This is a genomic window from Aeromonas sp. XH, assembly GCF_033348475.1.
Classification (GTDB): domain Bacteria; phylum Pseudomonadota; class Gammaproteobacteria; order Enterobacterales; family Aeromonadaceae; genus Aeromonas; species Aeromonas sanarellii.
In genome coordinates this window covers 4,047,501-4,156,807 of record NZ_CP137630.1, presented here as the reverse complement: position 1 = coordinate 4,156,807, position 109,307 = coordinate 4,047,501, and the positions used below count along the sequence as shown (strand labels likewise).

Below are 109,307 nucleotides of genomic sequence, written 5' to 3'. Positions count from 1 at the left end.
GGTGAACGACTTCATGGTGCGCTTTCCCCAGCTGGAGGTGACCCTGAACCTCACCAACCAGCTGCTGGATCTGGTGCACGAGGGGTACGATCTCGCCATCCGTCTCGGCCACCTCAAGGACTCGACCCTGGTGGCCCGCAAGCTGGCGCAGCGGGTGCCCTATGTGTGCGCCTCGCCGGCCTACACCGCCCGTCACGGCATGCCCAACAGCCTCTCGGAGCTGGCCCGTCACACCTGTCTGGTGGGCAACGGGGACGAGTGGCACTTCACCCTGAACGGTAAACCCCACAGCGTGCGGGTGCGCGGCCTGCTGCAGTGCAACAGCGGCCACGCCCTGCTGGATGCGGCCATCAAGGGGATCGGCATCATCCAGCTGCCGGACTACTACGTGAGCGACCACCTGGCCCGGGGGGAGCTCATCGAGCTGCTGCCGGAGCTGCGTGCCCCCGAGGAGGGGATCTGGGCCCTCTATCCCCACAACCGCCACCTCTCCCCCAAGGTGCGGCTGCTGGTGGACTATCTGGCCGAGCGCCTCAGCGATCCCCATCAGCCCGCCCTGGTGCGGCCCATCGGCTGACTCTCTGATAACAGACGCCCCCATCAGGTGCTGGAAAGCAGATGTTGAAGCAGGCCATCGCTGTGGGGACCGTCCCCCCCAGCCTTGCAACACCTTTCGCTTCCCATGACCTGGCGCCAGCGTCCTGTTGCTCAACAGGCGCTGGCCGCTCCCCATCCGATGATGTCATGGATCACCCATGCCGGCCCGTCGCTGCTGCCCCTGGCTATCCGCGCCGGCATGGCACAGTTTGACTCCCTTTGTCAGCCCCCCAGGTCAGGGCCGCACGCCGCCTCTGCGGCGGGCACGCTGCGCAGGTTCCCCTCGCCAGCACAAAGCTCCGTCAGACTCCCTCATGCCGGCGCAGTAGACAGCAGATCCTGCCGCGGCCCCCACCGGACGGAGGGATGGCCGCACCAGACGGGCAAGTCCACACCCATTTACCCTTGGCTAGACTGGCCAGGTCGTCTTATGACACCCATTTGGCACACATGCCCGCAACACTATCTGGAAGGATCCGATATGAAACCCTTGTTGACCGCCCTCTTGCTCCCCCTGCTGCCCCTCGCCGCACAGGCCGCCGACCCCGTCTGGATCACGATCGGTGCCGACAGCGGCGTCGAGCTCAAGCAGGTCAAGGCCAAGCCGGCTCCCCTGTTCAGCGCCAACGGCGCCCCGATCCAGCTGGCCCAGGTCGAGGCGAGCGAACTCGGCACCCTCTCCCACCTGATGCACGAAGGTCATCAGCGCTGCGGCGGCTACGTGGTGCACAGCACCCTGGCCGACGCCCTGCAGAGCATGGCCCAGCCCATCAGCCAGAACCTGTTCAGTGCCCCGCCGCTGACCCAGGGGGCCAGCGTCAACCGGCTGCTGCCCTATCTGGATCAGGGCAACATAGCCGGCACCATCGGCCAGCTCGCCAGCTGGCGCAACCGCTACTACACCACCACCACAGGGGTGCAGTCGGCAGACTGGGTAGCCGGCCAGTGGCAGACCCTGAGCGCCGCCCTGCCCTGGGCCAGCGTCAGCCGGGTCAAGCACAGCGGCTATCCACAGCAATCCGTGGTACTGACCCTCAAGGGCAGCCGCTACCCGGACGAAGTGGTGGTGCTCGGCGGTCACCTCGACTCCACCGCGGGTTCGGCACCCAACAGCCGCACCCTGGCCCCCGGCGCCGACGACGATGCCTCCGGCATCGCCACCCTGACCGAGGTGCTGAGGGTCATCGCCGAGCAGGGTCGCCAGCCGGAGCGCACCCTGCAGTTCATCGGCTATGCGGCGGAAGAGGTGGGGCTGCGGGGCTCCAAGGACATCGCCACCCGCTACAAGGCGGCCAACACCAAGGTGCTGGCGGCGCTGCAGCTGGACATGACCAACTACCAGGGCTCGGCGGAAGATATCGTCTTCATGACCGATTACACCGACCAGGGGCTGACCGGCTATCTGGCCCAGCTGCTCGACGCCTATCTGCCCCAGATCCGCTACGGCTACGACAGCTGCGGTTACGGCTGCTCGGATCACGCCTCCTGGCACAATCAGGGCTACCCGGCCGCCATGCCGTTCGAGTCGCGCTTCAACGACTACAACCCCAATATTCACACCGCCCAGGATACCTTGCAGAATTCCGATCCCTCGGCTGCCCACGCCCTCAAGTTCGCCCAGCTGGCCACCAGCTTCGCCATCGAGATGGGCAAGATAAACTGAGGCGTCAGGGGCAATGAGGCACGCAAAAAAAGGCCCACTTCCGTGGGCCTTTTGCATTCTTGGCAGGGGCGGGAAGCTATTCCCGTTCCTTGACGTAGGGGGTGCCGAGCGCCTTGGGTGCCACCGCCTTGCCGATGAAGCCGGCCAGCAGGAACACGGTCAGAATGTAAGGCAGCGCCTCTATGGCCTGTACCGGGATCGGGAAGTCGCCGATGCTGACCCCCTGCAACCGGATGGCGACGGCATCGAGGAAGCCGAACAGCAGGCAGGCCGCCATGGCGTTCCAGGGGCGCCACTTGCCGAACACCAGGGCAGCCAGTGCCATGAAGCCCTTGCCCGCGCTCATGTTCGGGATGAACTGGGCGGTCTGGGCCACCGCCAGGTAGGTGCCGCCGATGCCTGCCAGCAGGCCGCCGATGATGAGCGCCGTGTAGCGCATGCGCACCACGGAGATGCCGGCGGTATCGACCGCGGCCGGGGCCTCGCCCACGGCGCGCAGGCGCAGGCCGAAGCGGGTGCGGAACAGCACCCACCAGGCCAGCGGCACGGCGGCGAAGGCCACGTACTCCAGCAGGGAGTGGCCGCTCAAGAGCTCGCTGTAGAGCTGGCCGATGACGGGCACGTCGTACAGCTCCTTGGCGTAGGGCAGGTCGATGGGGGCGAAGCGGGCGTCACCGGACAGTGCCGGGGTCTGGCCGCCCTGATCGAACCAGTAACGGCCCAGGGTCACGGTCAGGCCGGCCGCCAGTATGTTGATGGCCATGCCGCTCACCACCTGATCACCGCGGTGGGTGATGGTGGCGAAGCCGTGCATCAGGGCGAACAGGATGGAGATCCCCACCCCGACGCCGAGCCCGATCCAGGCCGAGCCGGTGACGGCGGCGGCGGCCGCGCTCGCGAAGGCGGAGGCCAGCAGCTTGCCCTCCAGGGCGATGTTGACCACCCCGGAGCGTTCACAGAACATCCCGGCCATGGCGGCCAGAATGAGCGGCGGTGCGGTGCGTATAGTGGCATCCAGCATCAATATCAGGGTTTCAAACATGGCTTGGACTCCCTTCTACGCACAGAACATTCCTGTCATGCATGGCGGCCAGAATAAGCGGCGGTGCAGTACGGATGGTGGCATCCAGCATCAATATCAGGGTTTCGAACATGGTCAGGCTCCTTTGACTTGCGCGGCTGAGCGGTTGGCGAAGGCCAGGTAGGCCTGCTCGATGCGCGGGCGCAGCATGTGCTCCAGGGCGCCGCAGAACAGGATCACCAGACCCTGCAGCACCACCACTATGTTGCGGTCCACCCCGAACTCGAAGCTGAGCTCGGCGCCGCCCTGATAGAGGAAGCCGAACAGCAGGCTGGCGATGATGACGCCGACCGGGTGGTTGCGCCCCATCAGGGCCACCGCGATGCCGGTGAAGCCGAAGCCCTCCACGAAGTTCAGCTTGATCTGGTGCAGCTCGCCCTGCAGCACGTTGAGGGCGAAGAAGCCCGCCAGCATGCCGGAGATCACCATGGCCAGGATCACCACCTTGGGATAGGAGATGCCCGCATAGGCGGAGGCGCTCTGGCTGGCGCCGACCGAGCGGATCTCGTAGCCCCAGCGGGTATGCCAGATGAAGACCCAGACCAGCAGCGCGCAGATCAGCGCCCAGAAGAAGCTGATGTTGAGCGGGCTGTTGGGCATCTCCATGCCGAAACCGGCCGCCAGTTCACTCATTTTCGGCAGCCAGCTCGCCACGGCGAACACCTTGCTCTCGGTGGCCATGGAGCCCGCCGGCTTGAAGATGTCCACCAGCAGGTAGGCCATCAAGGAGGCCGCGATGAAGTTGAACATGATGGTGGTGATGACGATGTGGCTGCCGCGCTTGGCTTGCAGCCAGGCCGGGATGAAGGCCCAGGCCGCACCGAACAGACCGCCGGCAATGATGGCGAGCGGCAGCAGCAGGGCGAACGGCAAGACGTCGCCGAGCAGCAGGCAGACCAGACCGACGCCGAGGCCGCCGATATAGGCCTGCCCCTCACCGCCGATGTTGAACAGGCCGGCGTGGAAGGCCACCGCCACCGCCAGACCGGTGAAGATGAAGCCGGTGGCGTAGTAGAGGGTGAAGCCTATCCCCTCGCCGGTGCCGAAGGCGCCATACCACATGATCTCGGCGGCATCGATCGGGCTGATGTCGAGGTAATAGAACAGGATGGCCGACACCAGGAAGGCCAGCAGTATGTTGATCGCGGGCAGGACGCCCACGGAAATCCAGGCGGGAACACGTGCTTGGCTCATGGGCGAGCCTCCTTGGCAATCTCGTCGGGAATGATGTTAGCCATCATCAGACCTATGGTGCGTTCATCGGCCTTGGCGCCGTCCAGCTCGCCGACGATGCGACCGTCGGCGATGACCAGGATACGGTCGGAGAGGCTCATGATCTCGTCCAGCTCCACCGACACCAGCAGCACGGCCTTGCCCTTGTCGCGCATGGCGATGATCTGCTGGTGGATGTACTCGATGGCGCCGATATCGACCCCGCGGGTCGGCTGGCCGACCAGCAGCACATCCGGGTCCTGCTCCACTTCCCGGGCGATCACCAGCTTCTGCTGGTTGCCGCCGGAGAAGTTCGCGGTCTTGTGCTCGGGATGGGGCGGGCGCACGTCCCACTTGTCCATCTTGGCCTGGCAATCCTGGCGGATCGCCTCCTTGTTCTGCAGCCAGCCCTTGTTGTACTGGGCGCGCTGGTGGTAGCCGAGGATGAAGGCCTCTTTCGCCTCGAAGCGGTTGATCAGCCCCATCTTGTGGCGATCTTCCGGGATGTGGCCGAGGCCGAAGTTGCGCACCTGCTCCGGGTTGGCCGGGCGGGAGGGATCGACCAGGTGGGCCTTGCCGTCACCCAGGATGCTGAAGCTGCCCTTGCTGGGCTTGATGATGCCGCCGAGCAGGCTGAGCAGCTCGGACTGGCCGTTGCCGGAGACGCCGGCGATGCCGACCACTTCCCCGGCCCGTACCTCGAAGCTGGCGGACTTGACCCGCTCCACGCCGGCGTCGTCCACGTAGCTGAGGCCCTCGACCTTGAGCTTGGCCTCGCCCGGGTGGGCGGTGCCCTTGTCGACCTTGAGGCGCACCTTGCGGCCCACCATCAGCTCGGCGAGCTGCTCCTTGTCGGTATCCTTGGTGGCGACGTGGGCCACCATCTCACCGCGGCGCATGATGGAGACCTGATCCGTGATGGCCAGGATCTCCCGCAGCTTGTGGGTGATGATGATGACGGTGGTGCCCTGATCCCGCAGCTTCTTGAGCACCTCGAACAGGTGATCCGCCTCTTGCGGGGTCAGCACCCCGGTCGGCTCGTCCAGGATCAGGATACGGGCGCCGCGATAGAGCGCCTTGAGGATCTCGACCCGCTGCTGCAGGCCCACCGGCAGATCCTCGATCTTCTCGTGCAGCGGCACCTCGAGACCGTAGTCCCGCGCCAGCTCGCCGAGCAGCTTCTCGGCCGCGCCCAGGCTCTTGCCCAGATGCCAGCCGTTTTCCGCGCCGAGGATCACGTTCTCCAGCACGGTGAAGTTGTTCACCAGCATAAAGTGCTGGTGCACCATGCCCACGCCTGCGGCGATCGCATCCTGTGAGCCATGGGGTTTGAAGGGGTGACCGTCGATCAGCATCTCGCCTCTGTCGGCGTGGTAGAAACCGTAGATGATGCTCATCAGCGTCGACTTGCCGGCGCCATTTTCGCCGACGATGCCGTGAATGCTGCCTTTACGAACCTTGAGGTCGATCTGCTTGTTGGCGTAAACCTCGCCAAAGCGCTTATCGATACCTCTTAATTCGATGGCATAGCGATCTGTCTGGTCCATGATGCAGGTCCTTGCGAGTCATGAAGTAGAGACTAAAAACCGGCCCGTATGGGCCGGTCATCTTGGGTTGAGAGTAGTAGCGGTGACTCAGTACTTACAGGAGTTGTCGCTCATGTAGTCGTGCACCTTGATCTTGCCGGCGATGATGTCGGCCTTGATGCTCTCGACCTTGGCCTTCATCTCCGGGGTGATCAGCTTGGCGTTGTTCTCGTCCAGCGCCCAGTCAACACCGCCTTCCGCCAGACCCAGGGACTGGATGCCGGGCTTCCAGGTGCCCTTGGCGGCGTCATCCCAGGTCTTGTACGCGGCCAGGCCGACGGACTTGACCATGGAGGTCAGCATGGTGCCGGGTTGCAGGTGGTTCTGGTTGGAATCCACGCCGATGGCGAACTTGCCTTCGTCCTTGGCGGCCTGGTAGACACCGATGCCGGTACCGCCGGCGGCGGCATAGACCACGTCGGCGCCCTTGGCGAACTGGGACTTGGCCAGCTCGGCACCCTTGGCCGGGTCAGCAAAGGCCGCCGGGGTGGAGCCGGTCATGTTCTGGTAGACGTCGATCTTCGGATTGATGTACTTGGCGCCCTGCTCGTAGCCGCACTGGAACTTGCGGATCAGCGGGATGTCCATGCCGCCCACGAAGCCGACCTTGCCGGTCTTGGAGGCGATGGCGGCCAGGGCACCCACCAGGAAGGAGCCTTCATGCTCCTTGAAGATGAGGGACTGCACGTTCGGCTTGTCGACCACCATGTCGATGATGGTGAACTGGGTGTTCGGGAACTCGGTGGCGACCTTCTCTACCGCGGAGCCCATGTTGAAGCCGACGGCGACGATGGGGCCGTTGCCACGGCTGGCCAGACGACGCAGGCCCTGCTCGCGCTGGGCTTCGTTCTGGGGTTCGAACTCCTTGACCTTGACGCCTTTGTCCTTGTTGTAGAGTTCGACGCCGTTGCGGAACACGGCTTCGTTGAAGGACTTGTCGAATTTGCCTGCGGTGTCATAGATGACGGCGGGCTCGGAGGCTGCCTGAGCGGACAGGGCAGCAAGGGTGAGGGCGGCCACGGTGGCCAGCTTGAGCACTTTAGTCACGATCGTATCCTTGATTGTTATGTGAGGGTCCACAACCTGCCGTGGCAGGTCATAAAGCACGCTGGCTAACTGTAAGTGAGCCAGATTGTGGGTCAAGGAGATCATAAAGGAAAAACGTTTGCGTTAACGGTTTGAAATATAAGCAATTTGCCTTATAAGTGATTGTTTTTGTCGTTGTTTCCAGAACTAAATGCTGTGATTAATAGGTGTCAAATGACATTTTTGTTTGTATTCATCGAGTTAGGCGCAAGCGTTTTCGTCTGTCGATGAAAATCAAGGCTTCCATTGACGCCAATTTGCACCCCGGACGCCTCCCGCGGCACTGGGCCGTCGGGCACAGCTTCCCGTCAGGCTGATTTGGTCTCTGGCGCCTCAGGCCGTATAATCCCCGCCTGTATAAATAAACAGGAGTGGTGATGGACGTTTCAACCCTGCTCGACGGGCTCAACGACAAGCAAAGAGACGCGGTGGCGGCCCCCCGTTGCAACCTGCTGGTGCTGGCCGGTGCCGGCTCGGGCAAGACCCGGGTGCTGGTGCACCGCATCGCCTGGCTGATGCAGGTGGAACGCTGTTCACCCTTCTCCATCATCGCGGTGACCTTTACCAACAAGGCGGCGGCCGAGATGCGCGGCCGGGTCGAGAAGGTGATAGGGGACGGGGTGCGCGGCATGTGGATAGGCACCTTCCACGGCATCGCCCACCGCTTGCTGCGGGCCCACCATCTGGATGCGGGCCTGCCGCAGGACTTCCAGATCCTCGACTCGGACGACCAGTACCGCCTCATTCGCCGGGTGCTCAAGGCGCTCAACCTCGACGAGAAGCACTGGGCCCCCCGCGCCGTGATGGGCTACATCAACGGCAAGAAGGACGAGGGGCTGCGCCCCGGTGACATCGATCTCTACGGCGACCCCGTCACCCGCACCTATCAGCAGATCTACAAGACCTATCAGGAGACCTGCGATCGCTCCGGGCTGGTGGACTTTGCCGAGCTGCTGCTGCGCGCCCACGAGCTGTGGCTGAACAAGCCCCACATCCTCGAGCACTACCGGGATCGCTTCCAGAACATATTGGTGGACGAGTTCCAGGATACCAACGGCATCCAGTACGCCTGGCTGCGGATGCTGGCTGGCGACACCGGCAAGGTGATGATCGTCGGCGACGATGACCAGTCCATCTACGGCTGGCGCGGCGCCAAGATAGAGAACATCCAGCGCTTCCTGACCGACTACCAGGGCGCCGAGACCATCCGCCTGGAGCAGAACTACCGCTCCACCGCCAATATCCTCAAAGCCGCCAACAGCGTCATCGCCAACAACGCCGAGCGCCTTGGCAAGGAGCTGTGGACCGAGGGGGCCGAGGGTGAGCCGATTTCGCTGTACGCCGCCTTCAACGAGGTGGACGAGGCCCGCTTCGTGGTCGGCCGCCTCAAGGACTGGAAGGAGAAAGGTGGCTTGCTCGCCGACTGCGCAATCCTCTATCGCTCCAACGCCCAGTCGCGGGTGCTGGAAGAGGCGCTGATGCAGGACGCCATGCCCTATCGCATCTACGGCGGCCTGCGCTTCTTCGAGCGGCAAGAGATTAAAGACGCCATGGCCTACCTGCGGCTCATCAACAACCGTGGCGACGACGCCAGCTTCGAGCGGGTAGTCAACACGCCAACCCGCGGCATCGGCGATCGCACCCTGGAGATATTGCGGAGCAACGCCCGGGATCAGGGCCAGAACCTCTGGCAGTCCGCCAAGGCACTGCTTAACGACAAGGTGCTGACCGGCCGCGCCGGCAACGCGGTGCGCGGTTTTGTGGATCTCATCGATGCCCTGGAGGAGCAGGTTGGCATGCTGCCCCTGCATCAGCAGGCGGACATCGCCATCCAGAATTCCGGCCTCAAGGCCATGTATCTGGCGGAGAAGGGCGAGAAGTCCCAGGCGCGGGTAGAGAACCTGGACGAACTGGTCACCGCCTGCCGCCAGTACCAGCGCCCGGACGAGCTGGAAGACATGAGCGATCTCTCCGCCTTCCTCGCCCACGCGGCGCTGGAATCCGGCGAGAATCAGGCGGACGAATACGCCGATGCGGTGCAGCTGATGACCTTGCACAGCGCCAAGGGGCTGGAATATCCCCTGGTGCTGCTGGTCGGCGTGGAAGAGGGCATGTTCCCCAGCCAGCAATCCACCGAGGAGTCGGGCCGGCTGGAAGAGGAGCGCCGCCTCTGTTACGTCGGCATGACCCGCGCCATGGAGAAGCTCTACATCTGTTATGCCGAGAGCCGCCGCATCTACGGCCGCGAGATGTTCCACAAGCCGAGCCGCTTTATCCGCGAGATGCCCGCCGAGTGTCTGGAAGAGATCCGCCTGCGCACCCAGGTGAGCAGACCCACCCAGTACGGTCGCTTCAGCCAGAACGAGGTGCAGCAGAGCTTCGACGCCAGCGGCATCAAGCTCGGCCAGCGGGTGCTCCATCCAAAATTTGGCGAAGGGGTGGTACTCAACTTCGAAGGGGTCGGCCAGCAGAGCCGGGTGCAGATCCAGTTCGACGACGTCGGCGCCAAGTGGTTGGTGACGGCTTATGCCAGATTGGAGGCGCTCTGATTTTTCCCGCTTTTTGAAACAACCAACCCGGCTTAGGCCGGGTTAATGATATATTTTTAGCCAAAAAACTATAATTAAAAATCCTTTTAGAATTAGTAATGCCCGAGGCATTGACTTACTTCAATGTCTTGTGCACTTATAATTCTGTAGACTAAACGATGCTCATCATCAATTCTCCTTGATGAGAATCCAGTTAAATTTTCTTTTAATTTTTCTGGTTTTCCAATACCTTCAGAAGGAGTAGCCTTTATAGATTTAATTAGTTCGTAAATTCGATACAAATAATTTATGCTCCTTGTCGTTAACTGTACAAGTTGTTCACTAGCATCATGGGAAAATGATACTCTATACGTATAGATAGAACTAATAAATTCACAAAACACAAGTAGTTCATCTATGTTTTCTGGTATTTTTATTATTCTGCTTATTTCCTCTTTATGAAATTCGCAGTGTTCTAAATTAGTGAGTAATGACACTTTGACTTCTTGTGAAGTCCCATCAACGAAAATTTTTTCTAATGGTACGCTATTGTTAGCCCATATTTCTTTTGTGTTGAAGTTGACAGATAAAGTATTCCATATGTGAGCACACGCCAAACCGCCATTAACAACTCTACCATCTAGATAATATTCGCTATTTATTGTCAACTCAATTAATTGCTCACCTTCATTTTCTTTTATTAATGGACTATCATAAAAGTTTGACTGGTTAATAAGAAGACTTCTAAGTCTAGTCTTCATATCACCATTTGGTAGCCCCCCAAAAAAAGCAGGTAAAGATTTTGTTTCTGTAAAAAAATCTATATTTTTGAAGTGCTGATTTACTCTTACTGAGCTAACACCTTTTTCTCTAAGCAAGTTGATTAACTCAATATAATCTCTGATTTGAAATTCCCACATATTATCACTTAATGGGAGTGATAGCTCATTGAAGATCACAAATGCAGTCATTGTCAATCACCAAAGCAACTTGTCTAATTGATTATCCCATTCATCAAAGAAGCCTGAAGGCCAAGATGTAACAGAGCCATCACTATTAATACTTATTTCTGTAGCAAATGAAGATAATGAGTTTTGATTATGCTGGAAAAAATAAATCTTAGACTTTTCTTTTGATATTATACCTTCTTTCGTACATACTCGAATTGAATTAAGTATATGATCGCTGTGTGTTTCAATTATGATTTGTACACCTTGTGATGCAACAAGGCTGATTAGTCTTGCTAAATTTGCCTGTCCTTTAGGATGAAGATGGGCCTCTGGGTTTTCAATTATTAGGAGATCATTTTTTTTCGCCATCAGTAGCTGTGTGATAACTGGTAATACATGTGTTACACCAAAGCCAACATTGACTGGAGTTATTGGGCGAGAGCGATTATGGCCATAAGTATAATTATATGTGAGTGCTGCTTTATTGGCTTCCGGTATTATTTTGGAAGATACATCAATGTTACTACTTATTTCAGAAAGCCATTTAGATACATTTTCAAGAAGATGGTCAGTGTGACTATCAGGGTGAACTAGTGCCTTGATCCTTATTGGAGTTGATTTGTTTTTAGCTAAATAATGGGCTGTAAATTGCCCATGTATCCCCAAGGATTCATCCTCTATATCTGAATTAGATAGTGGATAAATAATATCTGGGGACTCTCTGTTTGTACTCAAATACTTAAAGTCAGGAACTAGTCTTCGTAGGGAACCCAATTTAGATAATAATCTATTACTTTGATCTTTTTTTGTTTGATTGTATTCTATTAACTCAACTTTCCAATGTTGGTTAGCGCAGTTTGACACATTGACTTGACCCAACGTATCACTCACTGATAATACAATCTCATCATCAGATGCATCTATATACAATAATCCACCATCTTGCCCTAATTTAACTAATGGACCATTTATATCAAATCTAGGTATTTTTGCTTTACTATCCTCCATGCTTGCTGAAAACAATGAAAAACGAATGTTTTCATTGTTCTGTTTCAACAGAAGTAATGCTTGAATTATGGATGACTTACCAGCACTATTAGAACCAGATAAAACATTTAAATTTGAGAGCTCAATTCTAACACTCTCAAAACTTTTAAAGTTTTTTAATGAAATGACACTTAGTCTCATATTATATCTTCCATTTCGCCAATCAATTTCCTCATCTCTGAGAAGCGATCTGTAACAGCTCTCTTTGAGCTAGTTCCTTGAAATATAGCTTGACTTAAAATAGATGACTCGTCAGACAACATATTTCTCAACTTCTGATTGAATATATCTTTATTATTAATGAATTTTTCAGTGTCTTTTATTTGACTAAAGCAAACAGTTAAGACATCAAACAGCGATCTATTTAAATTTCTTTTACCATCACCAATGATCGCTTTGCTAAATTTATGGTTAGGACCAAAAATAGCCTCTGAGATCCTCAACGCTCTCCTAAAATCATCGCTTAATATTTTCAATTCGGATGATACGTACTTATTTTCATCTATTCTCTCCATCGCTCTATCTAAGAATGAAGATAATGATTTAAAATTATCATCAATTTTAAGGAGTCTAAATGCGAAAAAGCGTAAAGCAAGCTCACGGTCCAGCATTCTATCTGTGCGAATATTAACAACCCGTTTGAAATCTATAGACTCACATTCATCCTTCAGGAATTTAACTGCTATTCCTTTTTGGTTCAGAGCCTGCCGGATCTCTTGAGAATTTAGTTTCAACCCCCCGGTGTTAATTCTATTGAAGATAGAATATCTTACTTCCTTAGGTGTCTGTGGTTCTATCTGATAAGTGACAATCTGAGTTTCATCAATTACTCTTTGCATTGGCCTAGGTAGATCGGCATAAGTCAGACCATTTAGTTCTCCTAAAAACTCTAAGTTAGTGAGTTTCAATGGCCTCTTATTATCTACCGCAAAGCGCTTTATAGCAGACAGACGTTGTAATCCATCAACAACAAGCCAACGACTTGGTTCAGACACGTCAAAATAGAAAATTGGCAAGGGCATCTTCAACAAAATAGACTCTATAAGCCTACTCATTTGAGTGTTTGTCCATAGACCACTCTTTCTCTGAAATGTAGGTTGAAGGTCAATTTCATCATAATTCAATCTAGCAATTAGAGCAGATAATGCAATTGTCTGCGTGTTAACCTTAATATCCTTGGTAGAAAATGGAGATGCCAAACTAACATTTTCAAGTTGCTCCTCTATTTCCAACTCGTCCGAGTCTTCAAACAGATCATCGAATTCTTGAGCCTCGTGGTTCATAAATACCCCACTGTTAAATTAAAAATAAAGCCACAACTATGCATAGCATGGGATGCTCATAACACATAAAAATCACAGCTACTCATTGCTATTTCTTCGTAGTGTACCTTTGTCTGGGTGCATAGATCTAGTTGGTGTTGATTCTCTGAGAGGTAACCCTTATAAAAATTTTGAGATAAAAACCTAGGACATACACCTTTCAGCTTCGATCCTTCGCAAAGGAAAAAACCTTGAAAGGTTCACTTCAATCCCTTCTACGGCCAATCGGCCACCCGTGTGACATGACCATGCTTGAGGAGGTTGATATGGACGTAATCCATATGGTGGCGCTGCCAGATGCCCCGCTCCCCGTGGCGTAGCCGGGTCTGGCTGCGGCGCTCGGTCATCGGCAAGGCGCGGGAGAAGTGGCTTTTGAGCAGCCGCCAACGCAGGGGGAAATCGCTGTCCCCCTCCGGCAAAGAGAGAATGCAGTGGAGATGGTCGGGCAACACCACCCAGGCGTGGATGGCGAAGGGGTGAGCCTGTTGCACCTTGGCAACGCTGTGGCGCAGCAGGTCGATCTGCTCCACCAGCAACCGGTTGTTGCGCCGCTCCAGCAGGTTGACGGTAAAGAACCAGGTTCCGCCGGGCCACCATGCCCGCCGCCAGTTGGCCATACCCTTCCTCTCGCCTCGGCCGAAAAGCCAAGCATAGCCTTGCCTCACGTCGATCTGCTTGCAGGCCATGATGACGCAGATGTTCCATTACGCGAACGTCCGATGACGCTTCGCTAATCGAACCTACACGCCGCCATACAGTTGGGTTATCGGTGTCGTGGCCGAGAGGCACAAACCCCAAGCTCCCGCCTGTCAGGCTCACCGCAACTGAAACGCCTTGACGATAAATTCGATAAAGAGCCGCACGTTGCGGGACTGCTCCTTGTGGAAGGGGTAGACGGCGAACAGGGCGTGGGGGTCGGGTTGCCAGTCGGGGAGCAGTCTGACCAGGGAGCCGTCCGACAGGTCGTTCGACACGAATTCATCCGGCACCAGGATCACCCCAAGCCCCTGCACCGCCGCCTGTTTCAGGGCGATGCCGCTGTTGGCACAGAAGCTGGCGGGGGGCAGCTCTACCGCCAGGCTCTCCGCGTCCCGGATGAAGCACCACTTGCCGGGGGAGGAGGAGAGGCTGTAGCGCAGGCAGTTGTGAGCCTTGAGATCCGCCGGGTGAGCGGGCTGGCCCGCCGCCTGGAGGTAGTCGGGGGCGGCGCAGAGCACCCGCTGCACCTCGCACAGGGGTTTGGCGCGCAGGGTGGAGTCCTCCAGGGTGCCTGCCCCCCGGATCACCACGTCCAGCCCCTGATCCACCAGATCCATGTAGGCGTCGCTCAGGATCACCTCGATGCCGATTTCCGGATAGCGGCGCTGGAAGTCGCAGACAAGGGGGTTGAGCCGGATCAGCCCGTAGGACATGGGCATGCCGATCCTCAGCCTGCCCCTGGGGGTGAAGGAGGCGGCCATGATGGACTGGTCGGCGGCCTCCAGGCCGTCCAGCACGGCGCAAATCTGGCGGTAATAGGCCATGCCGGCTTCGGTGACGCTCAGCCGCCGGGTGGTGCGGTTGATGAGGGCGATGCCGAGAAAGGCTTCCAGCTCGTTGATGTTCTTGCTGACCGCCGCCTGTGAGAGGTGCAGGTCGTCCGCCGCCGCCCTGAAGGTGCCCATCTCCACCACCCGACGAAAGACGTTCAGCGCCGTGATCTTGTTCATCTTGCCCCCGATAATTCACCACTGGTAAACGATGGTGCCATCATGGCGCGGTGAATTCACCCTATCCGGCTCGTCGGGCGCCAGGTAACAGAGAGGCGCAACAAGGGCGGCAGGGCCTTGACCCGACCGCCCGGTGCCGCGGTGGCTTATTGCGCCTTGCCCGGTGCGGGAGGCAGGCTGATGCCGACATCGGCCCAGGGGTTGGTGCCGAGCAGCTGGGCGTGGGGCACGTCGGCCTGGTAGCGCATGGTGAATGCTCTGGGGCCGTGGGCGAAGGCCACCAGCAGACCCTGTCTGGCGTCCATCAACCCGGCGTGCATGCCCAGCCCGTGATAGCTGATCCGCACGGCCTTGTCCTGAAGGCCCACCTTGTCTATCTGGAAGCGGGCGATGCTGCCGTCTTTCAGGGTAAAGCCCCAGCGGAACGGCCCGCCGCTGACCACCGTCATCACCTCGTCGATGTCGGTGCCGTCTTCTGCGGAGTTGACGTGCATGCGGCCATATTTGCCGAGCACGGCGCTGCGGGTGCGATCGTCCAGCGCCATCAGGTCATAGACCTTGGGGTAGGGGCCGACGCCGGTCTCCTCGGTGGCGACGCCGCCCCCCTGCACCGCGGGCTCGCGCCCTGCGAGCCTGGCCTGCTCCAGCAGCTCCCCCTGACTCAGGTTGAAGGCCGCAATCAGGGCGCCGTGCTCAGCTTTGGTCAACGCACGGTGGTGGGAGGCTTCGAGCAGCGGCCTGGCCGCGTCGGGAATGTCGACGGTGACCACGTTGACGCCGATGGGGTTGAGCGCTTTGTTGACCGCCTCGACCCCGCTGACGGCGGGACGGCCATCGCTGAACTGCACCGAGACCAGGTCACCGGCAAAGGTGTTGAAAGAGAGGGCCGAAGCAATGGTGCCGGCCAGCAAAGTAATATGGATGAGTTTCATACAAGACTCCTCGTTAAGGTTCGATGAGCAGTCTAGGACGGTAGAAAGTGCACTGAAATGGCGCTCGGCTGATATGAAAATTTACTGTTAGTAATCAATAGCAGGGGACATGGTGCGGGCACACCCGCCAGGTGAACCAGGCGCTCTCTGCCGACGTGACGGGGGCAGGGCGGGTGAGCCGCCCCTGGCCGTCCAGGCTGCGTCACAGCCTGGGCAAATAAAGTACAAAGGATGATGATCCAGTCATTAGGAAGGTGCATATGCCTGTGGGGACCAATCAATGGAGAATGACCAGATGAAATGGATTCAACGTTGTGCCGCACTCGCAATGATACTGGGTCTGGCTGCGTGCGGAGGCAGTGACAATGACAGCAGTCCGCCCAATGCCGCCATCAGGATCAGCCACCTCGCCCCCGATGCCCCCAAGGTGAATGTCAGTGTCTATGGGGCTGCATTCCTGACGGCCGTTGACTATGGCTCGAGCAGCGGGCTCAAGCCGATTGCGGCAGGCAGTCACGAGCTCGCGGTAGACGGCATACTGCCGGGCGGTACGACGACCGTCATAGGCCCGGTGTCGCTCGAGTTGAAACCGGACACCCAGTACGACGTGCTGGCGGTGGGCAAGCTGGCGGGGAGCGGGGATACCGCGTTTGGCCCGCTGGTGATTGAGCGGCCGAACCAGGCGCCCTCGGGCGGGGATATTCGCGTGCAGGTGCTGCATGCCGCGCCGGATGCCCCCGCCGTCGACGTCCATGTCACCGCTCCCGGGGCCGCGCTGACCAGCCCGACGCTGGCCAATATCCCCTTCAAGACCCATAGCGACCCCCTGACCCTGCCTGCGGGTGAATACCAGATCCGGCTGACCCTGCCTGGGAGCGCGGCCGCGGTGTATGACTCGGGCCCGCTGACCCTCGACGGCGGTAGCGACCTGCTGATCGCGGCGATCGACAACCTGGGGGCGGGGCCAAGCCCGGTCAAGCTGCTCGCCATCGACAGTGCTGGTGCCACCCCCATCCTGTCTGCCGATGAGCAGGCTCAGCTGAGGGTGGTTCATGTGGTTGCCGATGCCCCTGCCGTCGACATCCGGGTGAATGGCGTGGCCCCGACCGCGGCTCCGCTGCAAGGATTGGCCTTCAAGGGGGATACCGGGTATCTGGAGCTGGCCGCCGCCGACTATGACCTTGTGGTGACGCCGACCGGCGCGACTGCACCCGAGGTGATCAACGCCAGCGACGTGCCGCTCAAGGCGGGCGCCCGCTACTCCCTGTTTGCCGTGGGCCAGTTGATGGGGCCATCCGGCGAGACCATAGAGCCGCTGTTGCTGACCGACACCGGTCGTTCGGTGGCGACCGAGGCGCAGCTTAGGGTACTTCATGCGGCCCCCACGGCCCCGGCGGTGGACGTCTACCTGACCGCGGGGACGGACATCGGCGGCGCGACTCCGGTGCTCAAGGCCGTGCCCTTCAAGGCGGACAGCGGTTATCTTGCCGTCGCCGCCGGAGACTACTTTGTCACCGTCACGGCATCGGGCAACAAGGCGCCGGTCATTGGCCCCCTGCCGGTCACCCTGGCCGATGGCCAGGTGCTGACCGCGGCGGCCCTGTCTGACAGCGTGGGGGGCGTGGATCCTGCGCTGCTGATCCTGGAGGACGTCGGCAGCAACTGATGCTCCTCCGCTGATCCATCGACCCGCAATGAGGCCCAAACTGAGATATCAGTTTGGGTCTTTTTATGGTGGGAAATCCTGAACGAATCGGGCAGGAAAACTGGGACATACCTCTTGTTGTGCGTGTCGCCGCGGTTGGCGGTCGAGCTCAAAAAGCTGGGTGTCCCAAGATGCATCCCAAGATGAAGGGTGTCGGCGAGGCGTTCGCCGGCAGCTCAGTCAACGGCAAGTTGCCCAGTCGCCGGCGAGATCAGGCCCCCTGCCAGCGCTTGAACAGCACGCTGGCATTCACGCCGCCAAAGCCGAAGCCGTTGGAGATGGCGTGCTCTATCCGCATGTCACGGGCCGCGCCCCGCACTATGTCCACGCCGTCGGCGAGGGGGTCGGGTTGCTGCAGGTTGCGGGTCGCAGGCACCCGCTGATCGCGAATGGCCAGGGCGGTGAAGATGGCCTCTATGCCTCCGGCGGCTCCCAGCAGATGGCCGGTGGCGGACTTGGTGGAGGTCACCGCAATCTGGTGGTTGTCGCCAAACACGCCCTTGATGGCGGCCAGCTCCCCCCTGTCACCCACCGGGGTCGAGGTGGCATGGGCATTGAGGTGCTGGACATCCGCCCCCTGAATGCCGGCCTGCGCCAGGGCCGCCATCATGGCGCGGCGTGCGCCGTCGCCATCCTCCGGGCCGGCGGTGAGGTGATAGGCGTCGGCACTGGTGCCATATCCCACCAGCTCCACTATGGGGGTGGCGCCCCGGGCCAGGGCGTGCTCCAGGGACTCAATCACCAGGATCCCGGCCCCTTCGCCCATCACAAAGCCGTCGCGGTCGACATCGAACGGGCGGGAGGCCGCTTCGGGATCATCGGCATAGGCGGATGACAGGGCGCGAGCGGCGGCAAACCCGCCGAGACTGACGCGGTCTATGGTGGCCTCGGCCCCGCCACAGATGGCGATGTCGGCCTCACCGCAGCGAATGAGCCGGGCGGCGTCGCCAATGGCCTGCACCCCGGCGGCGCAGGCCGTGACCGGTGCCCCGAGCGGCCCCTTGAAGCCGAAGTTGATGGAGACATGGCCCGCCGCCATGTTGACCAGGAACGAGGGGATGGTGAAGGGGGACAAGCGGCGTGGGCCCCGCTCATCCGTGGTGCGCACGGCCTCGACGATGGCGGGGAAACCGCCGATGCCAGAGGCGATGATGGTGGCGGTGCGCTCCTGCTCAGCTGCCGTCGCGGGGGCCCAGTTGGCTTGCGACAGGGCCTCCTTGGCCGCGGCAATGGCAAACAGGATGAAGCGATCCATCTTCTTCTGCTCCTTGGTCGACACCACGGCATCGGGGTCAAACCCGGCCAGGGGATCCTCGGCCAGGGAGGGCACCATGGCGCCCACCTTGGCCGCCAGCCCTTCGGTGAAGGCCTCCGGTAGGCGGCGCAAGCCGGACTGGCCCGCCAGCAGCCGTTGCCACACGGTTTCCACCCCAGATCCAAGGGGGGTCACCGCGCCCATTCCTGTCACCACGATGCGAGTTGAGGTCATGATTCTGATTCCTGTTTCGAAGGGGGGTTGCCGCTCATCACGCCATTGGCATGGCACAGACGCTGCTTCATGCCGTCGCTGGCGGCCGGTCCCGGCACCAATCTGTGGCGCGAGGGTGAAATCTCCTGACCGGTGCGCCTGTCCACCAGCAGGGGCTCGACCAGCTCGCCCGTCTGGGCATCCCTCAGCTGGATGCTGGTCCCCTCGGGCGCCAGGTGGTTGTTGCCCCAGGTGAGCAGCGCGATCAGCACTGTGCTGAGATCCTGGCCGCGGGGGGTGAGCGCATATTGATAACGAGGGGGGCGTTCGGAGTAGAGCCGCTTCTCCATCAGGCCCCCCTCGACCAGGGCGCTCAGGCGCCGGGTCAGTATGTTGGGGGAGATGCCAAGGCTCTTTTGAAACTCATCGAAGCGCGACAGGCCATGCATGGCATCGCGGATAATCAGCAGACTCCACCATTCGCCGACGTGATCCAGGCTGCGGGCGATGGGGCACTGCTGTTCACTCAGACTCTTCTTGCGCATATGGGTCATCAGGTTACTTGCATAATGGAAGTAACCTTACGGCCCTTACTTCCATTATGCAAGTGACTCGTGTCATCCGGTGGCGGACGACATCTTGGGGATAGGAAAAGCTGGGAGTCAGAAACCCGGCCACCGACGGGGCGCGGCGGCCGGGTGAATTGTAAAGAGTAGGGTGACGGAAAACGGGATCAGCCTAGTCTAATCAACTCGATGGGGGCGTAGCGCTCCTGGCTGTTTGTCAGCAGCACGCACTTCTCGTGCTCCGCCTCATAGGGGGTCAGGTTGTCGGTGTGGGCCTCCTTCAGAACGTCGACGGCGCCGGTGGCGGCGATCATGACGCGCTGGCCCAGGGTCAGCATATTGCGGTTTCGATCGTAGATCTTCATGGCATTCTCCTTTTCGGGTATGGGTCCCGGCCCGTGCCGGGACAACGGGCTCCAGACTACGCCCATCAAAAAACGGGATGCCTGTCACAGATCAAAAAAATCGCAGAGGGGGCCGGGAGGGCCTGAACCGGGGCGCCCCGGGGGCGCGTCGCCTGCCACTCCCTGTCGCAGCCCGTGGTCGCTTTGTGTTGCCCCGGGCTCGAACCGGAAGGCGGATGCGCTATAGTGGAGGCCGCTCGCATTTCTGCCTTCAACCAACCGAGAGCCTGCTATGAACCGTGATATTGCCGCCCAGTTTATCAAGATGCTGACCAACCTGGACCATTGCCTCGCCAAGGCCGAGGCCCACGCCGAGGCGAAGAAATTCAACGTGGAGAACTTCCTCGGCGAGCGCCTGATCGTCGACATGCTGCCGTTTGCCAAGCAGGTGCTGATCTGCTGTGACAGCGCCCGCGCCGTGGTGGCCACCGCCAGCCTGAGCGAGCCGCCGGTGCTCGGGGACGATCCCAAGACCATGGCGGACCTGCGCGCCCACGTCGCCAGGACCATCGTCTATCTGGAGGGCAAGCTGGACGCCGACTTCAGCCGGTATGCGAGCGGCCACTACTACCCCTACTGGGCCGGTGGCAAGGGGATGGACGGTCACACCTGCGTCCACGAGTACGGCATTCCGAACTTCTACTTCCATCTGACCATGACCTATGCCCTGCTGCGCCAGGCCGGGGTGGATCTGGGCAAGCGGGACTATCTGGGCGGCCTGAACCTGCAATGAGTGCTGGGCATTGCACATGAAAAGAGCCTGCCATCCGGCAGGCTCTTTGCTTTTTGCGGGTCCGGCATCCCCGGGATGGCGCCGGGTCATTCGTTCGGGATCTCGGGCTCCACCAGGGCGGCGAGCTGCACCAGGGACTCCTGCCAGCCGAGGTAGCACATGGCCACCGGGATGAGCTCGGGGATCCCGGCCTGCTCTATCTCCAGGCTGGTGCCGCACACCACCTCGGTCAGGGTGATGGTGACCCTCATCTCCCCCGGTAGGTTGGGGTCGTCGAAGCGATCCGTGTAGCGGATGCGTTTGCCCGGCTCCAGTGCCAGGTACTCGCCGCCGAAGGCGTGGCTGTGGCCGGTGGCGAAATTCGAGAACGCCATGCGAAAGCTGCCGCCGACCCTGGCCTCCAGATGCGCCACCTTGCAGGTGAAGCCGTGGGGCGGCAGCCACTTGGCGAGGGCGTCCCCGTCGATAAAGGCGCGATAGACCCGCTCTGGCGGGGCCTTGAGGACGCGATGCAGTGTGACAGTGCCTGTGCTCATGATGGATTCCTTCTCTGTGGTTCCGGAGCAAGGATAGTCGCCGCCGCCTGGGTTGGTGGCGGCCTGTGCCAAGGTGGGGGAGGAGGGCTCCCTCAGCCCCCCAGGGCTATGGTGACCAGCACGATGGCGACGCCGGCCGCGGCGAAGAGCACGCCGATAAGCCAAGGGCGCGGCGAGCCGGCATGGCGGGCCAGGCCATACCCTATTCCCATCAGCATGACGAGGGCGATGGCGTGGGAGAGGCGCAGGGCCGGCACCGGATCCGCCAGGAAGATGAAGGGCAGCAGCACGGGAAAGGTGGAGAGGAACACCATGAGGAAGACCCCCAGGCTGTTGAGCAGATCGTTCCAGCGGAATATGGCGCCCTGGCTCAGCTCGGGGCGTTGGCGCAGGCGTGTCTGCCAGTCGCCGAGCTCGTCGTCGCGGCAGATCGCCGCAAGCGGGCCGGGCAGGGCATTACGCAGCGCCGCGATCCCCCTGTGGTCCCCCGACGGCAGCAGGTTGAGCCGTTGCAGCAGTCGCAGGGCGCGGCCGCGCTCGGTCAGGGTGGTGATGAGGTAGACGATGGCATCGATCATGCCCCAGGCGAGGTTGCAGCCGATGCCGGCGATCAGCAGATCCCTCACCTCGGCCCGGCCCGCTTCGAAAGCATTGAAGCCGCCGGTGAAGGTCAGCACCATCAGCAGGCCGAACAGGATCTCGGAATAGCGCGAGATGGGATCGAGGGGGGAAAAACGGGACTGGCTCATAGGGGGACCTCCATGTCCGTGAGATCATGAGCATGGGTCGGCCCCCTGGCCGGGTCAAGGCTGCCCGGCGCGTCCCTCGCGTCTGACTCCTTCGCTAACAGGATGATTTTCCGGGGGGATTGGCGAGGAGTTGATCAAGATAGAGGTTATTGTCGCCGTTCGCTCATATAATCGCCGCCATGCAAGCGACTCGGAAGGATTCGATGACACAGCTGATGGCGGCCCTGCTGGGGCTGTTTTACGCCGGCCTGATCTGGGCTGCGCCCGTCCCCTTCGTGGCCACCCCGGCCAGTTCCCCCACCACTCAGGCCAGGATGGAGCCGCTGCTCTCCTGGTTTACCGGGGAGTTCTCCAGCCAGGAGCAGGCCACCTTTGATGCCCGCTTCACCAGCGCCGAGCTGCGGCTGGTGGAGATCTGGCCGGGAGAGGGGCCCTTTCGCTGGGTCTATGCGGAGCAGTTCCTGACCGAGCGGGCGCTGCGGCCGTTTCGCCAGCGCATCTACCGTTTCTCCCCGCTGCCCGATGGCCGCATCCTGATGGCGGAGCTGACCATGCCGAGGGCCACGGATTTCGCCGGCGCCTGGCGCCAGCCCGAGCTGCTCGATTCCCTCACCCCGCAGCAGCTCTCCCTGCGCGAGGGGTGCGAGATCTGGCTGACCCGCCAGCCGGGGGGAGACTACAGGGGGCACACCCAGGTCGGTCACTGTGCCACCGACTTTGGCGGCGCCACCACCCTGGTGCAGTACCTCTGGATCGGGCCGGACAGCGTCAGGCTGCTGGACAGGGCCTATGACAATGGCGCCCGCCAGCGCTGGGGCAGCCCGGGGGAGGGTTATGTCTATCTGCGCAAGGGCACTCGGCGCGGGGAGTAGCGACTCAGGCTGGGAGATCCAGCTCGCGGCGATGCTCGCAGAGATAGTCGATGAGCAGCCGCAGGCGCAGCGGCATGGGCTCCCGGGCCGGATAGAGCAGGTTGACCGGGCGCGGGGCGGGCAGGGCGTGGGAGAGGATCTCCACCAGGGCGCCGCTGGCCAGCTCCTCCCTCAGCAGGGCGCGCGGTTGCAGCACTATGCCCGCATGGTGCAGGGCGGCCATCTTGAGGGCGCCGCCATGGTTGCTGACGAAGGGGCTGTCCCACAGGTGCAGCTGGTCGAGGGGAAACTCGCCGGCGAGGTTCGACTGGCTCAGCCAGGGGGTGAAGCCCAGGCAGTGGTGCCGGGCCAGCTCCGCCAGCTCCCGCGGGGTGCCGTGCCGCTGCAGGTAGCGGGGTGAGGCGCAGAACACCGGAATCGACGTCGCCATGGGCCTGGCGATGAAGGCGGCATCCTTGGGGGCGCCGACCCGGAAGACGAGATCGAAGCCGTCCCCCGTCACGTCGACCAGCAGGTCCGAGAGGTCCAGCTCGATGCGGATCTGCGGGTAGTGCGCCATGAAGCGGCACAGCAAGGGGGTCAGCCGGTAGGTGCCGAAGGTATAGGGCGCGCTGATGCGGATCTTGCCCGTCGCCTGACCAGTGTGGGCCTGGGTGTTCTGCTCCAGCTCCCGGTAGTGCTGCAACAGGCTCTGACAGCCGGCGAGGTACTCCCGACCCGCCTCGGTCAGGCTCTGGCTGCGGGTATTGCGGTTCAGCAGGCGGGAGCCGACCCTGGCCTCCAGCCACTTGATGTACTTGCCTATCATGGCCGGCGTCATCTCGAAGCGTTCCGCCACGGCGCTGAAGCTGCCTGCCCGGGCGACGTCGACGAAGATCTCGATGGCGGTGAAGCGGTCCATTCCAAACTCCTGGTTTATAAAGCCCGTCGCCACTATGTCTGGCAGGAGAAACGGCTGTCAATATACTGGGTGGCAGCCGTTCGACACTGGAGTCTCCCGATGAGCCCCGATTATTATGCCATCTACCTGCTGCTTGCCATCGGGACCGTGCTCACCCCCGGCCCCGCGGTGATCTACACCATAGGCAACACCCTGACCCGGGGCAGCCGCCATGCCATCGCCGGGTTCTGCGGCGTGGCGACGGGCATATTGCTGGTGGCGGCCATGGCCTCGCTGGTGGTGATCTGGTTTACCCGCTGGCTGGCCATGGGCCAGCAGATCCTCACCCTGGGGGGCGCCTGTTACCTCTTCTATCTCGGGGTGAGCGCCTGGCGCCAGCGGGCGACGAGCCCGGTGATGGGGGCCGTCTCGGAGCGGGATTGCCGGCGCAGCTTCCTCAAGGGGGCGCTCATCAGCCTGCTTAACCCCAAGGCCATCATCTTCTTCACCAGCCTGTTTCCCCAGTTCATCGACTTTCGCCAGGGGGCGTCGGGGCAGTGCCTGTTGCTGGCGCTCACCTTCAGCGCCGTGGTGCTGGTGGTGCACGGCGGCTACTGCCTGGTGTTTCGCTGGGTGGGGGCGCAGGGCTTTGGTCAGCGCTTCGCCAGGGGGATCAACCGGGTGTCGGCACTGATGTTCATCGGCTTCTCCCTGCTGCTGTTGCTGCGGCTGTGGGGATGAACGGCCTGCCCGAGCCGGTCAGGCCCCGGGCCAGTGCGTCTGCAGGTCGAGGAGGATGGAGAGGCTGACCGCGCCGAACAAGAGGCCGGTGACCAAGTTGAGGGGGCGCTGGATGCGGCCGAGCAGGCGCTGGGCCCGGGCGGTGGAGAGGCTCCAGGCCAGGGCGCCGAACCAGAGGAGGGAGAGCAGGAACAGCTCCAGGATCAGCAGGCCCCGGGTCAGGCCGTCTACCTGGGGCGTCACCATGGCCGCCAGCAGTCCCATGAAGAACAGCAGCGCCTTGGGGTTGAGCAGATTGGTGGCCAGCCCCCGTCTCACCCCCTTGCGCCAGCCCTGTCGCTCGTTGCCTGCCTGCAGCGCCAGATTTCCCGCCCCCTGCCAGGCCGCCTTCAGCGCCCCCCAGCCGAGCCACCCCAGATAGAGGGCCCCCACCAGTTTCACCGCGAGGAACAGCCAGGGCTGGCTTGCGATCAGCAGGCTGATGCCGGTCAGGCTCAGGGTGGCGTGGAGCAGGATGGCGAGCGCGATGCCGAGCGCCGCCCCGAGGGCGGTGGGGCGATGCAGGCTGGTGCGCAGGATGAGCGCGAAATCTGGGCCCGGGCTCGCCAGGGCGACGAGATGGACGAGCCCCAGGGTCAGAAACAGGCTGGTAAACATAAAGACCTCGGACAGCGGTATGGAGGTGACAGCATGGGGCAGGACGGGGGTCGCCGGATTGTAAAAGATTGCAGGCGTGACTCCTCAGGTCGGCTGCATCTGCTGGCGATACTCCGCCGGGGTGAGCCCGAAGGCCTGACGAAAACCGTGGTGGAAGTGGCTCTGATCGAAGAAGCCGACCGTCAGCGCCACCTCGCTCACCGGCAGGCCGCTGCCGAGCAGGCGCTTGCCCTGTTCCAGACGCAGTCGCTTGAGCCAGGCGTAGGGGGTCATGCCGGTCTTCTTCTTGAACTGGCGCAGGAAGGCGAAGCGATCGAGCCCGAACAGGGCGGCGAGATCCTCCAGGCTGTGGCGCTCGTCCAGCCGGGCCAGCAGATGGTCGCGCAGGTATCTGAGCTGGGGATCCGCCAGGGCGTGGCGCTCGGGGGCTAGCCGGAACAGTTCGCCGAGCAGGGCTAGCAGCTGGCTCTCCGCCAGCAGACCGTCCGGCTTTGGTTGATCCAGATACATGTGCAGCCGGGCAAAGCCCTGATAGAGGTCGGGGCGACTCTGCAACCCCTTGTCGAAGAAGGGCTCCGGGTGCTCCGGCAGCCAGCGGGCCAGCTGCTCCGGCGCGATGGCGAAGACCCGCACCTCGTACCCTTCCGGCAGCAGGCTGAGGCCGTCGTGCATCTCGTCCGGGTTGACGGTGGAGAGCTCGCCGCGCACCAGGTGGTGGCTGTTGCCCTTGTGGATGAACTTCTGGCCGCCCCGCTGCACCAGACCGATGTGGTAGTCCAGGTGCACGTGGCGGCCGTAGCTGAACTCCCTGTGGTGGGAGTGGGAGAGTTCGACCCCCGGCAGCAGCCGGGATTGCCAGTAGTGGATGCGGGATTGGGGTGCGCTCATGGCCTATTGATACCCCAAAACCCGATCCCTGGCTTGTAGATTATTGCGCCGGCTTCTGCCTGCTGTTGCGCAGCCCGTCCAGGCTGAACAGCACCAGGGCGCTCCAGATGCAGCCGAAGGTGATCATCTTGTCCAGCGCCAGCGCCTCCCCGTACAGGGTCACCGCCAGGATGAACATCAGGCTGGGGCCTATGTACTGGAAGAAGCCCAGGGTGGAGAGCTTGAGCCGGGTGGCCGCCGCAGTGAAGCAGAGCAGGGGCGCCGTGGTGACGGCACCGGCGGCGACGAGCAGCAGGTTCAGGTGCCAGTCGTTTTGCGTGAGGTGGCTGGTGGGGCTGTCGGCGATGCCCCACAGATAGAAGGCGGCCGGCGGCAGCATGATCAGGGTCTCGATGAGCAGGCCGGTCAGCGCGTCTAGGGCCAGCTTCTTGCGAATGAGGCCATAGATGGCGAAGCTCGAGGCCAGCACCAGGGCTATCCAGGGCAGGGAGCCGAAGGCGATGAGCTGGATGGCGACCCCGATGACGGCGAGCCCGACCGCCCACCACTGCAACCGGCGCAGCTGCTCGCTCAGGAACAGCATGCCGAGCAGCACGTTGAACAGGGGGTTGATGTAGTAGCCCAGGCTCGCATCCAGCATGTGGCCGTTGTTGATGGCCCAGATGAACAGCAGCCAGTTGCCGCCGACGGTGACCGAGGTGAAGGCCAGGGTGAGCAGCACCCTCGGCTGGCGCAGCACCGCCTGCACCTTGTGCCACTGGCGGCCGAGCAGGACCAGCACCATCAGCAGGGCGCAGGACCAGATCATGCGGTGGGTCAGGATCTCGGCGGCCGGCACGGCGGAGAGCGTCTTGAAGTAGATGGGAGCCAGGCCCCAAAGGGTATAGGCGCCGAGGGCATAGAGGACGCCCTGGCGCTGGATCTGTTGTTGCATGCGGATAACCTTCACTGGAGAGCGGATGTAAGGAAACATCGCAAAAGTGCAGTGTAGCCATCCTTTTGGGGGGAAAGAAGTCAATAAATGGGTCTGAGGGGATTTTGACAGCAGAAACAGGGTCAGCGACCGCCCCCGCGGCGGATCTTGTCCACGTCCATCAACAGCCACAGCATCAGGGCGATGGCGGAGATCCAGGGCCCCCAGGTCACATAGGCTTCCCCCTGACCCAGCACGAAGAACAGGAGCGGCAGTCCCACCACCAGAAACAGTACACTTCCCAGAAAAAACAGCATTTTTATCTTTAAATTGAACGGCTTGCTATTTGACGATTATATCGATTAGGGCCCGCGATGAAAGGGTAAAAATGAAAAAGGGGGATTTCTCCCCCTTTGTCGCCGGATCTCGTCATATTCGATGCTAATCGAGCTGGATCCAGGTGCTTTTCAGCTCGGTATACTTCTCCAGGGCGTGCAGGGACTTGTCGCGGCCGTTGCCGGACTGCTTGAAGCCGCCAAACGGCATGGTCATGTCGCCCCCGTCCCAGTTGTTGACGAAGACGGTGCCGGCGCGCAGGGCGCGGGAGCCCTTGACCGCCTGGTTGAGATCCGCCGTCCAGATCGCGGCGGCCAGACCGTAGTCGGTGTCGTTGCCAAGGGCGATGGCCTCGTCCAGGGTGTCGAAGCCGGTCACCGCCAGCACGGGGCCGAAGATCTCCTCGCGGAAGATCCGCATCTGGGGCGTCACCTCGTCAAAGATGGTGGGCTCGATGTAGTAGCCGCCGCTCTCGATCTGGGTGCGCTTGCCCCCCAGCAGCAGCCTGGCCCCCTCCTGCTGGCCGATGGTGATGTAGTTCAGCACCTGCTCCATCTGGATGCTGTCCACCATGGCGCCGATGCGGGTGGCGGGATCGAGGGGGTTGGACGAGATCCATTCACGGGCGTGGGCCAGCAGCCGCTCCATGAACTGCGGCTTGATGCTGTTCTGCACCAGCAGGCGGGAGGCGGCGGTGCACACTTCCCCCTGGTTGTAGAAGATGGCGCCGACGGCGCTTCTGGCTGCGGCATCCAGATCCGGCGCGTCCGCCAGCACTATGTTGGGGCTCTTGCCGCCGCACTCCATAAAGGCGCGTTTCAGATTGGATTTCCCGGAGCACTGCACCAGGTGCTTGCCGATGCGGGTGGAGCCGGTGAAGGTGATGCAGTCCACGTCCATGTGCATGGCGAGCGCCTCGCCCACCGTATGGCCGAAGCCCGGCAGCACGTTGAAGACGCCGTCCGGGATGCCCGCCTCTTTCGCCAGACCCGCGATGCGCAGGGCGGTGAGGGGGGACTTCTCGGAGGGCTTGAGGATCACCGAGTTGCCGGTGGCGAGCGCCGGGCCCAGCTTCCAGCAGGCCATCACCAGGGGGAAGTTCCAGGGAACGATGGCGGCCACGACGCCGAGGGGCTCGCGGGTCACCAGGGCCAGGGCGGACTCATCCACCGGGGCGACCTGATCGTAGATCTTGTCGATGGCCTCGGCGTTCCAGGCGATGCAGTTGGCGGCGGCGGGGGCGTCATAGCCCATGGCGTCGCCGATGGGCTTGCCCATGTCCAGGGACTCCAGCAGTGCCAGCTCCACCTGGTTGAGCCGCATCAGCTCGGCGAAGCGCTGCATGATGAGCTTGCGCTGCTTGGGGGAGAGGCCGCACCAGCGCTTGTCGTCGAAGGCGGCACGGGCGGCTTGCACCGCCAGCTCGGCGTCGGCGGCGTCGCAGGAGGCGACCCGAGTCAGCAGCTTGCCGTTGGCCGGGTTGATGCAGTCGAAAGTGGCGCCGTTGACGGCGTCCCGGTAGCTGCCGTCGATAAAGGCTTGCGAGGGTAGGGTCAGATGGGCGGCCTTGTGTTGCCACTGGGCCAGGGTCAGGTCACTCATGTTCACTCCTTGAACCGGCAGAAAGTCAGTCTCCGCGTATCAATATGCTAAACATCCTGCCGGTTGTAAATCCATCCTGTAACAATTCATTAAACACCTTGCCCCTCTGATCGCCTCGGCGGCTCCCGGAAACTGGCCGGGGCGCCCAAGTCGGGATTGGCATAATCCCTTGGTCCGCCGAGTGTCAGAAGCTGGCGGGGGTGTTGGCGGAGATCAGCACGCACTCCTGATCCCCCACGTTGCGAAAACGGTGGGGGGTGCGGCTGTCGAAGTAGTAGCCATCCCCCGGTGCCAGCAGGTGAACCTGCTCGCCGACGGTGACCTCCACCTGACCCCGGATGACGATGCCGCACTCTTCCCCCTCGTGACTCAGCATGTCGTCGCCGGTGTCGGCCCCCGGGGGCAGTATCTCCTGCATCATGCCGATGGCGCGGTTGGCGCGGCTGTGGCCCACCAGGCGGTAGCTGATGGGGTGGGTGCCGAGATCCGGCATGTCGTCCGCACGGAAGATCACCTCGGAATCCATCTCCGTCTCGTCGGTGAAGAAGCTGGCCAGGGACATGGGGATGCCTTCCAGCACCTTGCGCAGGGAGGCCACCGAGGGGCTCACCTGATTTTTCTCGATCTGGGAGATAAAGCCGTTGGTCACACCGGAGCGTTTTGCCAGCTCGCGCTGGGAGAGGGCCGCCTTGGTGCGAACCGCCTTGAGGCGGTGACCGATATCCATCGTTAGACACTCCTTGACTGTTTACTATTATTAAAATTGTGTTAAATATCTTATACCACCCCTGAGGGGTGACACCAAGCCGGGCGATAAAAGCCCGTTTTTATGGATTCAGGTGTTTAATTTAATAGGCATTGGCCGGGTGTTACTAAACGCCTTAAGGATGAGGTGACCATGAAACCTGTCAGCGACATCAATACCCCCGACATGTCCGCATTCTGGATGCCGTTCACCGCCAACCAGCAGTTCAAGGCGGCGCCGCGCATCCTGAAGTCGGCAGAGGGGATGTATTATCACTCAGAGGATGGCCGCAAGATACTGGATGGCACTGCCGGACTCTGGTGTTGCAACGCGGGCCATGGTCGGCGCGAGATTGCCGAGGCGGTCTCCCAGCAGATCTCCCACCTCGACTTTGCCCCCACCTTCCAGATGGGCCACCCCCTGCCGTTCGAGCTGGCCAACCGGCTGGTGGAGATCGCCCCCAAGGGCTTCGGCCACGTCTTCTATACCAACTCCGGATCGGAGTCCGTCGACACCGCGCTCAAGATCGCCCTGGCCTGGCAGCGGGCGCGGGGCCAGGGGACCCGCACCCGGCTCATCGGGCGCGAGCGCGGCTACCACGGGGTCGGCTTTGGCGGCATCTCGGTGGGGGGCATTCCCGGCAACCGCAAGTGGTTCGGCTCCCTGCTGACCGGGGTGGATCATCTGCCCCACACCCTCAACATAGGGAAAAATGCGTTCACCAAGGGGCTGCCAGCAGAAGACCTCACCCTGGCCGATGAACTGGAGAAGATCGTCTTCCTGCACGACGCCAGCAACATCGCGGCGGTCATCGTCGAGCCCATCGCCGGCAGCACAGGCGTCATCATGCCCCCCAAGGGCTACCTCAAGCGCCTTCGGGAGATCTGCACCAGGCACGGCATCCTGCTGATTTTTGACGAGGTGATCACCGGTTTCGGCCGCCTCGGCTCCCCCTTCGCCGCTCAGGAGTTCGACGTCATCCCCGACATGATCACCTGTGCCAAGGGGCTCACCAACGGCGCCATCCCCATGGGGGCCGTGCTGGTGCAGAACCATATCTATGACGACATGATGGCGGCGGGTAAGGGGGCCATCGAGCTGTTCCACGGCTACACCTACTCGGGTCACCCGGTGGCGGCTGCTGCGGGTCTGGCGACCCTGGAGATCTACCGCAGCGAAAATCTGCTGACCCGGGCCGCCGATCTGGCGGGCTACTGGGAGGAGGCGGCCCATTCCCTCAAGGGCTGCAAGCACGTGAAGGATGTGCGCAACTACGGCCTGGTGGCGGGCATCGAGCTGGAATCCATGGCCGATGCGCCGGGCAAGCGGGCCTACGAGGTGTTCGTGCGCTGCTTCGAGAAGGGGGCCCTGATCCGGGTGACCGGCGACATCATCGCCCTGTCGCCCCCCCTCATCATCGAACGCAGCCAGATCGACGATCTCTTCACCCTGCTGCAGGACGCCCTGCAGGCCCAGGACTGACCCCTTTATCACGCAGGATGCCCTGTGCCGCCCCCGGCGCGGCGAGGACGGATGACCCATCACGGAGGATTTATGAGTTACAGGATCGACAACTTCATCGACGGCGAGACGACAGAGAGTCGCAGCGAGCGTTTCGGCGCCATCTTCAATCCGGCCACCGGACAGCAGCAGGGCTCCGTCGTTCTCAGCACCGCCGATGAGTGTGCCGAGGTGATTGCCAGCGCCGAGCGCGCCTTTGCCGACTGGTCCCAGACCCCGCCCCTGGTGCGGGCCCGGGTGCTGTTTCGCTTCAAGGAGCTGATGGAGCAGCACAGGGACGAGCTGGCCCAGCTCATCAGCCGCGAGCACGGCAAGGTCTTCTCCGATGCCCAGGGGGAGCTGACCCGGGGGCTGGAGGTGGTGGAGTTTGCCTGCGGCATTCCCCATCTGCTCAAGGGGGAGCACTCCCTCAACGTGGGCCGCGGGGTCGACAGCCACTCCATGATGCAGCCGGTGGGGGTCTGCGCCGGCATCACGCCGTTCAACTTCCCGGCCATGGTGCCGCTCTGGATGTTCCCGGTGGCGCTGGCCTGCGGCAACAGCTTCATCCTCAAGCCGTCCGAGAAGGATCCGTCGCTGGCCCTGCGCATGGCCGAGCTGCTCAAGCAGGCGGGCCTGCCGGACGGGGTGCTGAACGTGGTCAACGGCGACAAGGAGGTGGTGGACGTGCTGCTGACCGACCCGCGAGTCGGCGCCGTCTCCTTCGTCGGCTCCACCCCCATCGCCCAATACATCTATGCCACCGCCTCGGCCCATGGCAAGCGGGTGCAGGCCCTGGGCGGCGCCAAGAACCACATGGTGGTGATGCCGGATGCCAATCTGGATCAGGCGGTTTCCGCCCTGATGGGGGCCGCCTATGGTGCGGCGGGCGAGCGCTGCATGGCGATCTCGGTGGCCGTGGTGGTGGGGGACGCGACCGCCGATGCCCTGGTCGCGAAACTCTCGCCCCTGGTGGCGGCCCTGCGGGTCGGGCCCGGCCTGGGCCAGAGTCCGGAGAACGAGATGGGGCCCCTCATCAGCCGGGAACACCTGGCCAAGGTGCGCGGCTACGTGGATCAGGGGGTGGCCGAGGGGGCCGAGCTGGTGGTGGATGGTCGCGGTGTCAGCCGTGGGGAAGGCTACTTTATCGGAGGCAGCCTGTTCGATCGGGTCGGCCCCGAGATGCGCATCTACCGGGAGGAGATCTTCGGCCCCGTGCTCGCCATAGTGCGGGCGCCGGACTACGAGACGGCGCTCAAGCTCATCAACGAACACGAGTACGGCAACGGCACCGCCATCTTCACCGGTGACGGCGATACCGCAAGGGACTTCACCACGCGGGTTCAGGTCGGTATGGTAGGGGTGAACGTACCCATTCCGGTGCCCATGGCGTTTCACAGCTTCGGTGGCTGGAAGCGGTCCATCTTCGGGCCGCTCAACATGCACGGGCCGGACGGGGTGCGTTTCTACACCCGGATGAAGACGGTGACCGCCCGCTGGCCCCAGAGCCTGCGCGCCGGCGCCGAGTTCTCCATGCCGACCATGAAGTGAGCCGCCGGCTCGCTGCCATGGCCTTATTCTCTTGCCCCCGCAGGCCGCCGGTCTGCGGGGGCGCTTCTGTCAAGGAGTAACAGATGCGACTGGGTATTCTCGATTGTGACCGGCTGGACCCCGATTTGGTGGGGGATTTTGGTCCCGTTTACTCCGAGATGTTTATCAAGGGTTTCCGGGCGCTGGCCCCCGAGCTGGAATTTCGGGTCTGGTCCGCCCTGGACGGCGATCTGCCCCCGGATCTGACCGAATGCGATGCCTGGCTCATCACCGGCTCGCGCCACGATGCCTACAGCGACATCCCCTGGATAGTGGCGCTGCGCGACTGGATCCGCCGGGCCCACGACGCCAATGTCAAGCTGGCCGGGGTCTGCTTCGGCCACCAGGTGATCGCCCAGGCCCTGGGAGGGGAGGTGATGAAGTCCACCAAGGGGTGGGGGCTGGGGGTGTCGGTCCATGCCATGCAGACGACGAAACCCTGGATGGCACCCGGGCTGGACACCATCCGGATCCTGGCAAGCCACCAGGATCAGGTGGAGCAGCTGCCGCCGGGGGCGACCCTGCTGGCGGGCAACGACTTCTGCCCCAACTTCATGTTCCTGCAGGGGGATCACATCGTCGCCATCCAGGGCCACCCTGAGTTTTCGGTGGAGTACAACCGGGCCCTGATCGAGCGGCGGCGGGACAGATTGCCCGATGCGCACTACCAGAGCAGCCTCTCCTCCCTGGAGGGGGAGGTGGACTCCGCCACCATGATGCAGTGGTTGCTGCAGTTCCTCGGCATACTGCCGGTCGGGGCCGCGCAAGGCTGAGCTCCCGTTTGTCATATCCACCGCGCTGATGCTAGATTTTGTAGCAAAATGAAGGATCAAGCGGCGATATGCCCAGTTCGGATGATACACTGGCCGCCATCTTTGGCGGCCTTGTCCATGCACGACAGCCGCGCCAGCCTGTGAGGGTGCAACCTTGAAACTACAGCAGTTGAAGTATCTGATCGCGGTGCGGGACCACAATCTCAACGTCTCCGTCGCCTCCGATGCGCTCTATACCAGCCAGCCTGGGGTGAGCAAGCAGATCGGCTTGCTGGAGAGCGAGCTGGGGGTGCGCATCTTCGAGCGCCGCGGCAAGCACCTGCACCGCATCACCCCGGTGGGGGAGGAGATCATCAAGTGTGCCGAGGCCATGCTCAACATCGAGAGCAAGATCAAGGCCATCTCCCGGGAGTACCTGGATCCGACCGTGGGGACCCTCAACATCCACACCACCCACACCATAGCGCGCTACCTGCTGCCGAAAAGCGTCACCTACTTCACCAAGAAGTACCCCAAGATCTCGTTCCACCTGCATCCCGTGATGTCGGCCACCAAGGAGCAGATCAGCAAGGGATACTCGGATTTTTCCATCGTGGCCCACGAAATAGGCTTCGACAAGGAGCTGATCGCGCTGCCCGCCTACCTCTGGACCCTCTCCCTGGTGGTGCCCCAGGATCACCCCCTGGCCAAGGTGAAGAAGCCGACCCTGGAGCAACTCTGCCAGTACCCCATCCTGAGCTACGAGAGCGGCGCCACCGGGCGCCAGGTGCAGGACAGGGTGTTCCAGGCCGCCGGGCTCACCCCCAACTACTACATGACGGTGATGGATGCCGGCGTCATCAAGCGCTACGTGGAACTGGGCTTCGGCATCGGCATCATCTCGTCGCTGGTGGCCAACGACCACGATGCCCCCGGCCTCGTGGCCATCAACCTGGAGCACCTGTTCGAGCCCTGCCCGGCCCAGATCTGCTTCAGCAAGAGCATCCTCCTGCAGAACTACATGTATGACTTCATCAGCTCCTTCTCCCCCCACCTCACCAAGGAGATGATCCAGAACGTGATGCAGCAGCCGACCCAGGCGCGCATCGACGAGCTGCTGGCCGGGGTGGAGCTGCCCGTCTACTGATCCCGCTTCCGTCTCTGTGCCGGCACCCCGGGTGCCGGCCTCCTCCCGCCGAGGTTCCCATGTCCCGCATCCTGCTGCTCGCCAATCTCAACTGTGATCACGTGCTCTCCCTGGCCGAACCCCTGGTGGCGGGGGCGCGGCTGCAATACGTGGATCAGGGCCGCCGGCTCGGCGGTGGCGCCGCCAACACTGGCATCGGCCTGGTGTGGGCGGGACACGAGGTTATCATTGCCTCCCGGGTCGGGCTGGACGAGACCGGTGACTGGCTGCTGGAGCAGGCGGCGGGCTACGGCCTGGACTGCAGCCATGTGGAGCGCTTCGGCGGCGAGACCGGCGAGCTGCTGATCCTGGTGGATTCCACCGGCGAGCGCACCATACTCCGGCGGCCACGCCGTCCGGATCTGCCTGGGGATCTGCCGACCGAGGGGGTGGACTGCCTCTACGTGAACTACCCCGGCACCGCCATCATCGGCTACATGCGCCAGATGCTCGCCAAGAGCTTCGTGGTGGCCCAGTATCCCAAGGGCGGCCAGGCCCGCCGCCCCTGTCACGTGCTGGTGGCCTCCCGCTCCGATCTCGGCGAGGTGGACGACCCCTGGCTGCATGCCCGCCAGCTGGCGGGGGAGCAGCTGGAATGGCTGGTGCTGACCGAGGGCAAGGCGGGGGCCCTCGCCATCCACGGCGAGGAGCGGGTCAGGGTGGCGGCGCGACCGGTCTCGGTGGTGGACACCACGGGGGCGGGGGATGCCTTCGCCGGCGGCCTCATCCATGGGCTGGCGCGGGGCATGGCGATGGGGGATGCGTTGCAGTGCGCGGTGGACTGGGGTGCCTTCGCGGTGGCCTCCGAGAGCTCCATCCCCTCCCAGGCCCTGAAAAACTGGTTGAAGCATCCCCACTGAGGGGCTGACGACCCCGGCCATCCGGGAGGGACCGGCCATCCCGAACAGGGCGACTTGGCCGCCAGAAATGGCCGAAACCCCGGGGTGAGCCTGCAAGTTTGCGATCAATCAAAGAAAGTGTCGATTTATGTACATCTTCGTCGACACCCGCCCGGGCTGCTCTTAACCTTGTCACTCCACGACTCGGTCGAAGATGCAACACCTGTGCGGGTGCACGTGCAGTTCCCCCTCTTTGGCCACCGGCTGTCGTCCTGATTTCTGGCTTGTAGTAAGAGGCAAGTGCGACCATGCAACTCACACGATTTACCGACTATGCCCTGCGTACCCTGACCTTTCTGGCCATCCAGCCCGGTGATCGCCTGTCGACCATCACCGAGGTGGCGGACACCTTCGCCATCTCCCGCAACCACGTGGTCAAGATAGTGCATCAGCTCGGCATCAAGGGGTACATAGAGACGGTGCGTGGCAAGCATGGCGGCATCCGCCTCGGCCGTGCCGCCGTCTCCATCAACCTGCGGGACGTGGTGATGGACATGGAGCACGTGCTCTGCCCGGTGGACTGCAAGCGCGAGAACTGCCGTCTCTCCGGTGGTTGCCGCATCCAGGGCATTCTGCGCCGCGCCATGAACGCCTTCCTCGAGGTGCTGGGGGAGTACACCCTAGCGGATGCGGTGCGGGATCCCACCCGCCTGTGCCACCTGCTCGGCATCGAGCAGGAGAATATCCTGACCATGGCCTAGGGCCGCGGTGAAGCAAGGGGCCTGCGGGCCCCTTGGTTTTTCTGAAACAGTCGATATTAGTGCTGGGGGATCAGGGTGATGGCGCCGTGCAGGCAGGCGAGGCCGCAGGCGCCACAGCCGTCGCAGGCGGCCATGTTGACACTCACCCCCTCGCTGCCGACCTTGATCGCCTGCTGGGGGCAGGCGTCCTCGCACAGCAGGCAGTAGAAGCCCTGACGGGCCTGGCAGCTCGCCTCTATCCTGACCCGGGTCTGCACCTGGCGGCCGAGGCGCAGGTCCAGCGCCCCCGTGGGGCAGGCCCTGGCACAGCTGCCACAGTAGCTGCACTGGCCGCAGGCGAGATCCAGCACCGGGGTGCCGGCGACTGGGGTGCCGGCATAGTCGGGCCGATCGGCGGGTTTGAGCAGGCCGTTGGGACAGGCCTTGAAGCAGTCGCCACAGCGGTTGCAAAGGGTGAGGAACTGGGACTCTTCGATGGCCCAGGGCGGGCGGGCCTCATGGCAAACCACGTCCGGTTTGCGGGGGCCCCCCAATGCGTGTGCCAGCCAGCGACAGAAAAAATGAGTCATGCTCACCCCTATACCTATTAGGGGTTAATTTTATCGAGTTTTCGTTGGGCAAGCCAGAGAATAGCGCGGGGCAGGATCGCAAGCCGGGTTGCCCTTGTGTAAGCTAGGCGGGTCTTTTTGCGGGATTGAATGAACTCATGTGGCTATTTCTGTGGCGTGCTTCTCTGCTCTATGTCTTCCCCCTGCTGATGTGGGCCTACTGCCATCTCAAGGGTATCGAGTTCAGCGAACTCGATACCGGGGTCAACAGCCACAAGTGGGTGGTGCTGGCGGCCTACCTGCTCTACGTGCTGCTCTGGCTGTTGCTCAACCGCTATCTCGAACTCTTCCTGCGCCAGCGGGGGCGCCGATGATGCCTGCACTCGGCCTGCAGCCAGGGTACCGCCGATGAGCTCGCTGCTGACCTGGTGGCCGGCCGTGCTGGCGGCGCTGCTGGCCCTGTTGCTCGGCTGGCTGGCGGGGCGCCGCAGTGGCCGGGAAGAGGTCCTGCTGCTGGAGGAGCGCCATCAGGTGCTGCAGGACAGGCTGGACGAATCCCAGGACGAGAAGATGCTGATCCAGCAGAAGCTGGACCAGCAGCAGACCCTGCTGCTCAAGCTCACCGCCCGCCTCAAGGAGGCCGAGGCGACTCTGCGCAGCGAGCGCCTCGCCAGCGCCGAGAAGCTGCAGCTGCAGCAGGAGGCGGAGGCGCGGCTGAGCCAGCAGTTCGAGAACCTGGCCAACCGTATCTTCGAGCAGAATGCCGGCAACTTCCGCGAACTGAACCAGAACAGCATGGATCTCCTGCTGACTCCGCTCAAGGAGCAGCTCGAGGGGTTCCGCCGCCAGGTGGGGGAGACCCACGCCCAGGAGACGGCACAGCGCCACAACCTCAAGTTCGAGCTGGAGCGGCTCGCCGAGCTCAACGCCCGCATGACTGAGGAGGCCGCGGCCCTGACCCGCGCCCTCAAGGGGGACAGCAAGCAGCAGGGCAACTGGGGCGAGGTGGTGCTGGCTCGCATCCTCTCCGAGTGCGGCCTGCGGGAGGGCCACGAGTACCACACCCAGGTGAATATCGAGGTGGACAAGGGCAGGCGCTACCAGCCCGACGTCATCGTCCACCTGCCCCAGGAGAAGGACATCATCATCGACGCCAAGGTGTCCCTGACCGCCTACGAGCGCTGGTACAACGCGGGCGACGAGCTGGAGAGGGCGGTGGCGCTCAAGGAGCACGTCGCCTCGGTGCGCAGCCACATCCGCGAACTGGGGCGCAAGGATTACCAGCAGCTGCCCGGGGTGCGCACCCTGGACTATGTGCTGATGTTCGTGGCGGTGGAGCCTGCCTTCCTCACCGCTCTGGAGGCCGATCCCTCCCTGGTGCGCTACGGGCTGGATCACAACATCCTGCTGGTGAGCCCCACCAACCTGATGGTGGCGCTGCGCACCATAGAGAACCTGTGGCGCTACGAGCGGCAGAACCAGAACGCGCGCCAGATAGCGGAACGGGCCGGCCGTCTCTATGAGAAGCTGCGGCTGTTCGTGGAGGAGATGCAGCAGATGGGGGGCAGCCTGCACAAGGCGCAGGAGAGCTACGACAAGGCGATGGGCCGGCTGGTCAACGGCCGTGGCAACCTGATCGCCCAGGCGGAGCGCTTCCGCGAGCTGGGGGTGGAGGTCACCAAGCCCCTGCCGGAATCCCTGGTCGATCGGGCGCTACAGCGGGAAGAGTCGGCCGACTGAGGCGGTGTCTCATCCACCCCATGAAACGAGAAGGGCAGCCATTGGCTGCCCTTCTCACGTCTGTTGCGCGTCGCGGGTTTATTGCTTCCAGAACGAGGGGAAGAAGAGCACCGCCACCGTCAGGATCTCGAGCCGCCCCAGCAGCATGCCGAACGACAGTATCCACTTGGCCGAGTCCGGCAGGCTGGCGAAGTTGGTGCTGGGGCCGATGACAGGGCCCATGCCGGGGCCCACGTTGGCCACGGCGGTGATGGAGCCCGAGATGGCGGTCAGGGGATCCAGCCCGATGGCGGCGAGCAGGGCGGCGATGAGCAGTATGATGGCGAAGTAGACCAGCACGAAGGAGATCAGGGAGCGGATGATGGCGTCGTTGACCGGGCGGCCGTTGTACTTCTGGGGGAAGACGCCGGAGGGATGCATCAGCTGGCGCATCTGCTTCTTGAACAGGGCGAAGGCGACCTGCACCCGGAAGATCTTGAGACCGCCGGCGGTGGAACCCGAGCAGGCGCCGAGGGCCAGCAGGATCATGAAGAGGATGCTGGTGAGCGGCCCCCAGGTGCCGAAATCGCCGAGACCATAGCCGGTCGTGGTCAATACGGAGACGATGTTGAAGCTGCTGATCCGCAGCGCATCCATAAAGCCGTAAATATCCCTGACCCACAGATAGAAGGTGACGATGACGGTCACCCAGACCACGAGCCAGAAGAAGCCCTGAACCTGGGCGTCCTTGAGCAGGCTGTTGTCACGGCGGGAGAGGGCCTGCACGTAGAGCAGGAAGGGCAGGCCGCCGAGGAACATGAAGAGGGTGCCTATCCAGTGCGCCTCGTTGGAGAAGTGGGACATGGATTGGTCCGAGGTGGAGTAGCCGCCGGTGCTGAGCGTGGTCATGGCGTGGTTGACCGCCTCGAACAGGGTCATGCCGCTCACCCAGTAGGCGAGGAAGCAGAGCATGGAGAGCACCAGATAGACCACCACTATGTTGTTGGCCACCGTCTTGGCCCGCGGCGCGCTCTTATCGGACCAGTCCGAACTCTCGGTCTGGAACAGCTTCATGCCGCCGACGTTGAGGTAGGGCAGTACCGCCACCGCCATCACGATAAAGCCCACCCCGCCCAGCCACTGCAGGATGGATCGCCACAGCAGGATGCTGTGGGCCATGCCGTCCAGCCCCGACAGCACGGTGGAGCCCGTGGTGGTGACCCCGGACATGGTCTCGAAGTAGGCGTCGGCAAAGTCGATGTGGGTGATGAAGACGAAGGGCAGCGCCCCGAAGACGCAGGCCACCACCCAGACCGAGGTGGTGAGCAGGAACATCTCCCGCACCCCGAGGTGAAACTCGGCCTTGCGCCCATGGTGCAGGCAGAGCAGGGCGGCGCCGTGGGTGATGAGCACGGATTTGAGAAACTCGACGAAGCCTTCCGAGCCGGTCAGCAGGGCCAGCAGGGTAGGCAGCCACATGAAGAGGGCCAGCTTGGAGAGCACCAGACCCAGAGTGAAGACGATGGGACGCAGCTTGATCATGCGAGATAACCTGGTCGTTGATTGAAAAAAGACCCGGGCCTTTCCTGCGGAAAGGGGCCGGGTCTGGATGCCGTTGCCTGAGACATGGCCGGCTTACAGGAAGAAGGGGCTGGGCTGGAACAGACGCTCCACTTCCGGGATGTATTTCTTGTCCACCAGGAACATGACCACGTGGTCATCCTGCTGGATCCGGGTGCGATCGTGAGCGATCAGCACCTCATCCCCCCGCACTATGGCGCCGATCGTGGTGCCCGGCGGCAGCTTGAGCTCGCCCACCGTCTTGCCGACCACCTTGGACGTGTTCTCGTCGCCATGGGCGATGGCCTCGATGGCCTCGGCCGCACCCCGGCGCAGGCTGTAGACGTTGGCGATGTCGGCCCGGCGCACATGGGTCAGCAGGGCCGAGATGGTGGCCTGCTGGGGCGAGATGGCGATGTCGATGGAGCCGCCCTGCACCAGATCCACGTAGGCGCCGCGCTGGATCAGCACCATGGTCTTCTTGGCGCCCATCTTCTTGGCGAGCAGGGCCGACATGATGTTGGCCTCGTCCTCGTTGGTCACCGCGATGAAGACGTCGATCTGGTCGATGTGCTCTTCGGCGAGCAGCTCCTGGTCCGCCGCATCGCCGCAGAAGACGATGGTGTGTTCCAGGTTCTCCGAGAGCTGCTCCGCCCGCTTCTGGTTGCGCTCGATAAGCTTCACGCTGTAGCGCTTCTCCAGCTGGCGGGCGAGACCGGCACCTATGTTGCCGCCCCCGACGATCATGATGCGGCGATAGGGGCTCTCCAGGCGCTGCAGCTCCGACATCACGGCGCGGATGTGGCCCGCCGCCGCCACGAAGAACACCTCGTCATCGGCCTCGATGATGGTGGTGCCCTGGGGACGGATGGAACGCCCCTGACGGAAGATGGCGGCGACCCGGGTCTCGATGTTCGGCATGTGATCCCGCAGGGTGGAGAGTGCGTTGCCCACCAGGGGGCCGCCATAGTAGGCCTTGACCGCCACCAGACCCACCTTGCCGCCAGCGAAGTCCACCACCTGCAAGGCGCCCGGGTACTCGATGAGACGGCGCACATAGTCGGTGACCAGCTGTTCGGGGGCGATCAGGTGGTCCACCGGCACGGATTCCGGCAGGAACAGCCGATCCCGTTCCACCAGATAGGCGGGGGAGCGGATCCGCGCCACCTTGTTCGGGGTGTTGAACAGGGAGTAGGCCACCTGGCAGGCGACCATGTTGGTCTCGTCGCTGTTGGTGACGGCGACCAGCATGTCCGCATCCTGGGCGCCCGCCTCCCGCAGCACCCTGGGGTGAGCGCCGTGACCGTTCACCACCCGCAGGTCGAACTTGTCCTGCAGCTCCCGCAGTCGCTCGCTGTCGGTGTCGACTATGGTGATGTCGTTGTTCTCGCCGGCGAGGTTTTCCGCCAGGGTGCCACCCACCTGACCCGCACCCAGAATGATGATTTTCATATGGACATCTTACTCAAGATTGTTGCTTCGAAATGAGGGCGGCTCGTCATCCGTATCCGCCGTGCCGATATGCGACCTACAGCTTGCTCAGCTTGGCATAGTAGAAGCCATCCATCTCCCCTTCGCCGGGCAGGAACTGGCGACCCGGACAGGCCGGGGTATCCTCTGGATGCAGCGGCACCAGGCGGGCATCCGGAGTGTCGGCCAGGAAGGCGCGGATCTGCTCCCGGTTCTCCTCCGGCAGTACGGAGCAGGTGGCGTAGAGCAGGGTGCCACCGCTCTTGAGCTTGCCCCAGAGGGCATTGAGGATACGGCGCTGCAGTTCGGCCAGCTCGCGGATGTCCTGATCCCGGCGCAGCCACTTGATGTCGGGGTGACGGCGGATGACGCCGGTGGCGGAACAGGGGGCGTCCAGCAGGATGCGGTCGAACTGCCCCTCTGGCCACCACAGCTCCGGCGTGCTGGCGTCACCGTGGATCACTCGGGCCTGGAGGCCGATGCGATCCAGGTTCTCCTGCACCCGCTTGAGGCGCTGCTCGTCGGCATCGACCGCCACCACGCCGGCCAGGGCGGGCTGGCGCTCCAGCAGGTGGGCCGTCTTGCCGCCGGGGGCGGCGCAGGCATCCAGCACCCACTCGCCCGGCTGGGGGTCGAGCAGGCGGGCAGCCTGCTGGGCGGCGCCGTCCTGCACCGAGCAGTCACCCTGCTCGAAACCGGGCAGCTTGGTGACGTCGCAGGGGCGTTCCAGCAGGATGCCATCCTCCCCCTCCTCGCCGGCGACGGCCGGTATGCCCGCCTCGCTCATCCGGGCCAGCATGGCCTCGCGGCTCTGGCGCTGGCCGTTGTTGCGGATCCACATGGGCGGGCGCTGGTTGTTGGCCTCCATGATGAACTCCCAGTCATCGGGATAGGCCTGGCGCAGCCGCTTGGTGAGCCACTCGGGGTGGCCAAGGCGGATGCTGGGGACGCGGTCGATGCGCACCAGAATGACCTCGGCGCTGCGCTGGAAGTTGCGCAGCACGCCGTTGATGAGGCCGCGCAGAGACGACCCCTTGAGCAGCTTGACGGCGTTGACGGTCTCGGCCACGGCGGCGTGGGCCGGAATGCGGGTGTAGATGAGCTGGTAGAGGCCGACCAGGATGAGGTAGTGGAAGATGCGGCTCTTGTTCTTGAGCGGCTTGTCCATCATCTCGCTCACCGCCGCGTCGAGACGGGGCAGCCAGCGCAGGGTGCCGTAACAGAGTTCTTGCAGGAGGGCGCGATCGCGCGGCGCGACCTTCTCCTGGGCAGCAGGCAGAACGGCGGAGAGGGATTGACCCTGATCCAGCACCTGTTGAATGACGAGAGCAGCCTGTGCGCGTGTTTTCATAGCGTTACCTTAGATGCACGAGTCGGGGCCTGGGCCCCGCCTGTGTCAATTCAATCCAGATCAAATCAGTTGGGTGCCGGGTTCGAACCAGTCGCGGCGAGAGTTGAGCAGATCCGAGACGGGCATGGCCTTCTTGCCCGGGGGCTGCAGGGTCAGCAGGCGCAGCACGCCCTGGCCGGTGGCAACCTCGATCCCCTGCTTGTCGGCCTTGAGCAGGGTGCCGGCCGCCTGGCCGTGCGCCTGGGGAACGACCTCGGCCTGCCACACCTTGACGGTCTGGCCAGCCACTTCAAACCAGCTGATGGGCCAGGGGTTGAAGGCGCGGATGCAGCGCTCGATGGCGACCGCGTCCATCGACCAGTCGATGCGCGCCTCCTCCTTGGAGAGCTTCTCGGCGTAGTTGGCCAGGGCGTCGTCCTGTGGCTCCGCGGCGGTGTTGCCGGCGGCCATGGCGTCCAGGGTGTCGACCAGTGCCTGCGGGCCCAGCCCGGCCAGCTTGTCGTACAGGCTGGCAGAAGTCTCGTCGGCCGCGATGGGGCAGCTTACCTTGCGGATCATGGCGCCGGTGTCCAGCCCCACCTCCATCTGCATGATGGTGACGCCGGTTTCGGCATCCCCTGCCCAGATGGAACGCTGGATGGGAGCGGCACCGCGCCAGCGCGGCAGCAAGGAGCCGTGCACGTTGATGCAGCCCAGACGCGGGGTGTCGAGCACGGCCTTGGGCAGGATCAGGCCGTAAGCCACCACCACCATCAGGTCGGCGCCGAGGGCAGCCAGTTCGGCCTGCGCCGCTTCATTGCGCAGGGAGGCGGGCTGATAGACCGGAAGACTGTGGGCCAGTGCCAGCTCCTTGACCGGGCTGGCGGTGAGCTTCTGGCCGCGGCCGGCAGGCTTGTCGGGCTGGGTGTAAACGGCGACGACTTCGTGGCCGGAAGACAACAACGCCGCCAGGTGACGGGCGGCGAAGTCGGGGGTACCGGCAAAAATCAGTTTCAGCTTGTTCAATGGAGCGGATCCTCAGAGGACTTTGCGATCTTCACGGGCCATCTTTTCCAGCTTCTGACGAATGCGCTGGCGCTTGAGCGGGGACAAATAATCCACAAACAGCTTGCCGACCAGATGATCCATCTCATGCTGTATGCAGATGGCGAGCAGATCGTCCGCTTCCAGCTCAAAGGTGTTGCCGTGGCGATCCTGTGCTCTGACCTTGACCCATTCGGCGCGTGGCACCAGGGCCCGATTGCCGGGCACGGAGAGGCAACCCTCCTCGATGCCGGTGCTGCCGGACTGCTCCAAGATCTCCGGGTTGATCAACACCAGCTGATCTTCACGGTTTTCGGAGACATCAATGACGATGATGCGCTGATGAATGTCGACCTGGGTCGCGGCCAGGCCTATGCCTTCCTCCGCGTACATGGTTTCGAACATATCATCTACAATGTGTTGTAACTCGGGTGTAAAGGCCTCGACAGGGGCCGCGACTGTGCGCAGACGCTCATCGGGGAAACGCAATACATCTAGAATGGCCATAATTTTTTCTTTAGTTTCATATAAACGCAGTCAATATTGACGTAATTCTAGTCATTTACGCCGACAAAAAACAGCAACACTTTGCGTGCAGAAGTAACAGGGAGTGTTATGTATCTGAAGCAAATCGTCGTCGCCTGCCTGGCGACAGCCCTGGCCGGTGGCGCCATGGCACAGCAGTTGACGCTGAAATCCGGCTATCCCGAGAGCTATGTGGTACAGAAAGGCGATACCCTCTGGGATATATCGGGTCAGTATCTGGCCGAACCCTGGCTCTGGCCGCGCCTCTGGAACATCAATCCCCAGATTGCCAACCCGCACTGGATTTACCCCGGTGACGTGCTGCACCTCAGCTGGGTCAATGGTGAACCACGACTCGGCAAGGCCAGCCAGGGCGGCAAACAGGTGATCCGCCTCTCGCCCAAGAACCGCTATGAGAACAAGGCCAATCCGATCCCGACCCTGCCGCTCAGCGAGATAGCCCCTTTCCTGCAGACCGATCACATTCTGGCCAACAGCCAGCAGAGCAAGGATCTGCCCTATGTGCTTGGCAACAACGACAAGCACATCGGCATGCTGGAAGGAGGCATCCTCTATGTGAAGGGGGCGCTGGATCCGGGCAAGAGTTATGGCATCTATCGCCCCGGGCTGGTGTACAAGGACAAGCACACCGGCGAGCAGCTCGGTCAGGAGGCGATCTTTGTCGGCACTGTGCGGGCGGAGGAACGTCTTGCCAATGACAGTACCAGGGTCACCCTCACCCACAACCGCCGTGAAGTCTATCAGGGGGACAAGGTGATGCCGCTGCCCTCCCAGGAGAGCCTGTCCGCCGTCTTCATGCCAAAGGCGGCACCCGCCATTTCGCCCGGGTATGTGATCGAGTTGCCGAGCAAGGTACACGGTGGCGGCAAGTTTGACGTCGTGCTCATCAACAAGGGGCAGCGCGATCAGGTGACGCCAGGCGATGTGCTCGAGATCCAGCGTCCTGGGGCCGAGATGGTGGACAAGAATGGCAAGGTGTCGTATCGGGAATATGCATCTGTCTATGACAAGGCTTTTTACTCTGCGGGCAAGTCTTCCCTGCCTGCCGAGGCCGTTGCCAGGGTCATGCTGTTCAAGGTGTACGACAAGCTGAGCTATGGCTTGATCCTGCAGAGTCAGGACTTGGTCGGCTCTGGTTATCAGGTCAGCAACTTCTGACGTGTCACTCCCACTCGAACGGCTGTCGCGGTGGCTGACGCTAGATGCCGTGGCCGGTATAGGCCCGGTGACCGCCGCCCGCCTGCTGGCCCATTTTGGTGGGGACATTACAGCTCTGTTTGACTCAGACGACGGCACCCTGCGATCCCTTGGTCTGCAGAGCGCCCAAATCCAGCAGATGAGATGGCCCCTGCCGCTTGTGGATCAGGGGCTGAGCTGGGCCACCAAGCCCGGCAATCACCTCCTCTGTCTCGATGACCCCGCCTATCCTGCCCTGCTCAAAGAGATCCCCGCCGCCCCGCTATTGCTCTACTGTCGCGGGGATATCGCCTCCCTCTCCCTGCCACAGCTGGCGATGGTGGGCACACGCCACCCCACCTATGCCGGCAAGGACAATGCGGCACGCCTGTGTGCTGAACTGGTGGGTTGCGGCCTGGCGATCACCTCGGGTTTGGCGCTGGGCATCGATGGCATCTGTCACCAGCAGGCGCTGGCATCGGGTGGGGTGACCCTGGCGGTGCTGGGGTCCGGCCTGGATTGTCTTTACCCCAAGCGCCACCACGGGCTGGCGATGCAGATCCTTGAGCAGGGCGGTTTGCTCGTGTCCGAGCTGGCGCCGGATCAGGGGCCGCTGGCCGAGCATTTCCCCCGTCGCAATCGCATCATCAGCGGCCTGTCGCTGGGTACCCTGGTGGTGGAGGCGGCCGAGCAAAGCGGCTCGCTCATCACGGCGCGCTACGCCCTTGAACAGGGGCGAGAGGTCTTTGCCGTGCCGGGTGCTCCGCAAAATATGCAGGCGGCGGGATGCAACCGTCTGCTTCAGCAGGGTGCCAAGCTGGTCCTGAATGCCGCGGATGTTCTTGAGGAGCTGCCGGCTCTCCTGCCGTCCATGGGGTCGATGGGACCTTCTTCCGAGCCATTGCATAATAGCGAATTGCCTTATGCCGATTTGTTGGATAACGTAGATTACGAAGCCACGAGCGTGGATGCCGTTGCCGAACGGGCCCAGCTTCCTGTCGATGTCGTATTGGGCAGGTTGGTCGAACTGGAGCTGCTCGGTGCAGTGATGGCGGTAGCCGGTGGATACGTCAGAACGAGGAGGGCGAATCATGTTTGATGTATTGATGTACCTTTTCGAGACCTACATCCACAGCGATGCAGATGTGATGGTCGAGCAGGATGAACTCACCGACGAACTGAGCCGGGCCGGTTTCAATCAGGACGAAATCGAGAAGGCGCTCGACTGGCTGGAGCGGCTGGCCAATCTGCACGACAGCGAACGGGAGGTGTATGTCACCTCCAGTGCGCAAGGCTCGATGCGGATCTACGCCCCGCAAGAGCTGGCACGCCTCAGCACCGAATGCCGCGGTTTCCTGCTGTTCCTGGAACAGGCGCAAGTGTTGAACGCCGAAACCCGCGAAATCTGCATCGAGCGGTTGCTTGAGCTGGACAAGCCGGACATCGAGCTGGATGATCTCAAGTGGGTCGTCATGATGGTGCTGTTCAACGTGCCGGGCAGCGAGAACGCCTACCAGCAGATGGAAGAGCTGGTGTTTGACGAGTCAGACGGTGTCATTCACTGACAGCCCTGTGCCGCGCTGGTAGAATTCAGGCCATCTGGATTTCAAGGCGCGGCCCATGTCAAAGATCGACCATCACCTCTTCTCTGCCCACGAACATGCATTCGAGCGCGAGCCGTGCCCGCAGTGTGGTGCCGAGCTGGTGATCCGTCAGGGCAAGCATGGCCCCTTCCTGGGTTGCTCGGCCTACCCTTCCTGCGACTACATCCGCTCCCTGACCCCCTCAGGTCGCGACATCGAGAAAGTGCTTGATGGGTCGGCCTGCCCGGATTGCGGCCATCCGCTGGCCATCAAGAAGGGGCGATACGGCCTGTTTGTGGGGTGCACCCAGTACCCTGCCTGCCAGCACATCGAATCCCTGCAGGAGAGTGACGACACCCAGATACTCTGTCCCGAATGTGGCAAGGGTCATCTGGTGAGCCGCACCTCTCGCTACGGCAAGCAATTCTACTCCTGTGACGCCTATCCTCAGTGCAAGTATGTGGTGAACGACAAGCCCGTTCCCATGCCTTGTCCCGAGTGTGGCTGGGGCATCATGGTGGAGAAGAAGGTGAGGGGCAGCCTGCGCTGGATCTGCCCGCAAAAGAAATGCTGCCATCAGATGGAACGGGTATAATCCAGCCGCCATGACCCGGGGGCTGACGAAGGAACCGGTTCGCTTCCGCATCACCTTGAGTTGGTCACGTCGGTGGGCTCGGCTTCCGATGTGCGTGCTTTACCCTGTTAAAACGAGGGCAAGCCACCCGACTCCCGGGGCGTCTGATGATGTGTCATGGTACCGCATGTGCTGCAGAGATGATGGCCCAGGGCCGTCATGCCGGTTCAACCAACAATCCAGTGATGAGAGGCGACAGCACGGCTGTTGCATGTTTTCTATGCCAAACGAACTTGAACAAGCCGTCACCGCCCTTCAAGGAGAAGGGGTGATCGCCTACGCCACCGAGGCCGTGTTTGGCCTGGGATGTGACCCTGATTCCGAGGCTGCGGTGCAGCGCCTGCTGGCCATCAAGCAGCGACCGGTGGAGAAGGGACTGATCCTGATCGCAGCCGAATTGACGCAGTTGCAGGATTACATCGATCTGGGCCTGCTCAGCGATGAGCAGCTGGCTCGGGTTGAAGCAAGCTGGCCTGGTCCCTTCACCTGGATCATGCCAGCCCGTCCGACGACGCCATCCTGGCTGACCGGTCAGTTCGATACCCTGGCGGTACGCGTCACGGCTCATCCCCAGGTGCAGGCCCTGTGCCGCGCCTTCGGCAAGCCGCTGGTCTCTACCAGTGCCAATCTGACTGGTGAGGAGCCCGCCCGCCGGGTCAGCGACATAGGTGAACTGCTGGCAAGCCAGCTGGCCTATATCCTGCCCGGCGAGGTGGGGGGCCAGGCCAATCCGTCCGAGATCAAGGATGCTCGCACCGGCGCCATCATTCGCCCTTCCTGACCGGTGGCAAGATTTCCATTGGCAGTCTGAGCCTTGAGCTCATGACATCACGATAAGACGGACAGGGCGCTCGCACGCCCGCCTGACCGGAGACAAGATGAGCAAACCGGATGTGGCCCAGGTCAAGGCCTTTCTGCAGCAGTTGCAGGACGAGATCTGCCGTGGCCTGGAGCAGGCTGATGGCGCCGGGCGCTTTGAGGAGGACATGTGGCGCCGTGAGGGCGGCGGCGGTGGTCGTACTCGCGTGCTGCGCCACGGTGCTGTGATAGAGCAGGGGGGCGTCAACTTCTCCCACGTCTACGGTGACGCCATGCCGGCGTCGGCTACGGCACACCGCCCCGAACTGGCCGGCCGCAGGTTCGAAGCCATGGGGGTATCGCTGGTGATCCATCCGCACAACCCCTATGTGCCGACCAGCCATGCCAATGTCCGCTTCTTCATCGCAGAGAAAGAGGGCGAAGAGCCCATCTGGTGGTTTGGCGGCGGTTTCGATCTGACGCCCTTCTATCCATTTGCCGAGGATGTGCGGCACTGGCATCAGGTATCCCATGACCTGTGCCAGCCCTTTGGCGAGGGTATCTACCCCGAATTCAAATCCTGGTGCGATCGCTACTTCTTCCTCAAGCATCGCAACGAGACGCGCGGGGTGGGCGGCCTCTTCTTCGACGATCTGAACCGCTGGCCGTTCGATGAGTGTTTCGCCTTCATTCGGGCGGTCGGACAGGGGTATCTCGATGCCTATCTGCCCATAGTCGAGCGGCGCAAGGCTCTGCCCTATGGCGAGCGGGAGCGGGAGTTCCAGCTCTACCGCCGCGGCCGCTATGTGGAGTTCAACCTGGTGTATGACAGGGGAACCCTGTTCGGCCTGCAAACCGGGGGGCGTACCGAGTCTATCCTGATGTCGATGCCCCCGCTGGCGCGCTGGGAGTATGATTGGCAGCCGGAGCCAGGAAGTCCGGAGGCGCAGCTTTATACCCATTACCTCGCACCGCGGACCTGGTTGTGACTAGAAGGGCCATCAGGGCCCCTCTTTGCTGGCCGATATTCGGCTTGTTCCCGCATGAGAAAAACCGTTAAATCGGGAGATTGCCCTCTGATGGAATTCTCCGATGGATCGTTATCTGGTTTTTGGCCACCCGGTGCGCCACAGCAAGTCCCCTTTCATTCACACCCTGTTCGCCAGACAGACCCAGCAGGCACTGGAGTATGGGCTGGCCGAACCGGCCGTCGATGAGTTTGCCACGGCCCTGCGTCACTTCTTTGCCCAGGGAGGCAAGGGGTGCAACGTGACGGTTCCCTTCAAGGAGCAGGCATTCGCCCTGGTCGACCGGTTGAGCCCAAGGGCCCTGCGGGCGGGGGCCGTCAACACCATCAAGCTGACCGATGACGGTGTGCTGCTCGGAGATAACACCGACGGTGCCGGGTTGGTGGCCGATCTGCAGTCCCATGGTGTGGCGTTGGACGGGCGCCGGATCCTGCTACTGGGAGCGGGCGGCGCCGCCCGCGGTGCGCTGGCCCCCCTGCTGGCCGAAAAGCCGGGCGAACTGGTCATCGTCAACCGCACCCATGCCAAGGCAGAGCAATTGGCGGCTGAATTTCATGATTTGGGGCCAGTCAGTGCCCAGCCCTATGAGCAGTTGGCGGGCCGGTTCGACCTCATCATCAACTCGACCTCTGCCAGCCTGCAGGGGGAGTTGCCGCCCCTGGCTCCCGCTCTCATTCACGCCGATATTGCCATCTACGACATGATGTATGGTGCGACGGACACGGCCTTTATCGATTGGGCCAAACGTCAGGGGGCGCGTCAGACCATGGACGGGCTCGGCATGCTGGTGGAGCAGGCTGCCGAAGCCTTCACCGTGTGGCGTGGCATCCGGCCCGGCACCAAGCAGGTATTGAGAGAGCTGAAGCGCAACCTGGGGGGGCTGTAAGCCGGTTTGCCGGGGCGTTGGGACTGCTCTCGAAGCAACCGGGTCTGGCTGGCAGAGGGGCCCGGCACAGTAGATGCGCAAGAAGGGACTCGCCTGTAGCGAAATGGGGCTCCCATACGGAGCATATTTAAGCAAAAGACCAGATTGTTTTCACAGAAAAAACCATTAGTAACAATGCTTTATGTCTTCCATCAGCTACTTGTTGTGCCTTTTTCAAGTTTTTTCTCAAAGCAGCGGAACTAGTTCGCAATGGTGCTGACTAATTAGATAGTTGAGGAAGTGCTAGCTAGTCACCTTTATAACTCCCCGGTATTCATACTGGGGATTTTTTTATCTACATGAAAAATATATAGATTTTCCTCAGTTACTTTCCGTGAAACTAAATTACATAAATTACTTTCACTTTCTGCTGCTTTGCTGTACAGTTGTCGGCGTAGGGTACAGAGGTAAGATGTTCTATCTTTCAGACCTTTTATTTCACGTAATTGAATGTGGCTGAATAGCAGCCCCGATGAGTCATCGTCGGGGCGTTTTTTTATGCGTTTTGATTAGAGTAAATGCTTTAGTTTCTGTGGCCTTTTGTTAGAATGAGGGTGTTTCTTGAGGAAAACCAATCGTCTTTGTTCTCGAGAACTCGCTTTTTCCCATTTTTTTGAACGCATTTCTTCAGGCCGGTCCGCTGCTGCGAGACTGGCCTCATTTTTATCCCTTCGAGATATTATTCGGTAATAAACTTTCAGTTTCGTTTGTGACAATCCTATTGTTAGCTTGCTGCGACTAAAAGAATGAAAACGGTGTCAATGGTGAGAAAAGTTAATTCACTCCGCGCCTTAACTGTCCATGTGATTGATTTTGAGTGATTTTATTGTCATTGGATGCAGCATGGGAGGAAAGGCGGGAGAGACTGGTCTGGGCGGGGTGACACTGAAAGTCTTTCAATCAGCGGAGGGGGAACTCCGCTCATTGCAGCAAGAGGAGGCGCTGTTTACTCCTCGGCCTGATGGTCCTCGTCCGCCTCTGCCGGAGAGGTATCGGCATTGGACTGGTACCAGCCACTCAATGTCTGAGCCAGCTTCTCGACGCCGATATTGGTCAGGGAGGAGAAGGCCTCAACCTGGATCTGCGGACCCAGTTCAGCCACCGCCTGGCGGACCTTGATCACCTGATTGTTGCGGGGGCCCGGGCTCAGCTTGTCGGCCTTGGTCAGCAGCAGCATCACCGGCAGCTCACGGTGCGAACTCCACTCCAGCATGTTCATGTCGGTCTCTTTGAGCGGGTGGCGAATGTCCATCAGGATGACCAGCCCCTTCAAGGACTCCCGGCGTTGCAGATATTCCGCCAGGGATTTTTGCCACTTGAGCTTCATTTCCAGTGGGACTTGCGCATAACCGTAGCCTGGCAGGTCGACCAGGCGTTTGCCCGGCTCCAGCTCGAACAGGTTGATCAGCTGGGTGCGACCCGGTGTCTTACTGGTACGCGCCAGGTTCTTGTGCTTGGTCAAGGTATTCAATGCAGAGGATTTGCCCGCGTTGGAACGCCCGGCAAACGCAATCTCGACACCCCCATCATGTGGCAGGTGGCGGATGTCGGGTGCGCTGGTCACAAAATGCACCTTATTGAAATTCAGAGTTTGTGTATCCAACGTAAATTCCCCATAGAGAGAGAGGGTTATAGAGTTACTTTTTTGTGAAATCGTGTAAAATGGCGTCGCTTAAACGCGTTTATTTTAACATGCCTTCGGCGGCATGGGATCTGGAAGCCTAATAACGAGAAAGTTGGAACGCCATGAAGAACCTAGTCATTACACTTGCTCTGATGGTTGGCGTAACTGGGATGGCACAAGCCAAGGGCGATGCCGCTGCGGGACAAACCAAGGCTGCCGTCTGTGCGGCCTGTCATGGACCGGACGGCAACAGCCCAGTCGACATGTATCCCAAGATTGCTGGTCAGCACGCATCATATATCAAAAAACAATTAGTTGAACTGAAGGCTGCCGCTTCCGGCCAAACTGGCCGGATTGCGCCTGTCATGGGCCCCATGGCGCTGCCGCTGTCCGATCAGGACATGGACGACCTGGCCGCCTACTTCTCCAGCCAGAAGGTCAGCCCGATCGCTGTGCCCGACGAGGTGGTCGCCGCAGGCAAGGCACTCTATATGGGCGGGGACATGAGCCGCGGTCTGGCCGCCTGCACTGCCTGTCATGGGCCGCGCGGTTCCGGCGTCGAACAGGCCAAGTACCCCAGCCTGTCGGGGCAGCATCCGGCCTATATCAAGGCTCAGCTGGTCGCTTTCCGCTCGGCGAACCGCGACAATGACCCCAACGGCATGATGCGCGATGTGGCCAAGAAGCTGACGGATCAGGATATCGAGGCGCTCTCCAAATATGTGGCAGGGCTGCACTGATAATATTCGGAGTCTATCATCTTGAAAAAGCAGGGAACCACAGGGTTCCCTGTTCTTTTTCTGACTTTTTGCTCACTTCATCAAAGTTGCCAACATTGTTGTAAGAGATCTTCCATTTCCATGGTTGGAAGAGGCTGAAAAAATCTTGTGATTTGACTGCATTATATCTATTTATCAGTCAGTTAATCGTAAAAGTGACACTTATCTTTATTTGGAAGAGTCTATGGTAGATTGAACCATCAGGTGAAGTTGTTACATTGTGCACATGGATTGAACGGGCGGACGGGATGCAACCTGCCGCCGGTGCGACAGGATGTCGACTCAGGGCATGCAGGTGATGAGCGAGGCATGCAAAGACCAGGATGGTGACCGCCAGGGATGAGCGGGGTTGCGGGAAGCAGCCACCCCAGTGGGAGGCAGGATGCCACCAGTACGGGTTAGACAAGCACACGCACATTCAGGATCGGCCAATAAGGGTCAGGAAGACCCAACGACAGGATGCGCAGCGGTACGCCCAGGGACAAGGCGGTGAGACTCCAGGGATCGGGACTCGCATGACAGGAACAAGGCAGCTTCGGCTGCCTTTTTTCTATTGGGTCATTAACCCGCCAAGGCATTCTGTGTCAAAATACCAGCAACATGCCCAGAGGATGCCGATCCTGCGGTGTTCAGCGACCCAAGATGGTCGAATTGGTGCGGGATCCCACTCTTGTTCCAGATTTACTGTTCCCCGCCTCAGCATTCTCCCCGGACGACACGCTCCGGGGGTTTTCAATCCAGATATTTGTCGGAGTCATTCATGTCGGCCAAACAACCCACCCGCAAGCCTACCGGCAAGCGCAAAGAATCAGATGCCAGTGCCCAGGAAGGTCGTGAGCGCAAGCGCGCCGCCAAGCGCAAGGGCTTGAAGGCGGGCTCCCGCCAGCAGGTCGAACAGGCAGGCAAGAAGAGTGGCACCAAGCAAGCCAAGGATCCGCGCATCGGTTCCCGCAAGCCCGTCGCCCTCATCGTGGATGAGAAGAGCAGCAAGCCGGTGGCGCCCAAGGCCGTCAAAGAGAAGAAGCTGGTGATGACGCCCGAGCAGGAACTGGCCTCCATCGAGAACGATGATCGCCTGAATGACCTGCTGGATCGTCTCGATGCCGGTGAAACCCTGGACGCGTCCGAGCAGGCCTGGGTCGACCAGCGTGTCGATCGTTATCAGGCGCTGATGGACGAGCTCGGCATCATAGACACCGACGAAGATGAAGACGGTGACTTCGACGACGTCGAGTATGAGGAATCGAGCGAGCCGGCCTCCGAGGAAGAGCTGTGGGAGCGCTTCACCCAGGTGGACTATCAGCCCGAGCCCAAACCCGAGCCGAAGAAAAAGTGATGAGTGGATGGATGCTGGCCGCCCTGTTGGGCGGCCTGATTTTGCTGGGGCTGGCTGTCTATGCCGGCACTCTGCTGGCCCGCCTCAAGCGCCAGCACGACGGTCAGCAGCAAGCCATTGCCGCGCGCAACGAGCGCATTCTCGAGAGCGTCAGGGTCATCGCCCACGCGGTGCGGGATGGCCAGTGTGACTACTCCGAAGGCGCCATCCGGCTGACCAACCTGCTGGATGCCTTGCAGATCAAGGGGGGACGCGCCTTTGCCAGCGAGTTCCCCGGTCTGTACGGCCTCTATGACAAGGTCAAGGAGATGCCGACCCACGAGGCGCGGCGTGCCCTCAAGCGCAATGAAGTGATGAAGATGGATCTCGAACGCAGTGGCTACGAGGCCGAGCTGGAGGCGCAGATCCTCCAGGATGTCGCCAGGCTGAAGGATTTCCGGTTAAGCCGCTGAACGGATAACAAAGAAAGGGGAAGCAAGCGTGCAAGCAGAACAGATTGTGTGGGATCAGGCCCTGATCGAGAAATATAACTACAGTGGCCCGCGATATACCTCCTATCCCACAGCCCTTGAGTTCAACGAGAGTTTCGGCTATCCGGACTTCGTCCAGGCCGCGGGGCAGTATCCGGCCCGCAATCTGTCCCTCTACGTGCACATCCCTTTCTGCCACAAGCTCTGCTATTACTGCGGCTGCAACAAGGTGATCACCCGTCACCAGCACAAAGCCGATCAGTACCTCGATTACCTCGAGCGTGAAATCAAGGCGCAGGCCCCCCTGTTCAAGCACCGTCTGGTGACCCAGCTGCACTGGGGGGGCGGTACCCCCACCTATCTGAATGAACCCCAGACTCGCCGCCTGATGGCCATGCTGCGAGAGCATTTCCATTTCGCCGGGGAGGGGGAGATCAGCATAGAGGTGGATCCGCGCGAGATCGAACTCTCCATGCTGGACGTGTTGCGGGAGCTCGGTTTCAACCGCATCAGTCTCGGCGTGCAGGACTTCAACAAGGCGGTCCAGGTCGCGGTTAACCGCGAGCAGGACAACGACTTCATCCGCGCCATGCTGGAGCGTGCCCGCGAGCTGGGATTCCGTTCCACCAACCTGGATCTCATCTACGGCCTGCCGCACCAGAACCGGGAGAGCTTCCATCACACCCTGGAGGAGGTGCTCAAGACCGACCCGGCCCGCCTCTCCATCTTCAACTATGCCCACCTGCCGAGCCGCTTCGCCGCCCAGCACAAGCTGAAAGAGGCGGACATGCCGGCGCCCCGGGAGAAGCTGGCCATGCTGCAGGACACCATCGCCTTCCTCACCGGCCGGGGCTATCAGTTCATCGGCATGGACCACTTCGCCAAGCCGGACGACGAGCTGGCGGTGGCCCAGCGCGAGGGCAAGCTGCACCGCAACTTCCAGGGCTATACCACCCAGGGAGATTGCGATCTGCTGGGGCTGGGGGTCTCTTCCATCAGCATGATCGGCGATGCCTATTCCCAGAACCAGAAAGAGCTCAAGGCCTACTACGCCCAGGTGGAGACCCTTGGTCACGCCCAGTGGAAGGGGTGCTCCCTCAACCGGGATGACCTGATCCGCCGCGAGGTGATCAAGCGCCTCATCTGCGACTTCTCCCTGAACTTCGCCGCCGTCGAACAGGCCCACGGCCTGGTGTTCAAGGAGTACTTTGCCGAGGATCTCAAACTGCTGCAGACCTTCGTCGACGACGGTCTGGTGCGCATGACGGATGAGGGGCTGGAGGTGGTCTCCACCGGCCAGCTGCTGATCCGCAACATCTGCATGTGCTTCGACGTCTACCTGCGCAGCAAGGCGCGCCAGCAGCAGTTCTCCCGGGTGATCTAAGCCGGTCGATGTCGTTGGAAAATAAAAAAACCGCCTCTCGGCGGTTTTTTTATTGGGCGGGTCGGGATTTAGCGGCGGGCGGCGCGGGCGCTCAGCTCGGCCTTCTCGCCATCGCTCAGGAAGGCCAGGGTCAGGCCGTTCTGCTGGGCGGTGCGGATCTCGCCTGGCGTCATGCCGGCGGCCGGTGCGGCCACCTCGTACTCGTGGGGAAGGTCAATGCCTTCGACTGCGGGATCGTCGGTATTGAGGCAGGCCAGCACACCGGCGGCCAGGAACTGGCGGATGGGGTGCTCGGCGAGGTTCGCCACCGTGGTGGTCTGCAGGTTGGAGGTGAGGCAGGACTCGATGCCGATGCGGTGCTCTGCCAGATAGGCCATCAGAGCAGGGTCCTGGATCGCCTTGACGCCGTGACCGATGCGCTCGGCACCGAGATCGCGAATGGCCTGCCACATGCTCTCCGGGCCGGCCGCCTCACCGGCGTGCACCGTCACGCGCATTCCCGCATCTCGCACCCGGCGGAAGTGGTCGGTGAAGAGCTCCCCCGGGAAGCCCAGCTCGTCGCCGGCCAGATCGATGGCAACCAGTTTGTCGCGCAGGGCCAGGCAGGCGTCCAGCTCGGTGCGGCACTGCTCGGTGCCGAAGGTGCGGCTCATGATGCCGATGAGGTTGGTCTTGATGCCGAAGTCGCGGCTGCCGGCGGCCACGCCGTCAACGATGGCTTCCACCACGCCCTGGGGGTGCAGCTTGTGGGTCATCGCCATATAGGCCGGGCTGAAGCGCAGCTCCGCATAGTCGATGCCGGCACGCAGCAGATCTTCCACGTTCTCGTAGGCCACCCGGCGGCAGGCGTCGTAGTCGGCCAGCACGGCCACGCCCCAGTCCAGTTTCTTCAGGAAGGCAACCAGACTCGGCTCGTTCTCGACGATCTGCACGTGGGGGCGCAGGGTCTCCAGCTCATCGGCCGGCAGCTGGACGTTGTGCTGACGCCCCAGCTCGAGAATGGTCTGCGGGCGGATATTGCCGTCCAGATGGCGATGCAGGTCGGTCAGGGGGAGGGATCTGTCAATCATGGGGCACCTTCTGCGAGTCGGGTTGGAAAGCCTGCCATTCTAGGCGGGACGCCTGAAAAAGATACCCCGTTTGCAGGCAAACGGGGTCGGATTGGTCAGGCTTTCCCTCAAGGCGTGATGGGAATCGTTTTTCCCGAAGGCTCAGGGAATGTCGAGCTCCTTGAGCTTGCGGGTCAGGGTATTGCGGCCCCAGCCGAGCAGGCGGGCGGCCTCCTGCTTGTGACCGTGGGTGTGATCCAGGGCCGTCTCCAGCATGATCCGTTCGAACTGGGGCATGGCATCCGCCAGGATGTCGGTCTCGCCCAGGGCCAGCTTGGCGGCCACCCAGTCCTGCAACTGCTGCTGCCAGCCGCCGGTCAGGGCGGGCTGACCCGGCTCCGCCGTGCTGGTGATGGGCGTCAGCAGCTCGGTGGGCAGGTCGCTCACCAGCACCTCCTGGCCCGAGGCCATCACCGTCAACCAGCGGCAGACGTTCTCCAGCTGGCGCACGTTGCCCGGCCAGGGCAGGCGGCTGATGTAGGCCTGGGTATCCGGGTGCAGACTCTTGGCTTCCACGTTGAGTTCCTTGGCGGCGCGCAGCAGGAAGTGCTGGGCGAGCTGGGGGATGTCTTCCCGCCGCTCCTTGAGGGCGGGGATATGGATGCGGATGACGTTGAGGCGGTGGAACAGGTCTTCCCGAAACTCGCCGTCGGCGACCCGTTTTTCCAGATTCTGGTGGGTGGCGGCGATGATCCGCACGTCCACCTGCACCGGCTGGTGGCCGCCGACCCGGTAGAACTGGCCGTCCGCCAGCACCCGCAGCAACCGGGTCTGCACGTCCAGCGGCATGTCGCCTATCTCGTCGAGAAACAGGGTGCCGCCGTCGGCCTGCTCGAAGCGGCCGTGGCGGATGTTGTTGGCGCCGGTGAAGGCTCCCTTCTCGTGGCCGAATAGCTCGGATTCGATGAGATCCTTGGGGATGGCCGCCATGTTGAGGGCGATGAAGTTCTTGTGGGCCCGGGGGCTGTGCTTGTGCAGGGCGTGGGCGACCAGCTCCTTGCCAGTGCCGCTCTGGCCGTTGATCAGCACCGAGATGCTGGAGCGCGACAGCCGGCCGATGGCGCGGAATACCTCCTGCATGGCGGGGGCTTCACCGATGATCTCCGGCGTGGTGGTGGCCTCCTGCTGGCGTGCCTTGCGCTTGGTGCGCTGCTCCTTGAGGTGGTTCTCGGCACGGCGCACCAGGCTGACCGCTTCGTCGATGTCGAACGGCTTGGGCAGGTATTCGAAGGCGCCGCGCTGGTAGGCGTTGACCGCGGAGTCGAGGTCCGAGTGCGCCGTCATGATGATGATGGGCAGATCGGCCTGGCGGCGGTGGATCTGCTCCAGCAGGCTCAGGCCGTCGATGCCCGGCATGCGGATGTCCGAGAGGATCACGTCCGGCGAACGCACCTCCAGGGAGCTCAGCAGGGCTTCGCCGTCGGCGAAGCTCTCGCATTCGAAGCCTTCGCTGCCAAGGGTGCGCTCCAGAACCCAGCGGATAGAACTGTCGTCATCGACGATCCACACTTTTGCTGTCATGAGGTTCCCTTACTTGCGAAGTGGTAGATAGATGGTGAATTCGGTATGGCCGGGCCAGCTGATGCAGTCGATGCGCCCCTTGTGCTGATCGATCAGATTCTGGGCGATGGAGAGGCCGAGGCCGGTCCCCCCCTCCTTGCCGGTGATCATGGGATAGAAGAGGGTGTCGCGAATGGCGTCGGGAATGCCGGGGCCGTTGTCGATGATCTTGATCTCGGCCGCCAGGCGGTAGCGCTGGCCGTGGATGGTGATCTGGAAGGCGGTGCGGGTCTTGATGCGGATAAGCCCGGCCTGATCCCCGAGGGCCTCGGCGGCATTGCGCACTATGTTGAGAAACGCCTGCTGCAGCTGATCCGATTCCATCTCGAATTCGGGAATGCTGGGATCGTAGTCCCGTTCGATGCGGATCTGGGGCGGCAGCTCCAGATCCACCAAGCGGCGCACCTGTTCCAGCACGGAGTGGACGTTGTGCATCTGGTGACGCCCGGGCCGCTGGGGGCCGAGCAGGCGATCGACCAGCACCCGCAGGCGATCCGCCTGCTCGATGATGATGCCGGTGTATTCGCGCAGGGCCGGATCCGGCAGCTCCTTCTGCAGCAGCTGGGCCGCCCCGCGCAGGCCGCCGAGGGGATTCTTGATCTCGTGGGCCAGGCCGCGCACCAGCTCCTTCGCCGCCTGTTGCTGGGCGTGCTGCTGCAACTCCTGGCTGATCTTCTTCTGCTGATCGATCTTGCGCAGCTCCACCACCATCAATCGCTGCTCGTGATCGGCCATGGGACTGACGCTGATCTCCACCAGCCTGGGCTCCCCCTCCACCACCAGGGTGACTTCGCTGTCGGTGAAGCCCTGCCCCGAAATGAGGCACTGCTTGAAGCGCTGCAGGTCGAGGGAGATGTGCTCCAGCAGGTGGGGCAGCTCGATCCCGATGAGTCGCCGCTCACTGAGGGAAAGCAGCTGTTCTGCCGCCGGGTTGACGAATTGAATGCAGAGCCGCTCATCCATCAGGATGACGGCGGTCAGCAGGTTGTCCAAGAGTGTCTTGGCGTGATCCATGCGGGTTGGCACAGGTTTCTCCCTAAAACGGTGCTGCACACCTGATATGCACCAATATAGTGCATCAAGTTTACCCGCATCGGTGCGTCACATCACCCTAATCGGCCTTGGGGGTGGCCTTGGGAGCCTGATTCACGGTCGCTCTGTGCAGGTAAAAGGTGGCTGGTTTAGATTTAGCAAGGATCGTACCGTCTTTGGCGAGCAGCTCGAGACGCGCCTCGTAGGCACCGCGATCGAGGTTTTCCACCCGGATGGCCAGGCTGTTGTGGACTATGGGGACCGCTTTGCCGTTCAGCAGCAGGCGCACGTCGTATTGCGCCGGGGGTTGGGGAGAGACCTGACCCTGGAAGACGATGTTGCCGGTGTTGTCCCTCAGGGTGCTGCCCGGTTCGGGGGAGAGCAGCTCGATCTCCAGGGGGGCGGCCTCCAGGGCCTTCCTGGCGTCGACGCCGGTCAGGCTGTTGAAATCCTCGACCTGGACCGAGTGGGGGGAAGTGCCGATGAGGGGCGAGACCCGCATGTCCACTTCCTTCGCGTTCTTGCCCGGGGGAGGGGCATCGGTGTAGTGGGTCACCCCCTGGGGGTCGACCCAGGAGTAGACTCTGGCCGCTTGAGCGGTGCAGGCGGCCATCAGCAAGAGGCTCAGCATCCAGGGTGCAGTGTTCATCCATCTCTCCTTGACGGGGTTCACCTTAATCCTATCAGAGAAAAAACCATCGGGCCGACAGTCGGTTGTCTGATGACAGCCGTGCTGTCAGGTGGGGATGGCCCCGCCGGGGGACTGCGAGCATCCCGATGGTTTTCCACCTCCTGAATGAAAAAACCCGCCAGATGGCGGGTTTGTCACTAGGATGCGGATTAGACGGAGTAGTACAGCTCGAACTCCAGCGGGTGCGGAGTCATGCGGACGCGGTCTACGTCGTGCTGCTTCAGCTCCAGGTAGGAGTTGATGAAGTCGTCGCTGAACACGCCACCACGGGTCAGGAACTCGCGGTCTGCGTCCAGGGCGGCCAGCGCCTCGTCCAGGGAACCGGCAACGGTCGGTACTTCGGCAGCCTCTTCCGGCGGCAGGTCGTACAGGTTCTTGTCCATGGCATCGCCCGGATGGATCTTGTTGATGATGCCGTCCAGGCCGGCCATCAGCTGAGCTGCGAAGGCCAGGTAGGGGTTGGCAGCCGGATCCGGGAAGCGTACTTCGATGCGGCGGGCTTTCGGGCTCGGCACAACCGGAATGCGGATGGACGCGGAGCGGTTGCGGGCGGAGTAGGCCAGCATGACCGGGGCTTCATAGCCCGGCACCAGACGCTTGTAGGAGTTGGTGGTCGGGTTGGCGAAGGCGTTGATGGCCTTGGCGTGCTTGATGATGCCGCCGATGTAGTGCAGTGCCATCTCGGACAGACCGCCGTACAGGTCGCCTGCGAACAGGTTGACGCCGTCTTTGGCCAGGGACTGGTGGCAGTGCATGCCGGAGCCGTTGTCACCGAACATGGGTTTCGGCATGAAGGTGACGGTCTTGTTGTAGGCGTGGGCCACGTTGTGGATCACGTACTTCAGAACCTGGACTTCGTCAGCCTTCAGGGTGAGGGTGTTGAAGCGGGTCGCGATCTCGTTCTGACCGGCGGTCGCCACTTCGTGGTGGTGAGCCTCGACGACCTGGCCCATCTCTTCCAGCACCAGACACATGGCGGCACGGATGTCCTGGGAGGAGTCAACCGGTGCAACCGGGAAGTAGCCGCCCTTGACGAAGGGACGGTGACCCTTGTTGCCGTGCTCGTATTCGGTACCCGAGTTCCAGGCAGCTTCTTCGGATTCGATCTTCACGAAGCTGTGGCCCATGGTGTTGGAGAAGGTGATGTTGTCGAACATGAAGAATTCCGGCTCCGGCCCGAACAGCACGGTGTCGGCGATGCCGCTGGACTTCAGGAAGTCTTCGGCGCGCTTGGCGATGGAGCGCGGGTCGCGGTCGTAGCCCTGCATGGTGGCAGGTTCCAGCACGTCACAGACGATGTTCAGGGTGGTCTCTTCGGTGAAGGGATCCAGCTTGGCGGAGGCCGCATCCGGCATCAGCACCATGTCAGACTCGTTGATGCCCTTCCAGCCGCCGATGGAGGAGCCATCGAACATCTTGCCGTCTTCGAAGAAGTCTTCGTCGACCTGGTGGGCAGGGATGGATACATGCTGCTCTTTACCCTTGGTGTCGGTAAAACGCAGATCAACAAACTTGACTTCGTGTTCCTGGATCAGGGCCAAAACGTTCTGGGCTGACATGCTAAGTAACCTCCGGTGTTAAAACTCTTTGGGTGAATGCGTCGTCGTATTCACATAAGCCAGTATCGTGCCAAGTTTGTGACAGCTTGATTTCAGGGCACTTGCACCGTTTCAGGCTGTCGGGACACCCGTTCTCAAGCCGGTTGCTGCATTAAAGTGGTGCAACCTTGGATCGTTTTGGTGCACCAGGATGGTGCGCCAGCGTATCCAGGCCATCTAAGCAGGCTTTTGACCCGGGGTCCATGATCCCGATCCCCTGTCGTGCGCGAATGTGTTGCAATTCTGCTAGGCAGATCACAAAGGCGAGAGTACAATTAGCGCCCAATTTTACCCGGTGATTTGAGGCGAGAATGTTAGAGAATTTACGCAATATTGCGATTATTGCGCACGTTGACCACGGCAAGACGACGCTGGTTGATAAGCTGCTGCAGCAATCCGGCACCCTGGATCGCACCAGCGAAGGTCAGGAACGGATCATGGACTCCAATGATCTGGAACGGGAACGTGGCATCACCATTCTCGCCAAGAACACCGCGATCCGCTGGAACGACTACCGCATCAACATCGTGGATACCCCGGGTCACGCCGACTTCGGTGGTGAAGTTGAGCGCGTGCTCTCCATGGTTGACTCCGTGCTGCTGCTGGTTGACGCCGTTGACGGCCCGATGCCGCAAACCCGTTTCGTGACCCAGAAGGCATTCGCCCAGGGTCTGAAGCCCATCGTGGTCATCAACAAGATCGACCGTCCGGGTGCGCGTCCTGACTGGGTAATGGATCAGGTCTTCGATCTGTTCGACAACCTGGGTGCCACCGATGAGCAACTGGACTTCAAGGTTGTTTACGCCTCTGCACTGAACGGTTGGGCCACCCTGGACCAAGACGTACCGTCCGACAACATGGAACCCCTGTTCCAGGCCATCGTCGACAACGTCGAAGCCCCTGCTGCGGATACCGAAGGCGGTTTCCAGATGCAGATCTCCCAGCTGGACTACAACTCCTATGTTGGCGTCATCGGCATCGGCCGTATCACCCGTGGTCGCGTCAAGACCAACCAGCAGGTCACCATCGTTGGTGCCAACGGCAAGAACCGTACCGGCAAGGTCGGTCAGGTGCTGGGTTACCTGGGTCTGTCCCGTACCGAAGTGGCCGACGCGCAAGCGGGCGACATCATCGCCATCACCGGTCTGGGCGAGCTGAAGATCTCCGACACCATCTGTGACAACGGTGCCGTCGAGGCGCTGCCGCCGCTCTCCGTTGACGAGCCGACCGTGAACATGACCTTCCAGGTCAACACCTCTCCGTTCGCCGGCAAAGAGGGCAAGTTCGTCACCTCCCGCAACATCCTGGAGCGTCTGAACCAGGAGCTGGTCCACAACGTGGCCCTGCGCGTGGAAGAGACCGATGATCCGGACAAGTTCCGCGTCTCCGGCCGTGGTGAGCTGCACCTCTCCATTCTGATCGAAAACATGCGTCGCGAAGGTTACGAGCTGGCGGTATCCCGTCCGGAAGTGATCCTGCGCACCGTGAATGGCGAACTGCAAGAACCGTTCGAAACCGTCACTGTCGACGTGGAAGAAGCGCACCAGGGTTCCGTCATGGAGCAACTGGGTCTGCGCAAGGGCGAAATGACCAACATGACCCCGGATGGCAAGGGTCGTGTCCGCCTCGACTTCATGATCCCGAGCCGTGGCCTGATCGGCTTCCAGACCGAGTTCATGACCCTGACCTCGGGTACCGGCCTGCTGTACCACACCTTCGACCACTACGGTCCGCACAAGGGTGGCAGCATCGGTGAGCGCCAGAACGGCGTGCTGATCTCCAACGCCACCGGCAAGGCCCTGACCTATGCCCTGTTCGGTCTGCAAGACCGCGGTCGTCTGTTCATCGGTCACGCGACCGAGGTGTACGAAGGCCAGGTGATCGGTATCCACTCCCGCTCCAACGATCTGACCGTGAACTGCCTGAAGGGCAAACAGCTGACCAACATGCGTGCCTCCGGTACCGACGAAGCCCAGGTGCTGACTCCGCCGATCCGCATGTCTCTGGAGCAGGCCCTGGAGTTCATCGACAACGACGAGCTGGTGGAAGTGACGCCGAAGAGCATCCGTATCCGCAAGAAGCTGCTGACCGAGCTGGATCGCAAGCGCGCCGGTCGTGCTTGAGCCGCTGCATCAGCGATAGAAGGAGGCCTGCGGGCCTCTTTTTTTATGGCCAAAAGGCGGGAACAGGGCTTCCCCCCGCTTGGGCTGGACTTCCCCGGCAGGTGCTCGGGTGGTCAAATGGCCACCCTATCTGACACAATGTCTGCATGACGACGCTTACGAGAATCAAGATGCAGCAGCAGATCCGTGGCCGCCTGGCCCACTTCCTCTCCTTCTTGCGCCACGATGGTGCCCACTTCGCCCAGTTCGTCTGGGGCCGCTTCCAGCAGGACAGGTTGACGGTCACCGCGGGCTACCTGGCCTATGTCACCCTGCTCTCCCTGGTGCCCATGATCGCCGTGGTGTTCGGCATGATGTCGGCCTTTCCGGTGTTCCAGAGCCTGAAGCAGGGGATGGAGCAGTTCGTTTACCACAACTTCGTGCCCACCGCCGGGGAGATGCTCAAGGAGTACATCGACGGCTTCGTGGCCAACGCCACCAACACCACGGCGGTCGGCATCGGCGCCCTGATCGTGGTGGCGCTCATGCTCATCTCGGCCATCGACAAGAACCTCAACTACATCTGGCGCTCGACCCGGAGCCGGCCCCTGGCCCAGGCGTTCGCCATGTACTGGATGATCCTGACCCTGGGCCCCGTGCTCATCGGTGCCAGCCTCGCCATCTCCTCCTATATCCTCTCCCTCAAGCTGTTCGCCGCGGACAGCCTGTTCGGCATCGGTTACCTGCTGCTGCGCAGCCTGCCGTTCCTCTTCTCCGTGCTCACCTTCCTGCTGATCTATACCGTGGTGCCGAACTGCCGGGTGCGGCTGACCCACGCCTTCATCGGCGCCCTGGTGGCGGCCTCCCTGTTCGAGCTGGCCAAACGTGGCTTCGCCATCTACATCACCAACTTCCCCTCCTACCAGGCCATCTATGGTGCCCTGGCAACCATCCCCATCCTGTTCGTCTGGGTGTATCTGAGCTGGCTGGTGGTGTTGCTGGGGGCCGAGACCACCGCCTGCCTCGGTGAATACGAGAAGCCGGGCGCAGAGGAGCTGGGCTGACCCCATCGCTTATTGCTAACATCTACGACCGCCTTCGGGCGGTCGTGCGTTTCTGACAAGACAAAGGAGTTGCGGGTGATTGCACTGATTCAGCGGGTCAGCGAGGCCAGCGTGACGGTAGAAGGAGAGGTGACCGGGGCCATAGGCCAGGGTCTGCTGGTGCTGCTCGGGGTGGAGCAGGGGGATGACGAGGCCAAGGCCGACAAGCTGCTGCACAAGGTGAGCGGTTATCGCATCTTTTCCGACGAGCAGGGCAAGATGAACCTCAACGTAGGACAGGTTGGGGGCAGCCTGCTGGTGGTCTCCCAGTTCACCCTGGCGGCGGACACCCAGAAGGGGATGAGGCCCAGCTTCTCCGGCGGGGCGCACCCGAGCGAGGCCGAGCGGCTCTACGACTACTTCGTGGCCCGGGCCAGGGAAGGGGGCGTACCGACCGAGACCGGCCGCTTCGCCGCCGACATGAAGGTGAGGCTGCTTAACGACGGGCCCGTGACCTTCTGGCTGCAGGTCTAGGGCCAATACTGACGGCTCGCAGATCGGCGTTACGCCTGCTGGCGGGTGGCGTGCAGGATCACGTTGCGATAGCCGGGCACCCCGTGGGCCGTGGTGGGGCCTATCCACTCCCGCGCCAGTTTCAGCGCCTGGTCCTGCTCCAGTCGGGTGCGGGGCAGCAGGTTGACGATGAGAGTGCCGCACAGGCGCTGGGCCAGCGCCCGATAGAGCGGGGTCTGGAACAGCAGCAGGGGGTTGCCGTCCTGGCTGAACAGGTCCAGCAGCACCAGATCGTACTGCTCCCGGCTTTCCAGCAGGAAGTGCAGTGCATCGGCATGGTGCAGCCGTGGTGTGCCTCCCGTCGGGGGCAGGAAAAACTGCTGGAACAGGGTGAGGATCTCGTCGTCCAGATCCACGCAGTCATGGCGAGCCTCGGGCCAGCGTGCCGCCAGATGGCGGGTGAGATCCCCCCCGCCCAGCCCCAGCTCCAGGATCCGGCCTGCCCGCTCCGGCAGGCGTTCGGCGATGCTCCGCTGATGGGGCAGGCAGAGGTGCGATGGTTGGCTGAGGCTCATGGCGGATTGCACCACGCCGTCCAGTTCCAGCCAGCGATGGCGGGCATTTTCCAGGACACAGAGGCGACGTGCGGGTTTGACACTGAGGTGCAACAAGTGATCGGCTTGGTACGCTTGTAGATTGAAGTCCATGAATTTGCACGGCAAGATGGCTTTCGACCAGTGTAACTCAAGGATGTCGCTATGTACCGGGTGGTCACCCCCCAAACGCCAGCGGAGCTGGATGCCTATTGTCAGTTGCGCTGGGCGGCATTGGTGCGAAAGCCCTTCAATCTGTCCGTCGGCGCACACTCAAGGATCGCCTTATGTATCGGGTAGTCATTCCTCAAACAGCAGCCGAGCTGGATGCCTATTGTCAGTTGCGCTGGGAGGCATTGGTGCGCAAGCCCTTCAATCTGTCCGTCGGCGCTAACTCAAGGATCGCCTTATGTATCGGGTAGTCACTCCTCAAACGCCAGCGGAGCTGGATGCCTATTGTCAGTTGCGCTGGGAGGCATGGGTGCGCAAGCCCTTCAATCTGTCCGTCGGCGCACACTCAAGGATCGTCTTATGTATCGGGTAGTCACTCCTCAAACAGCAGCCGAGCTGGATGCCTATTACCAGTTGCGCTGGGAACTTCTGCGCAAGCCCTTCAACCTGCCCGTGGGCTCCGAGCGTGACGAATACGACAGCGTTGCCATTCACCGGCTGATGCTCACCGAGGATGGCACCCCCATCGCCGTGGGCCGGCTCTTCGTCGGTGGCGACGAGGCCCAGATCCGCTTCATGGCGCTGCGCCCCGAGTACCGCGGTCAGGGGCTGGGAGCCCGCATGGTGGAGGATCTAGAGCAGCTGGCCCGCGACGAGAAGGTGAAGCGGCTGGTGATGAACGCCCGCCAGGAGGCGGTGGAGTTCTATCGCAAGTGCGGATTTCTCGAAGTGGGGGAAGGCCCTGTCTCCTTCGGCCGCATTCCCCACCGCCAGATGATCAAGTCCCTGAGCCCGCTGCAGACCATCCAGTATCGCCCGGAGTGGTGCCAGGACCTCACCACCCGCTGGTCGCGGGGCATTCCCATCAGCGAGAAGATGGGGGTGCACATCACCCACTACGACGGCCAGACCTTCCACCTCAAGGCGAACCTGGCGGCCAACCTCAACGTTCACGACACCATGTTCGCCGGCAGCATCTACAGCCAGTGCGTGCTGGCGGGCTGGGGCCTCATCTGGTTGCAGCTCAAGGAAGCCGGCCTGGGGGGCGATACCGTGTTGGCCGAGGGCAACATCAAATACTACAGACCCGTGAGCGAGGAGCCTGAGGCCAGGGTGGCCCGGGAGGGGATGCCTGCCGTGCTCGAACCGCTGAGGAGCGGGGAGTCCGCCAAGTTCAGCCTGCGGGTCCAGCTGTTCAGCGGTCGCAAGCTGGCGGTGGAATTCGTCGGCCAGTACGTGGTGCTGCCCATCAAGCGCGGCGGGCGCTGATCCCGCGCGCGCTCTACCACAAGGCCTCATCGCGAGGCCTTGTTCGTTATTGGGATGCGGTGGTGGGGGCCGGTGCCTGCGGTCGCCAGAGCGGGCCGCTGCGCCCCTGTGCCGGGTAGCGCACGCCAGCCTCCCAGCCGCAGGCCTCCTGCCCGGTAGGGAACTGCCACTCCAGGCCGGGATCCGCGAGGGGGCCGCGCCAGCGGGCCAGCAGTTCGGCGCAGCGCCGCTTGTTCAGGACCCCGAGGTCCAGCTGCCACTGGTCGGCGGCCAGGTCGACCCCCCCTTGCAGCGCCAGCAGGTGGGTGATGGTGGAGGCGCCGCCTCGCTCGATCCGCACCTTGCCCTGCTCCGCCCTGGCGTCCAGCCTGATGTGATAGAAGGGGGTGTCTCCCCGTTGCATCGCCTGCCACAGCGCCTGCGGCGTCAGGGCGGGGGGGGCCTGCTCCTTGAACCAGGCATCCAGCAGGGGATCGATGCCGACCTTGTCCCAGAAGGGATCCCTGCTCTCCAGGCTCAGGCTGCCCTGGAGAGTCCGGCGCCATTTGGCTACCTCCTCGTCGGGTTGCCCGTTGAGGTCGGCCTGCAGCTGTGCCGCCAGATCCACCTTGCCCGCGAGCGACACAGGGGCGTGCAGCAGCTTGCCCCACAGCTCCAGATCCAGCTGCTTGCCCTGCAGTTGCAGGCGGCTCTCCTGGCCGGGCGCCTTGCCCCACTGGCCATTGAGGCTGAGAGAACCCTCGTCCGGCAGGCTGCTGGTCAGCTTGTTGAGCTGCCAGGTGCCGGGGGTCAGCTCGCCACCCAGCTCGCCGTTGCGGGCGCTGAGGCCGCCCCACACCAGCTCGAACCACTTGCTCTCGACCCTGGCTCGCCCCAGCAGGGGAGCCGGCTGATTGCCCCGCAGGGCGAGGTCGTTCAGATAGAACTGCCAGCCGGTCAGGGAGAGGGGCAGGGCATCGTCGAAGGAGAGTACCTTGAGCCTGTCGAAGGCCAGCTTGCGCACGTCGATCTGCTGCGGCCGCCAGCCCTGCCAATCCTGCCACCAACCATCCGGCAGGCTGATGTCCATGCCGCTCAGCGTCAGCTCCTTGAGTGTCAGCTTCTGCTGCTGGGGATCGAGGGCGAGATCCAGGCTGAACTCCCCCTCATAGGCCTTGCCCCTCAGCTCGGCATCGAGCTGTCGGGGCGAGAAGGCGAGCTTGCCCTCGATGGCCTCCAGCTGAAACAGGCCTCGCCCCAGATCCCCCAGGGTGCCGGCGAGATAACCGCTCGGACGACTGCCCGCCTGCCAGTCGAAGGCGGTGAGCTGGCCGTTGAAGTTGTTGAGGGAGAGTTCCTGCTCGATGGCATTGATGCTGACCTGGGCAAGCTGGCCCCTGTCCAGGGTGATGCGGTTCAGGGGGAACTCACCCGGCGGGATGTCACCGAGCTCGACTCGCATGGCGCTTGCCTTGAGATCGTGCAGTTGCAGGCTGCGCTCTGGCCAGTTCAGCACCATGCCGGTTTCGAGCAGGCCGTCGAACAGGTTGGCGCTCAGCCTGTCCGTGCTCAGCACCTGCCCCTCCAGTCGCCCCTTGAGGCTGAGACGGGCCAGGGTGAACCTGGGCGTCTCCAGCTGGTTGATGCCCAGGGTCAGGTTGACCTGGGGCTGGCGTCTCGGATCGATCAGCTCCCAATCGCTCAGGGTGGCGCTCAGGCCGCGTAGGGTCAGGGCCTCGCTCTGCAGGTTCAGGTTGTCTATGGTGCTGTCGGCGATGGTGAGGGAGTGTACCGGCAGCGTCGGCAACTGGTTCGGGAGTGGCAGCTTGATGGCGGGACGGATGAGGTCCAGGTGGGCGATGCGCACGTCCCGGTTCAGCCAGTCGATGCTCTCCACCTCCAGATAGATCTTCTCCAGCTGCACCGCATCCCCGTAGCGCACCTGCTCCGCCAGCAGGGTGTAGGGGTGCAGGGGATTGAACACCAGCCGGCCTATGCTGACAGGCACGCCGGTCTGCCGGCTGAGCCAGTCGGCGATGGGCCCCTTGGCGCGTTCGGCGTCGAACAGACCGAGACCGACCCAGACGAAGAGCAGCAGGAAGGCGAGGGTGTAGAGCAGGCCGCGCAGCCAGGAATTCATAAGCGCTTTCCTCCTGTATTGGTTGAGTGATCAGGCGTTGGCAGCGTGATCCCGCAGGTCAGGCATTGGAGTAGTGGTCTCGCAGGCCCAGCCAGCGGCGGATCAGCGGATCGACGTGCCCCAGGTGTCTATCCATCAGGCAATGTGACCATCTTCTGCATCGGCCTTGGTCAAGCATTGGAGTAGTGATCCCGCAGGCCCAGCCAGCGGCGGATCAAGGGCTCGACATGCGCCGGGTGCTTGTCCATCAGGAAGCGTGCCATCTTCTGCACCTGGGGGATGAGCGGCTGGTCGCGCACCAGGTCGGCGATCTTGAGGTCGGCGAGGCCGGTCTGGCGGGTACCCAGCAATTCCCCCGGACCGCGCAGCTCCAGATCCCGCTGGGCGATCAGGAAGCCGTCGTTGGTCTCCCGCAGCACCCCGAGCCGGCTCTGGGCCGTCTTGGAGAGCGGCGCGTGGTAGAGCAGCACGCAGTGGGAGGCCACGGACCCCCGCCCGACCCGGCCGCGCAGCTGATGCAGCTGGGCCAGCCCCAGCCGCTCCGGGTTCTCGATGATCATCAGGCTGGCATTGGGCACATCCACCCCCACCTCGATGACAGTGGTGGCGACCAGCAGTTGCAGTATGCCCGCCTTGAACTCCTCCATCACCCGCTGTTTCTCGACGGGGCGCATCCGGCCGTGCACCAGGCCGATGTGCAGGCCGGGCAGCAGGGTTTGCAGCTCGGCGGCGGTGTCCTCGGCGGCCTGGCACTCCAGCACCTCGGACTCCTCGATCAGGGTACAGACCCAGTAGGCCTGCTTGCCCTCCTCGCAGGCAAGCCTGACCCGTTCGATCACGTCTCCCCGGCGACTGTCCGGCAGGGCGACCGTGGTGATGGGGGTGCGCCCCGGCGGCAGCTCGTCGATGACCGAGGTGTCGAGGTCCGCATAGGCGGTCATCGCCAGGGTGCGGGGGATGGGGGTGGCGGTCATGATGAGCTGGTGGGGGTGGACGCCTTCACGCTCCCCCTTTTCCCGCAGGGCGAGGCGCTGGTGCACCCCGAACCTGTGCTGCTCGTCGATGATGACCAGGGCCAGGCGCTGGAACACCACCTGCTCCTGGAAGATGGCATGGGTACCCACCACCATCTTGACGCTGCCATCGGCGATGGCCGCCAGCGCCTCCTCCCGCGCCTTGCCCTTCTGCTTGCCCGCCAGCCAGCCGACCTGGATGCCGAGCGGCTCCAGCCACCTGGCGAAGTTGATGGCGTGCTGCTCGGCCAGCAGCTCGGTCGGGGCCATCAGCCCCACCTGGCAGCCGTTGCCGATGGCCTGCAGGGCGGCCAGTGCCGCGACCAGGGTCTTGCCGGAGCCCACATCCCCCTGCACCAGCCGCATCATGGGGTGGCTCTGCTGCAGATCCCTGGCTATCTCCGCCACCACCCGGTTCTGGGCGCCGGTGGGGGTGAACGGCAGGGCGCCGAGCAGCTGCGCCACCAGGGCGGGGGCCGGCTTGAGGGCGCGAGCGAGCTGGGTCTGTGCCTGGGCACGGACTTTCAGCACCGAGAGGTTGTGGGCCAGCAGCTCCTCCAGCACCAGCCGCTGCTGGGCCGGGTGCTGACCGCTCTCGAGCAGGGCCAGCGCCACCGAGGGAGGCGGGCGGTGCAGCAGTTTCAGGGCGGCGGCGAGATCGATCTGCTGGGGATAGAGGCCGGCGGGCAGCAGCTCTTCGACGCCATGGAGATCGAGCTGGGCCAGGGCCTGATCCGTGAGGCTGCGCAGGGTGAGCTGGCGCAGCCCCTCAGTGGTCGGGTAGACGGGGGTGAGGGCCTCTTCGGTCTGGCCGGCCTGCTCCTCGCCGAGCAGCTTGTACTCGGGGTGGGCCATCTCCAGTCCGTACTTACCGGGACGGGTCTCGCCGAAGCAGCGGATCAACCGGCCGGGGGCCAGGCTGTTTTTCTGGGCGGCGGTGAAGTTGAAGAAGCGCAGGGTCAGGCTGCCGGTGCCGTCGCCGATGCGGCAGACCAGCATGCGGCGGCGCCCCATCACCAGCTGGGTGTCCTGGATCTCGCCCTCGACCGCGCCGTGCAGGCCGGGCGGCAGATCGCCGATGGGCCACACCTGGGTGCGGTCCTCGTAGCGCAGGGGGAGGTGGAACAGCAGATCCTGCACCGTGGCCAGCCCGAGTCGCTCGAGCTTCTCCTGCATCTTGCTGCCGACACCCTTGAGGCTGTCGAGGGAGATTTTATCCAATTTCATCAATTAGATGCCCGGAAACACTGTAAATATGTCCAGATGATAGGGGCTGTTGCGGCCCCGATGCAAGCCGCGTTGTCGCCGGGGATGGCCGAATGTGACAAGGGCCTGCCGAACATGGCAGGCCCTTGTCACGAACGGGGAAGCGCTGTGTTCGGGTCAGATGATGCGCTTGAGCAGCAGGTGCGCCTTGACCCTGTGGATCCGGGCCAGCAGCTTGCGCACCTGATCCGGGTAGTCCTTGATCTGCTCTATCTGGTCGAAGTGGCTGATGCGGCGGGTATGGGCCAGGATGCAGTCGCGCTCCTGCTGGAAGCGCTCGCGCAGGTGGTGGTGCTGGTCGTGCACCAGCAGGCCGTTCTCCAGATCCAGCGCCCAGGCACGGGGATTGAGGTTGTTGCCGGTGAGCAGGGCCCACTCCTCGTCCACGAAGATCCCCTTGAGGTGATAGGAGTTTTTGTCGCAACACCAGAGCATGAGGTTGAGCCGGCCGTTGTCGATGTGGTGCTGGTTGCGTTCGGCAAACTTGCGCAGATTGGTCTCGTAGAGATAGGGCAGGCCGCCTATGGTGGAGAACTTCTCCTCCGGCGGGATGAAGAAGTCGTTGGCGGTCTTGTCGCCCACCACTATGGTCACCTTGCAGCCGCGTCTGAGCAGCCCTTCCACGTCCTTGTTCAACTCCTTGGGGGGGTTGAAGTAGGGGGTGCAGATGAAGATCTCCCGCTCGGTAGCCCGCACCAGGTTGCGGATCATCCGGTTGAGCTGGTTGCCTCGCTTGCCCAGGCCCACCATGGGGGTCACGGCGACCTCCCGGGCGTTGGCAGGGATGCTCTCGAAGCGGTACTGGCTGGTGCGCAGGCGCTGCTTGAAGCGGCGGATCTGCCCCTTGAGCTGCTTGGCGCCGGGGATGCCGGTGCGATCCAGCCGCTGGACGGCCTCGCTGCCGAGGAAGACGTCATCCACGTAGTTGACCATGCTGCGAGTCAGCGCCGGGCTGTGGATCTGGTGATAGCGATCGAAGCGGTAGCGCTCCTGCTGGTGCAGGTAGATGTCGTTGAGGCTGGCGCCGGAGTAGAGCAGGGTGTCGTCGAAGATGAAGCCCTTGAGGTGCAGTACCCCGAGCAGTTCGCGGCCCTTGACCGGCACGCCGTAGATCTCGATCTGGTGTTCGTGGCGGGCGGCCATGGCCTGGTACATCAGGTGGTTGCCCCCCTGCTTGCCCTTGCCGATCAGGCCGCGCTGGGCGCGGTGGAAGTCGACGAACACCTTGATGTCGAGGGCGGGGTTGCGCTGCTTGGCGGCATAGAGGGCGGAGAGGATCTCCCGTCCCGCCTCGTCATCCTGCAGATAGAGCGCGATCAGGTAGATGCGCTGGGTCGCATGGGCGATGAGCGACAGGATCCGGCTCTTGAAGTCCTTGGCGCTGCTGAGCACCTGAAACTGATCCGCGGCGACCGCGATCTGGGGTAAGCGGGTCAGCAACTGTCGATAATGTGCCGATGAATGCATAGAGAAGCCTGAAATCACGGGATGAAGCGTTCCACTCGGGGCGAAGAATAGGCAATTCTAGCAATCTGTGGCGATGGGCCCAAGCAAGAATCCGTAAAAAGTCGGTGCAGAGTCACATCGGGGCCGACGGATGCGGCCCCGATGTGTTCCCGTTACAGGATGGCGCTGGCCGTGGCCACGATGAGGAAGGCGATGGTGCCGAGCAGCGTCTCCATCACGGTCCAGGTCTTGAGGGTGGTCTTCTCGTCCATGTTCAGGAAGCGGCTGACCAGCCAGAAGCCGGAGTCGTTGAAGTGGGAGAGCACGGTCGCGCCCCCGGCGATGGCGATGACGATGAAGGTCAGATCCAGCTCGCTCAGGCCTGTGGTGGCGGCCACGGTCGGCGCCATCAGGGCGGCGGTGGTGGTCAGGGCCACGGTGGCGGAACCCTGGGCGACCCGCAGCGCGGCGGACACCAGGAAGGCCGCCAGGATCACCGGCATGCCGGTGTCGGAGAGCACGTCAGCCAGGGCGGCGCCGATGCCGCTCGCCCGCAGCACGCCGCCGAACATGCCGCCGGCACCGGTCACCAGGATGACGGCGCAGACCGGGGCCAGGGCGTCGTTGCAGAACTTCTCGAGCTGCACCTTGCCCTGGGTCTGGCGGAACAGCCAGAGGGCGTAGAGCACGGTGATGAGCAGGGCCACCGGCGTCTTGCCGACCATGCGCAGCACGTTGACCCAGTCGGCCCCCTTGTCGATGACGCCCATGACGCTCAGGGTGTTGAGGCCGGTATCCATGAAGATGAGCACCAGTGGCAGCAGCAGGATGGAGAGCACCTGGCCGAAGCTCGGCGCCTTGTCGGAGATCTGCTCGGCGCTGGCGGTGAAGCTCGGGGGCAGGGGCAGTTCAAACTTCTTGCCGGACCAGAGGCCGAACAGGTAGGCGCCCAGGTACCAGGTGGGCAGCGCGACCAGCAGGCCCACGACGGTGAGCAGGCCGATGTTGGCGCCCAGCAGTTCGCTGGCGGCCACCGGGCCCGGGTGGGGCGGCAGGAAGGCGTGCATCACCGCGAAGGCGCCGGCGGAGGGCAGGGCATACTTGAGGACGGAGCCGCCGAACTGCTTCGCCACGCTGAAGATGATGGGCAGCATGACGATGAGGCCGGCGTCGAAGAAGATCGGGAAGCCGAACAGCAGGGAGGCGATGCCGAGCGCGAAGGGGGCGCGGTGGGAGCCGAAGCGGTTGATCAGGGTATCGGCCAGTACCTTGGCGCCCCCCGTCATCTCCAGGATCCGGCCAATCATGGCGCCGAGGCCGACCAGCAGCGCGACCGAGGCCAGGGTGCCGCCGAAGCCGGTCAGCATGGTGGGGATCACCTGGTCATAGGTGACCCCGGTGGCCAGGGCCGTCAGCATGCTGACCAGGGTCAATGCCACGAAGGCATGTACCTTGAATCGCATGATCAGCACCAGCAGCATGACAATGGCTCCGCCCGCTACCGAGAGCAGGTAGGCGACATCGGGTGTGTTCATTGCTCCGTCCATAAAATTGTCCTCAAATGGTTCTAGTTGTTGTTCTGCACATTTCTGTGCTGCACTTCACATTGCGAAACGTTACCGGTAACATGTTACCGGTAACGTGGTAGCTTAGAACCCATCAAGCGAACGTTTTTTGAAAAGTGAGAGAGAGGTCAAATAATGGCGGGCAAGTGCATTATCGTGATGGGTGTGTGTGGCAGCGGCAAGTCCAGCATCGGCCTCAAGGTGGCCAATGCCCTGGGGGCCAAGTTCATCGACGGCGATGATCTGCACCCTCGCGCGAACATCCAGAAGATGGCAGCGGGCAACCCGCTCAACGACGAAGACAGGGCCCCCTGGCTGGAGCGGATCCGCGACGCGGCCTACAGCCTGGAGCGCAAGAACGAGCTCGGCGTCATCGTCTGCTCGGCCCTCAAGAAGCAGTACCGCGACCAGATCCGCGAGGGCAACGACTCGGTACACTTCCTGTTTCTGGATGGCAGCCAGTCCCTCATTCTCGAGCGGATGCGGGCACGGCAGGGCCACTTCATGCGCGAAGCCATGGTACAAAGCCAGTTTGATACCCTGGAGCGACCGGATGGCGAGCCCGGCGTGTTTCGCATCGATATCGACGGGACCTTCGAACAGGTGGTCGACCGTGCCGTCACCGCGCTGGCGCAGGCGCAATGAGCCATGTCGCGCGCCCGGTCACTGCCGAACGCGCCCGTATATAGAGTTGGAGAGATAGTTATGACCCATCCCGTGATCACCCTGGTGACCGACCGCATCCGCGAGCGCAGCACCGCCCGCCGTGCCCGCTTCCTGGCCCGCATCCAGCGCCAGGCCGAGCAGGGCAAGACCCGCGCCTCCCTCTCCTGCGGCAACCTGGCCCACGCCGTGGCGGCCTCGAGCTGTGACGAGAAGGGGCGCATCCTCGACATGACCCGCGCCAACGTCGGCATCGTCAGCGCCTACAACGACATGCTGAGCGCCCATCAGCCCTACCAGGGCTACCCGGACATCATCAAGGGCGCGCTGGCCGAGCTCGGCCACAGCGCCCAGGTCGCCGGCGGCGTGCCCGCCATGTGCGACGGTGTGACCCAGGGCCAGCCGGGGATGGACATGTCCCTCTTCTCCCGGGATCTCATCGCCCAGGCCACCGCGGTCTCCCTCTCCCACAACACCTTCGACGCCACCCTGCTGCTCGGCATCTGCGACAAGATTGCCCCGGGCCAGATCATGGGGGCGCTCTCCCACGCCCACCTGCCCACCGCCTTCGTGCCTGCCGGCCCCATGGCGAGCGGCATCAGCAACGACGAGAAGGTGAAGGTGCGCCAGCAGTACGCCGCCGGTGAAGTGGGCCGCGACGCCCTGCTCAAGATGGAGTGCGGCGCCTACCACGCGGCGGGCACCTGTACCTTCTACGGCACCGCCAACACCAACCAGCTGGTGTTCGAGGCCATGGGTCTGATGCTGCCGGGCTCCGCCTTCGTGCACCCCCACAGCGAGCTGCGCCGCGCCCTCACCGAGGAGGCGGCCCGCCGCATCAGCGCCATGATCCCGGGCTCCCCGGCCTATCGCCCCCTGAGTGCGGTGATCGATGAACGCGCCCTGGTCAACGGCCTGGTGGCCCTGCTCGCCTCCGGTGGCAGCACCAACCACAGCATCCACATGGTGGCGCTGGCCCGCGCCGCCGGGCTGGAGCTGACCTGGGACGACCTGAGCGATCTCTCTGACGTGGTGCCGCTCCTGGTGCGCATGTACCCGAACGGCCCGGCGGACGTCAACGCCTTCGAACAGGCGGGGGGCGTGCCCGGCCTGATGCGCCGTCTGGCCGAACAGGGGCTGATCCACATGGACGCCACCCCGGTCTTTGGCGAGATGCAGGACTACCTCAGCCGTCCGGCACTGGTGGATGGCAAGCTGGTGTGGCAGCCGGTGGGCGAGAGCGGCGATGCGAGTGTATTGTCCCCCTCCGGTAGCGTATTTCAGGCCACCGGCGGCACCAAGTTGCTGGCAGGCAACCTGGGCCGCGCCGTGGTCAAGGTCTCCGCCGTCGCCCCCGAGTATCGCGTCATCGAGGCCCCGGCCCGGGTCTTCTCCTCCCAGCATGCGGTGGAGGCAGCCTACAAGGCCGGTGAGCTGAACCAGGACGCCGTCATCGTGGTGCGCCACAACGGCCCGGCCGCCAACGGCATGCCGGAGCTGCACAAGCTGATGCCGGTGCTCGGCAACCTGCAGAAGGCGGGTCACAAGGTGGCGCTGGTCACCGATGGTCGCCTCTCCGGTGCCTCCGGCAAGATCCCGGCCGCCATCCACGTCACCCCGGAAGCGCTGCACGGTGGGGCCATCGGCCTGCTTGCCGATGGCGACCTGCTGCGGGTGGATGCCGAGTCCGGCCGCCTCGACTGCCTGACCGATTTGAGTGGCCGTACCCAGGCCGAGATCGACCTCACCCTGGAACAAGAGGGGTGGGGCCGTGAACTGTTCAGCGTGATGCGTCGCGCGGTATCGAGCGCCGAGTGCGGCGCCACCATCTTTGACTAAGGAAGAGCTATGCAGAACTGGAAAGTGACCCCGGCCGAGGTGTTTGCCGCCTCCCCCCTGGTACCCGTGATGGTCATCAATGAGCTGGAGCAGGCCCTGCCCATGGCCAAGGCCCTCTTGGACGGCGGCATCTCGGTGTTCGAGATCACCCTGCGCACCCCGGTCGCGCTGGACGCCATCGCCCTCATCGCCAAGGCGATGCCGGATGCCATGGTCGGTGCCGGTACCGTGCTCAACTGCGCGCAGTTTGACGCCGCCGTGGCCGCCGGTGCCCGCTTCGTCATCTCTCCGGGCATGACCCCGGCCCTGTTGGCCCACGCGGCCAACAGCACGGCGCCGCTGATCCCGGGGGTGGCGACGCCGTCCGAGGTGATGCAGGCGCTGGAAGCGGGCTACGACCACCTCAAGTTCTTCCCGGCCGAGGCGAACGGCGGCACCAAGGCGCTCTCCGCCATCGCCGCGCCGCTGCCCCAGGTGAAGTTCTGCCCCACCGGCGGTATAGGCCCGAAAAACGTGGCCGACTATCTGGCGCTCAAATGCGTGGCCACCGTCGGCGGCTCCTGGATGCTGCCGGCAGAGGCCGTCAAGAGCGGCAACTGGGACGAGGTGACCCGCCTCTCCCGGGAAGCGGTTGAATTGGTCAAGCGCTAAGCGAAAGCCGTGTAGATGAATCGGACAGGCCACCCTCGGGTGGCCTGTTGTTTTTACGCCCCGGGAGGGGGTGGGCTGTTTGCTTCCGGCCTTGCCCTGGCTTAAGGTCGGGGGCCGTCCCTCCACCCTGGAGCCTTCATGTCCTGCCTGCATCCATCCTACCCGCAAGGGCACTTCACCGCGCTGCACTGCCACCCCCGGGCCCAATACTGCTACCTGCACGACGGGGGCGGCATCATCACGGGGCGCGGGGAGGGCGAGCTGCTGGTGGCGGGCCAGATCTGCTTCATTCCGGCGGGCTGGGAGCACGAGTTTCGCGTGCTGCGCCGATCCCGGCTCTCCCTCCTCTATGTGCCGACTTCCGCCCGCACGACCTTCGGCCCCTTGCAGGCCAGTCCGCTGCTGGCGGGCCTCTTCGCCCGCCTGCCCGAGCTGGCGGAGGGGGAGGCGCGGGACGCCTATCTGAGGGTGCTTGATCACGAACTGGAGCGCGCCGATCCGCTCGCGGCGCGTATTCCCCTCGCCGGGGAGCTGGACCCGCGCTTGCTGCGGGTGCTGGACAGGGTGTGCCAGGCGCCCGCCATCCATCTGACGCTGGGGGCGCTGGCGGCTGACTGCGGCGCCTCGGTGCGCACCCTCAACCGGCTCTTCCTCCAGCATCTGGGATGCAGTTTTCGCCAGTGGCGGGAGCAGGTGGTGCTGGGGCAGGCGCGCCAGTTGCAGCACCGGGAGCTCACGCTGGCGCAGATCGCCGATCGGCTCGGCTACGAGGATCCCGGCGCCTTGTCCCGTGCCCTCCAGCGCCTTGCCCGGCGCGAACCGGCGGCCTGAGGGCGCGTCGTCTGCTTCTTGTCCGCCAGGCAGTATCTGCGGGTTGGCGGCAGTCAGCGCCGCGAGCCGATATCCGCATCCTCCTTGCTGCCTGCCAGCAGACAGGTCACCTCGTCGGTGTGGCAGAGCCGATCGCCGCGAAAGGTGAAGAGGCCGCTCACCTTGCAGACCAGGGTGTCGCCATCGTGGCGGGTGGCCCTGACCAGATGGGTCGAGTGGACCCGCTCACCCAGCGCCATCGTGGCGACAAACTCGATGTTCGCCCCGGCCAGATGACGGCGCAGCGCGGCGATGTGCTGGCGAAACGCCGGGTAGTCGAGCCATTCGCCGTTCACCTCCTGGCAGTAGTCGGGGGTGAACCAGGCGTCGAGTTCGGTCAGGGGGAAAGCGGGATCGCAGATGACGCGCCGCAGGCAGGCTTTCAGTCGTTCGGTGTGGTGCATGGGGTACTCCTGACATGGTGGATGGAGGGGCCAGCATAGGTCAGGGGGCGGACAGGGGAGAGGGGTAAAGGCGCCATCATGGCGGTCGAACGCGCCATGATGGCCAGAGATCAGCCGAGGCTCTCCCCCTCATACAGGGAGAAGCCCATGTCCTTGCACCTGGTCGCCAGCGGCTGGCCGCCGAGGCGGGCCAGCAGCATGATGGCGGCTTCGCGGCCGATGGCCTCGCGGGGAGTGACTATGCTGGCGAGCTTGGGGGTCATGGCGTGGCCGATGTCGAGGGCGTTGCTGCCGGCGATGGCCACCTGCTGGGGCACCGGGATCCACCTGGCCTGGCATTGCAGCAGGGCGCCCACCGCCAGGTCGTCGTTGGTGCAGAACAGGCCGTCGAGATCGGGGAAGCGCGCCATGGCCTGGGCCAGCAGCTCCCCCCCCAGGGTGAAGCTGGAGGATTGCTCCGTCAGCAGGTGCTGGCCGGTCAGGCCGAAATCGGCCATCGCCTGGTAGTAGCCTTCCATCCGCAACTGGGTGCGCACGTCGAGCCGGGCGCCGAGGTAGATCACCTTGCGCCGTCCCCGGCGCAGCATCTCTGTTACCATGGCCCGGGCGGCGGCCCGGTGATCCATGCCCACCACCATGTCGATGGGAGAGAGCGGCAGATCCATGGTCTCCACCACCGGAATGCCGGCGGTGGCGATCATCTTGCGGGTGCGCTCGGTGTGCTGGGTGTCCGAGAGGATGAGCCCGTCCACGTTGTAGGAGAGCAGAGACGCGACCTGCTCCTCTTCCCGCTCCGGGCTGTAACCGTAGTGGGCGAGCAGGGTCTGGTAGCCGGCGGGCCGGGTCACCGCCTCTATGCCGTGGATCACCGCCGAGAAGACCTGGTTGGAGAGGGAGGGGATCAGGATGCCGATCGCCTTGCTGGTGGCGTTGGAGAGCATGTCCGGTGCCCGGTTCGGGATGTAACCTAGCTCCTCCACCGCCGCGGCGATGCGCTCGCGGGTCCCTTCGGCCACGGCCTGGGGATCGCGCAGGTAGCGGCTGACGGTCATCTTGGTGACTCCGGTCAGGTCGGCGATGTCCTGCAGGGTGGGGCGGCGCTTGCGGGTGTCGTTCATCTGGGGATCCGGCAAAAAATGTTACAGGTAACATTACCGTTTTTGCGCAACAAAGTCAGCATATGACGCCATCAACAGGGGGCACGGGATGACCAAGGGCAGGTGTTTCGAGGGGATCCACTTCGAGCAGCAGGAGGTGGAGGGGGAGCTGTTTCAGGGGTGCCGCTTCATCGGCTGTCACTTCTCCTGGCTCGATCTCGGGGAGAGCCGCTTCGTCGACTGCAGCTTCTATGACAGGGAGCGGGAGCTGGGTTGCCTGTTTCAGGGCTGCGATCTGCGGGAAGCGAGCTTCCTGCGCTGCGATCTCACCCTGGCGGACTTCGGCCGCAGCCAGTGTCTGGGGCTGGAGATGTGCGACTGCCAGGCCATGGGGATCAACTTCGCCCACGCCAGCTTCGCCAACCGGATCACTGCCAAGAGCTACTTCTGCGAGGCCCACCTCACCGGCAACAACTTCAGCTATGCGAACTTCGAAGGCTGCCTGCTGGAGCGCTGCGAGCTGACCGGCAACCGCTGGCAGGGGGCTAGTCTGCGGGGCGCCTCCCTGGCGGGCTCGGATCTCAGCGGCTCCGAGTTCGGGCAAATCGACTGGGCCAGCTTCAACCTGCAGGGCTGCGACCTGCGCCAGTGCGATCTGTCCGGGCTGGATCTGCGCCGGGTCAACCTCGCCGGGGTGCAGATCAATGAAGATCAGCAGCAGGGGCTGCTGGAGCAGATAGGCCTGGTGGTCTTTCCCTGAGGGGATGGAAAAAGAGGTAATTTTTCATCAACGGGTGCAGTTCGTGGCGGCTGCGCCCTTCACCATGAAAAAGCCTGCGCAAGGCAGGCTTTTCGTTGTGAGGAGCCGGGGTGTCAGCGTCTGGCCAGCCACTTGGTGGGGTTGATGGCTTCGCCCTGATAGCGGATCTCGAAGTAGAGGCCGGAGCGCTCCTGCCCGCCGCTGTCGCCGACCAGGGCCACGGGCTCTCCCTGTTCCACGTTCTGGCCCACCTGGCGCAGCAGCGACTGGTTGTGACCGTAGAGGCTCATGTAGCCGCGGCCGTGGTCGATGACCAGCAGCATGCCGAAGCCGTCCAGCCAGTCCGCATAGACCACCTGGCCCGGTGCCACGGCCTTGACCTGGGTCCCTTCGCTGGCGCCTATCAGGGTGCCCTTCCACTTCAGCTCGGCGGTACGCGGCGAGCCGTAGGAGATGAGGATGGGGCCCTGCACCGGCCAGCGCAGGTTGCCACCCGTGCTGAGGCCGCCATAGCCGTTGCTGCTCGCCTTGGCGCTGTTGCGGGCGGCCGCTTGCTGCTTCGCCACCTGCTCCTGCTGCTCGCTGACCCTGCGCTGTTCGGCGGCGAGCCGTTGCTGCTCGCCGACCTGCCGCTGCTGGGCCGCGATCCGCTGCTGCTCCTCAATGCGTTTCTGTTCGGCGGCCAGGCGCTGTGCCTCCAGCCGGCGCTGGCGCTCCTGCTCGGCCTTGATCTTGGCGAGGCGCTCCCGCTCGGCACGCTCGCGTCGCTCCTGCTCTTCCCGCTGGCGACGCAGCTCCTCCAGCCGCGCCTTCAGCGCCTTTTCCGCCTTGACCAGCCTGGTCAGTTTCAGCTCGTCGTTTTGCACCGATTGCTGCAACTGGTTGCGCACCTTGGCGCGGCTCTGCTGGCTGGCCAGCAGGCTCTGGTGATGTTGCTGCTGTTCGCCGAGCAGGGTCTGCAGCCGGGTCTCGGTCTCTTTGGTGGCCAGCTGGTTTTTCGCCAGCTTGTCGCGGGTGGCGCGCAGGGCCTCGATGGCCTCGATGCGGGCCTTGTTGAGATAGTCGAAATAATCGAGGGCGCGGCTCAGCTTGGCCGGATCCTGCTGATTGAGCAGCAGCTTGAGGTAATCGTGGTTGCCCGCCTGGAAGGCGCTTTCCGCCTGCTTGGCCAGCAACTGTTTCTGGTGTTTTGCCTGTTGCTCCAGCGCCAGCTTGTCCTGCTGCAGGGAGGCCAGCTTCTGCTGGTTCTGCTTGAGTTGCAGCCTGGTCTGGTCGAGCTTGGCGGCGGCGGCCGAGATGGCCTGCTCGTCAGCCTTGAGCTGGGTGTTGAGCTTGGCCAGCTCCTGCTTGCTGAGCTTGAGGGTCTGCTGCTGTTCCTTGATCTGGGACTGCATGGCCCCGAGCTGCTGGTTCGCAGCCTGGGCCGTGCCGCCGATCAGGCAAAAAAACAGCGCGCCGGCCAACAGGCCGACGCGACTGGTTTTCTGTGAAATCACTTCGCATCCCCGCATGGGGCAGGATTATTTCAGAATCATCAGGGGCTTGCCAGTCATTTCCGGCGGTACCGGCACACCCATCAGGGTCAGCATGGTCGGGGCCAGATCGGACAGTTTGCCGCCTTCCACCACCTCGGCCTTGCGACCGAAGTAGATGAGGGGAACGGGCAGATTGGTGTGGGCGGTGTGGGCCTGACCGGTCTCTTCGTCCATCATCTTCTCGGCGTTGCCGTGGTCGGCGGTGATCAGGCACTCGCCACCCACTTCCGCCAGGGCGTCGGTGACGCGACCGATGCAGTGGTCGACCGCTTCACAGGCCTTGACCGCGGCATCGAACACCCCGGTGTGACCAACCATGTCGCCGTTCGGGTAGTTGCAGATGATGACGTCGTACTTGCCGCTCTTGATGGCCGCTACCAGCTTGTCGGTCAGCTCTTCGGAGCTCATCTCCGGCTGCAGGTCATAGGTGGCCACTTTCGGGCTTGCCACGATTTCGCGATCCTCGCCGCTGAAGCAGGCCTCTTCGCCACCGTTGAAGAAGAAGGTGACGTGGGCGTACTTCTCGGTCTCGGAGATGCGCAGCTGGGTCTTGCCCTGCTTGGCCAGCCATTCACCCAGGGTGTTGACCAGGGCGGTGGGCGGGTAGGCACAGGCGGTCTTGATGTCGGCCGCGTACTCGGTCAGCATCACGAAATTCAGGGCCGGGGTGGCGGTGCGGGCGAAGCCGGTGAAGTCGGTGTCGACGAAGGCGCGGGTGATCTCGCGGGCGCGGTCGGCACGGAAGTTCATGAAGATCAGTGCGTCGCCATCTTCCATCGGTGCAGCGTCGCCGATGCGGGTGGCCTTGACGAACTCGTCGTTCTCGTCGCGGGCATAGGCGGCGGCCAGCGCGTCGGTGGCGTTGTCGGCGGTGAATTCGCCCTTGCCCAACGTCATCAGATCATAGGCCTGCTGTACGCGATCCCAGCGGTTGTCGCGGTCCATGGCGTAGTAGCGGCCGATCATGGAGGCGAAGCGACCCTTGCCCAGTTTGGCAAACAGGGCGTCGAACAGCTCGATGGAGGACTGGGCACTGCGCGGCGGCACGTCGCGGCCATCCAGGAAGGCGTGGAAGTAGATCTTCTCGGCGCCACGCTTGGCGGCCATCTCGATCATGCCCATGATGTGCTCTTCGTGGCTGTGTACGCCACCCGGGGACATCAGACCCATGATGTGCACGGCCTTGCCCTTGGTCACGGCGGCGTCGACAGCCTTGCCGATCTCAACGTTCTGGAAGAAGACGCCTTCCTGGATGTCCTTGGAGATGCGGGTCAGCTCCTGATAGACGACACGACCGGCACCGATGTTGGTGTGGCCCACTTCGGAGTTGCCCATCTGGCCGTCCGGCAGACCCACGTCCAGGCCGGAGCCGGAGATCAGGGTGCTGGTGTAGTCACGGGCTAGGCGATCCAGGTTGGGGGTCTTGGCGGCAGCGACGGCGTTGTACTCTTGCTTGGTGCTGTAGCCCCAACCGTCCATGATGACCAGAACCAGCGGTTTCTTAGCTGTTGACATAAGGCTATGTCCTCTCGGATAGGAATGAATTGCGGGAAGTGAAACTAGCGTAATATTACTACATCTGCCGAAATAGTCACCTGATAGCCAAGTCCCTCTCCAGCCTCGGTTTTTAACTGTTATCCCGCTGTTTTAGGCATGTTGCCGGCTTGTCTGCCGCGGCGGGTTTTCCTCTGTGGCCCTCCTCTTTTCGACATGGAGCAGCCTCTCGTACGGCCCGGTTGGAGGAGGAAGAATCGGGGGCAATCCCTGATGGGAGCTTGCTCTCGCTTTGCCGCCAAGATGGCTGATCTTATGCAGGGCCCCATGTATACTCGGGCCCTTGTCTTGGTCCCTGGATAGTAGAAGATGCAAGAGTATTTGGATTTCGCGGCCCGCAACCCGCTGCTGACCGCAGCCTGGCTGGGCCTGGCAGGCACTCTGGTGTATACCACTGTGCGTGCTCGTTTTTCTCCGGTGAAGGCGGTCAACAACCACGCCGCCACCCTGCTTATCAACCGTGAAAATGCCACCGTCGTGGACATCCGCAGTCAGGATGAATTTGCCAAGGGCCATCTGGCCGGGGCCCATCATCTGCCGCTCGCCCAGATCCAGGCGAATAATCTGGGTCCGGTTGAAAAGCACAAGGATGCCCCCATCATAGTGGTGTGCGAGTCGGGGATGACCGCTGGTGGCGCGGGTCGCCAACTGAGCAAGGCCGGTTTCAAGCAGGTGTATGTGCTCAGCGGTGGCATGGCCCAATGGCGTGCAGACAATCTGCCGGTGACCAAAAAACGCTGATTTAAGGGCCTGCGCCCACTCATTATCTTAAAAAGGAATCAAACGAAATGGCTGACGAAATCAACAACCAGGAAGTGCAACCGGAATTCCACATCCAGCGTGTCTACACCAAGGATGTCTCCTTCGAAGCCCCGAATACCCCGCACATCTTCCAGAAAGAGTGGCAGCCGGACGTCAAACTGGACATGGACACCAAGACCAATGTCCTGGCCGACAGCGTCTATGAAGTGGTGCTGACCCTGACTGTCACCTGCAAGCTGGAAACCGAGACCGCCTTCCTGTGCGAAGTGCAGCAGGCCGGCATCTTCACCATCGGCAACCTGCCTGAGCCGCAACTGGCCCACTGCCTGGCGGCCTTCTGCCCGAACATCCTGTTCCCCTATGCCCGCGAAGCGGTGTCCAACCTGGTGAGCAAGGGTTCCTTCCCGCAGCTGAACCTGGCACCGGTCAACTTCGACGCCCTGTTCGCCCAGCACATGGCGCAGGTACAGGCCCAGCAGGCGACTGCGGAAGCCTGATAATGGCCGACCAGATCGCAATCTCGGTCCTGGGGGCGGGGTCTTATGGCTCCGCCCTGGCCATTTCTCTGGCGCGCAACGGTCATCCGACCCTGCTGTGGGGCCATGACCCCGCCCATGTCGCCGAGCTGGAACAGGATCGCTGCAACAAGGCATTCCTGCCGGATGTCCCCTTCCCGGCCGATCTGCAACTGACGGCGGATCTGCAGGCGGCGGTGCAAGCCGCTCCCGTGCTGCTGCTGGTGGTGCCGAGCCATGTGTTCGGCGAGGTGCTGGCCAGGGTCAAGCCCTTCCTGCGCCCGGATACTCGGATCGCCTGGGCGACCAAGGGGCTGGAGCCGGACAGCGGTCGTCTGCTGCAGGAGGTGGCGCGGGAGGTGCTGGGGGATGCCATTCCGCTGGCGGTCATCTCTGGCCCCACCTTCGCCCGCGAGCTGGCTGCCGGTCTGCCGACCGCCATCTCGGTGGCCTCCACCCACGACGACTTTGCCGACGATCTCTCCCACCTGCTGCACTGCGGCCGCTCGTTCCGGGTCTATACCAATCCGGACTTCATCGGTCTGCAACTGGGTGGGGCGGTCAAGAACGTCATCGCCATCGGTGCCGGTCTCTCCGACGGGCTCGGCTTTGGCGCCAACGCCAGAACCGCGCTCATCACCCGGGGGCTGGTTGAGATGCAGCGTCTGGGCGCCGCCCTCGGGGCCGATGCCAAGACCTTCATGGGGATGGCGGGGCTCGGGGATCTGGTGCTGACCTGCACCGACAACCAGTCGCGCAACCGCCGTTTCGGCCTGGCGCTGGGAGCGGGCAAGTCGGTTGACACCGCCATGACCGAGATAGGCCAGGTGGTGGAAGGCTATCGCAACACCAAGGAGGTGCATCTGCTGGCGGCCCGCTGTGGCGTCGAGATGCCCATCTGCGAACAGATCTTCAAGGTGCTCTACGAGGGCAAGAACCCGAAAGAGGCGGCCATCGCCCTGCTGTCGCGAGACAAGAAGGACGAGTGATCTGCCTGCCGCAGCATGCAAAAGGCCCCGCCAGTTTAAACTGACGGGGTCTTTTTCATGATGGGGTGGCGCATTCGTTGGATAGCAAAAGGCCCCGCCAGCTGGCGGGGCCTTTTCTTTGCCGCAAGAAGGAAAATCAGTAGTAGGAGTGGTCGCCGCGCTGGTGCTCGGTGGCATCTTTCACGCCGTTGAGCTCGCCCGGGAATTTCTCCAGCAGCTGCTTCTCGATCCCCTCTTTCAGGGTGTAGTCGACCATGGAGCAGCCGTTGCAACCGCCGCCGAACTGCAGGATGGCCAGCTTGTCGTCGGTCAGCTCGACCAGGGTGACCTTGCCGCCGTGACCGGCCAGCATGGGGTTCACCTCGGACATCAGCACGTATTCGATGCGATCGATCAGGGGGGCGTCATCGGCCACCTTGCGCATCTTGGCGTTGGGCGCCTTCAGGGTGAGCTGGGAACCCATCTGATCGGTGACGAAGTCGATGGTGGCATCCACTAGGAAGGGGGCGCTCAGGGGATCGACCAGGCAGTCGAAGCCGCTGAAGGGCAGGTGCTGATCTTCCGGATCGACCGCGTCGGGTGGGCAATAGGATACGCCGCACTCGGCATTCTGGGTTCCCGGATTGACCACAAACACCCGGATGTTGGTGCCATCAGGCTGCTTCTCCAGCAACTTGCGGAAGTGGGCCTGGGCGGTGTCGGAAATGCTGATCATCACTATCCTCATAAACCTGAGTGTACGACTAGGGTATTCATGATAACTCGCTTGGCGGGGCTTGGGTAGCGTGCCGATGGCGAGCTTGTGAGCTTGGGCGTATCGGAATCATGCCGCCTCCAGTCTCGTCGGCCGGTTCCGCGCCAGGCTATGCGGGGTATCTGAGGGTACGGCAGATGGCCCACACCTCCACCCTGGTGACGCCGCTCTCATGGAGCAACCGGGTGAGCTGACCTGCGGTCGCTCCCGTGGTCACCACATCGTCGAGCAGTGCCACATGCCGGTAGTGGTGAGGCGCCATTTCGAAGGCGCCGCGCAGGTTGCGCCGCCGCTGGCCGGCACTGAGCCGGGTCTGCTGCGGGGTTGCCCTGACCCGGCGCAACAAGCGGCTGTCACAGGGAATGCCGATGAGCTCGCTCAGGGCCCGGCCTATCTCCTCTGCCTGATTGAAGCCGCGCCCCCACTGGCGCCACCAGTGCAGGGGGACCGGAATGATGGCCTGTGGCGGGTCATCGAGATTAAGGTGGTCGGCCAGCACGCGGGCGAGCAGCGGTGCGAGCAGGATCTGACCGGAATATTTCAGCCGGGAGACGAGCAGGGAGTAGGGTGCCCGGTAGTCGCCAATCACCTGCAGCCGCTGCCAGGGGGGCGGACGGCGCTGGCAACGTCCGCACACCAGGCCGCTCTCTGCATATTGCTCCGGTAGCGGTGCCGCACACAGCCGGCACTGCCAGCCATCCTGGTGCAGGGCCTGCCGGCACCAGGAGCACAGCAGAGGCGCCTCGTCACAGGGTTGGCGGCAGAGCAGGCACAGGCCCAGCCAGTCGGCCCGGGTGCCGAGGATCGGACTTGCTTTGGCGAGCAGCCGCTTTAACATGCAGGCTCCAAGCAGATAAACAGGGATCTTGAGTCTAGATGAGCGTATCGGTTGAGCGGTTTGGCCAGGGCCCGGACCTGGTGTTGTTGCATGGCTGGGGCATGAACGGGGCCGTCTGGCACGGTATCGCCCAAGAACTGGCTGCCCACTATCGGCTGCATCTGGTGGACCTGCCCGGCTTTGGCAACAGCCCCCTGCAAGAAGGAGCAGACTACACCCTGCCCTGGCTGGCAGAGCAGGTGGCGGCCGTCTTGCCGGAAAAATGCCATCTGCTCGGCTGGTCCCTCGGTGGTCTGGTGGCGAGCCAGCTGGCCCTGACCATGCCTGAGCGCCTCCACTCCCTCATCACGGTAGCCAGCTCCCCCTGCTTCATGGCCCGGGATCAATGGCCGGGCATAGCTCCCAAGGTGCTGGCGGGGTTCAACCAGATGCTGGCGGGCGACTTCATGCAGACCATAGAGCGCTTCCTGGCGATCCAGGCCATGGGCAGCGAACATGCCAGGAACGACATTCGCCAGCTGCGCCACTGGCTGGCGGAGCGGCCAGCCCCCCGGCTTGCCGCCCTGGAGGCGGGTCTCGGCCTGTTGGCCGAGGTCGATCTGCGGGATCCACTGGTCGGCCTGGATCTGCCCTGGCTGCGCCTCTATGGCAGGCTGGATACCCTGGTGCCCAAGGCGGCCATCCCCTTGCTGGACGAGCGCTATCCCGGAAGCCGGAGCCGGGTACTGGACAAGGCCTCCCATGCCCCCTTCATTTCTCACCCCGAGTATTTCATCACCCTGCTGCGACAGTTCATTGGCTGAGATGTGAGCGACTGGCTTCAATAATGCCCCGGGTTGGTGGATAATTGGCCAACCCCATAGAGGAGTGTGCCAATGCGTATCGAATCAGCCATGACGGCGGGCGTGCAGGGATTCCAGCGGGCGGAGCAGTTGGCCGGCCAGGCTTCCAGCCAGATTGCCCGCCTCAATACCCCCGCCGGTGAGCGGGTGGAGCTGCCCGAGGAGCTGGTCAACCTCAAGGTGGCCGAGCAGCAAGCCGGCGCCTCCGCCAAGGTGATCCAGACCGCCAGCGACATGCTGGGCACCCTGATCGATATCCGGGTGTGAGATGAATATCAACGTCAGCCTGCCGTCGCTCATTCCCAACCAGCTGCAGCCGCAGACGGAATCGGCACAGACTGACAACCGCCGCGCGGAGCTGGTGCCTCCCAGCCGCCAGAGCGAGGCCTTCGGTGCCGAGTCCGGCGTCGGCTCCCAGAAAGAGAGATCCCGGGCCGCCCAGGCCAATTCCGCTACCCCATCCCCGTCGACGAAAGAGAGTGGCCAGGCCGGTCCCGCGCCGGTGGCGCACCGTTTTGTCGAGGCAACGGGGGAGGAGGGGGAGCGTCGACAACGTCAGGATGGCGAACAGCAGAAGCAGCAGCGTCAGGTGGCTGCGCTGGTCGAGCGGGATCTCGAGGTGCGCAGGCACGAGCAGGCACACCAGGCGGTCGGCGGTGAGCATGCGGGCAGCCCCAGCTACCAGTTTTCCCGTGGGCCGGATGGCAAGCGCTATGCCACCGGGGGGGAGGTGGTCATCGACATGGGGACCATTCCCGGGGATCCGGCAGCGACCATCGCCAAGATGCAGCAGGTGCGTGCCGCCGCGCTGGCGCCGGATGAGCCGTCGTCACAAGACCTGAGCGTCGCCCGCGCCGCTTCCGCCAAGGAGGCCAGGACCCGCCGGGAGCTGATGGTGCTCAGGCAGGAAACCATGGGGCCGCTCGGTGCCTACATGGACAATCGCAACCAGGTGATTGCCAGGCACTACCAGCAAGCGGTGAGGCCGGCGTCTCCTCACAGCCTGAGTCAGGACGTCTGAACAGGTCGTCGCTGAGGGTGGTGCAGAGATGAAAAAGCCCCTTGCGGGGCTTTTTGCATTTTCAGGGGCTTATTTCTTCAGCCTGGAGAGGGCGGCGGCGAAGGCATTGCCCATGGCGCCATCGGTCGGGGGGCTCTGGCGTGGTGCCGGTTTCGGTCTGGGGTTGCCAGTGTGACGCGGCTCGGCCGGTTTGCGCGCCGGCTGGCCGGCCTTCTCGTCCAGACGCATGGTCAGGCTGATGCGTTTGCGCGGCACGTCCACCTCCAGCACCTTGACCCGCACTATGTCGCCCGCCTTGACCACCTCGCGGGGATCCTTGACGAAGCGGTCGGTCAGGGAGGAGATGTGCACCAGGCCATCCTGATGAACGCCGATGTCGACGAAGGCGCCGAAGTTGGTGACGTTGGTGACTACCCCTTCCAGCACCATCTCGGGCACCAGGTCGCTGATTTTCTCCACCCCTTCCTTGAAGGTGGCGGTCTTGAACTCGGGGCGCGGGTCTCGGCCCGGCTTGTCCAGCTCGCCGATGATGTCGGTGACGGTGGGCACGCCGAACTGCTCGTCCGTGTAGTCGGAAGGCTTGAGGGTGCGCAGCAGGCTGCTGTTGCCGAGCAGGCTGTCGACGGTCTGTTCCAGTTTGGCGAGGATCCGCTCCACCACAGGGTAGGACTCCGGGTGTACCGCCGAGCCGTCCAGCGGGTTGCTGCCGCCGCGAATGCGCAGGAAGCCGGCACACTGCTCGAACGCCTTGGGTCCGAGGCGGCTGACTTTCAGCAACTGCTGGCGGCTCTTGAAGGCGCCGTTCTCGTCCCGGTAGGCGACGATGTTCTGGGCCAGGGTCTGGGAGAGGCCGGAAACCCGGTTCAGCAGGGCGACTGAGGCGGTATTCACATCCACACCCACCGCGTTCACGCAATCCTCGACTACCGCATCGAGCCGGCGGGCCAGCTGGCTCTGGCCGACGTCGTGCTGGTACTGGCCGACACCTATGCTCTTGGGGTCGATCTTGACCAGCTCGGCCAGGGGATCCTGCAGGCGACGGGCGATGGAGACGGCGCCGCGCAGGGAAACGTCGAGATCCGGGAACTCCTGGGAGGCGAGCTCGGAGGCGGAGTAGACCGAGGCCCCGGCCTCGCTCACCACGATTTTCTGGGCCTTGGCGGCCGGGTAGCGCTCGAACAGGTCGCTCACCAGGCGGTCGGTTTCCCGGGAAGCGGTGCCGTTGCCGATGCTGATGAGTTCAACCCTGTGCTTCTGGCACAGCTCGCTCAGGGTCTTGAGACTCTGGTCAACCTGGCGTTTGGGCTCGAACGGATAGATGGTCGCGGTGTCGACCAGCTTGCCGGTGGCATCCACCACGGCCACCTTGACCCCGGTGCGGATGCCGGGATCCAGCCCCATGGTGCAGCGCATGCCGGCCGGCGCCGCCATCAGCAGATCCTTGAGGTTCATGGCGAATACCTTGATCGCCTCCTCTTCTGCCGACTCGCGGATGCGGCCGATGAGTTCGGTCTCCATCTGGAGCGACAGCTTGATCTTCCAGGTCCAGCTCACCACCCCCTGCAGCCACTTGTCGGCCGGGCGGTGTTGCAGGTTGAGCCTGAGGTGATGGGCGAGGATCCCCTCGCAGGGGCTGGCGCTCTCGTCGTCGCCGGCAACCAGCGCCAGGTTGAGGATCCCCTCGTTGCGGCCGCGCAGCATGGCCAGCACCCGGTGGGAGGGGGCCTTGTGCAGGGGTTCGTCGTGTTCGAAGTAATCCTTGAACTTGGCCCCTTCCTGCTCCTTGCCGGCCACCACGCGGGCACGCAGGGTGGCGTTCTGCCACAGGTAGTCTCGCAGCTTCTCCAGCAGATCCGCCTGCTCGGCGAAGCGCTCCATCAGGATGTAGCGGGCGCCGTCGAGGGCGGCCTTGCCGTCGGTGATCCCCTGCTCGGCATTGAGGAAGCGAACCGCCTCCTGCTCGGGATCTTTCATGGGGTCCCCCAGCAGCAGGTCGGCCAGCGGTTCCAGCCCCGCCTCGATGGCCATCTGCCCCTTGGTGCGGCGCTTGGGCTTGTAGGGGAGGTAGAGATCTTCCAGCCGGGTCTTGCTGTCGGCGTCGTTCAGCTCGCGGGCCAGCTCGGGGGTCAGCTTGCCCTGCTCCTCAATGGAGCGCAGGATCACCTGGCGGCGATCCGCCAGTTCGCGCAGGTAGCCGAGGCGGCTCTCCAGGGTACGCAGCTGGCTGTCGTCCAGACCGCCGGTCACCTCTTTGCGGTAACGGGCGATGAAGGGGACGGTGGCGCCTTCGTCCAGCAGGCGAACGGCGGCCTGCACCTGTTCCGGGCGGGCATTCAGCTCACCGGCAATCTGATGTTCTATTACGTGGCTTTGCATCGAGGGTCTCTGGTGGTCGGGTCCTGTCTAACTGGCCAGCGCGGGGCGATGTCGCCGTACAGGGGGTCTGTCCTAGCGATACTCAAGGTACCAGCCAGGCCGCTGCCGCGCGGGCCGGTTGGCGCCGCAAGGCGCCGGGTGTGAGCACTATATGGGGTCGGGCAGCGGGATGCCACTCCGGCAAAAACGACGTGTGTCATACCCGGTGGGCGGGCATGTTGGGTCTCTCCTAGCCTCGTCAGCCGATTTCGCAGTCTGGGCCGGCGCTGGCTTATTTGGGATAGCTGATCTCATTGACGTACCAGCAGGCGTCACCCACTGGCGTACGCACCATGGCCTCGTCGCCCACCTCCTTCTTGAGCAGGGCGCGGGCCATGGGGGAGTCGATGGAGATGTAGTCCTTGCGACCGAAGATCTCGTCGTAGCCGACGATGCGAAAGCGCTTGGCCTCGCCTTCGTCGTTCTCGACCTCGACCCAGGCGCCGAAGAACACCCTGCCCTCCTGGGAGGGGGAGTAGTCGACTATGGTCAGCTCTTCCAGGCACTTGCGCAGGTAGCGAACCCGGCGGTCGATCTCCCGCAGGCGCTTCTTGTTGTACTGGTAGTCGGCATTCTCGCTGCGATCGCCGAGGCTGGCCGCCCAGGCCACCTTCTTGGTGACGTCTGGCCTCTCCTCCCGCCAGAGCATGTCGTGCTCCTGCCTGAGCCGGTTGTAGCCTTCACGGGTAATGAGTTTGGTTTTCATGGGGTTATCACTCCCTGGCGCATTGCATCTGTTTGCACGGGATCTTAGCCATTGCCGCCGCCCTGTCGAGCAAAAAGCGTGGCCGGAGCAGGACTGGCAGGAGCGTAGAGAGCCCGTCCAGCCCGGATACAGGGTAATAACCGGTAACATATTTATGCTTTGTGGTTGCAGGGACGCGCCCTAGTATGAGCGGAGACAGAGAGGAGAGGCGGCAATGAGTCAGCAATACAAGGTCCTGGTGGTCGACGACGACCTGAAATTACGTTCCCTGCTGGAGCGCTACCTGACCGAACAGGGGTTCGTGGTTCGGGGCGTCGCCAATGGCGAACAGGCCGACCGCCTGCTGACCCGTGAAAACTTCAGCCTGATGGTGCTGGACCTGATGCTGCCCGGGGAAGACGGTCTCTCCATCTGCCGCCGCCTGCGCGAGGCCGGCAACCAGATCCCGGTGCTGATGCTCACTGCCAAGGGGGACGAGGTGGATCGCATCGTCGGGCTGGAGATGGGGGCCGATGACTATCTGCCCAAGCCGTTCAATCCGCGGGAGCTGCTGGCCCGGATCCGTGCCGTCTTGCGCCGCCATACCGTCGAGCTGCCCGGTGCCCCCTCCGCCGCCGAGAAGATGGTGACCTTCGGTGCCTATCAGCTCAACCTGGCGACCCGGGAGCTGAGCCGGGACGGCGAGCCGGTCTCGCTGACCAGCGGCGAATTTGCGGTGCTCAAGGTGCTGGTGAGCCATCCCCGCGAGCCGCTCTCCCGCGACAAGCTGATGAATCTGGCGAGGGGTCGCGAGTACACCGCCACCGAGCGCAGCATAGACGTGCAGGTTTCCCGCCTTCGCCGCCTGCTGGAGCAGGACCCGGCCCAGCCCCGTTACCTGCAGACCGTCTGGGGTCTGGGCTATGTGTTCGTGCCGGACGGTGAGAACGCATGAAGAAGGTGGGCAGCATGTTCTCCCGCATGCTCTGGTTTCTGGCCGCCGTGCTGGTGGTCTATCAGTTTGTCTCCTACGCCACCTTCTACAACTACCTGCTGGCCCCCACCGTCAAGCAGATCAGTCACCTGCTGGCCAACCAAGTCAAGCTCATCTTCCCGGTGGACAGCAGTCAGCTGGCCCTGAGCGAAGATGCCGAGGCGCTGGTCTATGTGGCGACCGGCAGCGACATCTACACCCAGAGCGAGGCGGAACAGCACGGGCTGAACGACTCCAAACCCTATCCCTATCTGGAGGAGAGCATCAGCCGCGAGCTTAAGGGGGAGACCCGGGTCAGGGTGGAGATCCAGGATCACTACATCATCTGGATCCAGCCGCCCCAGGCCAGCCAGATGTGGGTGCGTATTCCGCTGACCGAGATCGAGGATGACGACATAGAGCCGCTCATCCTCTACATGAGCGTGCTGCTGGTGGTGACCCTGTTCGCGGCCTGGCGCTTCGCCCGCCAGTTGGTGCGACCGCTGGAGGATCTCGAGGCGGGGGCCGTGGCGGTGGCCCGAGGCAACTTCCCCGATGCGCTGGACGAGCAGGGCTCTCGTGAGGTGCGCCGCCTGACCCGCACCTTTAATCACATGTCCAGCTCCATCAAGGGGCTGATCGAGGAGCGCAATCTGATGATGGCGGGGGTGTCCCACGATCTGCGCACGCCCCTGACCCGCATCCGCCTGGCCACCGAGATGATGTCTTCCGAGGATGAGTATCTCAAGGAGAGCATCAATGCGGACATCGACGAGTCGAACGGCATCATCGATCAGTTCATCGACTACATCCGGCCGAGCGAGGGGCTGGATGCCCATCCCGTCGACCTGACCCGGCTGATCCACGATGCGCTCCTGATGCAGACCGATCAGGGGCTGGAGGTGGAGGTGCTGTTGCCTGAGACGGCGGTGCGGGTCGTCTGTCACCCCATCAGCATGCGCCGCATCCTCAACAACCTGTCGGGCAATGCGCTGCGCTATGGTGCAAGCCGGCTGCAGGCCGAACTCAGGGATGACGGTCACTGGGTGCGGCTGCGACTCTCTGACAACGGCCCGGGGATAGCAGAAGAGGACTACTCCCGGGTGCTCAAGCCCTTTACCCAGGGCAATGTGGCCCGCACCGGCGGCGGCAGCGGCCTGGGGCTGGCCATTGTCGCCAAGATAGTCTCCCAGCATCACGGCACCATCAGGCTGGGACGATCCGAGCTGGGGGGCCTGCTGGTGGAGATCCGGCTACCCAAGAATCAGCCGCTGGAGTGGATGGACTGAGCGAGGGGCGTATCCATGGATACGCCCTTTGTATGTCAGGCTTGCGGCTCGCTTGTCTTGCGGTAGCGCCTGCCATATTTCAGCTGCTGGATCAGCAGGGCTGCGACGATCAGCGCCAGCCCGATGGGGGTGGCCGGGTGGATGGTTTCGCCGATCAACAGGTTGAGCAGCACCAGGGAGGCAAACGGCGAGATGAAGATAAGGTTGCTGATGGGCGCCGTGTTGGTGGCATGGCGCAGCGCCATCAGCCAGAGCACGAAGCCGAAGCCCATCTCGAACAGCCCCACATAGATGGCACCGGCCCAGCCCTGCCAAGCGGTCATGGCGAAGTCGGAGAGCAGCCAGGTCGCCGCGACGATGAAGGGCAGGCTGATGAGGAAGCCGAGCAGCAGGCTGACGACGGGATCCCCCTGATTGCGGGTGTTGAGGATCCAGTAGCCGGCCCAGATAAGCGTCGAGACCAGGGCCAGTGTTACCCCGAGCGGACTGTCGAACTGCAGGCCGAACACATCCCCCCTGGTGGCGATCACCAGGGCCCCGAAGTAACCGAGCACGATGGCGACGCAGTCGCGGCGGCGCAGCGTCTGACCGAGGAAGGGGACGGCCAGCAGGCTGAGGGTGATGGCCCAGGTGTAGTTGAGGGTCTGGGCCTGTTGGGCCGGCAGCAGGTCATAGGCCTTGAACAGCAGCAGGTAATAAAGGAAGGGATTCAAGGCCCCCAGCGCCAGATAGTAGAGGGGGCGGCCCTTGATGTAGCCGAGCAGTAGCGGCAGTTTGCCCTGGTAGGCAACGATCACCCCCAGCGTCAGGGTGGAGGTACAGGCCGCGACCAGCAGCAGTTGAACCGGCTCGAAGTAGGCAAGGGAGATCTTGAAGGCGCTGGCGACCGTCGACCAGAGGGCGACGGCGCAGAGCCCGTACTGGTAGGCTTTTTTCTGATTCTTGAGCATAGGGGTGACTCCGCAGACAGAGGCGAGGACGCAGTCTATCAGCCCGTTTGCAACATTGTCGTTACCGGTTTTCGAGGGGGGAGCGAGGATGCGCCACGAGATCCATCCGCCACACAAAATTGCGCACAATCTGTCCGCCTTCTCTTGCGTGAATTGAAAAAATCCGTATAATCCCCTCCGCTTGCCCATGAGGCAGCCAGACGATATGTCTGCTTGCTGAGCTTCCCGTTTACGTGTCGCCAGCCATACAGTCCTCCCGATATGGGAGGAAACGTGAAAAATCGCACCTCTGGCGGGAGTAATCTCGGTCGGGCGGTGTTGATTTATGTTCTTTTATCTATTGGAGCTCTGTCAATGCAGAACCAAAGAATCCGTATCCGCCTGAAGGCTTTTGATCATCGCCTGATCGATCAATCCACTGCGGAAATCGTTGAAACTGCAAAGCGCACCGGCGCGCAGGTTCGCGGTCCTATCCCGCTGCCGACTCGCAAAGAGCGTTTCACCGTTCTGATCTCCCCGCACGTCAACAAGGACGCGCGTGATCAGTACGAGATCCGCACTCACAAGCGTCTGGTAGACATCGTTGAACCGACTGACAAGACCGTTGACGCTCTGATGCGTCTGGATCTGGCAGCTGGTGTAGACGTCCAGATCAGCCTGGGTTAATTACGGAAAGAGGTTGATAACAATGACAATCGGTCTTGTAGGTCGCAAAGTGGGTATGACTCGCATCTTCACTGAAGATGGCGTTTCTATCCCGGTGACTGTTATCGAAGTTGAAGCTAACCGTGTAACTCAGGTCAAATCTGTAGAAACCGACGGCTACAACGCTATTCAGGTTACCACTGGCTCCAAGAAAGCCAGCCGTGTGACCAAGCCGGAAGCTGGCCACTTCGCCAAAGCTGGTGTAGAAGCCGGTCGCGGTCTGTGGGAATTCCGCCTGAACAACGGTGAAACCTTCACTGTTGGTAGCGAGCTGAAAGTAGATCTTCTCGCTGACGTTAAGCTGGTAGACGTTACCGGCACATCCAAGGGTAAAGGTTTTGCCGGTACTGTTAAGCGCTGGAACTTCCGCACCCAGGATATGACCCACGGTAACTCCCTGTCCCACCGTGTACCTGGCTCCATCGGTCAAAACCAGACCCCGGGCCGTGTATTCAAGGGCAAGAAGATGGCTGGTCACATGGGTGCTGAGCGTGTAACGACTCAGAACCTGGAACTGGTTCGTGTTGACGCTGAACGCAACCTGCTGCTCATCAAAGGCGCAGTACCGGGTGCAACCAACGGCAACGTGATCGTCAAACCTGCCGTCAAAGCGTAACGTCTGAGGAGATAGTAATGGAATTGGTAATGAAAGACGCCAAGAGCGCTCTTGAAGTTTCCGAGACTACCTTCGGGCGCGAATTCAACGAAGCTCTGGTTCACCAGGTTGTCGTTGCATATGCCGCTGGTGCCCGTCAGGGTACTCGTGCGCAGCTGACTCGCTCTGAAGTGTCTGGTGGCGGCAAAAAGCCGTGGCGTCAGAAGGGTACTGGTCGTGCCCGTGCTGGCTCCATCCGTTCGCCCATCTGGCGTTCCGGTGGTGTGACCTTTGCTGCTAAGCCGCAAGATCACAGCCAGAAAGTAAACAAGAAGATGTACCGCGGCGCTATCCGTAGCATCCTGTCCGAGCTGGTACGTCAAGAGCGCCTGATCGTTGTTGAGAAGTTCGGCATCGAAGCGCCGAAGACCAAAGAACTGATCGCCAAGCTGAAAGAAATGGAACTGACTGACGTTCTGATCGTGACTGCTGAAGTCGATGAGAACCTGTTCCTGGCTGCTCGTAACCTGTACAAGGTCGACGTGCGTGACGTTGCCGGTATCGACCCGGTCAGCCTGATCGCTTTCGACAAGGTTCTGATGACTGCTGACGCAGTTAAGCAAATCGAGGAGATGCTGGCATGATCCGTGAAGAGCGTCTGCTGAAAGTTCTGAAGGCTCCGCACATCTCTGAAAAGAGCACCATGGTCGCAGAAAAGCAGAACACTATCGTGTTCAAAGTTGCTGTTGATGCCACCAAGGCGGAAGTCAAAGCTGCAGTTGCGAAACTGTTCGAGGTCGAAGTTGAGACCGTCCGTACCCTGAACATGAAGGGTAAGACCAAGCGCGCAGGTGCACGCGTAGGCCGTCGTTCCGATTGGAAAAAGGCTTATGTGACCCTGAAAGCTGGTCAGGACATCGACTTCATGGGCGCAGCCGAGTAAGAGGAGTTCTGAAAAATGGCAATCGTTAAGTGCAAGCCTACTTCTCCGGGCCGCCGCCACGTCGTCAAGATCGTCAACCAAGAGCTGTACAAGGGTAAACCCTTCGCAGCCCTGCTGGACAAGAAAGACAAGACCGGTGGTCGTAACAACAACGGTCGTATCACCACTCGCCACATCGGCGGTGGTCACAAGCAACACTACCGTCTGATCGACTTCAAGCGCGACAAAGACGGCATTCCGGCCAAAGTTGAGCGTCTGGAATACGATCCTAACCGTACCGCAAACATCGCCCTGGTGCTGTATGCAGACGGTGAGCGTCGTTACATCCTGGCTCCGAAAGGCCTGAAAGCTGGTGATGCAATCGCCTCTGGTGCTGATGCTGCCATCAAGGTGGGTAACACCCTGCCGATGCGCAACATCCCGGTCGGTTCTACCGTTCACGCCGTCGAGATGAAGCCTGGTAAAGGTGCCCAGCTGGCTCGTTCCGCTGGTACTTTCATCCAGATCCTGGCTCGTGAAGGTAACTATGTAACTCTGCGTCTGCGTTCCGGCGAAGTACGTAAAGTTCTGGCCGAGTGCCGCGCTACCATCGGTGAAGTGGGTAACTCCGAGCACATGCTGCGTCAACTGGGTAAAGCCGGTGCAAACCGCTGGCGTGGTATTCGTCCGACCGTTCGCGGTATGGCGATGAACCCGGTTGATCACCCGCACGGTGGTGGTGAGGGTCGTAACAAGGGCATGCAGCCTGTGTCCCCATGGGGTCAGAAGGCTAAGGGCTTCAAGACCCGTAAGAACAAGCGTACCGACAAGTACATCGTACGTCGTCGTAACAAGTAATTGTTAACATAGAGGAATCACCATGCCACGTTCTCTCAAGAAGGGTCCATTTATCGACCTGCACTTGCTGAAGAAGGTAGAGAAAGCGGTGGAAAGCGGGGATAAAAAGCCGGTTAAGACCTGGTCCCGTCGTTCAATGATCATCCCGAACATGATCGGTTTGACCATCGCTGTCCATAATGGTCGTCAGCACGTTCCGGTTTTCGTTACCGAAGAAATGATCGGTCACAAACTGGGTGAATTCGCACCGACTCGTACTTATCGCGGCCATGCTGCTGATAAGAAGGCTAAGAAGCGCTAAGGGATAAATGATGGAAGCTATCGCTAAACACCGTTATGCCCGTACTTCTGCCCAGAAAGCTCGTCTGGTAGCCGATCAAGTACGTGGTCTGTCCGTAGACAAGGCTCTGAACATCCTGACCTTCAGCCCGAAAAAGGCTGCTGTTCTGGTGAAGAAAGTGCTGGAATCTGCCATTGCCAACGCTGAGCACAACGAAGGTGCCGATATCGACACCCTGCGTGTTGCCACCATCATGGTAGACGAAGGTCCCTCCATGAAGCGCATCCGCCCGCGTGCCAAAGGTCGCGCGGATCGTATCCTCAAGCGTACCGCTCACATCACTGTAGTGGTATCCGACGCTAAGGCTGGGAGATAAGCAATGGGTCAGAAAGTACATCCTAATGGCATTCGCCTGGGTATTACCAAGCCTTGGAATTCTACCTGGTTCGCGAACACCAAAGACTTCGCTGACAACCTGTACAGCGATTTCCAAGTACGCCAGTTCCTGACCAAGGAGCTGAAAAACGCTTCCTTGTCCAAGATCACCATCGAGCGTCCGGCCAAGAGCATCCGTGTGACCATTCACACCGCTCGTCCGGGTGTCGTGATCGGCAAGAAAGGCGAAGACGTTGAGAAACTGCGCAAAGCCGTAGCCGCTATTGCTGGCGTGCCTGCTCAGATCAACATTTCCGAAGTCCGCAAGCCGGAGCTGGATGGCAAACTGGTTGCCGACAGCATCACTTCTCAGCTGGAACGTCGCGTTATGTTCCGTCGCGCCATGAAGCGCGCCGTACAGAATGCCATGCGTCTGGGTGCCAAGGGCATCAAGGTAGAAGTATCCGGTCGTCTGGGCGGCGCTGAAATCGCGCGTACCGAATGGTACCGTGAAGGTCGTGTGCCCCTGCACACCCTGCGTGCCGACATCGACTACGCAACTTCTGAAGCCCACACCACTTACGGTGTGATCGGCGTCAAAGTTTGGATCTTCAAGGGCGAAGTTCTGGGCGGTCTGGCTGCAGTCAATGCTGCCGCTGCTCAAGAGCAAGCTCCTGCAAAGCCCAAGCGTGACAACAAGCGCCGCGCTGCTAAGTAAGGAGATTCGGTAAATGTTGCAACCTAAGCGTACTAAATTCCGCAAGACCCACAAGGGTCGTAACCGCGGTCTGGCCAATGCCGGTAACGAAGTATCCTTCGGTACCTTTGGCCTGAAGGCGACATCTCGTGGTCAGCTGACTGCTCGTCAAATCGAAGCAGCCCGTCGTGCCATGACCCGTCACGTTAAGCGTCAAGGCAAGATCTGGATCCGTGTGTTCCCGGACAAGCCCATCACCGAAAAGCCCCTCGAAGTTCGTATGGGTAAAGGTAAGGGTAACGTGGAATACTGGGTTTGCCCGATCCAGCCTGGCAAGGTTCTGTACGAGATGGATGGTGTACCTGAGGCTCTGGCGCGTGAAGCGTTTGCCCTGGCCGCAGCTAAGCTGTCCGTTCAGACCACTTTCGTAATTAAGACGGTGATGTGATGAAAGCCCAAGATCTGCGTCAAAAGAGCGTCGAAGAACTGAACCAGGAGCTGCTGGGTCTGCTGCGTGAGCAATTCAACATGCGCATGCAAGCTTCCACCGGCCAACTGGCTCAGACTCACACTCTGAAACAAGTGCGTCGTGACGTCGCACGTATCAAGACTGTACTGACTGAGAAGGCAGGTGCGTAATGACTGACAAGATCCGTACTCTGCAAGGTCGTGTAATCAGCGACAAGATGGACAAGTCCATCACCGTCGCCATCGAGCGCAAGGTAAAGCACCCGATCTACGGTAAGATCATCAAGCGCACTACCAAGCTGCACGTGCATGACGAGAACAACGAGTGCAAGGCTGGCGACCTCGTGGAAATCCGCGAGTGCCGCCCGCTGTCCAAGACCAAGTCCTGGACCCTGGTTGCTGTCGTAGAAAAGGCCTAATTCGGTACTTTCTAGCCCAAACGGCCCCCCATCGGGGCCGTTTGTTTTTTAGGCTACCTTTTCAAAAACAGCTGTGTTATAGTTTCGCGCCTTTTGAAGGCAGCCAGATCCCATCAGGGATAAGAAGTAAACAAAGCGGAGCACTAAGATGATCCAGATGCAAAGTATGCTGGGTGTTGCCGACAACTCCGGCGCTCGCAGTGTAATGTGTATTAAGGTTCTGGGTGGTTCGCACCGCCGTTACGCCGGCATCGGCGACATCATCAAGGTTTCCATCAAGGAAGCCATTCCTCGCGGTAAAGTGAAGAAAGGTGATGTGTATAACGCGGTGGTCGTACGCACCCGTAAAGGCGTTCGTCGTCCGGACGGCTCTGTCATCCGTTTCGACAACAATGCGGCTGTGTTGCTTAACAACAACCAACAGCCAATCGGTACTCGTATTTTTGGCCCGGTGACCCGTGAACTCCGTAACGAGAAGTTCATGAAGATTGTGTCCCTGGCACCCGAAGTACTGTAAGGAGTCGAACGATGGCAGCTAAAATCCGTCGCGAAGACGAAGTAATTGTTCTTACCGGCAAAGACAAGGGCAAGCGTGGCAAAGTCACTCAAGTTCTGATTGCTAAAGGTAAGGTAATCGTGGAAGGCATCAACCAGGTGAAGAAACACCAGAAGCCGGTACCCGCACTGGGTCAGGCTGGCGGTATCGTCACCAAAGAAGCCCCCATCGATGTATCTAACGTAGCGCTGTTCAACTCTGCCACTGGCAAGGCTGACCGCGTTGGTTTCCGGATTGAAGACGGCAAGAAAGTCCGTTTCTTCAAATCCACCGGCGAACTTGTGAAGTAATTGGAGTTTAACGATGGCGAAACTGCATGATTACTACAAATCCGATGTAGTAAATGAACTGACCAAGCAGTTCGGTTACAAGACTATCATGCAAGTCCCTCGGATCGAGAAAATCACCCTGAACATGGGTGTTGGTGAAGCGATCTCTGACAAGAAGTTGCTGGAAAATGCCGCTGCCGACATGGCTGCCATTTCCGGTCAGAAACCGCTGATCACCAAAGCACGCAAATCTGTTGCGGGCTTCAAGATTCGTGAAGGCTACCCGATAGGTTGTAAAGTAACCCTGCGTGGCGAGCGTATGTGGGAGTTCCTGGAACGGCTGATTTGCATCTCCGTACCGCGTATCCGTGACTTCCGTGGTCTGAACGCCAAGGCGTTCGATGGCCGTGGTAACTACTCCATGGGCGTGCGTGAGCAAATCATCTTCCCGGAAATCGACTATGACAAGGTCGATCGCGTCCGTGGTCTGGATATCACCATCACCACTTCCGCGAATACCGACGAAGAAGGCCGTGCTCTGCTGGCTGCCTTTAACTTCCCATTCCGCAAGTAAGGTTAGGGTTATGGCTAAAACATCCATGAAAGCGCGCGAAGCTAAGCGTGCGAAGCTGGCAGCCAAGTACGCCACCAAGCGTACCGAGCTGAAAGCTATCATCGTTGATATGAACGCTTCTGAAGAAGCGCGTTGGGACGCTGTCTTGCAACTGCAACAGCTGCCCCGTGATTCCAGTCCGTCCCGCCAGCGTAACCGTTGCAATATTACTGGTCGTCCGCACGGTTTCCTGCGCAAGTTTGGCCTGTCCCGCATCAAGGTGCGTGAGCATGCCATGAAGGGCGAAATTCCGGGCCTCAAAAAGGCCTCTTGGTAAGAATCTCGGGAGTTAGACTATGAGCATGCAAGATCCGATCGCGGATATGCTGACCCGCATCCGTAACGGTCAGGCGGCGAGCAAAGTTGCGGTTTCCATGCCTTCTTCCAAGCTGAAAGTGGCTATCGCCAAAGTGCTGAAAGAAGAAGGTTACATCGCTGGCTACAACGTAGCTGGTGACGTGAAGCCGGAACTGGAAATCGAACTGAAGTATTTCCAGGGCAAGCCGGTTGTAGAACTGATCCAACGCGTGAGCCGTCCCGGCCTGCGTATTTACAAGCGCACTACTGATCTGCCGAAAGTCATGGGCGGTCTCGGTGTTGCTATCGTGTCCACGTCTAAAGGTGTGATGACCGACCGTGCTGCCCGCAAGGCAAGCATGGGTGGTGAGATCATCTGCTACGTCGCTTAATAGGAGGTCGGAAATGTCTCGCGTTGCTAAGGCACCCGTCACTATTCCTGCTGGCGTAGAGGTGACTCTGAACGGTCAGGAACTGTCCATCAAAGGTGGTAAAGGTTCCCTGGTTCGTTCCATCCACGCCGGTGTAGAAGTGACCAAAGAAGACAATGTACTGAAGTTCGCCCCGCGCGACGGCATCGCTGGTGCTGACGCTCAGGCCGGTACTGCCCGTGCATTGGTCAACAACATGGTAGTCGGTGTTACCCAAGGCTTCGAGCGCAAGCTGCAGCTGGTTGGTGTAGGTTACAAAGCCTCCATCAAGGGCAATGCTGTTGCGCTGGCACTGGGCTTCTCTCACCCGGTAGAGCATGCGCTGCCGGCTGGTGTCACCGCTGAATGTCCGTCCGCCACCGAAATCGTTCTGCGTGGTGTGGACAAGCAGCTGGTTGGCCAAGTCGCCGCCGATATCCGTGCTTACCGCGCTCCGGAGCCCTACAAGGGCAAGGGTGTACGCTATGCCAACGAGCAAGTGCGTACTAAAGAAGCTAAGAAGAAGTAAGGTAACACTATGGACAAGAAAGCAGCTCGTCTCCGTCGTGCTACTCGTGCTCGGAAAAAGATGCAGGAACTGGGAGCTACCCGTCTGGTTGTTCACCGTACCCCGCGTCATATCTATGCGCAGGTTATTGCAGCCAACGGTTCCGAAGTTCTGGCCTCTGCTTCCACAGTAGAGAAGGCTATCAGTGAAGCTCTGAAATACACCGGTAACGCAGACGCTGCTACCGCTGTAGGTAAAGCAATCGCTGAGCGTGCCATTGCCAAAGGCGTTCAGAACGTATCTTTCGATCGTTCCGGTTTCAAGTATCACGGTCGTGTAGCCGCTCTGGCTGCCGCTGCTCGTGACGCTGGTCTTCAGTTCTAAGCTAGGAGTCGAAGATGGCTAAAGTCGAATCTCAAGCCGGCGAACTGCAAGAAAAGCTCATTGCAGTAAACCGTGTTTCGAAAACTGTTAAAGGTGGTCGTATCATGTCCTTCACCGCGTTGACCGTGGTGGGTGATGGTAACGGCCGTGTAGGTTACGGTTACGGTAAGGCCCGTGAAGTTCCGGCCGCCATTCAAAAGGCGATGGAACAGGCTAAGCGTAACCTGAGCAAGGTTGAACTGAACAACGGCACTCTGCACCACCCGGTGCGTGGTGTTCACTCTGGTTCCACCGTGTTCATGAAGCCGGCCTCCCAAGGTACAGGTATCATCGCAGGCGGCGCTATGCGTGCCGTGCTGGAAGTTGCCGGTATCCACAACGTGCTGGCCAAGACCTACGGTTCCACCAACCCGATCAACGTTGTTCGCGCAACTGTCGACGCTCTGGTTCACGGTCAATCACCGGAACAGATCGCTGCCAAGCGTGGTCTGCGCGTTGAAGAAATTCTGGGGTAATGCGACATGGCTAACACTGTAAAAGTAACTCAAACTCGCAGCTCTATCGGCCGTCTGCCAAAGCACAAGGCGACTCTGCGTGGTCTGGGTCTGCGTCGCATTGGTCACACCGTTGAGCTGGAAGATACTCCCTGCGTACGCGGCATGATCAACCAGGTTTATTACATGGTTAAGGTGGAGGGCTAAGCATGCGTCTGAATACTCTGTCTCCGGCCGCTGGCTCCAAGCGCGTTAAGCACCGTCCGGGCCGTGGTATCGGTTCTGGTCTGGGCAAGACCGGTGGTCGTGGTGTGAAAGGTCAAACCTCTCGTTCCGGTGGCGGCAAAGTCCGCAACGGTTTCGAAGGCGGCCAGATGCCTTTGAAAATCCGTCTGCCGAAGTTCGGTTTCTTCTCTCGCAAATCTTTGGTTTCTGCCGAAGTGCGCCTGAATGAAATCGCCCTGGTAGAAGGTGATGTGGTCGACGTGAGCACTCTGAAGCAAGCCGGTGTGATTACCAAAAACATCGTGTTCGCTAAAGTTGTTCTGTCTGGCAACATTGACCGTGCTGTGACCGTTCGTGGTCTGTCCGTCACCAAGGGTGCACGTGCAGCCATCGAGGCCGCTGGCGGTAAAATCGAGGAATAATCAGTACAATGGCTAAGAAACCAGGATTGGATGTTAAAGCACAAGGTGGTCTGAGTGAACTGAAGAGCCGTCTGCTCTTCGTTCTCGGAGCAATTATCGTGTTCCGCGCAGGCTCTTATGTGCCGATCCCTGGTATTGACGCCGCCGTACTGGCCGAGTTGTTCCAACAACAGAAGGGCACCATCATTGAGATGTTCAACATGTTCAGTGGTGGTGCACTCTCGCGTGCTTCTATTCTTGCGCTGGGGATCATGCCGTACATTTCGGCGTCGATCATTATCCAGCTGCTGACTGTGGTTCATCCCGCTCTTGCTGAACTCAAGAAAGAGGGTGAATCCGGCCGTCGCAAGATTAGCCAATATACCCGTTGGGGCACGCTGGTTTTGGGAACGTTCCAGGCCATTGGTATTGCAACCGGCTTGCCGAATATGATGCAAGGACTCGTGACTCATCCGGGTTTGGGCTTCTATTTCACAGCCGTTGTGAGTCTGGTCACCGGTACCATGTTCTTGATGTGGTTGGGTGAACAGATTACCGAGCGTGGGATTGGTAATGGTATCTCGTTGATTATCTTCACAGGTATCGTTGCCGGTCTGCCTCATGCCATTGGCGCTACGGCCGAACAGGCACGTCAAGGGGAATTGCACATCCTGCTGTTGTTGTTGCTGGGCTTGATTGTTTTCGCAGTGACTTACTTTGTGGTGTTCGTGGAGCGTGGTCAGCGTCGTATCGTCGTGAACTATGCCAAGCGTCAACAAGGCCGCCAGGTATTCGCAGCGCAAAGCACACACCTGCCGTTGAAAGTGAATATGGCCGGTGTGATTCCTGCGATTTTCGCATCCAGCATCATCCTCTTCCCGGGGACCATTACCTCTTGGTTTGGTCAGGGGGAGGGCAAGGTTGCCGATATCCTGCAGCAGGTCTCTATGGTCCTGCAGCCGGGTCAGCCCCTGTATGAGATGCTGTATGCAGCAGCCATTATCTTCTTCTGCTTCTTCTATACCGCGCTGGTGTTCAACCCCCGCGAGACGGCAGATAACCTGAAGAAGAGTGGAGCCTTTATCCCGGGGATCCGCCCGGGCGAGCAGACAGCACGTTACATCGATAAGGTTATGACTCGCCTGACATTGGCAGGTGCGCTCTATATTACCTTTATCTGTCTGGTACCCCAGTTCCTGATGACTGCCTGGAACGTACAGTTCTACTTCGGTGGCACCTCGCTGCTGATTATCGTGGTAGTTATCATGGACTTCATGGCTCAGGTTCAGACCCATATGATGTCTCATCAATATGGCGACGTCCTGAGGAAGGCCAACCTGAAGGGCTACGGCCGCTAAAGGTCGGCGTAGTTACGGAGTTAAGCAATGAAAGTTCGTGCTTCCGTTAAGGCAATCTGCCGTAACTGCAAAATCATCAAGCGTCACGGTGTGGTGCGTGTGATTTGCAGCGAGCCAAAGCATAAACAGCGCCAAGGCTAATTTTTACGGTTAGTACTTGCAACAAATAGTTGTGCTGGCTATCATAGCCAGCCAACTTTTGTTGTGTATTGGTTGACCGCCACGTATCCGCTCACGGGCTTTGTGGTGGTCGTTATCTACTATATGTAGGAGTGAATAGTGGCCCGTATCGCTGGCATTAACATTCCTGACCATAAGCATGCAGTCATTGCGTTGACTGCGATTTATGGCGTCGGTCGTACCCGCTCCAAGGCCATCTGTGCCGCAGCCGGTATCGCTGAGAATGTGAAAATTAAAGACCTGGACGAAGCTCAGATCGAGAGTCTGCGTGAACAAGTAGGTAAATTCACCGTTGAAGGTGACCTGCGTCGTCAGATTTCCATGAACATCAAGCGATTGATGGATCTGGGTTGCTACCGTGGTTTGCGTCACCGTCGTAGCCTGCCTGTTCGTGGTCAACGTACCAAGACCAATGCTCGTACCCGTAAGGGTCCGCGCAAGGCTATCAAGAAGTAACGGGAAGGTAGAAAATGGCTAAAACTCCGACTCGTGCTCGCAAGCGCGTTAAAAAGCAAGTGAGCGACGGTATTGCGCACGTTCATGCATCTTTCAACAACACAATCGTGACCATTACTGACCGTCAGGGCAATGCTCTGTCTTGGGCTACCTCTGGTGGTTCCGGTTTCCGTGGTTCCCGTAAGTCCACTCCGTTTGCTGCCCAGGTAGCTGCTGAGCGCGCTGGTGAGATCGCCAAAGAATATGGCGTGAAGAACCTGGAAGTCATGGTCAAAGGTCCGGGTCCCGGTCGTGAGTCTTCCATCCGCGCTCTGAACGCGGCTGGTTTCCGCATCACTAACATTACTGATGTGACTCCGATCCCGCACAACGGTTGTCGTCCTCCCAAGAAGCGCCGCGTGTAACGCTGGTAGCTACTTGGTCTAGGATTGTTGGAGAAAGAAGATGGCAAGATATATCGGTCCTAAGCTTAAGCTTAGCCGTCGTGAGGGCACCGACCTCTTCCTGAAGTCTGGTGTTCGTGCGATTGATTCTAAGTGCAAGATTGACACCGTTCCTGGTCAGCACGGTGCGCGTAAAGCGCGTCTGTCCGACTACGGCGTACAACTGCGCGAGAAACAAAAAGTACGTCGTATCTACGGCGTGCTGGAAAAACAGTTCCGCAACTACTACCGCGACGCTGCCCGTCAAAAGGGCAACACCGGTGAAAACCTGTTGCAGCTGCTGGAAGGTCGTCTGGACAACGTCGTCTACCGTATGGGCTTTGGCGCCACTCGTGCTGAATCTCGTCAGCTGGTGAGCCACAAAGCCATCATGGTAAACGGCCGCGTTGTGAATGTTCCTTCTTTCCAGGTATCCCCTGAGGACGTGATCTGCGTTCGCGAGAAGGCTAAGAAGCAAGCGCGTATCAAAGCTTCCCTGGAAGTTGCTGGTCAGCGCGAGAAGCCGACTTGGGTAGAGGTTGACGCTGCTAAGATGGAAGGTGCCTTCAAGCGCCTGCCGGAGCGTTCCGACCTGTCTGCCGACATTAACGAACAGCTGATCGTCGAGCTTTACTCCAAGTAAAGCTAGCTTCTAAAGAGAGGACACAATGCTGGGTTCTGTAACAGATTTTCTTAAACCGCGGCTAGTTGACATCGAGCAAGTTAGCCCGACTCACGCGAAAGTGACTCTCGAGCCGCTTGAGCGTGGCTTTGGTCACACGCTGGGCAACGCCTTGCGTCGTATTTTGCTGTCATCTATGCCCGGTTG

At 61.7% G+C, this 109,307-nt stretch carries 118 protein-coding genes and 2 pseudogenes (2 of these 120 cut by a window edge); 72 read left to right on the top strand and 48 right to left on the bottom strand.

The window, feature by feature from the left end; all coding sequences use genetic code 11:
• Both R2B70_RS19295 and R2B70_RS19290 read left to right on the top strand, forming a co-directional pair.
• Positions 1 to 577: the 3' portion of a LysR substrate-binding domain-containing protein gene (locus R2B70_RS19295; protein WP_216991290.1), read on the top strand. It extends 329 nt beyond the left edge of the window; 577 of the gene's 906 nt are visible here — the last part of the coding sequence; its start codon lies beyond the left edge, outside the window; it ends in the stop codon at positions 575 to 577.
• A gap of 501 nt (positions 578 to 1,078) precedes the next feature.
• On the top strand, positions 1,079 to 2,260 hold the full coding sequence (locus R2B70_RS19290; RefSeq protein ID WP_318162251.1) for a M28 family metallopeptidase: 1,182 nt from the start codon (positions 1,079 to 1,081) through the stop codon (positions 2,258 to 2,260).
• Between the two features lie 76 nt (positions 2,261 to 2,336).
• Here R2B70_RS19290 and R2B70_RS19285 read toward each other — a convergent pair whose 3' ends face one another.
• The 4 genes from R2B70_RS19285 to R2B70_RS19270 form a co-directional block, all read right to left on the bottom strand.
• On the bottom strand, positions 2,337 to 3,302 hold the full coding sequence (locus tag R2B70_RS19285) for an ABC transporter permease (protein ID WP_042075866.1): 966 nt from the start codon (positions 3,300 to 3,302) through the stop codon (positions 2,337 to 2,339).
• Positions 3,303 to 3,416: 114 nt separating this feature from the next.
• Positions 3,417 to 4,535 (bottom strand): ABC transporter permease, encoded by a 1,119-nt coding sequence (locus tag R2B70_RS19280; RefSeq protein ID WP_209794836.1) that lies wholly within the window; start codon positions 4,533 to 4,535, stop codon positions 3,417 to 3,419.
• Positions 4,532 to 6,100, bottom strand: coding sequence for an ABC transporter ATP-binding protein (locus tag R2B70_RS19275; RefSeq protein WP_318162250.1), 1,569 nt, complete (start codon positions 6,098 to 6,100; stop codon positions 4,532 to 4,534). The genes R2B70_RS19280 and R2B70_RS19275 overlap by 4 nt, the downstream gene beginning before the upstream one ends.
• Positions 6,101 to 6,187: 87 nt before the next feature.
• A complete protein-coding gene (locus R2B70_RS19270) occupies positions 6,188 to 7,186 on the bottom strand; it encodes a BMP family lipoprotein (protein ID WP_042075861.1) in 999 nt (332 codons plus the stop codon).
• Between the two features lie 416 nt (positions 7,187 to 7,602).
• Between R2B70_RS19270 and uvrD the strand changes: the two genes are divergently transcribed.
• Positions 7,603 to 9,774 carry a DNA helicase II gene (gene uvrD / locus R2B70_RS19265; protein WP_318162249.1) on the top strand — a complete coding sequence of 724 codons (2,172 nt, stop codon included), beginning with the start codon at positions 7,603 to 7,605 and terminating at the stop codon, positions 9,772 to 9,774.
• A gap of 92 nt (positions 9,775 to 9,866) precedes the next feature.
• On the opposite strand, the gene R2B70_RS19260 is transcribed toward uvrD, so the two are convergent.
• The 6 genes from R2B70_RS19260 to R2B70_RS19235 form a co-directional block, all read right to left on the bottom strand.
• On the bottom strand, positions 9,867 to 10,724 hold the full coding sequence (locus tag R2B70_RS19260) for a Txe/YoeB family addiction module toxin (RefSeq protein ID WP_412055153.1): 858 nt from the start codon (positions 10,722 to 10,724) through the stop codon (positions 9,867 to 9,869).
• Positions 10,725 to 10,730: 6 nt separating this feature from the next.
• Positions 10,731 to 11,891, bottom strand: a complete 1,161-nt coding sequence (locus R2B70_RS19255; protein WP_318162248.1) for an AAA family ATPase — start codon at positions 11,889 to 11,891, stop codon at positions 10,731 to 10,733.
• Positions 11,888 to 13,033 (bottom strand): DUF262 domain-containing protein, encoded by a 1,146-nt coding sequence (locus tag R2B70_RS19250; RefSeq protein ID WP_318162247.1) that lies wholly within the window; start codon positions 13,031 to 13,033, stop codon positions 11,888 to 11,890. The genes R2B70_RS19255 and R2B70_RS19250 overlap by 4 nt, the downstream gene beginning before the upstream one ends.
• A 254-nt stretch (positions 13,034 to 13,287) precedes the next feature.
• Positions 13,288 to 13,689 (bottom strand): REP-associated tyrosine transposase, encoded by a 402-nt coding sequence (locus R2B70_RS19245; protein ID WP_318162246.1) that lies wholly within the window; start codon positions 13,687 to 13,689, stop codon positions 13,288 to 13,290.
• 198 nt (positions 13,690 to 13,887) lie between these two features.
• Positions 13,888 to 14,781, bottom strand: a complete 894-nt coding sequence (locus R2B70_RS19240) for a LysR family transcriptional regulator (protein WP_318162245.1) — start codon at positions 14,779 to 14,781, stop codon at positions 13,888 to 13,890.
• A gap of 146 nt (positions 14,782 to 14,927) precedes the next feature.
• Complete coding sequence (locus tag R2B70_RS19235) at positions 14,928 to 15,713, bottom strand: hypothetical protein (protein WP_318162244.1); 786 nt, start codon at positions 15,711 to 15,713, stop codon at positions 14,928 to 14,930.
• A 295-nt stretch (positions 15,714 to 16,008) separates the two neighbouring features.
• On the opposite strand from R2B70_RS19235, the gene R2B70_RS19230 reads away from it, so the two are divergent.
• Complete coding sequence (locus tag R2B70_RS19230) at positions 16,009 to 17,379, top strand: DUF4397 domain-containing protein (protein WP_318162243.1); 1,371 nt, start codon at positions 16,009 to 16,011, stop codon at positions 17,377 to 17,379.
• 250 nt (positions 17,380 to 17,629) lie between these two features.
• Here R2B70_RS19230 and fabF read toward each other — a convergent pair whose 3' ends face one another.
• From fabF to ydfZ, 3 genes are all read right to left on the bottom strand, one after another.
• Positions 17,630 to 18,907: a beta-ketoacyl-ACP synthase II gene (gene fabF / locus R2B70_RS19225; protein ID WP_042075850.1), complete on the bottom strand. Its 1,278-nt coding sequence runs from the start codon at positions 18,905 to 18,907 to the stop codon at positions 17,630 to 17,632.
• Positions 18,904 to 19,431, bottom strand: a complete 528-nt coding sequence (locus tag R2B70_RS19220; RefSeq protein ID WP_209794846.1) for a winged helix-turn-helix transcriptional regulator — start codon at positions 19,429 to 19,431, stop codon at positions 18,904 to 18,906. Before R2B70_RS19220 ends, fabF begins: the two co-directional genes overlap by 4 nt.
• Positions 19,432 to 19,619: 188 nt before the next feature.
• The gene (gene ydfZ, locus R2B70_RS19215; protein ID WP_318162242.1) at positions 19,620 to 19,817 is read right to left on the bottom strand and encodes a putative selenium delivery protein YdfZ; all 198 of its coding nucleotides are present in this window, start codon (positions 19,815 to 19,817) and stop codon (positions 19,620 to 19,622) included.
• Between the two features lie 271 nt (positions 19,818 to 20,088).
• Between ydfZ and R2B70_RS19210 the strand changes: the two genes are divergently transcribed.
• A complete protein-coding gene (locus R2B70_RS19210; protein WP_318162241.1) occupies positions 20,089 to 20,589 on the top strand; it encodes a DUF1993 domain-containing protein in 501 nt (166 codons plus the stop codon).
• Positions 20,590 to 20,675: 86 nt separating this feature from the next.
• Here R2B70_RS19210 and R2B70_RS19205 read toward each other — a convergent pair whose 3' ends face one another.
• A complete protein-coding gene (locus R2B70_RS19205; protein WP_216991278.1) occupies positions 20,676 to 21,125 on the bottom strand; it encodes an SRPBCC family protein in 450 nt (149 codons plus the stop codon).
• Positions 21,126 to 21,217: 92 nt separating this feature from the next.
• On the bottom strand, positions 21,218 to 21,874 hold the full coding sequence (locus R2B70_RS19200) for a hypothetical protein (protein ID WP_209794849.1): 657 nt from the start codon (positions 21,872 to 21,874) through the stop codon (positions 21,218 to 21,220).
• 203 nt (positions 21,875 to 22,077) lie between these two features.
• Between R2B70_RS19200 and R2B70_RS19195 the strand changes: the two genes are divergently transcribed.
• A complete protein-coding gene (locus tag R2B70_RS19195) occupies positions 22,078 to 22,746 on the top strand; it encodes a chromophore lyase CpcT/CpeT (RefSeq protein ID WP_209794850.1) in 669 nt (222 codons plus the stop codon).
• Between the two features lie 4 nt (positions 22,747 to 22,750).
• Here R2B70_RS19195 and R2B70_RS19190 read toward each other — a convergent pair whose 3' ends face one another.
• Entirely contained in the window at positions 22,751 to 23,647 is an 897-nt protein-coding gene (locus R2B70_RS19190; RefSeq protein ID WP_318162240.1) for a LysR family transcriptional regulator, read from the bottom strand.
• A gap of 99 nt (positions 23,648 to 23,746) precedes the next feature.
• On the opposite strand from R2B70_RS19190, the gene R2B70_RS19185 reads away from it, so the two are divergent.
• Positions 23,747 to 24,367, top strand: a complete 621-nt coding sequence (locus tag R2B70_RS19185; RefSeq protein WP_318162239.1) for a LysE family translocator — start codon at positions 23,747 to 23,749, stop codon at positions 24,365 to 24,367.
• Positions 24,368 to 24,385: 18 nt separating this feature from the next.
• Here R2B70_RS19185 and R2B70_RS19180 read toward each other — a convergent pair whose 3' ends face one another.
• The 6 genes from R2B70_RS19180 to R2B70_RS19155 all read right to left on the bottom strand — a co-directional run bounded on the left by R2B70_RS19180 (position 24,386) and on the right by R2B70_RS19155 (position 29,490).
• A complete protein-coding gene (locus R2B70_RS19180) occupies positions 24,386 to 25,024 on the bottom strand; it encodes a LysE family translocator (protein WP_219143301.1) in 639 nt (212 codons plus the stop codon).
• Positions 25,025 to 25,108: 84 nt separating this feature from the next.
• Positions 25,109 to 25,912 carry an AraC family transcriptional regulator gene (locus R2B70_RS19175; protein ID WP_219143302.1) on the bottom strand — a complete coding sequence of 268 codons (804 nt, stop codon included), beginning with the start codon at positions 25,910 to 25,912 and terminating at the stop codon, positions 25,109 to 25,111.
• 40 nt (positions 25,913 to 25,952) lie between these two features.
• The gene (gene rarD, locus R2B70_RS19170; RefSeq protein ID WP_318162238.1) at positions 25,953 to 26,846 is read right to left on the bottom strand and encodes an EamA family transporter RarD; all 894 of its coding nucleotides are present in this window, start codon (positions 26,844 to 26,846) and stop codon (positions 25,953 to 25,955) included.
• 122 nt (positions 26,847 to 26,968) lie between these two features.
• Positions 26,969 to 27,142 (bottom strand): hypothetical protein, encoded by a 174-nt coding sequence (locus R2B70_RS19165; protein WP_167335716.1) that lies wholly within the window; start codon positions 27,140 to 27,142, stop codon positions 26,969 to 26,971.
• A gap of 124 nt (positions 27,143 to 27,266) precedes the next feature.
• The gene (locus R2B70_RS19160) at positions 27,267 to 28,763 is read right to left on the bottom strand and encodes an aldehyde dehydrogenase (RefSeq protein ID WP_318162237.1); all 1,497 of its coding nucleotides are present in this window, start codon (positions 28,761 to 28,763) and stop codon (positions 27,267 to 27,269) included.
• Between the two features lie 184 nt (positions 28,764 to 28,947).
• The gene (locus tag R2B70_RS19155) at positions 28,948 to 29,490 is read right to left on the bottom strand and encodes a cupin domain-containing protein (RefSeq protein WP_010672493.1); all 543 of its coding nucleotides are present in this window, start codon (positions 29,488 to 29,490) and stop codon (positions 28,948 to 28,950) included.
• Positions 29,491 to 29,661: 171 nt separating this feature from the next.
• Here R2B70_RS19155 and R2B70_RS19150 point away from each other — a divergent pair, with 171 nt between their 5' ends.
• The 6 genes from R2B70_RS19150 (at position 29,662) to R2B70_RS19125 (ending at position 36,136) form a co-directional block, all read left to right on the top strand.
• Positions 29,662 to 30,990 (top strand): aspartate aminotransferase family protein, encoded by a 1,329-nt coding sequence (locus R2B70_RS19150; protein WP_318162236.1) that lies wholly within the window; start codon positions 29,662 to 29,664, stop codon positions 30,988 to 30,990.
• Positions 30,991 to 31,062: 72 nt separating this feature from the next.
• A complete protein-coding gene (locus R2B70_RS19145; protein WP_318162235.1) occupies positions 31,063 to 32,559 on the top strand; it encodes a CoA-acylating methylmalonate-semialdehyde dehydrogenase in 1,497 nt (498 codons plus the stop codon).
• Between the two features lie 83 nt (positions 32,560 to 32,642).
• Positions 32,643 to 33,371, top strand: coding sequence for a glutamine amidotransferase-related protein (locus R2B70_RS19140; RefSeq protein ID WP_209794858.1), 729 nt, complete (start codon positions 32,643 to 32,645; stop codon positions 33,369 to 33,371).
• A gap of 154 nt (positions 33,372 to 33,525) precedes the next feature.
• A complete protein-coding gene (locus R2B70_RS19135) occupies positions 33,526 to 34,497 on the top strand; it encodes a LysR substrate-binding domain-containing protein (protein ID WP_042078357.1) in 972 nt (323 codons plus the stop codon).
• Between the two features lie 59 nt (positions 34,498 to 34,556).
• Positions 34,557 to 35,396, top strand: a complete 840-nt coding sequence (locus tag R2B70_RS19130) for a PfkB family carbohydrate kinase (protein ID WP_318162234.1) — start codon at positions 34,557 to 34,559, stop codon at positions 35,394 to 35,396.
• Positions 35,397 to 35,683: 287 nt separating this feature from the next.
• Positions 35,684 to 36,136: an Rrf2 family transcriptional regulator gene (locus R2B70_RS19125; protein ID WP_042078360.1), complete on the top strand. Its 453-nt coding sequence runs from the start codon at positions 35,684 to 35,686 to the stop codon at positions 36,134 to 36,136.
• Positions 36,137 to 36,192: 56 nt separating this feature from the next.
• Here R2B70_RS19125 and R2B70_RS19120 read toward each other — a convergent pair whose 3' ends face one another.
• Entirely contained in the window at positions 36,193 to 36,705 is a 513-nt protein-coding gene (locus R2B70_RS19120) for a ferredoxin-type protein NapF (RefSeq protein WP_042078361.1), read from the bottom strand.
• A 137-nt stretch (positions 36,706 to 36,842) separates the two neighbouring features.
• Between R2B70_RS19120 and R2B70_RS19115 the strand changes: the two genes are divergently transcribed.
• Positions 36,843 to 37,058, top strand: a complete 216-nt coding sequence (locus R2B70_RS19115; RefSeq protein ID WP_042078362.1) for a hypothetical protein — start codon at positions 36,843 to 36,845, stop codon at positions 37,056 to 37,058.
• 34 nt (positions 37,059 to 37,092) lie between these two features.
• Positions 37,093 to 38,424: a DNA recombination protein RmuC gene (rmuC, locus tag R2B70_RS19110; protein WP_318162233.1), complete on the top strand. Its 1,332-nt coding sequence runs from the start codon at positions 37,093 to 37,095 to the stop codon at positions 38,422 to 38,424.
• 78 nt (positions 38,425 to 38,502) lie between these two features.
• Here rmuC and R2B70_RS19105 read toward each other — a convergent pair whose 3' ends face one another.
• The 5 genes from R2B70_RS19105 to def form a co-directional block, all read right to left on the bottom strand.
• Entirely contained in the window at positions 38,503 to 39,945 is a 1,443-nt protein-coding gene (locus R2B70_RS19105) for a TrkH family potassium uptake protein (protein WP_318162232.1), read from the bottom strand.
• A 93-nt stretch (positions 39,946 to 40,038) separates the two neighbouring features.
• Positions 40,039 to 41,415 (bottom strand): Trk system potassium transporter TrkA, encoded by a 1,377-nt coding sequence (gene trkA, locus R2B70_RS19100; RefSeq protein WP_042078365.1) that lies wholly within the window; start codon positions 41,413 to 41,415, stop codon positions 40,039 to 40,041.
• A 76-nt stretch (positions 41,416 to 41,491) separates the two neighbouring features.
• A complete protein-coding gene (rsmB, locus tag R2B70_RS19095) occupies positions 41,492 to 42,784 on the bottom strand; it encodes a 16S rRNA (cytosine(967)-C(5))-methyltransferase RsmB (protein ID WP_209794862.1) in 1,293 nt (430 codons plus the stop codon).
• A 60-nt stretch (positions 42,785 to 42,844) separates the two neighbouring features.
• A complete protein-coding gene (gene fmt, locus R2B70_RS19090; RefSeq protein WP_318162231.1) occupies positions 42,845 to 43,789 on the bottom strand; it encodes a methionyl-tRNA formyltransferase in 945 nt (314 codons plus the stop codon).
• Between the two features lie 12 nt (positions 43,790 to 43,801).
• Positions 43,802 to 44,314 carry a peptide deformylase gene (gene def / locus R2B70_RS19085; protein WP_042078370.1) on the bottom strand — a complete coding sequence of 171 codons (513 nt, stop codon included), beginning with the start codon at positions 44,312 to 44,314 and terminating at the stop codon, positions 43,802 to 43,804.
• Positions 44,315 to 44,422: 108 nt separating this feature from the next.
• Here def and R2B70_RS19080 point away from each other — a divergent pair, with 108 nt between their 5' ends.
• The 7 genes from R2B70_RS19080 to aroE all read left to right on the top strand — a co-directional run bounded on the left by R2B70_RS19080 (position 44,423) and on the right by aroE (position 50,458).
• A complete protein-coding gene (locus tag R2B70_RS19080) occupies positions 44,423 to 45,511 on the top strand; it encodes a LysM peptidoglycan-binding domain-containing protein (protein ID WP_318162230.1) in 1,089 nt (362 codons plus the stop codon).
• 1 nt (position 45,512) lies between these two features.
• Positions 45,513 to 46,628, top strand: a complete 1,116-nt coding sequence (gene dprA / locus R2B70_RS19075) for a DNA-processing protein DprA (RefSeq protein WP_318162229.1) — start codon at positions 45,513 to 45,515, stop codon at positions 46,626 to 46,628.
• Positions 46,621 to 47,094 carry a DUF494 family protein gene (locus tag R2B70_RS19070; protein WP_042078376.1) on the top strand — a complete coding sequence of 158 codons (474 nt, stop codon included), beginning with the start codon at positions 46,621 to 46,623 and terminating at the stop codon, positions 47,092 to 47,094. The genes dprA and R2B70_RS19070 overlap by 8 nt, the downstream gene beginning before the upstream one ends.
• Positions 47,095 to 47,149: 55 nt before the next feature.
• The gene (locus R2B70_RS19065) at positions 47,150 to 47,707 is read left to right on the top strand and encodes a type I DNA topoisomerase (protein ID WP_318162228.1); all 558 of its coding nucleotides are present in this window, start codon (positions 47,150 to 47,152) and stop codon (positions 47,705 to 47,707) included.
• A gap of 259 nt (positions 47,708 to 47,966) precedes the next feature.
• Positions 47,967 to 48,527: a Sua5/YciO/YrdC/YwlC family protein gene (locus tag R2B70_RS19060; protein ID WP_042078378.1), complete on the top strand. Its 561-nt coding sequence runs from the start codon at positions 47,967 to 47,969 to the stop codon at positions 48,525 to 48,527.
• Positions 48,528 to 48,624: 97 nt separating this feature from the next.
• Positions 48,625 to 49,533, top strand: coding sequence for an oxygen-dependent coproporphyrinogen oxidase (gene hemF / locus R2B70_RS19055; protein WP_318162227.1), 909 nt, complete (start codon positions 48,625 to 48,627; stop codon positions 49,531 to 49,533).
• 103 nt (positions 49,534 to 49,636) lie between these two features.
• A complete protein-coding gene (gene aroE, locus R2B70_RS19050; RefSeq protein ID WP_318162226.1) occupies positions 49,637 to 50,458 on the top strand; it encodes a shikimate dehydrogenase in 822 nt (273 codons plus the stop codon).
• A gap of 985 nt (positions 50,459 to 51,443) precedes the next feature.
• Here the strand turns inward: aroE and yihA are convergent.
• Complete coding sequence (yihA, locus tag R2B70_RS19045; protein ID WP_042078381.1) at positions 51,444 to 52,100, bottom strand: ribosome biogenesis GTP-binding protein YihA/YsxC; 657 nt, start codon at positions 52,098 to 52,100, stop codon at positions 51,444 to 51,446.
• A gap of 143 nt (positions 52,101 to 52,243) precedes the next feature.
• Between yihA and R2B70_RS19040 the strand changes: the two genes are divergently transcribed.
• From R2B70_RS19040 to hemN, 4 genes are all read left to right on the top strand, one after another.
• Entirely contained in the window at positions 52,244 to 52,861 is a 618-nt protein-coding gene (locus R2B70_RS19040) for a c-type cytochrome (protein WP_042078382.1), read from the top strand.
• A gap of 799 nt (positions 52,862 to 53,660) precedes the next feature.
• Positions 53,661 to 54,236, top strand: coding sequence for a Der GTPase-activating protein YihI (gene yihI / locus R2B70_RS19035; protein ID WP_042078384.1), 576 nt, complete (start codon positions 53,661 to 53,663; stop codon positions 54,234 to 54,236).
• An 11-nt stretch (positions 54,237 to 54,247) separates the two neighbouring features.
• Positions 54,248 to 54,688, top strand: coding sequence for a DUF2489 domain-containing protein (locus tag R2B70_RS19030; RefSeq protein ID WP_209794892.1), 441 nt, complete (start codon positions 54,248 to 54,250; stop codon positions 54,686 to 54,688).
• A gap of 28 nt (positions 54,689 to 54,716) precedes the next feature.
• Entirely contained in the window at positions 54,717 to 56,090 is a 1,374-nt protein-coding gene (gene hemN / locus R2B70_RS19025; protein WP_042078387.1) for an oxygen-independent coproporphyrinogen III oxidase, read from the top strand.
• 68 nt (positions 56,091 to 56,158) lie between these two features.
• On the opposite strand, the gene add is transcribed toward hemN, so the two are convergent.
• The 5 genes from add to glnA form a co-directional block, all read right to left on the bottom strand.
• Positions 56,159 to 57,160 (bottom strand): adenosine deaminase, encoded by a 1,002-nt coding sequence (gene add, locus R2B70_RS19020; RefSeq protein ID WP_318162225.1) that lies wholly within the window; start codon positions 57,158 to 57,160, stop codon positions 56,159 to 56,161.
• A 141-nt stretch (positions 57,161 to 57,301) separates the two neighbouring features.
• Entirely contained in the window at positions 57,302 to 58,720 is a 1,419-nt protein-coding gene (gene glnG / locus R2B70_RS19015; protein WP_042078390.1) for a nitrogen regulation protein NR(I), read from the bottom strand.
• Between the two features lie 9 nt (positions 58,721 to 58,729).
• Complete coding sequence (gene glnL, locus R2B70_RS19010; protein WP_042078391.1) at positions 58,730 to 59,785, bottom strand: nitrogen regulation protein NR(II); 1,056 nt, start codon at positions 59,783 to 59,785, stop codon at positions 58,730 to 58,732.
• Between the two features lie 85 nt (positions 59,786 to 59,870).
• Entirely contained in the window at positions 59,871 to 60,440 is a 570-nt protein-coding gene (locus R2B70_RS19005; protein WP_042078392.1) for a DUF4124 domain-containing protein, read from the bottom strand.
• A gap of 191 nt (positions 60,441 to 60,631) precedes the next feature.
• Complete coding sequence (glnA, locus tag R2B70_RS19000) at positions 60,632 to 62,041, bottom strand: glutamate--ammonia ligase (RefSeq protein WP_042078393.1); 1,410 nt, start codon at positions 62,039 to 62,041, stop codon at positions 60,632 to 60,634.
• A gap of 350 nt (positions 62,042 to 62,391) precedes the next feature.
• Here glnA and typA point away from each other — a divergent pair, with 350 nt between their 5' ends.
• The 3 genes from typA (at position 62,392) to dtd (ending at position 65,759) form a co-directional block, all read left to right on the top strand.
• A complete protein-coding gene (gene typA / locus R2B70_RS18995; RefSeq protein ID WP_318162224.1) occupies positions 62,392 to 64,203 on the top strand; it encodes a translational GTPase TypA in 1,812 nt (603 codons plus the stop codon).
• A gap of 170 nt (positions 64,204 to 64,373) precedes the next feature.
• A complete protein-coding gene (locus R2B70_RS18990) occupies positions 64,374 to 65,246 on the top strand; it encodes a virulence factor BrkB family protein (protein ID WP_042078396.1) in 873 nt (290 codons plus the stop codon).
• Positions 65,247 to 65,321: 75 nt separating this feature from the next.
• Positions 65,322 to 65,759 carry a D-aminoacyl-tRNA deacylase gene (dtd, locus tag R2B70_RS18985; RefSeq protein ID WP_042078397.1) on the top strand — a complete coding sequence of 146 codons (438 nt, stop codon included), beginning with the start codon at positions 65,322 to 65,324 and terminating at the stop codon, positions 65,757 to 65,759.
• Positions 65,760 to 65,788: 29 nt separating this feature from the next.
• Here dtd and R2B70_RS18980 read toward each other — a convergent pair whose 3' ends face one another.
• On the bottom strand, positions 65,789 to 66,445 hold the full coding sequence (locus tag R2B70_RS18980; protein WP_216991254.1) for a spermidine synthase: 657 nt from the start codon (positions 66,443 to 66,445) through the stop codon (positions 65,789 to 65,791).
• A gap of 51 nt (positions 66,446 to 66,496) precedes the next feature.
• Here R2B70_RS18980 and R2B70_RS18975 point away from each other — a divergent pair.
• The 3 genes and pseudogenes from R2B70_RS18975 to R2B70_RS18965 all read left to right on the top strand — a co-directional run.
• A pseudogene (locus tag R2B70_RS18975) lies at positions 66,497 to 66,601 on the top strand (GNAT family N-acetyltransferase); the annotation flags it as partial.
• Between the two features lie 17 nt (positions 66,602 to 66,618).
• Positions 66,619 to 66,723: pseudogene (locus R2B70_RS18970) on the top strand (GNAT family N-acetyltransferase); the annotation flags it as partial.
• 139 nt (positions 66,724 to 66,862) lie between these two features.
• Entirely contained in the window at positions 66,863 to 67,771 is a 909-nt protein-coding gene (locus tag R2B70_RS18965) for a bifunctional GNAT family N-acetyltransferase/hotdog fold thioesterase (RefSeq protein ID WP_042078399.1), read from the top strand.
• A 46-nt stretch (positions 67,772 to 67,817) separates the two neighbouring features.
• Here R2B70_RS18965 and R2B70_RS18960 read toward each other — a convergent pair whose 3' ends face one another.
• The 4 genes from R2B70_RS18960 to R2B70_RS18945 form a co-directional block, all read right to left on the bottom strand.
• The gene (locus R2B70_RS18960) at positions 67,818 to 69,890 is read right to left on the bottom strand and encodes an AsmA-like C-terminal region-containing protein (protein ID WP_318162223.1); all 2,073 of its coding nucleotides are present in this window, start codon (positions 69,888 to 69,890) and stop codon (positions 67,818 to 67,820) included.
• Between the two features lie 170 nt (positions 69,891 to 70,060).
• Complete coding sequence (gene recG, locus R2B70_RS18955) at positions 70,061 to 72,130, bottom strand: ATP-dependent DNA helicase RecG (protein ID WP_318162222.1); 2,070 nt, start codon at positions 72,128 to 72,130, stop codon at positions 70,061 to 70,063.
• A 156-nt stretch (positions 72,131 to 72,286) separates the two neighbouring features.
• Positions 72,287 to 73,636 (bottom strand): CDP-diacylglycerol--serine O-phosphatidyltransferase, encoded by a 1,350-nt coding sequence (gene pssA, locus R2B70_RS18950; protein WP_042078402.1) that lies wholly within the window; start codon positions 73,634 to 73,636, stop codon positions 72,287 to 72,289.
• A 152-nt stretch (positions 73,637 to 73,788) separates the two neighbouring features.
• Positions 73,789 to 75,150, bottom strand: coding sequence for a GntP family permease (locus R2B70_RS18945; RefSeq protein ID WP_318162221.1), 1,362 nt, complete (start codon positions 75,148 to 75,150; stop codon positions 73,789 to 73,791).
• A 165-nt stretch (positions 75,151 to 75,315) separates the two neighbouring features.
• Here R2B70_RS18945 and R2B70_RS18940 point away from each other — a divergent pair, with 165 nt between their 5' ends.
• The 4 genes from R2B70_RS18940 (at position 75,316) to R2B70_RS18925 (ending at position 79,164) form a co-directional block, all read left to right on the top strand.
• Positions 75,316 to 75,825, top strand: a complete 510-nt coding sequence (locus R2B70_RS18940; protein ID WP_042078405.1) for a gluconokinase — start codon at positions 75,316 to 75,318, stop codon at positions 75,823 to 75,825.
• A 60-nt stretch (positions 75,826 to 75,885) separates the two neighbouring features.
• The gene (edd, locus tag R2B70_RS18935) at positions 75,886 to 77,682 is read left to right on the top strand and encodes a phosphogluconate dehydratase (RefSeq protein WP_318162220.1); all 1,797 of its coding nucleotides are present in this window, start codon (positions 75,886 to 75,888) and stop codon (positions 77,680 to 77,682) included.
• Positions 77,683 to 77,691: 9 nt separating this feature from the next.
• On the top strand, positions 77,692 to 78,333 hold the full coding sequence (locus R2B70_RS18930) for a bifunctional 4-hydroxy-2-oxoglutarate aldolase/2-dehydro-3-deoxy-phosphogluconate aldolase (RefSeq protein WP_318162219.1): 642 nt from the start codon (positions 77,692 to 77,694) through the stop codon (positions 78,331 to 78,333).
• A gap of 138 nt (positions 78,334 to 78,471) precedes the next feature.
• The gene (locus tag R2B70_RS18925; protein ID WP_318162218.1) at positions 78,472 to 79,164 is read left to right on the top strand and encodes an AraC family transcriptional regulator; all 693 of its coding nucleotides are present in this window, start codon (positions 78,472 to 78,474) and stop codon (positions 79,162 to 79,164) included.
• 53 nt (positions 79,165 to 79,217) lie between these two features.
• On the opposite strand, the gene R2B70_RS18920 is transcribed toward R2B70_RS18925, so the two are convergent.
• Complete coding sequence (locus R2B70_RS18920) at positions 79,218 to 79,607, bottom strand: nuclear transport factor 2 family protein (protein WP_318162217.1); 390 nt, start codon at positions 79,605 to 79,607, stop codon at positions 79,218 to 79,220.
• 110 nt (positions 79,608 to 79,717) lie between these two features.
• Positions 79,718 to 80,725: a substrate-binding domain-containing protein gene (locus R2B70_RS18915; RefSeq protein ID WP_202041467.1), complete on the bottom strand. Its 1,008-nt coding sequence runs from the start codon at positions 80,723 to 80,725 to the stop codon at positions 79,718 to 79,720.
• Positions 80,726 to 80,813: 88 nt separating this feature from the next.
• On the opposite strand from R2B70_RS18915, the gene R2B70_RS18910 reads away from it, so the two are divergent.
• The gene (locus R2B70_RS18910; RefSeq protein ID WP_318162216.1) at positions 80,814 to 81,464 is read left to right on the top strand and encodes a Qnr family pentapeptide repeat protein; all 651 of its coding nucleotides are present in this window, start codon (positions 80,814 to 80,816) and stop codon (positions 81,462 to 81,464) included.
• 113 nt (positions 81,465 to 81,577) lie between these two features.
• Here the strand turns inward: R2B70_RS18910 and R2B70_RS18905 are convergent, their stop codons facing one another.
• Entirely contained in the window at positions 81,578 to 82,975 is a 1,398-nt protein-coding gene (locus tag R2B70_RS18905) for a peptidoglycan DD-metalloendopeptidase family protein (RefSeq protein ID WP_318162215.1), read from the bottom strand.
• A gap of 9 nt (positions 82,976 to 82,984) precedes the next feature.
• On the bottom strand, positions 82,985 to 84,514 hold the full coding sequence (gene gpmM, locus R2B70_RS18900) for a 2,3-bisphosphoglycerate-independent phosphoglycerate mutase (protein ID WP_219143327.1): 1,530 nt from the start codon (positions 84,512 to 84,514) through the stop codon (positions 82,985 to 82,987).
• Positions 84,515 to 84,862: 348 nt separating this feature from the next.
• Between gpmM and R2B70_RS18895 the strand changes: the two genes are divergently transcribed.
• Genes R2B70_RS18895 through gpsA form a run of 3 tightly spaced genes read left to right on the top strand, consistent with a single transcriptional unit; the run spans position 84,863 to position 86,819 of the window.
• Complete coding sequence (locus tag R2B70_RS18895) at positions 84,863 to 85,294, top strand: rhodanese-like domain-containing protein (protein ID WP_010672546.1); 432 nt, start codon at positions 84,863 to 84,865, stop codon at positions 85,292 to 85,294.
• A 47-nt stretch (positions 85,295 to 85,341) separates the two neighbouring features.
• A complete protein-coding gene (gene secB / locus R2B70_RS18890) occupies positions 85,342 to 85,812 on the top strand; it encodes a protein-export chaperone SecB (RefSeq protein WP_010672547.1) in 471 nt (156 codons plus the stop codon).
• A gap of 2 nt (positions 85,813 to 85,814) precedes the next feature.
• Entirely contained in the window at positions 85,815 to 86,819 is a 1,005-nt protein-coding gene (gene gpsA / locus R2B70_RS18885) for an NAD(P)H-dependent glycerol-3-phosphate dehydrogenase (RefSeq protein WP_318162214.1), read from the top strand.
• Positions 86,820 to 86,955: 136 nt separating this feature from the next.
• On the opposite strand, the gene nfuA is transcribed toward gpsA, so the two are convergent.
• Together nfuA and R2B70_RS18875 are read right to left on the bottom strand one after the other, a co-directional pair.
• Positions 86,956 to 87,534, bottom strand: a complete 579-nt coding sequence (gene nfuA / locus R2B70_RS18880; RefSeq protein ID WP_010672549.1) for a Fe-S biogenesis protein NfuA — start codon at positions 87,532 to 87,534, stop codon at positions 86,956 to 86,958.
• Positions 87,535 to 87,682: 148 nt separating this feature from the next.
• Positions 87,683 to 88,411 carry a ComF family protein gene (locus R2B70_RS18875; RefSeq protein WP_318162213.1) on the bottom strand — a complete coding sequence of 243 codons (729 nt, stop codon included), beginning with the start codon at positions 88,409 to 88,411 and terminating at the stop codon, positions 87,683 to 87,685.
• Positions 88,412 to 88,449: 38 nt separating this feature from the next.
• Between R2B70_RS18875 and bioH the strand changes: the two genes are divergently transcribed.
• From bioH to R2B70_RS18860, 3 genes are all read left to right on the top strand, one after another.
• A complete protein-coding gene (bioH, locus tag R2B70_RS18870) occupies positions 88,450 to 89,214 on the top strand; it encodes a pimeloyl-ACP methyl ester esterase BioH (RefSeq protein ID WP_318162212.1) in 765 nt (254 codons plus the stop codon).
• Between the two features lie 72 nt (positions 89,215 to 89,286).
• A complete protein-coding gene (locus R2B70_RS18865; RefSeq protein WP_209794886.1) occupies positions 89,287 to 89,520 on the top strand; it encodes a flagellar basal body rod C-terminal domain-containing protein in 234 nt (77 codons plus the stop codon).
• A gap of 1 nt (position 89,521) precedes the next feature.
• A complete protein-coding gene (locus tag R2B70_RS18860; RefSeq protein WP_318162211.1) occupies positions 89,522 to 90,274 on the top strand; it encodes a putative metalloprotease CJM1_0395 family protein in 753 nt (250 codons plus the stop codon).
• A 69-nt stretch (positions 90,275 to 90,343) separates the two neighbouring features.
• On the opposite strand, the gene R2B70_RS18855 is transcribed toward R2B70_RS18860, so the two are convergent.
• Entirely contained in the window at positions 90,344 to 92,650 is a 2,307-nt protein-coding gene (locus R2B70_RS18855; RefSeq protein WP_318162210.1) for a Tex family protein, read from the bottom strand.
• Positions 92,651 to 92,921: 271 nt separating this feature from the next.
• Positions 92,922 to 93,395: a transcription elongation factor GreB gene (gene greB, locus R2B70_RS18850; RefSeq protein ID WP_042078424.1), complete on the bottom strand. Its 474-nt coding sequence runs from the start codon at positions 93,393 to 93,395 to the stop codon at positions 92,922 to 92,924.
• 214 nt (positions 93,396 to 93,609) lie between these two features.
• Here greB and ompR point away from each other — a divergent pair, with 214 nt between their 5' ends.
• Entirely contained in the window at positions 93,610 to 94,329 is a 720-nt protein-coding gene (gene ompR, locus R2B70_RS18845) for a two-component system response regulator OmpR (RefSeq protein ID WP_216991237.1), read from the top strand.
• Complete coding sequence (gene envZ, locus R2B70_RS18840) at positions 94,326 to 95,636, top strand: two-component system sensor histidine kinase EnvZ (protein ID WP_318162209.1); 1,311 nt, start codon at positions 94,326 to 94,328, stop codon at positions 95,634 to 95,636. Before ompR ends, envZ begins: the two co-directional genes overlap by 4 nt.
• Positions 95,637 to 95,671: 35 nt before the next feature.
• On the opposite strand, the gene R2B70_RS18835 is transcribed toward envZ, so the two are convergent.
• Complete coding sequence (locus R2B70_RS18835) at positions 95,672 to 96,586, bottom strand: DMT family transporter (protein WP_318162208.1); 915 nt, start codon at positions 96,584 to 96,586, stop codon at positions 95,672 to 95,674.
• Positions 96,587 to 96,940: 354 nt separating this feature from the next.
• Between R2B70_RS18835 and rpsJ the strand changes: the two genes are divergently transcribed.
• The 27 genes from rpsJ to R2B70_RS18700 form a co-directional block, all read left to right on the top strand.
• Positions 96,941 to 97,252 (top strand): 30S ribosomal protein S10, encoded by a 312-nt coding sequence (gene rpsJ / locus R2B70_RS18830; protein WP_005307944.1) that lies wholly within the window; start codon positions 96,941 to 96,943, stop codon positions 97,250 to 97,252.
• 22 nt (positions 97,253 to 97,274) lie between these two features.
• Positions 97,275 to 97,907, top strand: a complete 633-nt coding sequence (rplC, locus tag R2B70_RS18825) for a 50S ribosomal protein L3 (protein WP_005307947.1) — start codon at positions 97,275 to 97,277, stop codon at positions 97,905 to 97,907.
• Between the two features lie 17 nt (positions 97,908 to 97,924).
• Complete coding sequence (gene rplD / locus R2B70_RS18820; RefSeq protein ID WP_005340616.1) at positions 97,925 to 98,530, top strand: 50S ribosomal protein L4; 606 nt, start codon at positions 97,925 to 97,927, stop codon at positions 98,528 to 98,530.
• Positions 98,527 to 98,829: a 50S ribosomal protein L23 gene (gene rplW / locus R2B70_RS18815; protein ID WP_005307955.1), complete on the top strand. Its 303-nt coding sequence runs from the start codon at positions 98,527 to 98,529 to the stop codon at positions 98,827 to 98,829. Before rplD ends, rplW begins: the two co-directional genes overlap by 4 nt.
• Before the next feature lie 15 nt (positions 98,830 to 98,844).
• Positions 98,845 to 99,666, top strand: a complete 822-nt coding sequence (rplB, locus tag R2B70_RS18810) for a 50S ribosomal protein L2 (RefSeq protein ID WP_041209710.1) — start codon at positions 98,845 to 98,847, stop codon at positions 99,664 to 99,666.
• A gap of 22 nt (positions 99,667 to 99,688) precedes the next feature.
• The gene (rpsS, locus tag R2B70_RS18805; protein WP_005307960.1) at positions 99,689 to 99,967 is read left to right on the top strand and encodes a 30S ribosomal protein S19; all 279 of its coding nucleotides are present in this window, start codon (positions 99,689 to 99,691) and stop codon (positions 99,965 to 99,967) included.
• 10 nt (positions 99,968 to 99,977) lie between these two features.
• Complete coding sequence (gene rplV, locus R2B70_RS18800; RefSeq protein WP_010672561.1) at positions 99,978 to 100,322, top strand: 50S ribosomal protein L22; 345 nt, start codon at positions 99,978 to 99,980, stop codon at positions 100,320 to 100,322.
• A gap of 3 nt (positions 100,323 to 100,325) precedes the next feature.
• Positions 100,326 to 101,039 carry a 30S ribosomal protein S3 gene (rpsC, locus tag R2B70_RS18795; RefSeq protein WP_005331168.1) on the top strand — a complete coding sequence of 238 codons (714 nt, stop codon included), beginning with the start codon at positions 100,326 to 100,328 and terminating at the stop codon, positions 101,037 to 101,039.
• 13 nt (positions 101,040 to 101,052) lie between these two features.
• On the top strand, positions 101,053 to 101,466 hold the full coding sequence (rplP, locus tag R2B70_RS18790) for a 50S ribosomal protein L16 (RefSeq protein WP_010672562.1): 414 nt from the start codon (positions 101,053 to 101,055) through the stop codon (positions 101,464 to 101,466).
• Positions 101,466 to 101,657 carry a 50S ribosomal protein L29 gene (gene rpmC, locus R2B70_RS18785; RefSeq protein ID WP_005307965.1) on the top strand — a complete coding sequence of 64 codons (192 nt, stop codon included), beginning with the start codon at positions 101,466 to 101,468 and terminating at the stop codon, positions 101,655 to 101,657. Before rplP ends, rpmC begins: the two co-directional genes overlap by 1 nt.
• Positions 101,657 to 101,905: a 30S ribosomal protein S17 gene (gene rpsQ, locus R2B70_RS18780; RefSeq protein WP_005307966.1), complete on the top strand. Its 249-nt coding sequence runs from the start codon at positions 101,657 to 101,659 to the stop codon at positions 101,903 to 101,905. The genes rpmC and rpsQ overlap by 1 nt, the downstream gene beginning before the upstream one ends.
• Positions 101,906 to 102,053: 148 nt before the next feature.
• A complete protein-coding gene (gene rplN, locus R2B70_RS18775) occupies positions 102,054 to 102,422 on the top strand; it encodes a 50S ribosomal protein L14 (protein WP_005307975.1) in 369 nt (122 codons plus the stop codon).
• An 11-nt stretch (positions 102,423 to 102,433) separates the two neighbouring features.
• On the top strand, positions 102,434 to 102,751 hold the full coding sequence (gene rplX / locus R2B70_RS18770) for a 50S ribosomal protein L24 (RefSeq protein WP_005307977.1): 318 nt from the start codon (positions 102,434 to 102,436) through the stop codon (positions 102,749 to 102,751).
• Positions 102,752 to 102,764: 13 nt separating this feature from the next.
• Complete coding sequence (gene rplE, locus R2B70_RS18765; RefSeq protein WP_005307978.1) at positions 102,765 to 103,304, top strand: 50S ribosomal protein L5; 540 nt, start codon at positions 102,765 to 102,767, stop codon at positions 103,302 to 103,304.
• A 10-nt stretch (positions 103,305 to 103,314) separates the two neighbouring features.
• Entirely contained in the window at positions 103,315 to 103,620 is a 306-nt protein-coding gene (rpsN, locus tag R2B70_RS18760) for a 30S ribosomal protein S14 (RefSeq protein WP_042078430.1), read from the top strand.
• Between the two features lie 19 nt (positions 103,621 to 103,639).
• Positions 103,640 to 104,032 (top strand): 30S ribosomal protein S8, encoded by a 393-nt coding sequence (gene rpsH, locus R2B70_RS18755; RefSeq protein ID WP_010672564.1) that lies wholly within the window; start codon positions 103,640 to 103,642, stop codon positions 104,030 to 104,032.
• A 13-nt stretch (positions 104,033 to 104,045) separates the two neighbouring features.
• A complete protein-coding gene (rplF, locus tag R2B70_RS18750) occupies positions 104,046 to 104,579 on the top strand; it encodes a 50S ribosomal protein L6 (RefSeq protein ID WP_010672565.1) in 534 nt (177 codons plus the stop codon).
• A 9-nt stretch (positions 104,580 to 104,588) separates the two neighbouring features.
• The gene (gene rplR, locus R2B70_RS18745) at positions 104,589 to 104,942 is read left to right on the top strand and encodes a 50S ribosomal protein L18 (RefSeq protein WP_010672566.1); all 354 of its coding nucleotides are present in this window, start codon (positions 104,589 to 104,591) and stop codon (positions 104,940 to 104,942) included.
• A 14-nt stretch (positions 104,943 to 104,956) separates the two neighbouring features.
• Entirely contained in the window at positions 104,957 to 105,457 is a 501-nt protein-coding gene (gene rpsE, locus R2B70_RS18740) for a 30S ribosomal protein S5 (protein WP_042078432.1), read from the top strand.
• A 6-nt stretch (positions 105,458 to 105,463) separates the two neighbouring features.
• Positions 105,464 to 105,643 (top strand): 50S ribosomal protein L30, encoded by a 180-nt coding sequence (rpmD, locus tag R2B70_RS18735; RefSeq protein WP_005307985.1) that lies wholly within the window; start codon positions 105,464 to 105,466, stop codon positions 105,641 to 105,643.
• Positions 105,644 to 105,645: 2 nt separating this feature from the next.
• The gene (rplO, locus tag R2B70_RS18730; protein WP_005307987.1) at positions 105,646 to 106,083 is read left to right on the top strand and encodes a 50S ribosomal protein L15; all 438 of its coding nucleotides are present in this window, start codon (positions 105,646 to 105,648) and stop codon (positions 106,081 to 106,083) included.
• An 8-nt stretch (positions 106,084 to 106,091) separates the two neighbouring features.
• A complete protein-coding gene (gene secY / locus R2B70_RS18725; RefSeq protein WP_005307989.1) occupies positions 106,092 to 107,420 on the top strand; it encodes a preprotein translocase subunit SecY in 1,329 nt (442 codons plus the stop codon).
• A gap of 27 nt (positions 107,421 to 107,447) precedes the next feature.
• On the top strand, positions 107,448 to 107,561 hold the full coding sequence (gene rpmJ / locus R2B70_RS18720; protein ID WP_005319705.1) for a 50S ribosomal protein L36: 114 nt from the start codon (positions 107,448 to 107,450) through the stop codon (positions 107,559 to 107,561).
• A 138-nt stretch (positions 107,562 to 107,699) separates the two neighbouring features.
• Positions 107,700 to 108,056 carry a 30S ribosomal protein S13 gene (gene rpsM, locus R2B70_RS18715; RefSeq protein WP_005307991.1) on the top strand — a complete coding sequence of 119 codons (357 nt, stop codon included), beginning with the start codon at positions 107,700 to 107,702 and terminating at the stop codon, positions 108,054 to 108,056.
• A 14-nt stretch (positions 108,057 to 108,070) separates the two neighbouring features.
• A complete protein-coding gene (rpsK, locus tag R2B70_RS18710; protein ID WP_005319702.1) occupies positions 108,071 to 108,460 on the top strand; it encodes a 30S ribosomal protein S11 in 390 nt (129 codons plus the stop codon).
• Between the two features lie 40 nt (positions 108,461 to 108,500).
• The gene (gene rpsD / locus R2B70_RS18705; protein ID WP_010672568.1) at positions 108,501 to 109,121 is read left to right on the top strand and encodes a 30S ribosomal protein S4; all 621 of its coding nucleotides are present in this window, start codon (positions 108,501 to 108,503) and stop codon (positions 109,119 to 109,121) included.
• 25 nt (positions 109,122 to 109,146) lie between these two features.
• Positions 109,147 to 109,307, top strand: partial view of a DNA-directed RNA polymerase subunit alpha gene (locus tag R2B70_RS18700; RefSeq protein WP_005307997.1) — the 5' portion only. 829 nt of this gene lie beyond the right edge of the window; only the first 161 of its 990 coding nucleotides appear in the window; its start codon is at positions 109,147 to 109,149; its stop codon lies beyond the right edge, outside the window.

Coding starts and splice junctions, on each gene's coding strand:
- R2B70_RS19290 (WP_318162251.1), top strand. CDS start 1,079: ATGAAACCCTTGTTGACCGCCCTCTTGCTCCCCCTGCTGCCCCTCGCC.
- R2B70_RS19285 (WP_042075866.1), bottom strand. CDS start 3,302: ATGTTTGAAACCCTGATATTGATGCTGGATGCCACTATACGCACCGCA.
- R2B70_RS19280 (WP_209794836.1), bottom strand. CDS start 4,535: ATGAGCCAAGCACGTGTTCCCGCCTGGATTTCCGTGGGCGTCCTGCCC.
- R2B70_RS19275 (WP_318162250.1), bottom strand. CDS start 6,100: ATGGACCAGACAGATCGCTATGCCATCGAATTAAGAGGTATCGATAAG.
- uvrD (WP_318162249.1), top strand. CDS start 7,603: ATGGACGTTTCAACCCTGCTCGACGGGCTCAACGACAAGCAAAGAGAC.
- R2B70_RS19260 (WP_412055153.1), bottom strand. CDS start 10,724: ATGACTGCATTTGTGATCTTCAATGAGCTATCACTCCCATTAAGTGAT.
- R2B70_RS19255 (WP_318162248.1), bottom strand. CDS start 11,891: ATGAGACTAAGTGTCATTTCATTAAAAAACTTTAAAAGTTTTGAGAGT.
- R2B70_RS19250 (WP_318162247.1), bottom strand. CDS start 13,033: ATGAACCACGAGGCTCAAGAATTCGATGATCTGTTTGAAGACTCGGAC.
- R2B70_RS19245 (WP_318162246.1), bottom strand. CDS start 13,689: ATGGCCAACTGGCGGCGGGCATGGTGGCCCGGCGGAACCTGGTTCTTT.
- R2B70_RS19240 (WP_318162245.1), bottom strand. CDS start 14,781: ATGAACAAGATCACGGCGCTGAACGTCTTTCGTCGGGTGGTGGAGATG.
- R2B70_RS19235 (WP_318162244.1), bottom strand. CDS start 15,713: ATGAAACTCATCCATATTACTTTGCTGGCCGGCACCATTGCTTCGGCC.
- R2B70_RS19230 (WP_318162243.1), top strand. CDS start 16,009: ATGAAATGGATTCAACGTTGTGCCGCACTCGCAATGATACTGGGTCTG.
- fabF (WP_042075850.1), bottom strand. CDS start 18,907: ATGACCTCAACTCGCATCGTGGTGACAGGAATGGGCGCGGTGACCCCC.
- R2B70_RS19220 (WP_209794846.1), bottom strand. CDS start 19,431: ATGCGCAAGAAGAGTCTGAGTGAACAGCAGTGCCCCATCGCCCGCAGC.
- ydfZ (WP_318162242.1), bottom strand. CDS start 19,817: ATGAAGATCTACGATCGAAACCGCAATATGCTGACCCTGGGCCAGCGC.
- R2B70_RS19210 (WP_318162241.1), top strand. CDS start 20,089: ATGAACCGTGATATTGCCGCCCAGTTTATCAAGATGCTGACCAACCTG.
- R2B70_RS19205 (WP_216991278.1), bottom strand. CDS start 21,125: ATGAGCACAGGCACTGTCACACTGCATCGCGTCCTCAAGGCCCCGCCA.
- R2B70_RS19200 (WP_209794849.1), bottom strand. CDS start 21,874: ATGAGCCAGTCCCGTTTTTCCCCCCTCGATCCCATCTCGCGCTATTCC.
- R2B70_RS19195 (WP_209794850.1), top strand. CDS start 22,078: ATGACACAGCTGATGGCGGCCCTGCTGGGGCTGTTTTACGCCGGCCTG.
- R2B70_RS19190 (WP_318162240.1), bottom strand. CDS start 23,647: ATGGACCGCTTCACCGCCATCGAGATCTTCGTCGACGTCGCCCGGGCA.
- R2B70_RS19185 (WP_318162239.1), top strand. CDS start 23,747: ATGAGCCCCGATTATTATGCCATCTACCTGCTGCTTGCCATCGGGACC.
- R2B70_RS19180 (WP_219143301.1), bottom strand. CDS start 25,024: ATGTTTACCAGCCTGTTTCTGACCCTGGGGCTCGTCCATCTCGTCGCC.
- R2B70_RS19175 (WP_219143302.1), bottom strand. CDS start 25,912: ATGAGCGCACCCCAATCCCGCATCCACTACTGGCAATCCCGGCTGCTG.
- rarD (WP_318162238.1), bottom strand. CDS start 26,846: ATGCAACAACAGATCCAGCGCCAGGGCGTCCTCTATGCCCTCGGCGCC.
- R2B70_RS19165 (WP_167335716.1), bottom strand. CDS start 27,142: ATGCTGTTTTTTCTGGGAAGTGTACTGTTTCTGGTGGTGGGACTGCCG.
- R2B70_RS19160 (WP_318162237.1), bottom strand. CDS start 28,763: ATGAGTGACCTGACCCTGGCCCAGTGGCAACACAAGGCCGCCCATCTG.
- R2B70_RS19155 (WP_010672493.1), bottom strand. CDS start 29,490: ATGGATATCGGTCACCGCCTCAAGGCGGTTCGCACCAAGGCGGCCCTC.
- R2B70_RS19150 (WP_318162236.1), top strand. CDS start 29,662: ATGAAACCTGTCAGCGACATCAATACCCCCGACATGTCCGCATTCTGG.
- R2B70_RS19145 (WP_318162235.1), top strand. CDS start 31,063: ATGAGTTACAGGATCGACAACTTCATCGACGGCGAGACGACAGAGAGT.
- R2B70_RS19140 (WP_209794858.1), top strand. CDS start 32,643: ATGCGACTGGGTATTCTCGATTGTGACCGGCTGGACCCCGATTTGGTG.
- R2B70_RS19130 (WP_318162234.1), top strand. CDS start 34,557: ATGTCCCGCATCCTGCTGCTCGCCAATCTCAACTGTGATCACGTGCTC.
- R2B70_RS19125 (WP_042078360.1), top strand. CDS start 35,684: ATGCAACTCACACGATTTACCGACTATGCCCTGCGTACCCTGACCTTT.
- R2B70_RS19120 (WP_042078361.1), bottom strand. CDS start 36,705: ATGACTCATTTTTTCTGTCGCTGGCTGGCACACGCATTGGGGGGCCCC.
- R2B70_RS19115 (WP_042078362.1), top strand. CDS start 36,843: ATGTGGCTATTTCTGTGGCGTGCTTCTCTGCTCTATGTCTTCCCCCTG.
- rmuC (WP_318162233.1), top strand. CDS start 37,093: ATGAGCTCGCTGCTGACCTGGTGGCCGGCCGTGCTGGCGGCGCTGCTG.
- R2B70_RS19105 (WP_318162232.1), bottom strand. CDS start 39,945: ATGATCAAGCTGCGTCCCATCGTCTTCACTCTGGGTCTGGTGCTCTCC.
- trkA (WP_042078365.1), bottom strand. CDS start 41,415: ATGAAAATCATCATTCTGGGTGCGGGTCAGGTGGGTGGCACCCTGGCG.
- rsmB (WP_209794862.1), bottom strand. CDS start 42,784: ATGAAAACACGCGCACAGGCTGCTCTCGTCATTCAACAGGTGCTGGAT.
- def (WP_042078370.1), bottom strand. CDS start 44,314: ATGGCCATTCTAGATGTATTGCGTTTCCCCGATGAGCGTCTGCGCACA.
- R2B70_RS19080 (WP_318162230.1), top strand. CDS start 44,423: ATGTATCTGAAGCAAATCGTCGTCGCCTGCCTGGCGACAGCCCTGGCC.
- R2B70_RS19070 (WP_042078376.1), top strand. CDS start 46,621: ATGTTTGATGTATTGATGTACCTTTTCGAGACCTACATCCACAGCGAT.
- R2B70_RS19065 (WP_318162228.1), top strand. CDS start 47,150: ATGTCAAAGATCGACCATCACCTCTTCTCTGCCCACGAACATGCATTC.
- R2B70_RS19060 (WP_042078378.1), top strand. CDS start 47,967: ATGCCAAACGAACTTGAACAAGCCGTCACCGCCCTTCAAGGAGAAGGG.
- hemF (WP_318162227.1), top strand. CDS start 48,625: ATGAGCAAACCGGATGTGGCCCAGGTCAAGGCCTTTCTGCAGCAGTTG.
- aroE (WP_318162226.1), top strand. CDS start 49,637: ATGGATCGTTATCTGGTTTTTGGCCACCCGGTGCGCCACAGCAAGTCC.
- R2B70_RS19040 (WP_042078382.1), top strand. CDS start 52,244: ATGAAGAACCTAGTCATTACACTTGCTCTGATGGTTGGCGTAACTGGG.
- yihI (WP_042078384.1), top strand. CDS start 53,661: ATGTCGGCCAAACAACCCACCCGCAAGCCTACCGGCAAGCGCAAAGAA.
- R2B70_RS19030 (WP_209794892.1), top strand. CDS start 54,248: ATGCTGGCCGCCCTGTTGGGCGGCCTGATTTTGCTGGGGCTGGCTGTC.
- add (WP_318162225.1), bottom strand. CDS start 57,160: ATGATTGACAGATCCCTCCCCCTGACCGACCTGCATCGCCATCTGGAC.
- glnG (WP_042078390.1), bottom strand. CDS start 58,720: ATGACAGCAAAAGTGTGGATCGTCGATGACGACAGTTCTATCCGCTGG.
- R2B70_RS19005 (WP_042078392.1), bottom strand. CDS start 60,440: ATGAACACTGCACCCTGGATGCTGAGCCTCTTGCTGATGGCCGCCTGC.
- glnA (WP_042078393.1), bottom strand. CDS start 62,041: ATGTCAGCCCAGAACGTTTTGGCCCTGATCCAGGAACACGAAGTCAAG.
- typA (WP_318162224.1), top strand. CDS start 62,392: ATGTTAGAGAATTTACGCAATATTGCGATTATTGCGCACGTTGACCAC.
- R2B70_RS18990 (WP_042078396.1), top strand. CDS start 64,374: ATGCAGCAGCAGATCCGTGGCCGCCTGGCCCACTTCCTCTCCTTCTTG.
- R2B70_RS18980 (WP_216991254.1), bottom strand. CDS start 66,445: ATGGACTTCAATCTACAAGCGTACCAAGCCGATCACTTGTTGCACCTC.
- R2B70_RS18965 (WP_042078399.1), top strand. CDS start 66,863: ATGTATCGGGTAGTCACTCCTCAAACAGCAGCCGAGCTGGATGCCTAT.
- R2B70_RS18960 (WP_318162223.1), bottom strand. CDS start 69,890: ATGAATTCCTGGCTGCGCGGCCTGCTCTACACCCTCGCCTTCCTGCTG.
- recG (WP_318162222.1), bottom strand. CDS start 72,130: ATGAAATTGGATAAAATCTCCCTCGACAGCCTCAAGGGTGTCGGCAGC.
- pssA (WP_042078402.1), bottom strand. CDS start 73,636: ATGCATTCATCGGCACATTATCGACAGTTGCTGACCCGCTTACCCCAG.
- R2B70_RS18945 (WP_318162221.1), bottom strand. CDS start 75,150: ATGAACACACCCGATGTCGCCTACCTGCTCTCGGTAGCGGGCGGAGCC.
- R2B70_RS18940 (WP_042078405.1), top strand. CDS start 75,316: ATGGCGGGCAAGTGCATTATCGTGATGGGTGTGTGTGGCAGCGGCAAG.
- edd (WP_318162220.1), top strand. CDS start 75,886: ATGACCCATCCCGTGATCACCCTGGTGACCGACCGCATCCGCGAGCGC.
- R2B70_RS18930 (WP_318162219.1), top strand. CDS start 77,692: ATGCAGAACTGGAAAGTGACCCCGGCCGAGGTGTTTGCCGCCTCCCCC.
- R2B70_RS18925 (WP_318162218.1), top strand. CDS start 78,472: ATGTCCTGCCTGCATCCATCCTACCCGCAAGGGCACTTCACCGCGCTG.
- R2B70_RS18920 (WP_318162217.1), bottom strand. CDS start 79,607: ATGCACCACACCGAACGACTGAAAGCCTGCCTGCGGCGCGTCATCTGC.
- R2B70_RS18915 (WP_202041467.1), bottom strand. CDS start 80,725: ATGAACGACACCCGCAAGCGCCGCCCCACCCTGCAGGACATCGCCGAC.
- R2B70_RS18910 (WP_318162216.1), top strand. CDS start 80,814: ATGACCAAGGGCAGGTGTTTCGAGGGGATCCACTTCGAGCAGCAGGAG.
- R2B70_RS18905 (WP_318162215.1), bottom strand. CDS start 82,975: ATGCGGGGATGCGAAGTGATTTCACAGAAAACCAGTCGCGTCGGCCTG.
- gpmM (WP_219143327.1), bottom strand. CDS start 84,514: ATGTCAACAGCTAAGAAACCGCTGGTTCTGGTCATCATGGACGGTTGG.
- R2B70_RS18895 (WP_010672546.1), top strand. CDS start 84,863: ATGCAAGAGTATTTGGATTTCGCGGCCCGCAACCCGCTGCTGACCGCA.
- secB (WP_010672547.1), top strand. CDS start 85,342: ATGGCTGACGAAATCAACAACCAGGAAGTGCAACCGGAATTCCACATC.
- gpsA (WP_318162214.1), top strand. CDS start 85,815: ATGGCCGACCAGATCGCAATCTCGGTCCTGGGGGCGGGGTCTTATGGC.
- nfuA (WP_010672549.1), bottom strand. CDS start 87,534: ATGATCAGCATTTCCGACACCGCCCAGGCCCACTTCCGCAAGTTGCTG.
- R2B70_RS18875 (WP_318162213.1), bottom strand. CDS start 88,411: ATGTTAAAGCGGCTGCTCGCCAAAGCAAGTCCGATCCTCGGCACCCGG.
- bioH (WP_318162212.1), top strand. CDS start 88,450: ATGAGCGTATCGGTTGAGCGGTTTGGCCAGGGCCCGGACCTGGTGTTG.
- R2B70_RS18865 (WP_209794886.1), top strand. CDS start 89,287: ATGCGTATCGAATCAGCCATGACGGCGGGCGTGCAGGGATTCCAGCGG.
- R2B70_RS18860 (WP_318162211.1), top strand. CDS start 89,522: ATGAATATCAACGTCAGCCTGCCGTCGCTCATTCCCAACCAGCTGCAG.
- R2B70_RS18855 (WP_318162210.1), bottom strand. CDS start 92,650: ATGCAAAGCCACGTAATAGAACATCAGATTGCCGGTGAGCTGAATGCC.
- greB (WP_042078424.1), bottom strand. CDS start 93,395: ATGAAAACCAAACTCATTACCCGTGAAGGCTACAACCGGCTCAGGCAG.
- ompR (WP_216991237.1), top strand. CDS start 93,610: ATGAGTCAGCAATACAAGGTCCTGGTGGTCGACGACGACCTGAAATTA.
- envZ (WP_318162209.1), top strand. CDS start 94,326: ATGAAGAAGGTGGGCAGCATGTTCTCCCGCATGCTCTGGTTTCTGGCC.
- R2B70_RS18835 (WP_318162208.1), bottom strand. CDS start 96,586: ATGCTCAAGAATCAGAAAAAAGCCTACCAGTACGGGCTCTGCGCCGTC.
- rpsJ (WP_005307944.1), top strand. CDS start 96,941: ATGCAGAACCAAAGAATCCGTATCCGCCTGAAGGCTTTTGATCATCGC.
- rplC (WP_005307947.1), top strand. CDS start 97,275: ATGACAATCGGTCTTGTAGGTCGCAAAGTGGGTATGACTCGCATCTTC.
- rplD (WP_005340616.1), top strand. CDS start 97,925: ATGGAATTGGTAATGAAAGACGCCAAGAGCGCTCTTGAAGTTTCCGAG.
- rplW (WP_005307955.1), top strand. CDS start 98,527: ATGATCCGTGAAGAGCGTCTGCTGAAAGTTCTGAAGGCTCCGCACATC.
- rplB (WP_041209710.1), top strand. CDS start 98,845: ATGGCAATCGTTAAGTGCAAGCCTACTTCTCCGGGCCGCCGCCACGTC.
- rpsS (WP_005307960.1), top strand. CDS start 99,689: ATGCCACGTTCTCTCAAGAAGGGTCCATTTATCGACCTGCACTTGCTG.
- rplV (WP_010672561.1), top strand. CDS start 99,978: ATGGAAGCTATCGCTAAACACCGTTATGCCCGTACTTCTGCCCAGAAA.
- rpsC (WP_005331168.1), top strand. CDS start 100,326: ATGGGTCAGAAAGTACATCCTAATGGCATTCGCCTGGGTATTACCAAG.
- rplP (WP_010672562.1), top strand. CDS start 101,053: ATGTTGCAACCTAAGCGTACTAAATTCCGCAAGACCCACAAGGGTCGT.
- rpmC (WP_005307965.1), top strand. CDS start 101,466: ATGAAAGCCCAAGATCTGCGTCAAAAGAGCGTCGAAGAACTGAACCAG.
- rpsQ (WP_005307966.1), top strand. CDS start 101,657: ATGACTGACAAGATCCGTACTCTGCAAGGTCGTGTAATCAGCGACAAG.
- rplN (WP_005307975.1), top strand. CDS start 102,054: ATGATCCAGATGCAAAGTATGCTGGGTGTTGCCGACAACTCCGGCGCT.
- rplX (WP_005307977.1), top strand. CDS start 102,434: ATGGCAGCTAAAATCCGTCGCGAAGACGAAGTAATTGTTCTTACCGGC.
- rplE (WP_005307978.1), top strand. CDS start 102,765: ATGGCGAAACTGCATGATTACTACAAATCCGATGTAGTAAATGAACTG.
- rpsN (WP_042078430.1), top strand. CDS start 103,315: ATGGCTAAAACATCCATGAAAGCGCGCGAAGCTAAGCGTGCGAAGCTG.
- rpsH (WP_010672564.1), top strand. CDS start 103,640: ATGAGCATGCAAGATCCGATCGCGGATATGCTGACCCGCATCCGTAAC.
- rplF (WP_010672565.1), top strand. CDS start 104,046: ATGTCTCGCGTTGCTAAGGCACCCGTCACTATTCCTGCTGGCGTAGAG.
- rplR (WP_010672566.1), top strand. CDS start 104,589: ATGGACAAGAAAGCAGCTCGTCTCCGTCGTGCTACTCGTGCTCGGAAA.
- rpsE (WP_042078432.1), top strand. CDS start 104,957: ATGGCTAAAGTCGAATCTCAAGCCGGCGAACTGCAAGAAAAGCTCATT.
- rpmD (WP_005307985.1), top strand. CDS start 105,464: ATGGCTAACACTGTAAAAGTAACTCAAACTCGCAGCTCTATCGGCCGT.
- rplO (WP_005307987.1), top strand. CDS start 105,646: ATGCGTCTGAATACTCTGTCTCCGGCCGCTGGCTCCAAGCGCGTTAAG.
- secY (WP_005307989.1), top strand. CDS start 106,092: ATGGCTAAGAAACCAGGATTGGATGTTAAAGCACAAGGTGGTCTGAGT.
- rpmJ (WP_005319705.1), top strand. CDS start 107,448: ATGAAAGTTCGTGCTTCCGTTAAGGCAATCTGCCGTAACTGCAAAATC.
- rpsK (WP_005319702.1), top strand. CDS start 108,071: ATGGCTAAAACTCCGACTCGTGCTCGCAAGCGCGTTAAAAAGCAAGTG.
- rpsD (WP_010672568.1), top strand. CDS start 108,501: ATGGCAAGATATATCGGTCCTAAGCTTAAGCTTAGCCGTCGTGAGGGC.